Below are 115,343 nucleotides of genomic sequence, written 5' to 3'. Positions count from 1 at the left end.
TATTCTCGATGCCATGGCCGGCCTGTGGTGCGTGAATCTGGGCTATGGCCGCCAGGAGCTGGTGGACGCCGCCGCCACCCAGATGACCGAGCTGCCCTACTACAACAACTTCTTCAAGACCGCCCACCCGCCGGCGATCAAACTGGCCAAAAAGCTCACCGAGCTGGCCCCCGAGCACATCAACCACGTGTTCTTTACCGGCTCCGGTTCCGAGTCCAACGACACGGTCGTGCGCATGGTGCGCCGCTACTGGCAGCTCAAGGGCCAGCCGGAAAAAACCGTGATCATCGGCCGGCGCAACGGCTACCACGGCTCCACCGTGGCCGGTGCCAGTCTGGGCGGTATGGCCCCCATGCACGAGCAGGGCGGCCCCATGCTGGCGGACGTGGAGCACATCGCTCAGCCCTACTGGTTCGGCGAAGGCCGGGAAATGAGCCCGGAAGCATTCGGCCTGCTGGCGGCGCGGTCGCTGGAGCAGAAGATCAAGGAGCTGGGGGTAGACCGGGTGGCGGCCTTTATTGCCGAGCCGGTGCAGGGTGCCGGCGGCGTGATCATTCCGCCCGAGAGCTACTGGCCAGAAGTGCAGCGTATTTGCGATCACTACGGCATTCTGCTGATCGCCGACGAAGTGATCTGCGGCTTTGGCCGGCTGGGTCAGTGGTTCGGCAGCCAGCATTTCAACATCAAGCCCGATCTTATGCCCATCGCCAAAGGACTGTCTTCCGGCTACCTGCCCATCGGCGGCGTGCTGGTGGGTGATCGGGTGGCCGAAACCCTGATCGAACAGGGCGGTGAGTTCTACCACGGCTTTACCTACTCCGGTCACCCGGCCTGCGCCGCCGTGGCCCTGCGCAACCTGGAGCTGATGGAAGAAGGCGGCGTGCTGGAACACGTACGCGAGGTGGCCGCGCCCTATTTTGCCGAGCGCTGGGCCAGCCTGGCGGATCACCCGCTGGTGGGCGAGGCCCGCAGCCTGGGGTTGCTGGGTGCCCTGGAGCTGGTGGCCGACAAGACCAGCCTGGCGCGCTTTGAACCAGGCATCGGCGGCCGCTGCCGGGACAACTGCTTTAACACCGGCATCGTAATGCGCTCCGTGGGCGAAACCATGGTGGTGTCTCCGCCCCTGGTGATCACCAAGCCCGAAATCGACGAGCTGGTGCGCCTGGCCCGCGAGAGCCTGGACGCCACCGCCCGCCAGCTGGGCATTATGAGCTGAGGAGGCGACCATGACGCAACATTCTCTTGCCCACTGGCAAGCCTTAAGTGAAGGACTGCGGCCCGAGGGCCGCGCCTTTATCAACGGCCGTTACTGCGACGCTATTTCCGGCGAACACTTTGCCAGCCACAACCCCGCCACCGGACAGCCACTGGCCGAGGTGGCCAGCTGCGACGAGCAGGACGCCAACCTGGCGGTGGCCCACGCGCGCACCGCCCTGCCCCACTGGGCCGGCCTGGCCCCGGCCGAGCGCAAGCGCATTCTGCTGCAGTTCGCCAATCTGGTAGAGCAGCACGCCGAGGAGCTGGCGCTGCTGGAAACCCTGGACATGGGCAAGCCCATCTCCAACAGCCTGGAAGTGGACCTGCCCGCGGCAGTGCGCTGCCTCCGCTGGAATGCCGAGGCCATCGACAAGGTATATGGCGAAATCGCCCCCACCGCCGCCAGCAGCCTGGGGCTGGTGACCCGGGAACCCTTGGGGGTGGTGGCCGCCATCGTGCCCTGGAACTTTCCGCTGATGATGGCCTGCTGGAAAATCGCCCCGGCCCTGGCCGCCGGCAATACCGTGATTTTAAAGCCCTCGGAGAAGTCTCCGCTCAGCGCCCTGCGACTGGCGGCCCTGGCCCATGACGCCGGTCTGCCCGCCGGTGTACTGCAGGTGCTGCCCGGCTACGGTCACACCGTGGGCAAGGCCCTGGCCCTGCATATGGACGTGAACGCCCTGGCCTTTACCGGCTCCACCGGCGTGGGCAAGCTGCTGACCCAGTATGCGGGTGAATCCAACATGAAGCGCACCTTTATGGAGTGCGGCGGCAAGAGCGCCAATATCGTGTTTGCCGACGCCGGCAACCTGGATCGCGTGGCGCAACAGGCGGCCCAGGCCATTTTCTACAACCAGGGCGAGGTGTGCATCGCCGGATCCCGGCTGCTGGTGGAAAACGCCATCAAGGACGAGCTGATAGAGCGCATCCTGCACCACGCCGCCGACTGGCAACCCGGCAACCCGTTGGATCCGGCCACCGCCATGGGGGCTATCGTCGATGCCACCCAGCTCGACGGCATTGCCGGCCATGTGGCGGCGGCACACAAACAGGGCGCGCGCCTGCTCACCGGCGGCGAGCCGGTGAGCATCAATGGCGGCCTGTATTTTGCCCCCACCGTATTTGACAAGGTAGACAACGGTATGGCCCTGGCACGGGAAGAAATCTTCGGCCCTGTGCTGGCGGTGATTGGCTTTGACAGTGCCGACGAAGCAGTGGCCATTGCCAACGAATCCCCTTACGGCCTGGCGGCGGCGGTCTGGACCCAAAACCTGGACCGCGCCCTGACCACAGCCCGGCGGCTGGAGTCGGGCCAGGTGTTCGTCAACAACTATGCCGGCGGCGACATGACGGTGCCTTTTGGCGGCTATAAGCAATCCGGCAACGGCCGCGACAAGTCGCTGCACTCCCTGGCCGAATACAGCCAGCTGAAAACCACCTGGATAGAGTTCGGGGCGGGCTGACCGTGACTTGAAGCACCAGCAGACCGAAAAACACCAAGGGCGCCGGAAGGCGCCCTTTCTTTTTACTCCACACCCAGCTGCCGTAAAAACAGCTGAAACAGCTCGGCCTGACTGTTAATGGCGAGCTTGCCATAAATATTCTTGCGGTGATTTTTTACCGTGCCCGGACTGATGCACAGCAGGTCGGCAATAGCCGGGGCACTGTGCCCTTGCAAAAACAGCCGTGCCACCTGCTGCTCACGTTCGCTCAGACGTTCATCCATAAACTCTTCAGAGCCCGCCCCATCGTCACCCGCAGGCTGCCAGTGGTGCTTTTCCAGCAGCGCCTGCAACAGGGGGAACAGGTAGGCCATTTTTTCGCTCAGCAGGCGACCGTCAGGGTGCGGCTGAGGCTGATAAAAGCCAAAGGAAAAAGCCAGGGTGGTATTCGTGTTGGGTGAGAAAAAACACATCAGCTCGTCATGCAGGCCCAGTCCGGTGTAGTAGGTCAGAAAATACTCGCTGCGCCGGAATTCCGAAGGAGCTATGTCATCCAGACGAAATACGCCGGTAGTCGGGTGGTTCAGCCAGTACTGGTAAAAAGGATCGAGCTGATACATGCCGGCACAGTAAGGATGCAGAGTTTTCGCTTCTTGTTGGTGGTTCAGATTATGCAACAGTATTTCGGGGCTGCGCAGGCGGTGAAACCGGCATAGCACCAGATCGATACCGGCAAAATAGCTTTCCAGGCAAGCCTGAAGCTCAGGAAGAAACCCCTTGCAATCAACTTGTGACAACAGTTGCGCCAGGGGTTCAAGAGAAGTGGGTGCAATATCCTTTTGCATGAACGCCATATTCACCGATCAATAAAACGGTGAATAAAATGTAACATTCCAAACAGGCCCTGACCAGTTTTTGCACCAGGTCAGGGCCTGGTCATCATCCGTGAATATCCTGCAATAATGGCTGCAGGCTTTCGATCAGCGCTGCCTGATGAGGCTGCAGCTCCTGCTGGCCCCAACGGGCAATATCCCCTCCCGCCGGATCGGGCACATGAATGTCGCTTCGGCTCAGGGTTTCGATCACCCGGTGGCCACAGAAGGGCACATAGCCTTCCGAATAGCCTCCTTCATGCACCATCACCAGCCGGCCTCGGCACAGGCGATCGGCGGCGGCCATCACCCTGGCGGTGAGCTGGCCAAAGGCATCAGCATTAAGCAGCATGCAGCCGAGCGGATCCATGGCGCTGGCATCAAAGCCACAGGCCACCACGATCAACTCGGGCTGAAAACGATCCAATGCCGGGATCACCAGTTGATCCATGGCCGCCAAATAGGTGCCAATGCCGGATCCGGCCGGCAGCGGTACGTTGAGGTTATAACCAAAGCCGGCCCCACTGCCCCGCTCGTCTGCACTGCCCGAGTCAATGGGATAGTTGTTGTCGTGATGCAGGGAGATGGTCAGCACCTCGGCATCCTCATAAAACGCCTGCTGAGTGCCGTTGCCATGGTGCACATCCCAGTCAATCACCGCGACCCGGCGCACCAGCCCCTTTGCCTGGGCCGCCCGAATAGCGATGGGAATATTGCCCAGCAGGCAAAATCCCATGCCCCGATCCGCTTCAGCGTGATGCCCGGGCGGGCGCGACAGGCAGTAGCCGTTGTCGACTTCGCCCCTGAGCACCGCCGCCACCGTGGCTATGGCCAGGCCGGCCGAGCGGCAGGCAATGGGAAAGGCATCCTGACGAAAGGGCGCATACTGGCCGGCATCACCGAAGCCCTGTTCGCTCATGGCGCTCAGCTCGTCAATGTATCGTCCGGTATGAAAGCGCAGCAAATCTTCCCGGGTGGCCGGCTCGGCGTGCACCGGGGTCAGCTGCTCCAGCAGGCCACTCACCGCCAGCAGGTTGCGCAACCGGCGCTTGGTTTCCGGGTGCTCCGCGGCGGCGGCGGGCTGCACAAAGCCACCGGGGCGATCAAACACCGAGCAGGGGCCAGCATCGTGCCACAGGCAGTGTTCGTGAAAGGCGAATCCGGTTCGTTTCATCTTGTTCTCCTTGTTTCAAATCAGGCCAGCAGCCACAGCACTACCGTGGTGACGGCAGCGGCAATCAGGGTATAGGGCAGCTGGCTGAGGGCATGTTGCATCGGGCTGATGCCGCAGCCGCGGGCGGAGATCACGGTGGAATCCCCAAAAAAGCAGGCATGGCTGCCAAAGGCCCCCGCCGACACCACGGCCCCCAGGGTCAGCGCCATATTGGCGTCCAGAGCCTGCGCCAGGGGGATCATGATGGGAAAGGCGATGGCATACACACCCCAGAAGGAGCCAGTGGCAAAGGTCAGCCCGGCCAGCACCAGAAAGCTCAGCGCCGGCAGCCACTGGGCATTCATATAGGGGGTGATGGTGTCGATCAGATAAGGCGCCAGCCCCAGCTTCTCGTTGACTGCCTGCAGTACAAAGGCCGCAAACACGATGCCCAGCGGCAGCAACATGGTGGCCATGCCCTGAATAATTTCATCAAACAGCCGGGGCAGACTGGCCAGCCCCTGCAGCCGGTACAGCACCAGCGATACCACCAGGGCGCAGCCCACGCCCATCAGCGCATCAATATTGAAATACCAGGTGGCCAGCAGCAGGGTCAGCACCGGCAGCATGAAGTTCACCAGTCGCGGCGGCTGGCGATGGCCCGGCTCGTCCTGTTCGATAGCCTCGCTGTTGCCTGCCAGGCAGTCACGCTCTGCCTGCTTCATGGTGCCAAGCAGCGGCATCACGCCAAAAGCCACCAGGGGCACCAGCAGCAGGGCCACCCAGGGATACACCAGGTAGGGCAACAGGCTCAGGTAATAATTGAAGCCTTGCCCTTCGGGCACCAGGCCATTGGCTTCAATCAGGCCGGCGAGATAAATTACCCAGGTGGAAAACGGGATCAGCAGGCACACCGGTGCCGAAGTGGAGTCCACTACATAGGCCAGCATGTCCCGGGAGATTTTCAGCTTGTCCGACAGCTTGCGCATGGCGGTGCTGACGGTCAGAGCATTGAGGTAGTCATCAATAAAAATGGCAATGCCCAGCAGCCAACTGGCCATCAGGGCATGAGAGCGACGCTTGACGTATTTGCCCAGACTGTCGCTGAAGGCCAGAGTCGCACCGGAAAATTGCAGCAGGGCAATCAGACTACCGAGCAGGCCGCACACCAGAATAAGCCAGCCCATAATGGGCCCCTGCATCACCTCCAGGGTGCTGGCCACAAAGTTGTGCAGCGTCCGCTGTGGCTCCACCAGGGCAAAGCCCGTCAGGGCACCGGCCAGCAGCGGCTCCAGCGTGCGCCGGGTCATCAGCGCCAGCCCCAGCACCACCAGGGTGGGCACCAGGGCAAAGAGCCCGAACTCGCCTTCAGTCTTGCCCGCACCGAGTGCTAACACCAGCAGAAACAGACCGGTCAATATTGCAAGCCTGGTCCAGCCGATGGGCAGTTGCTCCATGCGGGGGGTCAGTATTTTCTCCATAGCCTCTTCCTTGTCTGTCCGTTGACGCTTCATCATAGAGGCAGACGGAAAGTGGCCGACATGTCCCTTAAGGGACATTTGACGTGATCTGAGTCACACCAGAAGTTAACTTTTTATAAACAAAAATAAAACAAATGATGGGGTGGCGAGGGTATTACCCTCGCTAAAACTCAGAAATGCTTGGCCGGAGTGGAGCAACTGACGATACGGCAGGGCTGATCGCTGATATTGCGAAAACGGTGGGGTTGAGTGGTGGAGAAGTAATAGCTGTCGCCGGCCTTCAGCAGCCGGTGCTGAGCACCTATGGTAATTTCGATTTCCCCTTCAATCACCACGCCGGCTTCCTCGCCGTGGTAGGCCATCATGTCGTGGCCGGTGTCCACGCCAGGCGGGTAGGTTTCCACAATAAATGACATGGCCCGGTTCTTGCGGTTATAGCCCACCAGTTTCAAAGACAGATTACCGCTGCCCACGTCCTGCAGCTCGTCGGGACTGAAAAAGATCTGATCGGTGTTTTGCAGATCCAGAGTAAAAAACTCACCCACCGTCATGGGAATGCCGTCGAGGATCTTTTTCAGCGAGCTGACCGACGGGCTGACCTTGCCCTGCTCAATCAGCGACAGGCTGGAGTGGGTCACGCCGGTGCGTTTGGCCAGCTCCCGCTGGGAAATATTGCGCATCAGGCGCACCGCCTTGAGGCGGGTACCCACATCGTTATTGTCGTCGCCCTGCTTCGCCGTTGTCATATTTCTCCGTTCAATATCAGAAAACCCTCGGCCAAATTCTACTCAAGGGAGGATTCGGCTGTAAATTGAATTAAGACACTTACAGCCCGGCCTGCTCCAGCCGGGTGGCCATATCACCCAGGCCGTCCAGCCCCTGAATATCCGTGGGCTGCAGATATAACGGATAGCGATTCAGACCGGCAAAGGTTCGCTCTATCTCAGCCAGATGTGTTTTTTCCTGGCTTCGACGTTGTGCCAGAAAAGCACCGTCAGCTTCATCAGGCAGAATGCGGTTCACCACCAGGCCGGCCAGGGGCAATTTTTCTTCCCGCAGTGCTGTTACCGCCCGTTCGGTTTCCAGTATCGGCAGCTTTTCGGGAGTGAGCACAAACAACAGTGCAGTCTGCTGGCCGTTGGTCAGCAACCGGCGAGTGCGCTGAAACAGCCGCTGACGCGCCAGCAGCGTTTCGGTAATGGATTTGGTGCGTTCGTCCATACCGGCGGTTTCGTGAGCCCGCGGATCGCCAAAAGGGCTGTCCACGTCCTTGCCCGGGGTTAAATGGTCCAGCACCTCGCCCAGTTTTTCCGAGCGCTGGTTGCTTTTGAGCATCCCTTGAGTCCAGGCGGCCATGGCCTCGGGCAAACTGAGCAGGCGCAGGGTGTGGCCGGTGGGTGCCGTATCGAAAATCACCAGGTCGTGGGTCTGCTGACTGTCTTCCATCACTCTGGCCATACGCTCCAGCAGTGCCGCTTCCTGGGCCCCCGGCGATTGGCGGGTAAGGCGCATCTGTCGCTCCACCTCGCCGTACATCTCGGGCCGGGTAAAGCGTTTAAGCTGCGCCAGCACCCGGGCCAGGTGCTGCTCCACTTCATGATCCGGATCCAACTCCAGAGCGTCTAGATTGGGGGCCAGCCGGGTAATGGTATCGCCAATTTCCCGGCCAAAGGCATCGGCCAGGCTGTGAGCGGGATCGGTGGACACCAGCAGGCAGCGCTTTCCCCGGCGGGCCGCCAATAGTGCCAGGGACGACGACACAGTGGTCTTGCCCACGCCGCCCTTGCCGCCCACCAGCAACACCCGCTTGTCGGTCAGTAACATGTAATCTCTCCAGACAATAAAGCCGGCATCAAAGCCGGCCCGTTGTGCGAAATGTTGGGATTCGTAAAACGCATCCCAACGCAACTTTATTCGCAGAACTCAGCAGCAGCGAAAGTGATCCAGCGGCGAGTGCTCCATGCCCATGCGCTGGTGCCAGTCGTGAAACCGCTCCAGCAGCAGGGGCTGCAGTTCCAGGGTGTAATAGGAGGCCGGATTCGGCACGCCCATCATCTCCGAGAATACCAGCAGCATAAAGAGATCGTCTTCCTCGCGCCGGGCCCGGGCAATGGCCGCCCGGTAGGGCGCGTTATAGACTTCTTCCGCATACCGGCTGGCCTTGTCTATCCAGGCCAGCACCCGCTTGATTTTCACGACTTGTTCTCGGCGCTTTCAGCTTTGCCACTGCGCAGCTTGTTCAGGGTAGAGCCACACTCCAGCGCCACCAGAATGGCCGCCGCCAGCACTACCAGATCAAGAGTAAACAGGAACCAGTTGGCCTGTGCATAGAAGTCCTTAAGCTGGATCAACAGTGCCAGAACTGTCATTACCAGCAGGAACAGCAGCGGGATCAGGGTCACATACATGGGCCGGCCCAGACGCGCCAGCATCACAGTGATCACCAGCAGGGTCAGACCCGCCAGCAGCTGGTTGGTGGTGCCGAACAACGGCCAGATCAGCAAGCCGCCGGAGCCGTCGCCACCGGAGCCAAAGGCCAGCAACAGGCAGGAAGCTACCGCCAACAGGGTGGCCGGGGCCGCTTTCTGCATCCAGTTGATGTTATAGATGCTGCCCCACTCCTGGAAAATATAGCGCTGCAGCCGCAGGCCGGTGTCCATGGTGGTGCCGGCAAACAACACCGCCATTACCGTGAGAATGGTTTGCGACAGCTCGATGTCAAAGCCCAGGCCATTGCTCAGAATATTGGCTCCGCCCTGCACAAAAGCGGCCACCCCGCCCTGACCAAAGCCGCTGTACACGGCCTGCCAGTCGGCGAGCGTCGCAAAACCGGCGGTGGCGGCAATGATCGCGGCCAGTGCCAGGCATCCTTCACCGATAGCGCCGAAATAGCCCACAAAGCGCAGGTCGGTTTCCTTGTCGAGCTGTTTGGAGGTGGTGCCGGACGACACCAGACCATGAAAGCCGGAGATAGCACCACAGGCAATGGTCACAAACAACAGTGGCAGCAGCGAGGGCGTGCCTTCCGGCACATTGTCATTAAAGGCCGGGGCCACCACATCCGGAGCCGACAGCAATACGGCACCATAAAGCAGACCCAGGCCCACAAACAGCTGCAGACCGTTAATGTAGTCGCGGGGTTGCAGCAGCATCCATACCGGCAGCAACGAGGCAATGGCGGCATACACAAACAGCAGAATAATCCACTGAGCCTTGTCGGTCAGGCCCATAAACATCTCGGGCAGCGCCAGCGGCATGGAAGGCCCTACCCAGATCAGGGCATAAAGCGCAATCACGCCCACAATGGAAACAGTGATCAGACCAATCATTTTGCGGTAAATAAGCTGACCGATAATCAGTGCCACCACAATGGCCCCCCATACCGGCACCACAGAGGTCTGGAACTTGGTCAGCAGACCGGCGATCACCACCGCAAATACGGCGTTAACCATCAACAGCACCAGGAAGATGACGATCATAAAGATGCTGCGGGCGCGCTTGCCCACCACATCACCGGTGAGCGCGCCCACCGATTTGGCCTTGTTGCGGTTACTGGCCCAGATAGCCCCCGCATCGTGCACGCCGGCAAAAAAGATGGTACCAAACACCACCCACAAAAAGGCCGGCACCCAGCCCCAGATCACCGCAATAGCCGGCCCCACTATGGGTGCCGCCCCAGCTACCGAGGTGAAATGGTGACCCCAAAGCACAAATTTGTTGGTGGGCACATAATCTATGCCGTCCTCAAACTCGTGCGCCGGCGTCCGAAAGCCGGGATCCAGCCGAAATATTTTTTCGGCCACAAACTTCGAATACACAAAATAGCCGAGCGCCATGGCACCCAGCCCAACCAACATCAGGAATATGGCATTCATTGCACCGCTCTCCCGTAACGAATTTTCCCTGTTATTATCCGTAGTGCGGATCATCAGATCCGGCACTCCTAAAGGCTACAATAGAAAGGAAAAACCGCTCAGAATCAACATGCTAGCTATAAATTCAAATGGCACTCAATTAAGTGGCAGCGGTATATACAAGGTGAGCTCATTACAAACAAATCAACCACTTGGAAATATGGAAATCAAGCAGTTATAAACACTAAAAAATAACAAAAAATAAGAATAATAAATAAATCGATTCCAAGGGCAGACGCAAACTTATTCGTCTTTAAAGATCGTGACCTGAGTCACACCCAGCTTACGAAAATATTCTTCCCGGAACTCCTTCATGGTCTTTCTGTTGTTGCGGCTGATATTGGCCAGCTGATCTTCCATGCAGCGAAACTCTGCCAGATCCAGCCCTTCAGCGGTGGCAATGGCATCGTAGATGCTGTGGTGCTTGTCATTGGCATAGCCAATTTCTTTTTGTTGTTTGCGATAGTGATAACGAATGCGAAAAGCCATAATGAAAAACTCCGTAAAAACGTCATTGTCGCTGCAAAGTGCCTGTGCACTCAAGAGTGCGGGAGCCATCACGCCAATTTACCGCCGTAACGCGCATAATACGCCCATCATGAGACGGAACTCCTTTGCCCTTTTTCTGCTGCTGTTGTTTGGCACCCTGCTGGTTAGCACAGCGTTGTTCTGGCACACCCGGGAGCAGGGGCTGGCAGATATTCGCCAGCATGCGCAAGTAAGCCTGGGCCGCTACATTACCAACCTGCGTCATCAGCTGGCACGCCATCAGGACTTGCCCCGGCTGCTGGCCGATCAGCATCAGCTCAAGGCGCTGCTGAACGATCCCGATAACCCGCAAAAAACCGATGAGGCTAACCGCTATCTGGCCCGGGTTAATGCCACCATGGGTGCCACCGACAGTTATCTTATCAACAGCAACGGCATGACTCTGGCCGCCAGCAACTGGGATCAGGCCGCGCCCTTTGTGGGGAACGACTACAGCTTTCGCCCCTATTTTCAGCAGGCCATGGAGGGAGGGCTGGGCCGCTATTTTGCCCTTGGCAATACTTCCCGGGTGCGAGGATATTTCTTTTCCGCGCCGGTGCGCCAGCAGGGACAGATTATTGGCGTGACCGTGGTCAAGGTAGATCTGGAAGACATAGAAGGCAGCTGGAACGACCCGCTGCAGGACATTCTGGTCATGGACGAAGACGGCGTTATTTTTATCTCCACCCGCCACCAGTGGCGCTTTCGTCTGTTGCCCAAACCCGGCCTGCTCACGCCGGATCCGCAGCTGCTCAGCCGTATTGAAGGCAGCCGCCGTTATGAAAGAGTACAGCTGCAGCCGCTGCCCCTGCAGCAAAGAGACACCACACCAAGAGGCAATCAGCTGCTGACCATGAAAAGCGAGGAAGCCAGCGGCCATTATCTGCTGGTGAGCGAACTGCTGCCGGATGTGGGCATGCGGGTTGCCATTCTGGCCAATCTCAAGCCACTTAGAGAGCGCATAGCCCGCACTCTGGTTGCCGGACTTGGTACTTTCTGGACACTGGCGGCGCTGCTGTTATTTTTGCGGGCCCGGCATCGCATGAAGGTGCGCCATCAGCGGGAGCTGCAACAAGCTCATGAAGCCCTGGAGCGCAGGGTAGAGCAGCGCACTCATCAGCTCACCGACAGCAACCGGCGGCTGAAGCAGGAAGTAGAGCAACACCGGCAAACCCAGAGTCAGCTGATCCAGGCTGCCAAAATGGCGGTGCTGGGGCAATTATCTGCCGGCATTAATCATGAGCTGAACCAGCCACTCACCGCCATTCGCCAGTTTGCCGATAATGGCCGCAAGCTGCTGAAGCGAGGCCGCACCGAGGCGGTAGCCGGCAATCTGGAAGAAATTGGCGGCCTGGCAAATCGTATGGCCGCCATTTTGCAGCCGCTGCGTGAGTTTGCCCGCCAGCATCATGCCGGCAACACCCATACTACCCTGGCCCAGCTGCGCCGGGGCGTAATGGTCTTGATGGGAGCCGAGCTGGAAAAGCACAAGGCAAGGCTGTACTGGCCTGATGAACAGGACAATCTTGCAGTAGCGGGGGATCAGGGCCGGCTGGAGCAGGTGCTGGTTAATTTGATTGGCAATGCACTGCAGGCCATGACCGAAACGTCGTTACCACGTATTGATATTCATGTTCAGGCCAGTACTGCTCAGGTTACTCTTGCCCTGCGCGATCATGGTCCCGGCCTGAGCGAACAGGCGCTGGCCCATATTTTTGAGCCTTTCTTTACTACCAAATCCACCGGTCTCGGGCTGGGGCTGTCCATCTCTCACCGCATAGTAGAAAGTCTGAACGGTGAACTGATCGCTGCCAACCATCCTGACGGGGGTGCCGTCTTTACCCTGGTACTGAACCGCATGCATAAGGAGCCCGCATGACTTCGCCCCATATTTTGCTGATTGATGACGATGCTGCCATTTTGCGCTCCGCCAGCCAGACCCTGGAGCTGGAAGACTACCGGGTCTGTACCCTGGACAGGGCCGACAAGGCGCTGCCGCTGCTCAATGAAGATTTTGCCGGCATCGTGATTACCGATATCAACATGCCGGGCACCACCGGACTGGAACTGCTGGCCAGAATAAAAACCATTGATTCAAATATTCCGGTCATTCTTATTACCGGCTTTGGCGATATTTCCATGGCGGTCAGTGCCATTCGTAACGGCGCTTACGACTTTATTGAAAAGCCATTTTCATCAGATCTGCTGCTTGATGTGGTGCACAGGGCTCTGGAAAAGCGTGCCCTTACTCTGGATAACCGCCGCCTGCGCCAGGAGCTGCAGGCTCAGAGCGCTCCCGGCCCGCGTATTCTGGGCAGCTCACCGGCAGTGCAGGACCTGCGCCGGCTGGTACAAAGCGTGGCGTCCAGCCCGGCGGATATTCTGCTGATGGGGGAAACCGGCTCGGGCAAGGATCTGCTGGCCCGCTACATTCACGAACACAGCCCGCGCCGGAACAAAAACTTTGTTGCCATCAACTGCGGCGGCATGCCGGAAAACCTGATTGAGTCTGAACTGTTTGGTCATGAAAAAGGGGCCTTTACCGATGCTAAAGAGAGGCGCATCGGCAAGCTGGAACATGCCCATGGCGGTACTCTGTTTCTGGATGAAATAGAAAGCATGCCCATGAGCCTGCAAATCAAACTGCTGCGGGTACTGGAAGAGCGTGCCATTGAACGGCTGGGTTCGAACCGGCTGATCCCGCTGGATATTCGTATTATTGCCGCCACCAAGGCTAATTTGCGCGCCCTGGCCGATGCCGGTGATTTTCGTGAAGATCTCTATTACCGGCTGAATGTGGTGCGCATCGACATTCCGCCGCTGCGCGCCCGCCCCGACGATATTCCGCTGTTGTTTCAGCATTTTGCGCTGCTGGCATCCGCTCAGTTTGAACGGGAAATACCGCCGTTATCAGCCCCGCAGCTGCAGCAGCTGCTGAGCCATTCCTGGCCGGGCAATGTGCGGGAGCTGCGCAATCTGGCGGAGCGCTATGTGCTGCTGGGCGAGGCCTGCTCCTTTGACCTGAGTGAACACAGCCAGACCGAGACGCCTGCCAGCGGGCAGGGGCTGGCCGCCCGGGTGGATCAGTTTGAGAAAACCCTGATTCAATCCGAGCTGGCCCGCCACGGCGGCTCCATCAAGCACACTCAGGAAAGCCTGCAACTGCCCCGTAAAACCCTGTACGACAAAATGAAAAAACACGGCCTGGACAAGAACGACTACAAGGGCTGAACGCTTGTCGTTTGCCATGCCGTGCACACACGTCGGCAATCGCGCTATCGCTTCGCATTGCATACATGCTCACTCTTGCTTTTAACGCCGCACGATTTAATATAAGAAAAAACTAAATTAGAGATAGTTATGGCAACGAAAACTTACACAGTAAAAACCGAAATGGGAAATACCTGGCAGGTGCGGGCTCAGGTGGGCTCACATCAAATGATCATCGATCAGCCCTCTGCCGGCGACACCGGTCCCAATCCGCTGGATACCTTTCTGTTTGCGCTGGCGGGCTGTGTTTCCACCATTGCCAAAATGGCTGCCCGGGAGCAGGGTGTTGAGCTGCGCAGCATCAATGTTGAAGTTAATGGCGAGCTGAACCCGGCGGGGCTGGCGGGCAAGCCCAGTGACGATCCGGTGGGCTTCAAGCACATCAACATCAGTGCCGACATCGACGCCGATCTTGATGACGCCGAAAAACAGGCTTTTCTGGATCTGGTCTGTGCCCGCTGCCCGGTGCACGACAACCTGCTGCGTGCCACTTCGGTCAGCCACCAGAGCCGTTAATCCATTGATGGGGGGATTTCCACCCATGATCAAAGCGCCCAGGGGCGCTTTTTTTGTCAGGTCACCCCACGTAGCGGCACTGCAACCTCAGGCAACGCCGGTCTTGCCTGCGTCTTCACTGCCCGTTAAAACATTCAGACAAGACAATATGTGTGAAAATCCGCCCATGCGCTGATGAATATGGGCGGATTACCACCCATTTAACATTCATATTCATACCAGCGGCTCTGCTTCCATTATCGCAAAACCAGTGCTGGCCTGACTTAACAATACCTTAGCCTGAGTTGGCCCCGATTTTGCTAATAAGCTGTTAATCAAAACAGCAGCTTATTGGCGGCTGGTGAAAAAACGAGGTTAAGGAATGTCACAGCAACAACTCGACGAGCTCAGCCCACAAGAGCAGAAAAAGCTTCAGGAGCTGATGGAAAAGGATGCCAAGTCCGAGCGCAAGCTCACCGGGCCCTGGGCCTGGCTGGTGGCGGCGCTGGCCGCGGCCATGGTCGTTCTTTACTTTTACGGTGCCGGCGTCGCCGCCCTCAGCACCCAATACCATCTTGGCATTTATGTGCTGATCACTTTTGTGCTGGTATTTCTGCTCTATCCTGCCGGCAGCCGCGGAGCCCATGCCGGCCTTTCCATTATAAGCGCTGCCCTGCTGGCCTTGCTGGCCGGCTGCTTTGTCATTTATGACTCCCCCACCACGCTTTACCAGCAATTCACGCTGTTCAAGGAGACCTGGGAATACGACGGCCTGAGCGTAGCGCTGGAGCAGGATGCCGACAAACTGCACTATGTGCTGCTGCTTACCCTGCCCTTTGCCGCCCTGATGCTGCCATTGGATCAGTGGCTGAGCCGGCGCAACAGCAACAGCCCCACCGCCAGCGATGTAGTGCTGGCGTTGATGGTAGCCGGCACAGTGCTGTACTGGATCAGCCAGTTTGAAGCGCTCAACTACCGGGCCGGAGCCGAAAACGAGGTAGACATGCTGGTGAGCGTGGTGGGTCTTCTGCTGTCGCTGGAGATCTGCCGCCGGGTGCTGGGCTGGTCCATCACCCTGATTGGTGTGGGCATGATCGCTTTTGCCCTGTTCGGCCCCTACCTGCCGGAGCTGTTTGCCCACCGCGGTTTTCGCTTTGAGCGCCTGGCCACTGCCCTGTTCCTGACCACCAACGGCGTGTTCGGGGTCATGGCCAACGTACTGGCGACCTATGTGATTCTGTTTATCTTTTTTGGCGCCTTCTTGCAGAAGTCCGGTGCCGGCAAGTTCTTTATCGACCTGCCCCTGGCCATGGCAGGCCGCTCCACCGGCGGTCCTGCCAAGGTGGCGGTGATCTCTTCTGCCCTGTTCGGCTCTGTGTCCGGCTCCGCCATTGCCAACACCGTCTCGTCCGGTGCCTTTACCATTCCCATGATGAAACGAGCCGGCTTCAAGCCCCACGTGGCCGGCGCCATTGAGCCCGCCGCCTCCATCGGCGGCATGTTCCTGCCCCCCATTATGGGCGCGGGCGGCTTTCTGATGGCCGAGCTCACCGGCACCCCCTATTCCACCATCATGATCTTGTCCATCGGGCCGGCCATTCTGTACTTCCTGGCGGTGTACTGCATGGTGCACTTCGAGGCCAAGAAACACGGCCTGGTGGGCGTGCAGGGCGAGGAAATCCCCCACTGGAAAACCGTGTTCAAGAGCGGCTGGTACTATGCCCTGCCGCTGGTGATAATTACCGTGCTATTGCTGGCCGGCCGCTCCGCCGGCAACTCGGCATTCTGGGCCACGTTGTCGTGCATTGCAGTAAGCTGGGTCAACAAGGAAACCCGCATGGGGCCGAAGCAAATCTGGGAAGCCATTCAGGTAGGCGCGCGCAACACCCTGATCGTAGGCGCCACCATTGGGGTTATCGGCGTGATTGTGGGCACCATTTCCCTCACCGGCATGGGCCTCAAGTTCTCGGATCTGATCATCTCCATGGCCGGCGACAGCCTGCTGCTGGCGCTGGTGCTGGTGGCCATCGCCTCACTGGTGCTGGGCATGGGCGTGCCGGTGACCGCCGCCTACCTGATTGTGGCCGTGCTGGCAGTGCCGGCCCTGGGCGAGTTCGGCGTCTCGGCCATTGCCGCCCACATGATAGTGTACTGGCTGTCCCAGGATTCCAACATCACGCCGCCGGTGTGCGTGGCCGCCTATGCCGGTGCCGCCATTGCCGGCTCGGATCCGTGGAAAACCGGCTGGACCTCCTTCAAGTTCGCCAAAATGCTGTACGTGATGCCACTGCTGTTTGCCTATGTACCGGCCATGCTGCTTGACGGCACTACCCTGGAGATCATCACTGCCTTTGTCTCCGCCACGCTTGGGACTCTGGCCTTTGGTGCCTTTGCCATGGGCTATCTGCGTCGCCAGACCAAACTGCACGAATGGCTGCTGCTGGGTGCCGGCACTCTGCTGCTGTACTGGCCTACACTGGTGTCCGATATCGCCGGCCTGGCGCTGGTGGCCCTGGTGTGGTGGCTACAGCGCGAAGGCAACGTCACTCCCGCCATTAACCATTCCAACGTTCATTAAGGAGCATGCATGTCTGTTATTACTCATATTCTGTATGCCACTGACTTCTCCGACGGGGCCGCCGAGGCGGCGGCCCTGGCCCGGGAGCTGGCCGAAGTCCACGGCGCAAGGCTGCACCTGCTGCACGTGATCACCGAGCTGGACGACCGTCACCGCCGAGGCATTCCCGCCAGTGTGATGGAGGCGTTTGTAAAGGAAGTTAAAACCCAGGCCATGGCCGATTTGCACAGCTTTCAGAGGCGTTATTTTCAGGGGCTGGAGAATCAGCTGACCACCGAGCTGCGTCTGGGGCACAGTGCCGACGAAATTCTGGCCAGTGCCACTGAAACAGGTGCCAGCCTGATTGTGCTCGGCACCCGCAGCCGGCGCGGAATGGAAAAATGGCTTATCGGCTCCACCGCCGAGCGGGTGCTGCGCCAGTCTGCGTTGCCAGTGCTGACCGTACCCGAGCGCAGCTGACAATGATTCACCGGAAGACCATAAACGTAACGACAATGAGGACATCATCATGACCAAGCATACCCACTCCTTTCGCGTGTTAACCACCCTGGCAGTGGCTACTGTCGCCAGCCTGGGCGCTGCCACTACCCAGGCTCAGACCGAGCGTCTGGCTTTTTCCGGCGGCCCCGACGGCGGTACTTTTCAGTATTTTTCCAACGGCATTTCCACCCGGCTGTCCCGCACCCTGGACGGGGTGGAGGTGTCCAACATGGCCTCTGCCGGCTCGGTGGAAAACCTGCGCCGGGTTAACTCCCGTGATGCCGACTTTGGCATTGTCTATTCCGGCGACATGTTTCTGGGCCTGAACGGCAAGCTGACCAACGACACCCGCAAATACCGCAACGCCAAGGCGGTGTCCTACCTTTACGGTGCACCCGCCCACCTGATTGTGCTCGACGGTGCCGACATTACTGAAGTATCCCAGCTTGAAGGCAAAAGCGTGGCTGTGGGTCCGGCCGGCTCCGGTGCTGCCGCCTCGGCCCAGCGCTTTTTTGAAAGCGTAGGCCTGTGGGACAAGATCACCCCGCAATACATCGGCTATAACCAGGGTGCTTCCGCACTTGGGGACCGCCAGATCGACGCCCTCTGGGTCTTTGCCGGCTTCCCCAATGCTTCTGTGATCCAGGCCGCCTCCAGCAACGACATTCGCCTGCTGCAGGTGCATGAAGCCGCCAGCGCCGGCACCCTGTTTCAGGATCACCCCTACTACGCCGAAGTGACCATTCCCGCCGGTACTTATCCGGGGGTGGATTATGACGTGGTGACAGTGCAGGACTCCGCCCTCTGGGTGGCCGGCCGTCATCTGTCTGCGGATCAGGTCGCTGCCAGCCTGAAACAAATTTATTCCGAGGAAGGGCTGACCTTTATGCGCTCTGTATCTCAGGCCGCTGCTTCAATGAGCATCGATTCGGGCACCATGGGCATAGTGACGCAGCTGCACGACGGTGCCAAGGCCTTCTGGACTGAGCAGGGCAAAACCCTGACTGATCAGCAGCAATAAAATACTCGCTTTTCCTCTCTAATTAACGGGCCCATTGCGGCCCGTTTTCTTGTTATAGTCTTTGAGTTCTTTTTTCTACCTTCTCAGGAGACAGTGATGACGCACTTATATCCCGAACGGGATGCCCTTCTCGACACTGCCCTGGATCTGGCACTGGAGCGCGGCTGGCACGGCTTTGGTTTACGCCAGCTGGCCGATGCCGGGAACATGACCCTGGCTGAGCTGAGCCAATATTACCGCTCTCGCGATGATCTGGCAGAAGCACTGTTCGACCGGGCCGATCAGGCCATGCTGAGTGTGCAGCAAGACTGGCAGCAGCCTCTGCATGAGCGGCTGTTCAGCACCCTAATGGTCTGGTTTGAGTCTCTTTCGCCCTATCGCAGTCTGGTTAAAGACATGCTCGGCTACAAGCTGGAACCCGGCCATCTGCACCTGCAGGCCCATGGCATTACCCGGGTCAGCCGCACCGTGCAGTGGCTGCTGGAAGCCACTGGCTGGCAGGCGGGTGGTCTGCGCCGCAGTGCCGGCGAGGTGGCGCTGACCGGCATTTATCTCACTGCCATGGCCAGCTTTGTTAATGATGCCAGCGATCATTTCGACACCACAGAAACCTTGCTCTATGGTCTGCTGAGGCGTTCAAGCCGCCTGCTGCAGGACTGACACCGGAGCCTGCACCTTGTGATTTTTGCCGAACGTAAAGACGGTCATCTGCTCAAGCTGTCGCGCATTTTGCGGGAAGCCACCGAGCACCGCTTTGAGCTTTACCTGTTTGTGCCCGGCGAGCTGGGACTGAACAGCACTGTGGTGCCCGAAGAAAGCTTTTATCACAACGCCATTCATACCAGCCGCACCTATTTCAGTGACAGGCCGCACCTGCCGCTGGTGCACAGCCGGCTGGCGGAGCGGGGCAAGCTCACGCCCGAACAATACCGGCTCAGTCTCAGCCTTTATGGTTATCAGTATGTGGTGGGGCTGGAGCAGTCCTGTCACGATCTTCGCAACCACATGGAAACAGTAGAGCTGGAAAAGGTGGAAGAAGTGGTGGCTCTGGCCCAGGACATTCTCAGCCGGCTGCGCCGCCGCGTGCCCACCGACGACACCCTGCGCAAGTATTACACCAACATAGACAACTATGTGTCCTGGTTTACCGAGCAGCGGCTGCTGGGGCTGGTGGCTCACCTGCCCCGCAACGGCGACTATAAAACCGTGAAGTCCATGTTGCTGGATGTGTGTCAGCTCGAGCGCCAGCACCGCATAGAGCACCAATACAATACCGCCCATGCCAGCGATTCATTATCCCGCATTTCCAACAAGATGCGGCTGTTGCGCCGGCTGATCGAATACCCGGTCACCCTCAAGGAAAAAACCCGGGAGCTGGGCGGCGGCGAGCAAAAACTGCTTAAATCCGTGGTCACCGCCGTGGTGATGACCACTGTTTCGCTGGCCGCTTATGAAGTACGGGAAACCCTGGGCGGTATTTCCATGATGGTGATTTTTGCTCTGGCCCTGCTCTATGCCCTGCGGGAGCTGTTCAAGGACGACCTGCGCAACACCCTCTGGCGCTGGCTGCGCAAGGGCAGACCCAAATGGCGGCGGCAGTATTTTGATGTCCACAGCAGTCAGCCCGTGGGCCGCCAGCTGGAATGGTTTGATTATAAGCGCCCGCCCCGGGTGCCCGATGAGGTGCGCGCTGCTCGCCGGGCCAGCATCAGCCAGCGTGAAGAAGTAGTGATGTTTTATGGCAGTCATTCGCGCATGCTGCCCACCCGCTTTCTGACCGGCTATGAGCAAACCCGGGAAACACTGCAGCTGGATTTAAGCATGCTGGCGCGGCTGATGGAAAAAGGCTCTCACCATGTGTATCAGCTGAAAGACAATCAGGTGGCGCGCCAGCCGGTGGAAAAGCGCTATCTGTTCAATCTGGTCACCCGGGAAGTGCAGGGCCAGAACCCGCCGGTGCTGCAGCGCTGGAAGGTGGTGGTCAGCCGCTCCAAGATAGTGGAAATTGAAGAAATTCCGCAACCGTCAAAAAACGGAAAAAAACTGTAAGAATCCGGCCCTGTCCTTCGACAGTACAAGAGAACAGACACCTGTTTTTTCTTTACTGACAGAAGGATGCTGAGTATGAATAAGGTCAACACTGCCACTACCCTTGCCTTTGCCCTGAGCACCGCTCTGGCTGCTTCCGGCACGGCGCTTGCCGACGATCACAGCGGTGCCAAAGGCGACATGGAAAAATGCTTCGGCGTGGCCCTGGCCGGCCAGAATGACTGTGCCGCCGGCCCCGGCACCACTTGCGCCGGCACATCAAAAACCGATCACCAGGGCAACGCCTGGAAACTGGTGCCTGCCGGCACTTGTCTGGAAACCGACTCTTCCACCTCGCCCACCGGCAAGGGCCAGCTGAACGCCTTTGAAGAAGTAAAGGCCTGAGCCCAGGGAGGCACCATGACCACAGCGCTTAACAACGCCGGCACCGGTGCCTTCTCCCTGCCGGCCTCGGCGGGGCTGGGGCTCAAGCTGCAGCACGCCGAGGAAATACTCACCACTCACCCGCCCCTGGGCTTTGTGGAAATTCATGCGGAAAATTTTATGGTGGCGGGCGGCCCCCGCCATCATTACTTAAGCCGTATTCAGCAGCATTAAGTGCCTATTCAAAATTAATCGCGTGATCAGTTCCATAGCCACCGAGCAGCCGGTGTACCTCATCACAGAGATGCTCAAACGAGAGGTACGCACTCAGCGGCAGCCATGCATACTTCATCTGCCGTCACAGGATCTCAATCAGGTTCAGCTCCGGCGAGCAAGCCGATAGGTAGACCAAGTGCACACGATGCGACATCCACTCGATTATCTTTCGCCAGAAGGCCTTGGAGCGATGCATGCTGGCATTGTCGAGCACCACCACGGGAAGGTATCGGGGTCTTTCTGGGCCACAAACTGGTCAAACGCTTCGATGACCGTCTCGGTGGTCACGGGTTTGGTGGCGGTGTGATAGACCAGCTTCCCTGCCCGGCTGAGGAACCCCAATACGTTCAGCCTGCGGCTATGTGAGTAAGCGGTCACCTCGCAGGGCTTCCCGATGGGGCTCCACGCATAGGGCACCGACGATGATTGCGAAAAGCCTGATTCATCAAAGTAATAGAACTCATGTTCACCCAAGTCTTCGCGCTGGTACAGCGCCTTGAGGAGGCCCTGAGTATTGCGGAAATCCGTTTCGTCACGCCGCGCCTTGAGTGAGTGCCGAATGCGCTTGAAGCTGAGGTCATTTTTTTTCAACGCCCGGCGAAGGGTCACCGTGCTGACCGTCTTGCCGGTCTCTTCTTGAAAGCGAGCCTGCAAGGATCGAATCTGATGGGGCTGTTCGGCAACCAGTTCCTGCAATCGCTGGTGGTCATGCTCATCCAAGACCGGCGTGCGGCCACTGCGCGGCTTGTCGATCAGCCCATCGAGGCCTGACGCTTCCCACTGTTTGAGCCATCGTGATACGGCATCACGGCGAACCTGCAGTATCTCACTGATTTGATTGATCGTATGGCCTTGATCACTCAGCAGGATGGCATGAGCACGCCGACGTAGGGCGCGCTTCTCACCATGGTGATAGGCAGAAGACAGCGTCTGCTGTTCAGAGTCAGAGAGAGGGGCAACAAAGCGCCTTGCCATGGTTCCATCCGTGTCAGAAATCCTGACATCGAAAATACACGAAAACTTCAGATCAGGCACTTAATGTCTGAGGCCCAGGACAGGTCCCTCACCGCCAGAGAAAAACTCAGCCTCAGAATGCACACCCTGATGTGCCGCGTCTGCCATCACTTTCAGCAGCAGCTGCCAGTGTTGCGCCGGCTGAGCCGCAGCTATATCAAACGCAAGTAAGCCCGGCTTGCGCCGGGCAACATACGGTTACCGCTTCAGCCGCACCACCAGATCGTGCAGTTCGGTGGCCACGGCTTGCAATGCATCCATGCTGCCGGCAGCCGCATCGGCCTGCTCCAGGCCCGAGTCGGACACTTCCGCCATGGTCACCGCCTGGCGATTAATGTCTTCGGCTACCCGTGCCTGCTGCTCCACGGCGGTGGCCATTTGCAGCGACATATCGGCAATACGAGACACAGCTCCGGCAATGCCTTCAAGAGTTTGCTCGGTTTCCACCACTCGCGCCAGCCCCGATTCGGCACTGGCTTTACCCTGCTCCGCCACATTCACCGAGGAGCCGGCCCGCTCGGTCAGCTCCGCTACTATGCGGTGAATTTCGCCGGTAGACTCCCGGGTGCGGGCTGCCAGCTGACGTACCTCATCGGCTACCACCGCAAAACCGCGGCCGTGTTCGCCGGCCCTGGCCGCTTCAATGGCGGCATTCAATGCCAGCAGATTGGTCTGTTCAGACAGGGTTTCAATCATGCCTGCTACCTGCGCAATGGCAGCGGTCTGCTCCGCCAGCTGCCGCACTTCTCCGCTGATGTCGTCTACGGTATTTTTAAGGCCGGCAATGGCTTCCCGGGTAACGCCCGCCACATTCAGCCCCTGCACAGCCATCTGGTTAGCAGTGTCGGCCTGGCTGGCGGTTTCCTGCACATGAGTGGTCACGTCATGAATGGTGGTGCTCATTTCATTCATGGCGGTGGCCACCAGCTCGGTCTGCTCCCGCAGTCCGGCCATGCCTTCACGAGTCTGCCGGAACTGTACTGCACCATCATCGGAACGGCGGCTGACTCTGGCAGCAGCATCTTCAATGCGGGTAATGGCAGCCAGCAACCGTGCCCGTTCACTGCGGATCCCTACATATAACCGGCCCGGCATGCCCTGCTCACGGCTGAGGGTTCGGACCGCCAGCTCATGACGAAAGGCATTGCCCAACAGGTTATCAAGCTGCCTGAGAGTGCGAACATGGCGGTAATGACTCCAACCGGCAAAGGCCGCCAGCGCTGTCAGCTCCAGCGCAATGCCGGCCCCGGTTCTTGAGGTAAGCAGCAAACCTGCCACTACCAGCTGGCTTGCCCCCAGCCAGAGCAGAGGATGTTTGAGCAAACCAAAAGACAGCGCTTTTTTACCGGTGCGCAATTGCTCATACAGCCGCTCGGCCCGCTCCACATCGGCGCGCGACGGACAGGAGCGCACCGATTCATAGCCCACGGTTTTACCATTCTCGCTAATGGGAGACATATAAGCGTCTACCCAGTAAAAATCGCCGTTCTTGCAGCGGTTTTTTACCAGTCCCATCCAGGTTTTACCAGCCTTGAGGTGCTCCCACATCACCTTGAACGCCTGCACCGGCATATCGGGATGGCGAATCATGTTGTGGGGCTGGCCTATCAGCTCATCCCGGGAATAGCCGCTTATCGCCACAAAGGCGTCATTGCAGTGCAATATGTTGCCCTGAGTATCTGTTGTGGACACCAGACGCTCGCCAGCACCAAAGGTGCGCTCATTATTTGTGACTGGAAGATTTTTTCGCATTAAACGTCCTTTACTACTACAACAAACCAAAAGACGATCTCTTATGCTAAATGCAGAACAAAAAACTTCTGGCAGCACTCAGACCCAAGGGAAAGTGGTTTAGCCTTCATTAATATTATAGCGCCTGATCGGCACTGCCTGCAGGCGACTTTAGCCGACAATTTCTTTCTTATTTGAAGTGGAACACTTAAGTCCCGGGGGCCAACTGTCATACAATGAGCGTCGGAAATTCCGCGCAGCGTATGTCGAGCGCCAGTATCCGATACCCTCTGGTACCAGGCACGGCCGCTGCTCCCCCAACACCAACCTGGGAAATAGGGAAATAATGACCAATAAACAATCCACCATCGTCTACACCCTGACCGACGAAGCTCCTGCGCTGGCCACCTACTCTCTGCTGCCCATTATTCGCACCTTTACCGATGCCGCCGGCATTGATGTTACCCTCAGCGATATCTCTCTGGCCGGCCGCGTTCTGGCTGCCTTTCCTGATCGCCTGACCGACGAGCAGCGTGTGGCCGACGGCCTGGCCGAGCTGGGCAAGCTCACTCAGGATCCTCATGCCAATATCATCAAGCTGCCCAACATCAGTGCCTCCGTGCCGCAGCTGCGTGCCTGCATCAAGGAGCTGCAGTCTCAGGGTTACCAGGTTCCCGACCTGCCCGATGACCCGAAAACCGATGAAGAAAAAGCCATTCGCGATACCTACTCCAAAATCCTTGGCAGTGCCGTCAACCCGGTACTGCGCCAGGGCAACTCCGATCGTCGCGCGCCGGCTGCAGTAAAAGCCTTTGCCCGCAAATATCCTCATTCCATGGGTGAATGGTGCAAGGCCTCACGCTCTCATGCCGACTACATGAACGGCGGTGATTTTTTCTCCAGCGAGCAGTCCATTACCAGCGACAAAGCCCAGACAGTTCGCATCGAGTTTATTGGTAAAGACGGCAAACCCCAGCTGAAAAAAGAACTGCCGCTGCAAAAAGATGAAGTGCTGGACAGCATGTTTATGGATGCTGCGGCGCTGGAACGCTTCTTTGAACGCACCCTGCGCGAGTGTAAAGACACTGGCGTCATGTGGTCACTGCACGTAAAAGCCACCATGATGAAGGTGTCTCACCCCATCGTATTTGGTCATGCCGTGAAAGTGTTCTACAAGGAAGTGTTCGACAAATATGGCAAGCTGTTTGAAGAGCTGGGTGTCAACCCCAACAACGGCATGAACAGCGTACTGGAAAAGATTAAAACCCTGCCTCAGTCCACTCAGGAAGAAATTGAAGAAGCCATTCACGACTGCTACGAGCATCGTCCGGAAATGGCCATGGTGGACTCCGTAAAAGGCATTACTAACCTGCACGTGCCCAGCGACGTGATTGTGGATGCGTCCATGCCCGCCATGATCCGTAACTCAGGGAAAATGTGGGGCCGCGACGGCAAGCTGAAAGACACCAAGGCCGTTATGCCCGAGTCTACCTATGCCCGCATTTATCAGGAAGTAATCAACTTCTGTAAAACCAACGGTGCCTTTGATCCGCGCACCATGGGCTCGGTATCCAACGTGGGCCTGATGGCAATGAAAGCCGAAGAATACGGCTCTCACGACAAAACCTTTGAAATGACAGAAGACGGCACCATGCGCGTGGTCAGCGAAGCTGGCGACGTGCTGATGCAGCATGAGGTACATAAGGGTGACATCTGGCGCGCCTGCCAGACCAAGGACGCCGCCATTCGCGACTGGGTCAAGCTGGCCGTAAACCGCGCCCGCAACTCTGGCACACCTGCCGTCTTCTGGCTGGATGAAGAGCGTGCTCACGATAATGAACTGCGCAAAAAGGTAGAAACGTATCTGCAGGAGCATGATCTGAACGGCCTGTCCATTCACATCATGGGTTATAACGAAGCCATTCGTTTCTCCATGGAGCGCATGAAACGTGGCAAGGACACGATTTCCGTTACCGGTAACGTGCTGCGTGACTACCTGACCGATCTGTTCCCCATTATGGAACTGGGCACTTCTGCCAAAATGCTGTCCATCGTGCCCATGCTGGCCGGTGGCGGCATGTATGAAACCGGTGCCGGCGGCTCTGCACCCAAACATGTACAGCAGCTGATGGAAGAAAACCATCTGCGCTGGGACTCTCTGGGTGAGTTCCTGGCCCTGGCCGTGTCGCTGGAAGAGCTGGGCATCAAGGAAGGCAACGACCGCGCCAAGCTGCTGGCCAAGTGCCTCGATAAAGCCACCGAACAGCTGCTGGACAATGGCAAATCGCCGTCACGCCGTGCCGGTGAGCTGGACAACCGCGGCAGCCATTTCTATCTGGCCATGTACTGGGCCAAGGAGCTGGCAGCACAAACCGACGATGCCGAGCTGGCCGCTCACTTTGCGCCGCTGGCCAAAACTCTGGCCGACAATGAAGAAACCATTGTGAACGAGCTGAACGCGGTACAAGGCAAGTCTGCCGGTGTGCAAGGCTATTATCATGCTGATCCGGCACAACTGGAAAAGGTAATGCGCCCCAGCGCTACCCTGAACCAGACTCTGGCCAAACTGAACGGCTAAACGGCTGTTTTAGCTGAATAAAAAAACCCGGCTGCGGCCGGGTTTTTTATAGCTGCAGCCTTTCTATTCCAATAAAGAATATAAATCAAACATATTGATAAAATAATTTTATATGAAACTCTAAAACCATTAACCACAGCTTTTTTGATCTGTATCAATCCATAATAAAAAATCAGCATATTGATGCATTTGCAATACCAGTATAGACTCAGGTCACTCTTTTCATAATATGCGTTCTACATGAACATTTGAGGCTATTATGACCCCAACGATTGCGCTTCTGCTGATTATTACCTTTTTGCTGTCTACTGTGGGCCTGTTGTTGTTGATATGGTCCATTGCCACCAACCAGTTCAGCCATGGTGCCAAGGCCGCCCGTACCATTTTCTCGGAAGGAGAAGAAGGCCACGGCGAAGACCCGGCTCAGAATATTGCCATGCCCATTCAGGGCAAGGACGATGCCCGGCAAGAGGCATTAACAAACCGGCTGGCAGCAGACCACTCCTCCCGCCCGGCGGTACTGGCCTGGATTGCTTCTGCCATGGTGTGGCTGGTCATAGGTTCACTCTATGGCCTGACCTCTTCCATTAAAATGCATTTTCCCGAGTTTCTGGCAGACAGTCAGTGGCTGACTTTTGGCCGGGTGCGCCCCATGCACCTGAATGCGGTAGCCTATGGCTGGGCTTCCATGGCCGGCATTGGCGTGGCGCTGTTTCTGATGCCCCGGCTGTTTAAAACACCACTGGCCGGCACTCGCTTTGCCGTGGCAGGTGCCTTTATCTGGAACCTTGGCATGCTGCTGGGGCTGGTGGCCATTAACCTCGGCCTCTCCGACGGTGAAGAGTGGCTGGAGTTTCCCTGGCAGGTAGATTTGTTGTTTGTGGTAGGCGGTGCCCTCTGTGCCATTCCGCTGCTTAAAACCGCCGCCAACCGCACCGTGGATCACCTTTATGTCTCCAGCTGGTATTTAATGGCGGCGCTGGTGTGGTTTCCGTTTCTGTTTTTTATTGCCAATGTGCCTGGGCTGTTTCCGGGAGCATCAGGGGCCACAGTGAACTGGTGGTTTGCCCATAACGTGCTGGGACTCTGGGTCACGCCCATCGGCATTGGTATCGCCTATTACATGATTCCCAAAATTCTGGGTCGTCCCATTATCTCCTATCAGCTGTCGTTGCTTGGCTTCTGGTCGCTGGCACTGTTCTACAGTCAGGTGGGCATTCATCACCTGATTGGCGGCCCCATTCCCACCTGGCTGGTAACTTTGTCCATTGTGCACAGTGTGATGATGTCGGTGCCGGTGATCACCGTGGCCATTAACCACCACGGCACCATGTGGGGCCACTTTGGCCGGCTGAAAGACTCGCCCACCCTGCGTTTTGTGTGGATTGGTGCCCTTATGTATACGGTGTCGTCGCTGCAGGGTTCCATGGAAGCACTGCGCAGCGTCAACGTGATCACCCACTTCACTCACTACACGGTGGGCCATGCCCACCTCGGCATGTACGCCTTTCTGAGCTTTATTCTGTTTGGTGCCATTTATTTCATTATGCCGCGCCTCACCGACTGGGAATGGCCCTGGCGGCGCATGATCAGCCTGCACTTCTGGCTGGTGGCCGTGGGCATTCTGATTTACGTGGTATCCCTGAGTGTGGGGGGCTGGCTGCAGGGAGTGGCACTGCTCGATGCCGAAACGCCTTTCCTGGACATTGTTAAAATGACCTTGCCCTATCTCGAAGCCAGAAGCCTGGGCGGTGCCCTGATGACACTGGGTCACCTGGTGTTTGTGGTGCACTTTGTTGCCATGCTGATGCGCAAGGGCAAGGCCAGCAATAATCCCACCCTGTTTCGTGCCACTACCGGGGAGACATCACAATGAGACGAGCTCTGGCCATAATGGTGGGCGCGGCACTGATACTGATGCTGGCCACCCTGACGCTGGTGGTAATGCCCTATCTGCAGATGAATGCCGAGCAGGTGCCCGATGAACTCAGGCCCTATACCGAGCAGGAGCTGCTGGGCCGCCAGGTATACATTGCCAATGGCTGTGTGTATTGCCACAGCCAGCAGCCCAGGGATCCATCCTTTGCGCCCGGCGACCGAGACCGTGGCTGGGGCCGGCCTTCCGTGCCCGGCGACTATCTCTATGATCAGCCGCACCTGCTGGGCACCATGCGCACCGGCCCGGACCTGTTCAACATTGCTGCCCGCCAGCCCAGCGAAGACTGGCACCTTATTCACCTTTACGATCCTCAGGCGGTAATGAAGGGCAGCATTATGCCGCCCTACCGTTTTCTGTTTCGCCATGTCAGCCAGGCAGGCAGCGATGACAGAGTTGTCAATATTCCGGCCCCCTACGGCCCTGAGTCCGGGCAGATAGTGGCCACCGAGGAAGCCAAGGCACTGGTGGCTTATCTGCTGGCGCTGGATCACACCTATCCGGCACCGACCCTGCCGCAACCGGAGCAAGAGAAGGAGCAGGAACATGACCAATAAGGAACGCCGCGCACAACGCCGGGAAGCGGCCGAGCCGGAAGAAGGCAGCCGCCCGGTCCCGAAGCTGGTTTTTATCTGGATTCTGGTACTGGTTGTCTGGGGCATTGGCTATTACGCCATGCAAATTGGCAAACCCATGCTGGGCGGCGACAGCCGCACTGCGGTGCAAAGCAGCAGTGCTGCCGACGGAGCCGGACTGGATGGCGGTGCCATTTATGCCGCCAACTGCAGCGCCTGTCATCAGGCCACCGGCCAGGGCATTCCCGGTGCCTTTCCGCCGCTGGCGGGCAGTGAATGGGTACAGGCCGACGGTGCTATTCCCGTGGCCATAGTGCATGACGGCCTGCAGGGTGAGCTGGAAGTGGCCGGCACCACCTATGCCGGCGTGATGCCCAAGTTTGGCGGCAACCTGTCCAATGCAGAAATTGCCGCTGTTCTTACTTATATTCGGGGCGAGTGGGGTAACAGCGCCGATGCCATTACCGAGCAGCAGGTTAACGATCATGCCGGCAAATATGGCGAGCGCGCGCCCTGGAGCATGCAGGAGCTGACGGGCGAATTTGGCCAGCCATAATTCAGCGGCCAGCGCCGCCACCGAGCAGATTGTAATGATAGAGGGCATGCACTGTGGCGGCTGCGCGCTGGCGCTGGAGCAACTGCTGCAGCGCCAGCCCGGTGTAACTCAGGCGGCGGTGAACTTTGCCGCCGACATTGCCCTTATTGGCTGGCGAGAGCAAAAGCCCGACTTCAGTTTGCTGAAAAAAGTCGTGTCCCGCCTCGGCTATACCCTGCATGAGCAACCGGATCCCGACCTCAGCCGTCGGCAGGCCGCGCATCAGCGCAAACGGCTGCAATGGCGGCTGGCGGTGGCCGTGGTGTTTGGCATGTGGAGCATGATGCCGGCCCTGCTGGTGTATTTGTATCCGCTGGGGGCCATTGAGGCCAATATGCGCTGGCCGCTGGCACTGGCCAGCGGCCTGTTTGCCATTCCGGTACTGCTGTATTCCGGCGCGCATTTTTACCGCTCCGGCTTGTTAACCCTGCGCGCCGGACAGCCCGGGCTGGACAGCCTGATCACCCTGGCGGTGCTGGCCAGCGTAACTATCTCGGTATGGCAGCTGCAGCACGGCAGCGCCCATGTCTATTTTGATGTGGCCGTTATGCTGATCACTTTTCAGTTGTTTGCCCGCCTGATTGAAACCAATGTGCGCCGCCGGGCTGCAGAGGTGGTGGGGCGCTATTTTCAGCAAATGCCTGATTCAGTTCTGCCGGAAAACAGTGCCGAGCGGGTGCCCTGCGATACCCTGAGCCCCGGTGACAAAATATGCCTGACGGCAGGCGAGCAGCTGGCCCTGGACGGCATAGTGGTGCAAGGGACTGGCCTGCTGGATGCAGCCATTATCACAGGTGAACACGAACCTGAGTCCATCGAACCCGGCAGCGAACTGTTTGCCGGCAGCCGGCTGGTGGAAGGTGAGATTATTCTGGCAATCACCGCCACTGCCGGCCAGCGCCGGGCCGACAGGCTGGCCCATACCATCAGTACCCTGCTTACCCGCAAGTCGGCACTGCAACGGCTGACCGACACCATTGCCCGCTGGCTGCTGCCGGTCATATTGCTGGCCGCTCTGCTGGGCACAATGACAGTGCTGCTGCAACAGGGCAGCTTGCAGCAGGCGCTGGCCCATGGGCTGGCGGTGCTGGTGGTAACCTGCCCCTGCGCCCTCAGCCTGGCCACGCCCCTGGTCATTACTCTGGGCCATGCGCAACTGCTGAAAAACGGCATTATGCTGCAGGACTTGCCGGCGCTGGAAGCCGCCGCCGACATTGAACTGGTAGTATTTGATAAAACCGGCACCCTGACCACCAGCACGCCTCAGATAGCCCATCTTGAGCCGGCTCAGGATGAAACCAACGCCAGCCTGCTGCAGCTGGCCGCCGATATTCTTTATCACTCTGCCCATCCGGTGGCCCTGGGGTTGCGCGCCGCCCTGCCTGAGGCAACTGCTGCTCCCGGCGGGCGGCATCTCAGCCTGGCCGGCCAGGGCTCGCGCTGGCAAAGCCCGAATGGCGAGGCACTGGCCGGCAAAGCCCACTGGCTGCAAAGCCTTGGCATAAAGGTGCCGGCACAACAACCAGCCACTGGCATGGGGCTGCACCTGGCCCGTAACGGCCGATACGCCGGCTATATTGCTTTTCACGAAGCTCTGCGCCCGGGCATAAGCACCATGCTCAAGCAACTGGTGGAGCAGGGCCGTCAGGTAAAAATTCTCAGCGGCGATACTGCCGCCGCCTGTCATCAGGTGGCAGCGCGGCTTGGGCTAAATGAAAGTCAGATACTGGCAGAGCGCAGCCCGGAGCAAAAGCTGCGTTTTATTGCCAGCTGCGCCAGTCACTGCAAGGTGGCTTTTGTGGGAGACGGCCTGAACGACGGCCCCGCCCTGGCTGCGGCCCACCTGGGTATTGCCGTGGGTAACACCAGCGCCGCTACCGGCGGAGCCGCCGATATTTACCTGTCCAAAGGGGCCGCGGCAGTGCCCTTCACCCTTGCTTGGGCTCAGCGGGCACGGCGGTTAATGCGTCAGAACATCGGCTGGGCACTGGCCTATAATCTGCTGATTATTCCCGCCGCCATGGCCGGCTGGGTGCAGCCGGTGCTGGCCGCAGTGGCCATGTCGTTAAGCAGCCTGTGCGTGTTGCTGAACAGCCTGCGTATTCAGTAGGCAATAACAGACTAATCCGAGCCCAGCATCGCCAGATATTGCTTCAGCACTACCGCATTGTTGTGCCGCTCGTCGCTGGCGGCAAACAGCAGGGTAATGGTTGCCGACCTGGCCCGGTCAGCTAGCGGCCGCAGGCTTTCTCGGTGGGCTTTCAGCTCGCCAAGATAAGCACGCCGAAACTCATCCCAGCTGATGTCACCCCGGTGAAACTCCTGGCGCAACTCGTCACTCGGAGCCACCTCTTTCAGCCAGTCATTCAAGACCGCGTTTTTCTTGCTTAATCCTCTGGGCCAGAGCCGGTCTACCAGAATGCGGCAGCCATCTTCAGGCTCGGCAGCCTCATAGATTCGTTTTAAATGTACCGCCATATTCAGCTCCTTTCACTGCGCCCAATATGGGTATACCCAAACATTACACTATTATTGACTATGGTAGACTCGCCTCGTTTTATATCCGGCGTCTGCTTATCCGTTCAGGGTAAGCCATTCTTTTTATTTCAGGAGCATAATGTTCATGTACAGGAATCTTCTCTGTTCTGTTGCAGTGTTACCCCTGCTGGCTGCCCCGGCCCTGGCTCAGCCCCTCAGCGGCAGTGTAGGTATCTCGGTGACTCAGGCCCCGGATTATCTGGGCAGTGACGACTATAAAAGCCGTACCCTGCCCGATGTGAACCTGCGTTATGGCGAGCAGCTCTATCTGAACCTGAGAGATGGCCTGGGCTGGAATATTTATCATCACCAGAACTGGACTCTGTCCCCTTTTGTCGGATATGTACCGGGTCGCGATAATGAGGGTGATCTTAGTCGTTTTGAGAAGGTGGATGGCGGCTTGACCGGTGGTTTCCGTCTGCAATACAAGCCGGGCCCCTGGAACCTGACCCTTAAAGCACAAGCCCCCGTCTCCGGGGATATGGACGGTTATCAGCTGACCCTGCGTGCCGGTTGGCAGAATCAAATTGCTCCCGGTTGGTCCGTGGGTCTTAGCCCCAGCCTGACCTACAGCAGCAAGGAATGGACACAAAGCCTGTTCCGGGTGTCGGCCCGTGATGCACTGAAAAGCGGCTTTCAACGCTATGAGCCCGGTGATGGCTACTGGCGACTGGGCATCGGCGGCAACATCAATTACCGCTTTGCCGACAACTGGTCGCTCACCGGTCTTGCCGCTGTCACTCAGCTGACCGGCGATGCCAAAGACAGCCCCATCGTCCGCGATGCCGGTGACGATGTGCAGGCGCTGGCCGGCATGGTACTGAGCTACCACTTCTGAGTTAAAAACAGGCAACCGGGTTGCCTGTTTTTTCATTTCCGGACTAAGCTTGCCGTCAGCAAAAAAGCAACACTTGGTTACCATTGTAATCTTTAGATTGCTATCCTTTCGTCAGTGTCACCATCTTTTTCATTTCGCTCACAACACTTATAAAAATCCATAAAAAGCAGCAAAACACCGCAAAAACCATGCCAAAACACACAAAGCAGCACCTCTAAGTTTGTCTTTGATCACCAAACTCCAGTTGAACCTCTCCCCTTTTCTTGCGTCTTTTTACTTATTTTGCCAGTCTATAAAAGCAATTAAGGTTAGAACACGAAACCATAACGGAGCATCGAATGGATATGCAAAAGGGATTCAAGTTCAGAAAACTGGCCGGTATTTCGGCCCTGGCCATGTTCGCCTGTGGTGCTGCTCAGGCCGATACCTGGCGTTATGCCCACGAAGAATATGAAGGCGATGTGCAGGATGTGTTCGCCTACAAGTTCAAGGAATACATTGAAGACAACTCGGATCATCAGCTGCAGATTTACCGCTTTGGTGAACTGGGTGAGTCTGATGACATTATGGAGCAGACTCAGGCTGGCATTCTGAACTTTGTAAACCAGTCGCCCGGCTTTACCGGCGCTCTGATCCCGGAAGCTCAGATCTTCTTTATTCCTTACCTGATGCCCACCGAGATGGAGGATGTGGTCAGCTTCTTCCGTGAAAGTAAAGCCATCAACGAGAAATTCCCCGAGCTGTATGCGGAAAAGGGTCTGGAGCTGCTGCAAATGTATCCGGAAGGTGAGTTTGTGGTGACCCTGGATGAGCCGATCACCTCGCCGGATGAGCTGAAAAACAAGAAAATCCGGGTCATGACCAACCCGCTGCTGTCGGAAACCTATTCCGCCTTTGGTGCTACGCCCACGCCCCTGCCCTGGGGTGAGGTATACGGTGCCCTGCAGACCAACATGATTCAGGGTCAGGAAAACCCCATCTTCTGGATCGAATCCGGTGGTCTGTATGAAGTGTCACCCAACCTGGTGTTTACCGGACATGGCTGGTTTACCACTGCCATGATGGCCAACCAGGACTTCTACAACGGCTTGTCCGATGAAGACAAGCAGCTGGTACAAAAAGCCTCTGACTACGCCTTTGAAGAAATTCTCGAGCACATCGACGGCCTGGCCGAGCGCTCACTGGAGAAAATCACCAGCAGCAGCGACGACGTCACTGTCACCCGTCTGAATGACGAACAGATTGCTGTCTTCCGCGAGCGCGCTCCTCAGGTGGAAGCCAAGTTTATTGAAATGACCGGCGACCGCGGCAAGGAGCTGCTGAACACCTTTAAAGAAGATCTTAAAAACGTTACCAACTAACCTGAACGGGGCGCCTGGCGCCCCTTCTCTTTTACCCTGGCCGGCTCTTTCATCCGGTCAAGGAGTACGCAATGTCTGACAAAAACCAAGAAGCTGTGGAAGACGATACTGCCGGTTATACCTCCGGCCTGCCCGGTATACTGGGCTGGATAGACGAGGGTATAGCCCGTATCGAAGCCGTTATGCTGGCCGCCGGTGTGCTGCTGATGGCCATTAACACCTGCACCAACGTGATCGCCCGCTTTGTGTTTGGTGAAGGTTTTTTCTTCTCGGGCGAAATCAACCGCATTCTTATTATCCTCATTACCTTTGCCGGCCTGGGCTATGCCGCCCGCCATGGCCGCCATATTCGTATGTCGGCCCTGTATGACTCGCTATCGGTGAAATGGCGTAAATCGCTGATGGTGCTGATCTCCCTGTTTACCTCCGCCGTTATGTTCTTTTTGTGCTATCACGCTTACGGCTATATCGACACCCTGTACAGCCGGGGCCGCATTTTGCCGGCGCTGGGCTTTGAGATCTGGTGGATTTATCTGTGGGTGCCGGTGGGCTTTGCCATTACCGGCATTCAGTATTTTCTTACCGCCGTTAAAAACATCACCAGCCGGGGCGTATATCTGTCTACCGGTGTGCTGGACGGCTATGACGACACCGAAACCGAAGTATAAGGGCTGATTTCATGGCAACACTGTTAATGTCGATCATGATTGGCCTGCTGCTGCTGGGCTTTCCCATGATGATTCCGCTGATCACCGCTGCTGTGGTTGGCTTTGTAATGATGTTCGACGGCTTTGGCCAGATGGGCACCTTTATTCAGCAGATGATGGGCGGCATTCGCCCGGCCTCGCTGATTGCGGTGCCCATGTTTATTCTGGCCGCCGATATTATGACCCGGGGTCATTCTGCCGACCGGCTGATCAATATGGTCATGGCCTTTATCGGGCATATCAAGGGCGGGCTGGCCATCAGTACCGCTACTTCCTGTACTCTGTTCGGGGCCGTTTCCGGTTCTACGCAGGCCACTGTGGTGGCAGTGGGCTCGCCACTGCGGCCCAAAATGCTGCGCGCCGGCTATTCCGATGCCTTTACTCTGGCGCTGATCATCAACGCCAGTGATATCGCCTTTTTGATCCCGCCGAGCATAGGCATGATTATTTATGGCGTTATATCGGAAACCTCTATTGCCGAGCTGTTTATTGCTGGTATAGGCCCGGGCCTGTTGATCCTGTTTATGTTCTCGCTCTACTGCCTGTATTACGCCCACAAGAACAAGGTGCCCACCGAGCCCAAGGCCAGCTGGCGTGAGCGGGGGGTGGCAGTGCGCCAGGCATTGTGGCCGCTGTTCTTTCCGGTGATTATTGTGGGCGGGATTTACGGCGGTATTTTCAGCCCCACCGAGGCTGCGGCCGTGTGCGTGCTTTATGCCTTCCTGCTGGAATTTGTGGTGTTCCGTTCGCTCAAGCTGCCGGATATTTACCGCATTGCCAAATCCACCGGGCTTATTACCGCTGTAGTGTTTATTCTGGTGGCGGTAGGCAACGGGTTTTCCTGGATATTGTCGTTTGCCCAGGTGCCGCAAACCATTCTGGAGTCGGTGGGAGTTAATGAAGCCGGCCCGGTAGGTGTGCTGATTGCCATTTGTGTGGCCTTCTTTATTGCCTGCATGTTTGTGGATCCGATAGTGGTCATTCTGGTGCTCACGCCCATTTTTGCGCCGGCCATTCAGTCTACCGGCCTGGATCCGGTACTGGTGGGCGTGCTGATCACCCTGCAGGTGGCCATCGGCTCGGCCACGCCGCCCTTTGGCTGTGATATTTTTACCGCCATCGCTATTTTCAAACGCCCGTACATGGAAGTGATCAGAGGTACGCCGCCCTTTATCTTTATGCTGGTGGCGGCAGCGGCGCTGATTATCGCCTTTCCCGAGATTGCGCTGTACTTCAGGGACCTGGCCTTTGCGGACTAAGGAGGCAATGTGTTCAAACGAATAGTCGTGGCCGTAGACGGCTCCGATACCGCACTCAAAGCCGTAGACAAGGCGGTGCAGCTGCAGCAGCTGCTGCCCGAGGCCGAGATATATCTGATTTGTGTCTACAAGCACCACAGCCTGTTTGAAGCCAGTCTGTCCATTGGCCGGCCGGCAGAAATGGATATTCCCGACAAAGTACTGACGGAATATGCCAAGGAAGTGGTCAACTTTGCCAAGGCCCACGCCCTTGGCAAAGGGGCCACTCACCTGCGCGGCTTTGTGCGCGGTGGCCGCCCTTCCAAGGTGATTGTAAAATTTGCCAAAGAAAAAGAAGCCGACCTGATAGTGGTGGGCACCCGCGGCACTCACAGTGACAAGGACGGCATGCTGCTGGGCAGTGTATCCCACCGAGTGACCAGTGCCGCCAAATGTCCGGTGCTGGTGGTGTGAAAACACCCCAGCAATAAAAAAGGCCGGTGAGCAGTGCTCGCCGGCCTTTTGCTTACAGGGGGCTTTGCAAATTACTTTTTGTTCTCGTCGGCCATGCAGGCCGCGGCGGTAAACAGCACGTCAGTGGAGCTGTTCAGGCCGGTTTCAGCAGAGTCTTGCAGCACACCAATAATAAAGCCCACGGCCACTACCTGCATGGCAATGTCGTTGGGAATGCCAAACAGACTGCAGGCCAGCGGAATAAGCAGCAGAGAGCCGCCGGCCACACCGGAAGCACCGCAGGCAGACACAGACGCTACCACGCTCAGCAGCAGGGCGGTCATCATGTCTACTTCAATACCCAGTGTGTGCACCGCCGCCAGAGTGAGCACGGTAATGGTAATAGCGGCACCGCCCATATTGATGGTGGCTCCCAGGGGAATGGACACGGAATAGGTGTCTTCATGTAATTTGAGCTTTTTGCACAGCTCCATGTTGACCGGAATGTTGGCAGCAGAGCTGCGGGTAAAGAAAGCGGTCACACCGCTTTCGCGCAGGCACTGCAGTACCAGCGGATAGGGGTTGCGACGGATTTTCAGGTATACCAGCAGCGGGTTCACCACCAGCGCGATGATCAGCATGGCACCCAGTAATACTGCCAGCAGCTGGGCATAACCCCAGAGCGCATCAAAGCCGGTGCTGGCAATGGTGTTGGCCACCAGACCAAAAATACCGATGGGAGCCAGCCGGATCACAAACTTCACAATGGCAGACACGCCCATAGACAGATCAGCCAGCAGGGTTTTAGTGCTGTCGCCGGCATGATGAAACGCCAGCCCCAGGCCAACAGCCCAGGCCAGCACACCAATGAAGTTGCCGGTCAGCAGGGCATTCACCGGGTTATCAACAATGTTGAATACCAGGGTCTGCAGCACTTCGCCAATGCCTTCCGGCGGCGAGGCCTCACCGCCGTGGCTGGCCAGTACCAGCTCGGTAGGAAACGCAAAGCTCAGCAGCACGGCAGTGAGTGCCGCGGCAAAAGTACCCAGTAAATAGAGATACAGAATAGGCTTGATGCTGGTCTGCTCGCCTTTCCTGTGGTTGGCGATGGACGACATTACCAGCACAAACACCAGCACAGGTGCTACCGCCTTGAGCGCGCCTACAAACAGACTGCCCAGTAAGCCAGCGGACTCGGCTGCCCCGGGAGCCAGTACCGCCAGCAGAGTACCGGCTACAATACCAATCAAAATTCGGGTTACCAGGCTGCCGCCATAAATCATGCGCAGCATAAGGGGTTGGGTTTGGTTCATATTCATCCTTTGATGGCGAAAAATCCATCTCATACACTGAAGACAAGGCAACTTTATAGCAGAAAAATCCAGCTAAAAAGCATAAGGTCGGTTTTTTGTAAGGTCATACACAAATTTTTACTCACAAATCGCCATAAAAATAGCCGAAAGGCTCCCGGTCTCAATTCGCTGCTAGGCTTTAAGCACACTTTTTGCGCAGCCTTACAAGGACTGTTATGCGCCTCATTCTTTCCCTGTTGCTGTTTTTATTGCCCATTCTCTCCCGTGCGGAGCAGGTGCCGGAACCCTTGCAGCCCTGGACCGGCTGGGTGTTGCAGGGCAGCAGCCAAAGCCGCTGCCCGCTGCTGTACCGGCAAAGCACTCAGCGTCAGTGCGCCTGGCCCGGGCAGCTGAACCTCGCATTAAATGACAAGGAAGGGCGTTTTGAGCAAAGCTGGGAACTGTATGATGACGCCGATATACCTCTGCCCGGCAACCGTGAGCACTGGCCACAGCAAGTAATGGTAAACGGCGTGCCTGCCTTGCTGGGGGAGCGCGACGGCAAGCCGGTGCTGTCTTTGCCAGCAGGAGAGCACCGCATCAACGGTGTCTGGCAATGGGCCAGCATGCCGGTCAGCCTGCAGCTCGACCCGGGCACAGGACTGCTGGCACTGAGTGTAAACGGCCAGCCTGTGGCTGAGCCTGAGCTGGATAAACAGGGCCGGCTGTGGCCCGGCCGGCGCAACCAGGCTCAGCCCCCCGCAGCCAATACCCTGAACATGACCGTCTATCGTCATATTGCCGACGACATCCCCCTGCAGGTGAATACTCACATTGAGCTGAAAGTGGCCGGCGAGCCCAGGGAGCTGCAGCTGGGACCTGTGCTGCTTGAAGATCAGATACCGCTGGCGCTGAACAGCCCCCTGCCGGCCCGGCTGATGCCCGACGGTCGTCTGCGGCTGCAGATACGCCCGGGCAACTGGCAGCTGCAGCTGATCAGCCGTCATACCGGGCCGGCCGAGGCCCTGTCGCTGCCTGCCATTCCCACCCCCTGGCCTAAAGAAGAAGTCTGGGTAGTGCAGGCTTTTCCGCAACTCAGAGTGATGGAAATCAATGGTCCCAACGCCGTGGATGCCGGCCAAAGCGGTCTGCCTGCCCACTGGCAGACTTTGCCTGCTTTTTATATGACGCCGGGCACCACCATGAAATTTACTGAGTTGCGCCGGGGCGATCCGGGTCCGTCACAAAGTCCTCTCAGCCTGCGGCGAGAGCTGTGGCTCGATTTTAACGGGGGTGGCTACACCGTTAACGACACTCTGAGTGGCAACCTGAGCCACAGCATTCGCCTTACCAGCTCGCTGAGCCCGGGGCGGATTACCGTGAACGGCGAGCCCCGGCCGGTTACTCAGCTGAATAACAGTCAGCCCGGCATAGAGCTGCGCCCCGGCCCGGTTGAACTGGTGGCCGACAGCCGGCAGACAAACCATATTGGCAGCCTGCCGGTGTCGGGCTGGAATGTCACCACAGATAATGTCAGCAGCCGACTGAACCTGCCACCGGGCTGGAGCCTGCTGGCCGCCTTTGGCATGGACAACCGCCCCCACACCTGGCTGCAACGCTGGACCCTGCTGGATTTATTTCTGGTGCTGATCGCCGCCGTGGCGGCATTGCGGCTGTGGGGCTGGCACTGGGGCATGCTTACGCTGGTGACACTCGGGCTTATCTGGCATCAGGCTTCCGGACTGGGGCCGCCACGCTGGATCTGGCTGCATCTGCTGGCAGCAACGGCTCTGTTGCGTGTGCTGCCCGCCAACCGGCTGCGAACCTGGGTCGCAGGCTACCGGCTGCTGGCATTGTTAGTACTTACTTTGCTCACCATCCCTTTTATGGTGGATGAAGTACGCACCGCCCTTTATCCGCAACTGGCAAGGCCGGGAGCGGTGATGCCCGCCCCTGTAACCGGCAGCCCGCGCCAGGCCAGCGCCGAGCTGGAGGCAAGGGCTGAAGCCATGACAGATAACATACTGTCTGCCTCCGGCGCACCTGATGCTCTGCCCCGGCTGGATCCGAATGCGCAAATACAAACAGGCCCGGGGTTGCCGGACTGGCACTGGCGCACCCTGGAATTTGAATGGAATGGCCCGGTCACGCCCGAGCAACAGCTGCATTTATTCTTGCTGTCGCCCAAGGTGAATGCCGGCCTGAACCTGCTGCGGGTAGTACTGCTGTGCCTGCTGGTGCTGCGCATGGCGGGCTTTAGCCTTCAAGGTGGCAAGAGCCTGTATTTGCAACAAAAGCTGTGGAGCTGGCCGCTCACGCTGCTGATGCTGCCCCTGCTGCTGGCTGCCCCCGGCGCAAAGGCCGACTTTCCTTCGCCCGAGCTGCTGGCGGAGCTGAAAACCCGGCTGCAGGCCCCGCCTGACTGCCTGCCCGAGTGTGCGCTTGCTACTGATTTAACCCTTATTGCCGAGCCGGATACCCTGATATTAACGCTGAACATACATACTCAAACCCCTATGGCAGTGCCCCTGCCGGGCCGCTGGCAGCCAAAGCAGGTGCAGCTGAACAGCACTGCCGCCAGCGGACTGTGGCGCAATGGCGAGGGCGTGCTGCACTTGCCATTACCGGCGGGTATTCATCGTATTGAGATAAGTGGCCCCTTGCCAGCCCAAAGTCAGCTGCAACTGTCCCTGCCCATGCCGCCCAAACGGGTGAACGCCCGACTGAATGGCTGGAGGCTGCAGGGCGTGAATGAAAACGGCGTCCCCGAAGGCCGGCTGCAACTCACACGACTGACCGCCGATGGCAAACCCGAAGGCTCCGCATTAAAACCCGGCGTACTGCCGGACTTTGCCGAATTGACCCGCACTCTGCAGCTGGGGCTGGACTGGCGGATAGAAAATCAGCTGGTGCGCCAGACCAATGTGGATCAAACCCTGCGTCTTGCCATTCCCTTGCTGCCCGGTGAGTCGGTGCTTACCGACGGCATTAAGGTGGAAAACGGCAAGGCTCTGATCAGTCTGGCTTCGGGCCAGCGCCAGCTCAGCTGGCAGTCGGCACTGGCACGCACCGACTCGCTGGTGCTGACAGCGACAAACACGCAAGACTGGAGTGAAACCTGGCGGCTGGACGCCAGCCCCATCTGGCATGTAAACAGCGACGGGCTGGCCCCGGTGCACCCGCAAGGCGGTGCTCTGCCCGAATGGCGACCCTGGCCCGGCGAACAACTGACCCTTGCCATTTCCCGGCCGGCCACGGTGCCCGGCCAGACCCTGACCATAGATGCCAGCAGCCTGAAAGTGCAGCCCGGCAAGCATGCCACCGATGCACACCTTGAGCTGACTCTGCGCAGCAGCCAGGGCGGCCGCCATGCGCTGCAACTGCCGGAAGGGGCCGAGCTGCAGCGTGTGGAAATAAATGGCCGTACCCTGCCACTGCGCCTGAGTGAACGCACCCTTACCCTGCCATTAACGCCGGGCACACAAACCGCCCGCATTCACTGGCGGCAGCCGGCAGGCATCGGCCCTGTGTTCACTACTCCTCAAGTTAATCTCAACAGCCCCAGCGTGAACCACCGCATCGAGCTGGTGCCGGGGCAGGATCGCTGGGTGCTGTTTACCGGTGGCCCTCGGCTGGGGCCGGCAGTGCTGTTCTGGAGCCTGCTGGCCATCACCGCCTTGCTGGCGGCGGGGCTGGCCCGGCTGCCGTTCACGCCGCTGCGTTTTTATCACTGGCTGCTGCTGGGGCTGGGGCTGACTCAGGTGCCGCTGTGGATGGCCGCCACTGTAGTACTCTGGCTGCTGGCACTGGGCCTGCGGGCACGCTGGCAGCATCAGCAGGCCGGCGGCTGGTTCAATCTGGCGCAAATTGGCCTGGTATTACTGACCCTGGTGGCGCTTAGCTATCTGTTTGCCGCCATTCAGCAAGGACTGCTGGGCCTGCCCGATATGCAGATTGCCGGCAACGGCTCCTGGGGTAACCGGCTTAACTGGTATCAGGATCGCAGCGCAGCCACCCTGCCCACCGGCTGGATGCTGTCGGTGCCGTTGCTGGTATACCGGCTGCTGATGCTGCTGTGGGCATTGTGGCTGGCCTTTGCTCTGCTGGGCTGGCTGCGCTGGGGCTGGCAATGCTTTGCAAGCCACGGGTTGTGGCGACCGCTGGAATTCTTCAGGCGAGCTAACAAAACGCCGTGGAAAACCCCAAAAAAGCCGGAGCAGGGTTCAGATGAGATCTAGCTTGGGGTACTCTTGCAAACAGAAAAGATGCTGAATTTCGCCGAATAAGGATGATTTTGATGAAAAAGCTGCTGGCTTCCGCCGTTTTTACCCTGACTGCCACTCTGGCGCTACCGGCCATGGCAGCCGACCCCATAGTAGTATCGTCAAAAATCGATACCGAAGGCGGCCTGCTTGGCAATCTGATTTATCAGGCCCTGAACAATGCCGGCCTTGAAGTGGAAAACCGCAGCCAGCTGGGCGGCACCCCCATACTGCGCAAAGCCATTATTGCCGGCGAAGTGGATATTTATCCGGAATACACCGGCAATGCCGCCTTTTTTCATCAGAAAGAAGACAGCGACGCCTGGAAGGACTTTGAACAGGGCTACGCCTTGGCCAAACAACTGGACTTTGATGCCCATCAGCTGGTGTGGCTGACCCCGGCCAACGCCAACAACACCTGGGCCATTGCCCTGCGCCAGGACATTGCCGAGGCCAACAATCTGGCTACCATGTCGGACTTTGGCCGCTATGTCAGTGAAGGCGGTGAGATCAAGCTGGCGGCGTCCGCCGAGTTTGTGTCCAGCCCCGCCGTGCTGCCCGCCTTTCAGCAGACCTATGGCTTTGAGCTGAGTGACAGCCAGCTACTGGTGCTTTCCGGTGGCAACACCGCTGCCACCATCAAGGCCGCCGCCCTGCAAACCGACGATACCAACGCCGCCATGGTGTACGGCACTGACGGTGCCATTGCCTCTGTGGGTCTGGTAGTCATGGACGACGACAAGGGCGTGCAGCCAGTTTACGCCCCCGCCCCCATAGTGCGGGAAAGTGTGCTCAAGGCACACCCGGAGATCGCCGGCATTCTGCAGCCGGTGTTTCAGTCGCTGAATGTAACCACCCTGCAGACCCTTAACAGCCGCATCGCCATTGGCGGCGAAAGCGCCGAAGCCGTGGCCGCCGACTATCTGGCCGGGCTGAGCCAGGACTGATGATTGTGCCTGCAATACATAACCAAAAATTGACTTCGGGGAGTGACCCATTCCTTTATCATTAAAACCCGACAAGGTCGGCGGCTTGCTGGCAACAGCGCTGGTACTCAGCCTGCTGGCGCTGCCCTTTGTCGGCCTGCAACCCAACCGTATTTTGCCCGGCGAATCCCTGAGCCTGCTCAGTTCCGCCGGCCTCACCGGCCTCTGGCCACTGTTATTGCTGCCGCTTTGTCTGGCTAACCGTGCCCTGCCCCTGCGACTGGCACTCACTGCCACCGCCCTGCCGCTGCTGCTGTATACCGCCGGCCATACCGCCATCGCCCTGCTGGAACATGCCGGCCCCCTGGCCCGGGTTTCCCTGGGTGCCGGCTTTTGGCTGGGGCTGTTCTGGCTGTGCCTGCTGGTGACCGACACCGCCCTGCGGCTGAAACTCGGACCTGCCGCCCGGCTGGCACTGGTGACCATCCTTACCGCAGCTGTGGTGGCACTGCTGGCTTCGGGCTTGTGTGACCAGTTGTCGTTACTGAAAGAGTTTCATAACCGCAGCGACTTCTGGCGGCAGGGGCTGCGTCATCTGCAACTGGCCCTGGGCAGCATTATTCCGGCGGTGCTGGCGGGCATTCCGTTAGGCATTGCCTGCCACCGCTCGCACAGGCTCAGGGCAGCACTGTTTCCGGTACTTAATATTTTGCAGACCATTCCCAGCCTGGCCATGTTTGGCCTGCTGATGGTGCCGTTAAGCCTGCTGAGCACCGCTTACCCCTGGCTGGGAGAGCTGGGTATTCGCGGCATTGGTGCGGCACCGGCGGTGATCGCCCTGTTTCTGTATTCACTGCTGCCCATCGTCAGCAACACGGCGCTGGGCTTTGACCGGGTCAACGCCCATGTGCGCGAGGCGGCCACCGCCATGGGCATGAGCCGCCGCCAGCGCTTGTGGCAAGTGGAGCTGCCGCTGGCATTGCCGGTGATTCTGAGCGGCCTGCGGGTAGTGGTCACACTCAATATCGGTCTGGTGGCGGTGGCGGCACTGGTGGGCGGCGGTGGCTATGGCACCTATATCTTTCAGGGACTGGGGCAGACCGCCACCGATCTGGTGATCCTCGGTGCCCTGCCCACCCTGCTGCTGGCGTTTTTGTTCGCCATCCTGATCGATACCCTGATCGCCCTGCAACAAGGCACTCGTGCATGATTGAAGTAAAAAACCTGAGCAAACAATTTGGCCGGCAGACGGCGGTAAAGGAGCTGTCGTTTCGCGTGGACAGCGGCCGGGTCTGCGCATTGGTCGGCACCTCTGGTTGCGGCAAGTCCACTACCCTGCGCATGCTGAACCGGCTGATAGAGCCCAGCTCGGGCGAGATTTTTATTCAGGGGCAAAAGGTCACCACCATCCCAGCCGAGCAGCTGCGCCGGCGCATTGGCTACGCCATTCAGGGAGTGGGGCTGTTTCCGCACCAGACCATTGCCCGCAACATCGCCACAGTGCCGCGGCTGTTGGGCTGGAGCAAAGCCGACATCGATGCCCGGGTCAGCGAGCTGCTCAGTTTGTTCCGGCTCGACCCCGCCACCTTTGCCGGCAAGTACCCGCACCAATTATCCGGCGGCGAACAGCAACGGGTGGGGGTGGCCCGGGCACTGGCGGCGCGCCCCGAGCTGCTGCTGATGGACGAGCCCTTTGGTGCGCTGGATCCGCTCACCCGCGAGCACCTGCAGGACGAGCTGCTGCATATTCAGCAACTGCTGGGCATTACCATCATAATGGTGACTCACGATCTGGAAGAGGCCATTAAAATGGCCGACGTGATAGCCGTCATGGACAAGGGCGAAATTTTACAGATAGACAGCCCACAAGCCCTGCTGCGCCACCCCAGGCCGGGCTTTGTGCAAAGTCTGGTGGGTGGCCGGGACAGATCCCTGCGGCTGCTGGCCACTCAGACCCTGGCCGATATCATGGCTCCGCTCACGGGGCCCGCCGGCACCGCCCTGCCGGCGGCCACCAGCCTGAAAGACGCCATGGCCGAGCTGCTCTGGCAGGGTGAAGAGCGGCTGACGGTGGTGGATGAGGCCGGCCAGCCGGTGGGTGAAGTCACCCTGAGCCAGCTGCTGAAACAAGGAGCCGGCGCATGACCCGCGCGCTGGGCTGGCTGATCCCCGGGCTGTTGCTGGCGCTGCTGACCCTGAACATGGACGCACTCACGCCGCTGTTTCATCTGCTGGTGGACGCCCCCGCGCCGGCCATTTACGCCCGGGACAGTTTTCTCAACCTGCTGGGCTGGCATGTACTGGCGGTGTTTGTCGCCATTGCCGCCGCCACCCTGCTGGCGCTGGGGGCCGCCATTGCCGTGACCCGGCCTTCAGGCAAGGCTTTTTTTCCACTGGCACGGGCACTGGCCAATCTGGGCCAGACCTTTCCGCCGGTGGCGGTGCTGGCGCTGGCGGTACCGGCGCTGGGCTTTGGTCTTACTCCCACCCTGGTGGCTCTGCTGCTCTACGGCATGCTGCCGATTTTTGAAAATGCCGTGACCGGGTTGCAGCAAATTCCCGCCAGTGTGCGCGAGGCGGCCAAAGGCATGGGCATGACGCCCCTGCAACGGTTGTGGCGGGTGGAATTGCCTCTGGTCCTGCCCACTCTGGTGGCGGGCATTCGCATTTCGCTGATCATCAGCATAGGCACCGCCACCATCGGCTCGACTGTGGCGGCCAAGGGTTTTGGCGAGGTAATTATTGCCGGCCTGCTCACCGACAACCTGGCCTTTGTACTGCAAGGCGGCATCATGGTGGCGCTGATGGCCATGATGCTCGACGCCTTGCTCCGCCGCCTTGAGCAACGGCTGACGCCGCCGGGCGGGTGAGAATACGGGGACTGGGGAATTGTAGGCCCGGTTTTACACCGGGCAAATACATTCACCTGCGACACCGCTGCCGCGAATAAATCGCGGCCTACAACCCCCGCCACTTACAGCTGAAAGCTTACGGCTGACAGCTCCCCGCAGGGGGAAGTCCCAGATGCTCCCGCAGAGTAGAGCCTTCATACTCGGTGCGGAACAGGCCGCGGCGTTGCAGCTCGGGTACCACCTGATCCACAAAGTCCTCGATGCCGGCGGGCAATGAGGGCGGCATCAGGTTAAAGCCGTCGGCACCCTCGTTGCGGAACCACTGCTCCATGCGATCGGCAACCGACTCGGGCGTGCCCACCATGGTGCAGTGGCCGCCGCCCGCAGCGAGCCGGCCCAGCAGCTGGCGCACCGTGGGCTGCTCGGTCTCAATAATACGCAGCACGGTGGCGTAGCGGCCTTTCGGGCCGGTGAACACATCCAAAGACGGCAGTGCCGGCACCGGGCCGTCCAGCTCCCAGCCGGAGCAGTCCTGCCCCACATAGGTGCCCAGCTGGCGCAACGAGGCGTCGGCGGGCAGCAGCTCATCCAGCTCCCGCTGCTTGGCTTTGGCCTCGGCCTCGGTAGAGGCCACATAGGTCACCAGCCCGGGCATGATGGGCACATCCACACTGCGGCCCGCGGCTCTCACCCGGCGCTTGATGTCGCGGTAGTAGTCCTGGGCCGCCGGCAGATCGTAGGCCACGGCGTAAATAGCTTCGGCGCACTGGGCCGCCAGAGTGCGCCCCTGCTCTGAAGCGCCGGCCTGAAACAGCACCGGGTGGCCCTGAGGCGGGCGCGGCACATTGAGCGGGCCGTCCACCAGAAAGAATTCGCCGTTGTGATGAATGGGGTTCACCTTGCCGGGGTCGGCATAGTGGCCGGCCCGATCCATCACCAGCGCATCAGCAGCCCAGGAATCCCACAGCTTGATCACCGCCTCCACAAACTCCTCGGCCCGGCGGTAACGCTCGGCGTGCGCGGGCATGGCCTCGTAGCCGTGGTTGCGGGCTTCCACGTCAAACATGGAGGTGACCACGTTCCAGCCCATGCGGCCGTTGGAGATATGATCCAGCGAGGCCATCATGCGCGCAGCGTGAAAGGGCGTGAAAAAGGTGCTCGACACAGTGCTGATAAAACCGATGCGATCCGTAGCCCGGCTCATGGCCGCCATGGCGGTAAGCGGCTCCAGAAACCAGTAGCTGCCGTCCGCCACATTGCCGGTAGACTGGCCGTCGGCAAAGAACACCGCATCCAGCTTGCCGCGCTCGGCGGTTTGCGCCAGACGCTCGTAATAGCGAATATCCCCCAGCTGCTCCACCGCGGAATTGGGGTGACGCCAGGCGGCCCTGTGGTGGCCGCACCCGAACAGAAACAGGTTCAGGTGCATCATGCGTTCGTTCATGCTCATCAGTTTTTCACCAGACCGCCGTCCACTACCAGATTCTGGCCGGTGACCGAGCGGGACCAGGGCGAGGCAAAGAACAGGGTGGCGTCGGCAAATTCCTCCGGCGTGGTCACCCGGCGCAGCGGCGTATTGGCGGCAATGTAGTCAAACACTTCCTCGGGAGTAGCGGCAGAGGCATCGGTAGTGCGCAGCAGGCCGCCGGATACCATGTTGACGGTAATGCCGTCCGGGCCCAGATCCTGCGACAGGGTGCGGGTCAGCGACAGCAGCGCGGCCTTGGCGGCGGTGTAGTCGTGGTAAGGCACCACCGGGTTCTGGAACAGATTGGTGCCAACATTAACGATGCGGCCAAAACCGGTTTTACGCATGCCAGGCAGCGCCGCCCGGGTGGTGTTTAAGGCACCGCCGGCAATACCTTCCAGCTGCTGGTGCAAATGCTCCCAGGTCAGCGCTTCGGCATGGGGCCGGGCATCACCATTAAAAGAAAACGCCGGCAGGGCGTTGTTGATGACGGTGGTTACCGGGCAGCCGAAATGGGCCTCGGCCTGGTCAAACATGGCCTGCACGGCGGCGGCGTCAGTCACATCGGCCTGCACCGCCAGGGTCTGCTCCGGCGCTTCGGCCGCCAGCTTTTGTGCCGCCTCGGCGCTGTTCAGGTAGTTGATCACCACTTTGGCACCTTCGCGCAAAAAGGCGCGCACCAGATGCTCGCCCAGGCCGCGGGCGCCGCCGGTAACCAGCACCAGTTGTTCATTAAATGGAATGGAAGTTTGCATTTTCTACCTCGAAGCTGAGGCGAAGGCATAAGGCAGCAAAGGCACCAGGCCGGCAGGCTGACATCCCTTCGCCAGTATGAACTGGATCAGGTTCAACGGGTGTTATCTCAGCCCTGCTTAGCAGGACACCCCGTGTCTCGGCACGAACCATAACATACCCCACAGCAAGCTGTAAGCCGTCAGCGATAAGCTGTCAGCAGCCCGAGTAGCCTTAAGGATTTATCTGGTGCCTGTTGCACGGTACGAACAGGCAGATTGCGATATCCGCAAACACATAAGAACAACTTAAAGCTGACAGCTGACCGCTTAAAGCTCCCATGGGTTTGGTGAAAACCCGCTTCGGGTGGATAATAAAGACCTCGAAAGCAATGGATAACGCCGAGCCGACTATGACCACACTGACAATTACCCGCCCCGACGACTGGCACCTGCACCTGCGCGACGGTGAGCAACTGCAAGACACAGTACGCGACGCCAGCCGCTATCTGGGCCGCGCCCTCGTTATGCCCAACCTGGTGCCGCCCGTTACCACCACAGGGCTTGCCAACCAATACCGCGAGCGCATTCTGGCGGTACGCCCCGAGGGCAGCCGGTTTGAGCCGGTAATGAGCCTGTATCTCACCGACAAAACCGACCCCGACGAAATTCGCAAGGGCCGCACCAGCGGCGACATTGTGGCCTGTAAACTGTATCCGGCCGGTGCCACCACCAACTCCGACTCCGGCGTGACCGATGTAAAAAACATCTACCCGATGCTGGAAGCCATGCAGGAAACCGGCACCCTGCTGCTGGTGCACGGTGAAGTCACCGATTCGCGCATCGACATCTTTGACCGGGAAAAAGTGTTCCTGGAAACCGTGCTGCCCGACGTGGTGCGCGACTTCCCCGACCTGAAAATCGTGCTGGAGCACATCACCACAGAGCACGCGGTGAAGTTTGTGGAGCAGGCCGGCGACAACGTGGCCGCCACCATCACCGCTCACCACCTGCTGTTCAACCGCAACCACATGCTGGTGGGCGGCATTCGCCCGCACTACTACTGCCTGCCGATCCTCAAGCGCAACACGCACCAGCAGGCGCTGGTGCGTGCCGCCACCAGCGGCAGCAAAAAGTTCTTTCTGGGCACTGACTCGGCACCGCACTTTCAGCATCGCAAAGAGGCCGCCTGCGGCTGCGCCGGTGCCTACACGTCTCACGCTGCCATTGAGCTATATGCTGAAGTGTTTGAGGAAGCCGGTGCGCTCGACAAGCTGGAAGCCTTTGCCAGCCACAACGGCCCCGACTTCTACGGCCTGCCCCGCAACCCAGACACCATCACTCTGGTAAAAGAATCCTGGACGGTGGACGCTACCCTGCCCCTGGGCGGTGACCAGCTGGTGCCCATTCGCGCCGGCGAAGACATTGGCTGGATGGTGAAATAACCATGGTCAGTTAATAAAAACGCGACTTCGGTCGCGTTTTTTGTGTTGCATTTGAGTTGATTGACAATCAAGGCCCCGCCCCTTACTCTCGTTTCACATTCCTGGGGGAGCCCACACGGGCTGAGACTCCGCCACCAAGGCGGTAACCCTTAGAACCTGATCCGGATAATGCCGGCGAAGGGAAGGAAACGAACGATCCCGCACCATGACGATCCGCCCTCCTCTTCCTTTCGCCCATATGCCCCGGCTATTTCATGCTCGCGGGAGCAAAGGGAGAACACATGCTGGACACCACCACCGCCATTTTATGGCTCTGTTTATTTGCGGCGGTTTTCGCCATTCCCGGGCTGCTGTACGCCCGCCGGCAAAACGACAAACCGGAAGACTTTATTGTGGCCCGCAACAGCCAGAGCGGCACCGCCACTACATTAACCTTGCTGGCCACCACCATGGGCACCTGGATTTTGTTTGGTCCGGCTCAGGCCGCCACCTGGGGCGGTGTGGGTGCCATTACCGGCTACGCCCTTGGCGTGCTGGCCCCCCGGCTGATCATGATTCCGCTGGGCAAACGCATTCGCGAGCTGATGCCCGAAGGCCATACCCTCACCGAGTTTGTAATGGGACGCTACGGCCGGGGCATGTTTGGTTTTGTACTGGTGATCATGCTGTTCTATATGTTTATTGCACTCACCGCCGGCCTCACCGCCATTGCCCAGATGGTGGCCCTGCTGGCACCGGTGCCGCTGTGGACTACCGCCGGCATTGTGATGGTGGCCACCCTTGTTTACACCCTGTATGGCGGCCTGCGGGTCACCATTTTTACCGACCGCGTGCAGATGCTGGTGATTTTGCCGTTTTTGCTGGTGCTGATTGCCCTGGGCTGGCAGGCCACCGACGGTCTGGCCCCGGCCCTGGCCGGCCTGCAACAAAGCGCACCGCACCTGCTTGATCCGCTCAACACCACAGGGCTGAAATCGGGCCTCACCTTCTTTCTTGCCGTGGTGCTCACCGGTCTGTTCTATCAGGGCACCTGGCAACGGGTGTTTGCCGCACGGGACAACAAGGTAATCCGCAATGGCTTTATTCTGAGCGGTGTGCTCAGCTTTCCCATCATCTTTATTATGGGACTGTTTGGCCTGGCCTTTGTGGGCCTGAACCTGCCCGGCGACGGCTCGGTGGCGCTGTTCAGCGTGCTGATGCCCAATATGCCGCTGTGGTTTGCCATTGGCCTGCTGCCCTTTGGCCTGGCGCTGATCATGAGCAGCGCCGACTCCACCATCAGCGGCCTGACCAGCATGCTGGTGGTAGACCTGCGCCGGCTGCTGCCCAACACCAGCGTGCACACCCTGCTGGGGCTGTCGCGCTGGCTGATTGTGCTGTCTTCCATTCCGGTGCTCTATGTGGCCTCGCAGGGCTTTAGCGTACTTTATTTGTTCCTGCTGGCAGACCTGCTGTGCTGCGCCGCTGCCTTTCCGGTGTTCTTTGGCTTTTACAATGCCCGTTATCAGGGCTGGAACGCCATGCTCAGCACCCTCGGCGGTCTGGTGGCCGGCCTGATGCTGTTCCCAGCCCCGGGCGAAGCCGCCACCTATTTGCTGGAGTCGTTCCTGCTGGCCACCTTTGTGCCGGTGGCCATTTCCGCCCTGCTGCTATTGGTGCCCAACCGCAACCCCTTTGACTTTGCCGCGTTAGCCAGCCGGGTGCGCAGCCTGGAAAACTGAGTTCGTTTTGCTGTAACCATTCGTCGCAATACATTGCCGGCGCGCCCCAAGGCCGCCGGTTTTTTTTGTGTTCTACACTGAGTGCACAACAACCGGTAAACCGGTACCCAAGCGGAGAGCACTCATGAAAACAATCACCACCTCGCTGACGCTGGCCCTGCTCGTGACTCCTCTGGCTGTTGCCAACGAACTGACGGGCACCCTGGACGGAAAACAACACAGCTGGCACATTCTGGAGCATGAGCAAGGCTCCACCGCCAACTTCAGTGAGCTGATGCCCGGTATGTATAGCGTATCCATACAAGGCCATCGCCAGAACAAGTTTGAAACCAAGGGCACATTCGTCATCGACTTCATGGTGATACAAGGCAAAGCCAACAGCGCTTCCGTATCTTACTTTCCCGAAAATGCCCTTACCCCGCACTACGGCACCAAAGAAGAAGTACCCATTCAGCTGAATGTGCTGGAGCTTAATGAAGACACAGGCCGGGCCAGCGGCAGCGTCAAAGCCAGCCTGCTATATATGGAAAGCCTGCAGGCGGGACACAACCCCGACAACAACCTGCAGGCCGATATTCGCTTTGATGTCACCCTGCAGAAAGAGTAACCGGCCAGACACACCTAGCGGCCGCGATGGCGGCCGTTGTCCGGGCTCTGCATCCAGTAACCCTGCTAAGCCGTTGTCTCGCTGACCACGACCCCGGATGTAACTTCCCCCCTTGCCTTCAGCAGGTGCTCGGCCATTTCGGCGAAGCCCTTACCCCCTTCCTCTTCTGTTTGATAGGACGGCAGGCTAGCCAGCCAGGGCAGGCTGTGGACGATATTGGCCACCCCCACACTCAGCGGCAGAGCACGAAACATCGGTTCGTCATTGGCCGAATCACCAATGCACAGCACCTGAGCCTGGATCTGATCCGGGGTCAGTCCCAGCCGGGCGGTGAAATAACGCTCGGCGGCGCGCCACTTGTTGTGATCACCGCTCCACACATTAAGGTGAATCGAGCTGGTGGCATAGTTCACCTCATGCCGGTCCAGTTCGGCGCACAGCGCGCTGACTTCGTCGGTGCTCAGGGTCACCGCCTGGCCGATATCGATAGCCATATCAGTCAGCCGCAACGACTGATCCGCCGCCAGCATGGCCCGGGGCACGGCGGTCAGCGCCGCGTTCACCGCCGCTGCCAGTTGTTCCCGCTGCTGATGGCGACGCTCATCGGGCAACCAGTATTCGGTGCTCAGACCCTGACCATCAAGCTGAAAACGAAAGCCGCCGCCCTCGCCAATCACGGTGTTCACCGGTAACAGACGCACCAGCGCATCGCACCAGCCAGCGCAAGCGCCGGTAATGGGCACCACGGTAATGCCGGCTGCGCGCAGATCATAGAGTGCCTGCAGGGTCCGGGGCAGCAGCTGGCCCCGGTAACTGAGGGTATCGTCCACATCGGTGAGAATGTAACGAATGGCACCGGCCCGGGCCGGAGACAGCTGGTTTATAGGTTTCATCAGTCTATCAGCCTGCCCTGTTGGTCAAAAAACGGATGGGGGCCATCGCTGTCGTCCACATGGCTCTGGTGGCTCAGCAGCAGGCCGCTTTGCGGATGCAGATAAAGCAGGCGGATCATCGCCGGCTCTCTGGTGAAAGATGAAGGTGCGCCGGGCCGCAGATCCAGGGTCACCGCATGGTTATGGGCCGGCCCCACATACACCGGCCGTCCGCACCAGATAAACTCCACCGGCCGGTGCAGGTGACCGCAGAGCAGCAATTCCACCTGCGGATTCTGCTTCAGCACCCCGGCCAGCTCATCGGCACCGTGCAGCCGCTGCACATCCATGTGCTCGAGCCCCACCGCCACCGGCGGATGATGCATAAACAGCAGGGTGCGCTGCGTCGGAGCCCGGCTTAAGGTCTGCTCCAGCCAGTCACGACGTTCTGCGTCAATCAGGCCATGAGGTTTGCCCGGAACGCTGGTATCCAGCCCGACCAGACGCAGTGGCAGGCCGTCGATGGCATAGCTCAGATGATCCTGGCTCTGAAACAGGTATTGATGATCCGCAAACACCGCCCGCAAGGCGCGGCGATCGTCATGGTTGCCCGGCACCAGATAAAACGGCATCAGCAGCCGATCCAGCGCCAGCCGGGCCTGGCGGTATTCGGCTTCACTGCCGAAATCGCCGAGATCACCGGTGATCAGCACCAGATCGGGCCGGGGTTGCAGGTTATTGAGGTGATCCACCGCCTGCTGCAGCCGGGCAAACGTGTCCACTTTGCCGGCATAAGCCGGCTTGCCACCGGCCTTGATATGAAGATCTGTCAGTTGCGCAATGATCATGCTGCCCTCACCCGCTGCTGATCCAGCCGGATCATCTGATCCGGTTTAATTAACAGCCCCACCGTCTGCCCCGGTGTAAACTGCGCCCGTCCGTCGCAGTCCACCAGTACCGGCTGTTCACTGACACCGCTCACCCACACCCGGTTACGATCGCCGATAAACTGGGTCTGCTGCACCACGCCGGTCAGCTGGCCACTGCCGGCCTCGGTGATCTCCATATCTTCCGGCCGGCAGTGAATTCGCCCGGGGCCGTCGGCCAGCGCCACCCCCGGCAGGCTTCCCCCTGGCAGTTGCATACAGCGGTTACGGACCAGGCCCTCAAACACGTTGATCTGGCCGATAAAGTCGGCCACAAAGTCATTTTGGGGTTCGAAATAAATTTCCCTCGGGGTGCCAATCTGGGATACCCGGCCATGCTCCATCACCACAATGCGATCCCCCAGTGCCATGGCTTCATCCTGATCATGGGTCACATAAATGGCGGTAATGCCGAGTTTGCGCAGCAGGCTGTTAATATCAGCCCTCAGCCGGTCGCGCAGCAAGGCATCAAGGGCAGTGAGCGGCTCGTCGAGCAGCAGCACCCGCGGGCTGGTGATAATCGCCCGTGCCAGCGCCACCCGCTGCCGTTGACCGCCCGACAGCTGGCTGATACGCCGGTGGGCCAACGGAGCCAACTCCATCATCTCCAACATCTCAGCCACCCGCCGTTTGATGTCGGCGGTTTTCACCTTCTGCACCTTGAGGCCATAGCCCACGTTCTCGGCCACCGTCATATTGGGAAACAGGGCATAAGACTGAAACACCATGCCCACCTTGCGTTTTTCAATGGGCTGACGCGTTACATCTTCATCACCGAACAGAATGCGGCCCCCTTCATCGGGAAACTCCAGGCCGGCAATCATGCGCAGTGTGGTGGTTTTGCCGCAGCCCGAGGGACCGAGCAAGACCAGGGTCTCGCCGGCCTGGATGGTCAAGTCCAGCGGGTGCAGGGCCAGGGTGCCGTCGGAAAAGGTTTTGCGGCAGTTTTGCAGGCGAATGGCAACGCCGTGTTCATTAATGGTCATTGAGTCAGTCCTGAAACAAAATACGGATTAACGGGCCGCCGGCTTGCGCAGCCGGGTGCCACTCCACTGCACACCTATCATCAGTGGCAGCAGCATGAGCAGGAAAATCAGGGTATAGGCGCTGCTGATCTCCAGCCGCATTGAGGCATAGGAGTCTGCCAGTCCCACCGGCAGGGTTTTGGTCAGCGGCGTATGCAGCATCCAGGTAAGGTTGAACTCACCCACCGACAGGGTCAGGGTCATCAGCGCGCCGCTGATGATGCCGCCTTTACAATTAGGCACGACCACGTCGCGAAAGCGACGCCAGAAGCCGGCCCCCAGACTGGCAGCCCCTTCTTCCAGCTGTTTGAAATCGATGCTGTGCAGCACTGCCAGCACCGAACGCACCATAAACGGCAGGGTGTACAGCACATGGCCGATAAGAATAAACAGCCAGCTGGTGCGCAGATCACCATGGCCGCCATAGGCGATGATCAGCGCCAGAGCAATGGCCAGGCCGGGAATGGCCACCGGCAGCACGATCAGCTCTTCAAAAATACGCGCCCAGCGGCTGGCAGACGTTGCCAGATAATAGGCCGCCGGCACCCCTACCAGCAGATTCACCAGCAGGGTCGACAGCGCCAGCTGCAGAGTCAGCCACAGGGTATCGCTGTAAAGCGTAAGCACTTCATTTATCCAGCGCAGGGTCAGTCCGCTGGAGAGACCCTGAAAGTAGTTGCTGGTCAGGCCGGCCGTTACCGACATCAGTACCGGCACCACCATAAAAGCGCACACCAGCAGAGTGAACGCCAGTTGCAGATAATAGGAAAAAGGTCGTTTCATGGCGGTGTCCTCAGGCGGCAGGAGTGGAACTGGCCCCCGAGGCCGAGCGTGCCAGCAGCAGCACCAGCCAGGTGATAAGGCCGAGTATGATGCTCAACGCCGCCGCCATGGCGATATTGGCACCCAGGGTAAATTCGGTGTAAATGGTCATCGGCATCACATTAATGCCACTGGCCAGCGCAAAGGCGGTGCCAAAGGCCCCCATGGAAGTGGCAAAGCAGATGGCACCGCTGGCGATCAGCGCCGGTTTGAGCGCCGGCAGGATCACATCCAGCACAATGCGCAGGCGTGAGGCCCCGAGCGAACGGGCCGCCTCTTCCAGCATCAAATCCATCTTCTCCACCGCGGACATCACCGTCAGCAAAACCCGGGGAATGGAGAAATACACATAGCCGACAAACAACCCGGCCAGCGAGTAGGCGAAGGTCCAGCGTGAACCGTCAAGCAACAGTCCAAGCTCGGCGCTCAGACCCTGACGGCCACCCAGCATAATCACCAGAAAGCCCACCACCACACCGGGGAACGCCAGCGGAAACGTCATCAGCGACACCAGCCATGCCTTGCCGGCAAACTGATTGCGGGCCAGAAACAGGCCGGCAACCAGCGCAATCGCCAGGGTAGTGAGCGTGGTGACTACCGACAGCATCAGGGTCTCCAGCATACTGCGCAGATAGCGGCCGTCGGTCAGTGCCTGCCAGTAATTCATGGCACCATTGTCACCACTGACCGAGACCAGGATCAGCTGACCCATGGGGATCAGAAAAAAGGCGCAGGTAATGATCAGCACCGGCAGCATCATCAGGCTGAGGTTGCGTTTGCTTGAAACAGACATGGATGTTCTCAACAGGGGAAAATCAAAAGTGGAATCAGGGCGGGTGCCTGGCACCCGCCCTGGTCACCAATTACTGCATGCGATCAAGGTATTGTTGCTGGAAGCCGGACTGAACCTCGGCCATTTTGCCGTAGTCTACCGCCACGGCACGGGCATAATCAGACTCGGGCAGGAAACGGGCCTTCACGTCTTCCGACATGGCATCGGGGCGGACCGGTCGCAGAAAGGCGTTGGCCCATACCGACTGGCCCTTGTCGGAAAGCACGAAATCGAGGATCTTCCGGCCCTTTTCCGGATTAGGCGAGTTCTTCACCAGGCTCATTACATAGGGCACAACCACGCTGCCTTCTTCGGGGATCACAAACTGTACATTGGCACCGTCCTTGTATTTGGCACGGTAGGCATTGAAGTCGTAGTCCAGCATGATGGGGATCTCGCCCGAAAGCACCCGGGCATAGGCGGTCTGTTTGGGCACAATAGGAGCATTTTCCTGCAGTTTAGCCAGGAAATTCAGACCGGGCTCGAAGTTGTCCAGATCCCCTCCCAGCGCACCGTTGATCGCAACCGCACCGGCATAACCGACAAAGGCACTGGACGGATCCAGATAACCGATCATGCCCTTATAGGCAGGATCGAGCAGATCCTTCCAGCGTTGAGGCACCGGTTTGCCGTCAAGAGCGTCCACGTTCACAAACAGGCCCAGGGTACCGGAATGAATGGTAAACCAGTGGCCTTGCGGATCCTTCAGACCATCAGGGATCTGCTCCCAGTTGGCAGGCTGGTAAGACTCGGTGACGCCCTTCTCAGCAGCGGTAATGCCAAACGACACACCATAATACGCCACATCGGCCACCGGGCTGTTCTGCTCGGCCAGCAGCTGAGACAGGGTCTGGCCCGAGTTCTTGTTGTCAAAGGGAACCTGGTAGCCCAGCTCTTCCTTGATAACCTTGAGCTGGGTAGCCCAGTCGGCCCACTGAGGCGGGCAGTTATAACAGATGGCATCGGCGGCCTGGGCCTGGCCACCCAGGACACTGGCAGTCACGGCCAGGGCTGAAGCCCATTTAACTACACGTTGCTTAAGCATGATGTTATCTCTCACTAAGGGGTTTAACGGGGGAATCGGTAAGGGGCGTCAGGGTGCCACCCGCCACCAGCTGGTAGCTGAGCTGACGCCCCGTGTCCAAAGCATTGAGATGACGCTGGGCCATCAGGGTATCCACGGCAGTACTGCCAATTTCAAGATTGGGGGTGCGCACGCTGGTCAGGGCTGGCATGCGCAGCGCGCCGGCCTGAATACCATCAAATCCGACCAGAGACACATCATCGGGTACCCGCCGGCCAAGCTGCTCCAGCTGGGCAATGGTGGCCAGCGCCAGCAGATCGTTAGAGCAGAACCAGGCGGTCGGCTGTGCTCCCGGCCGGTTATAAATGGCAGCCAGCGCCTGCGCCAGTCCAGTGGCATTGACCGGATCCACCTGCACCAGCTGTGCCAGTTGCACGCCAGCCTGATGCAGGCCCGACAGAAAGCCCGCATGGCGATCCCGGGCCCTGTCGGTACGCACAAATTCGCCCGAAATCATGCCGATGCAGCGATGGCCAGCAGCAAGAATGCGCTCTGCCACCTCGGCGGCGGCACAGAAGTTATCGACGCCGACATGGGCTGCCATCTGCTCACGCGGCACATTGTGCATCAGGCAATAGGGCACACCAGCTTCGTCCAGTCGCTGCAGGGCGGCACTGCGGGCCGCGTCATTCACGGTAAGCAACACTCCGTCTACCTGATAGGCGAGCAGGGTTTCCACCGCGCTCAGTTCCAGCGCATCGTCATAATCGGAGGAGAGAATTAACGGGGTATAGCCCAGGGTCCGGGACCGCTGCTGCAAACCTGCGGCGGTTTCAGCAAACACCGGGTTGGTCAGACTGGGAATGATCACCCCCAGGGTCATGCTGCTGGCGGTTTTCAGTGCCCGCGCCGCCATGCTCGGACGGTAGCCCAGTGCGCTGATTGCAGCCTCTACCCTGGCCACGGTTTCGGCCCGTACCGCCCCCTTGTTGTTGACGACCCGGGACACGGTGGCAATAGACAAGCCACAGTGCTGTGCAATATCCCTGATGGTAACCGTTCTGCTCATAACTGCCCTCCTGCTGATGGAAGGCACTATAGATTTGCTTTTTTACAGTGATGTTAACGTTTACTTAAAGCATGTAATCGTTTACATGAAGATTTTATGACTGCCCAACCACGGGCTGAAGATGATGAAACATCGCCACCCACCTTGCTCCCAACAAAAACGCGCCCCGAAGCGGAGCGCGTTGATTACTGGCTTGCCTGAGTGTGTGTCTGAAGACACAACATCCGGCTTACTTGCTGGCCAGCTTGCCGAAACGTTTGTTGAACTGGGCCACCCGACCCTCGTTACCCACCTGACGCTGCTCGCCGGTATACACAGGATGCGAGGCGCTGGAAATATCCAGGTTAACCAGAGGATAAGTGTTGCCGTCTTCCCAGACGATGGTCTCGGCAGAGGTACAGGTAGAGCGAATGCGGAAGGTCTTGCCACAGGAAGTGTCCTTAAACACCACATATTCGTAGGCGGGATGAATGTTCTTCTTCATGAATGATACCGTTATAACATAACAATTGATATTGTTATTGAACCTGATTCTCATTCGCTTGTAAAGAGCGTTCTCCTCTGTTGTCTGGTGGTGATCAACCAGGAGTCAGGACTGTTACCGGCTGGAACGCCGGCTGTTCAGAGTTCCCTCGGTGCGTAAGGGCGTGAACTGGCTGCGCAAACGGGCCGGGCGTGAGCCATTGAGGTTTGATGGATACGGGGCATTGTTGTACTCGAAACCTTTAGATCCTTACAAAGGTCGATAATGATCCATACTTGAACACCGATAACTATAATCAGGCTGGTGAAAAGTAAGATATAATTATTTACTCAAAACCACTAAAAATCCAAAAACTGGAGTGAGCATTGAAAAATAAAAATAATGAAATGATTTCTAGACTATTTCATGAACGTAGCAAGTTTATCGTTCTTGGGTTAACAGGTAGAACTGGTTCGGGCTGTACAACCGCCGCCAGCATTTTAGAAAATGAAAAGGCTGACTTCCCTCACGTTGACAATGTCAAACATAAAAAAGAACCATTTTTCTCCGAATTGGACTCTAAGAGGTACAAAATTGCATCTCATTACACAAAAGAGAACTACAGCCCTTTCATATCAATAAAGGTTAGTGATTTAATTTCAGCCTACTTACTAACTTTAACAACCACACAAATTGTGGACTTCATAAAAGAACAAACCGACAATATAAGTAGAGCAAGCATTTACGAACTAATAAGAAAAGGTAGCTTTCAACTAACATACACAAAGAAAGGTGTACTAAAGAACATCTCTAATAAAATGCTCGACCATTGCACCTCCTTTGAGCTTTCAGTAAGAGAAAAAACAAAATTTTTCTCTTTCATGAAACTAATAAGAAAGTTTACTGAAGACTTCAAAAAGGAGTTAAGGGGAATCAATAATGAGCTATATATAAGAGTTTATCAAGCTGCAGGAAACTCCATTAGAAGAACAGGAAAAGTTGAATCTAAATACAAAGAGAAAGCCTTCGAGCCAGAGTCCGTCTTTCACCTCCCTGAAACGATCAACAGAGTGATAAAAAGCATCAGACAAATAAACTCACAAGGTGCTTTCATAGTAATAGATGCAATAAGAAATCCTTATGAAGCTAAATTCTTCAAAGATCGTTATTCGGCATTTTATCTAATATCAATAAATGCACCGAATGAAGATCGTAAAGCTCAGGGCGAGAGCATGAACGGTTACTTTTTACCCAGCAACGCCAATCCGGCAATGACCACTTTCTCTAGGTAAGCGCTGTTCATACTCGCCATCTTCTGTTTCCGCCTGATACTGGCTTTTTTCGAGGTTTCAGAACGTAACATATTTAGCGCCATGTGCCGGAAGCCAGCCAGGATTTCGGCAGCATTCTCACGATAAATGAGGCAGTTGTCTTCCTTCATTGATACATCTAGAACCCAGTGCAGGCTATTTTCTATACACCAATGACCGCGTACTGCGGCTGCAAATCGGGCGGTGTCCAGCTCAGCTGAACTGATGTAGTAACGGTACTCCAGCGAAGACTTGCCTGATTTATCCTGGCGATAGCCGATGGCCACGCCCAGTGTCTTCAGGCCAGTCCACTCAGGAAACTCGCCAAGCAGTGCGTCAGCTGGCAGGACATGATACTCCCGTGCTTCGGTACGGCCATGTCCATGCTCGATGGTGACATTATCTTGGCTGGTTTCCTTACTATGAACCGGGCGAAGTTCCCTCTGAACGGCCCGGTGCAGTAGCTCCTGGTTATCTTTTACCGCAAGCAGATAATCTCCACCCTGGCTGATAATGGTTTCTGCAATTTTGGTCTGACAACCCATGGCATCAATGGAAACCAGGCAGCCGTTGATATCCAGCAGGCTTAGCAGGGCAGGAATGGCCGTGATTTCATTGGATTTGTCCTCGGTTTTCAGTTGCCCCATGACCACCTTGTTATCGACCGAAAAGGCACTCACCATGTGGATGGCAGAGCGTCTGTCTTCACGGTCGTATGAGCCTCGTAAGGTCTTGCCGTCGATGGCTATCAGCTCACTGCCGGTGCGTTCATTGACGGATTGTGCCCAATGAACAAAGCATTGCTGAAATTCAGTTGGCTCAAGGGCAGAAACGATACGGGCGATGGTGTCATGCACCGGCAAGCCATTGGGAAACAAGCCTTTATCCTGAAACCAGTCGAGGTGTGCTTCACCGAAATCTTCGATGTCTTCCCAACCTTCAGCGCCGGCGATGACCGCGCAAACCGTCAGGAACAGGACATCAAACAGCGGGTAACTGATTTTGGCCGTTTGGCGGGGATCTGTCAGTTCACCAAAGTACTCGGAAAAGGCATCAAGGCTCATGGTTGTGCTCCCAAAAGGGAGTATAAGATCACAAGTCGATCTGCGGGTCAAACCACCTCGAACTGGTCATAAAGCGTTCGTGATCTTGCCCTGTCGTAAAGCTTACTTACAAAATGTCCATAAATACACTGTAGATGAATTTGACGAATTAGAACGTAGAGAATCTGGAAAAACAAGAGTTGATGATGCTGACTTCATAAGCCAAAATGTAAAAAGGTGCATTGAAATATCGGACATTCATATTTTCAACCCAAGAAATGAAATTGATAACAATAATGTACTGAAAGCACAATTAGCTTGGTACTTGGCATTAATAAAACACCCTGGGTTAATTTCACCAACAAACATTGAACGGGTTATGCAAATTGCATATACTGCGAAAGTTAATTCTGGCTGTATATCTAGACAAGTTGGAGCAGTTGTAACTGATGAAAACTACTCTATCAAATCAGTAGGTTGGAATGATGTAGCAAAAGGACAAGTTCCATGCAACCTAAGATCTCTTGATGAGCTAGCAAATACATTTGATGAAGTTACCTATAGTACATATGAACGTCAAAACAGTGACTTTAGGGATGCAGCTAAAGGTGAACTAATAAAAATATCTGGAAAGATAGGCACTCAAGGAAAGAATCTTTCATATTGCTTTAAAGATATAAAGAACTCTTTGGATGATTCAGGAAATCAAGTCCATACAAGATCACTGCATGCTGAAGAAAACGCTTTCCTACAACTGGCTAAATATGGCTCAGCCGGAATAGAAGGCGGAAAACTATTCACAACAGCAAGCCCATGTGAATTGTGCGCAAAAAAAGCATACCAATTAGGAATCAAAGATATTGTATTTATTGATCCTTACCCTGGGATAGCAATAGATCACATCTTATCAATAGGAAAAAATGAGCCAAACTTGATTCAGTTCAGAGGGGCTCTAGGAAAAGGATACCATCAATTATATGAGCCAACCATGTCATATAAGGACGAATTGAACTATCTTAAAGATCATTAAGCTTAGAAAGTGAAAAAGTAAGCTCAGTATGAAACTTTCCCGCTGCTCCCACAGCGGGTCTTTTTATTTCAAATACTCACCTCACTTCATCCCCAGCCGCTTCGCCAGTTTATGCAAATTGCTGGGGTCCACTTCCAGCAAGCGGGCGGCGGCAGCCCAGTTGTGTTCGGTGGCGGCCAGTGCCTGCTCTATGGCCTGTTGCTGGGCCTGATTGGTCACCTGCTGCAGACTGGCAAGCGGCTGAGGCGGCGTTATCTCGGGCATATTGACGGCCCGGGCGGGTTCCGGCAGCACCGTATCGCCGGCCAGATCCAGCAGCTCCGGCTCCAGGCTGATGATGTCGGCCCGGTCGGCACCCCGGCTGAGAGCCTTGATCGCGGCACGGCTGATCACGTGCTCCAGCTCGCGCACATTGCCGGGCCAGGCATAAGCACACAGAGCCCGCTCGGCGGCGGGTGAAAGCCGCAGGCTGCGCAGGCCCAGCCGCCCCCGGTTCAGCTCCAGAAAGTGACCGGCCAGCACCAGCACATCCCCTTCCCGCTCCCGCAGGGGCGGTATCGGCACCGGATACACCGACAGCCGGTGATAAAGATCGGCGCGAAAATGACCGTCGCGCACACTGTCGTGCAACTGGCGGTTGGTGGCGGCAATGACCCGCACATTCACCTTGCGCGGGGCGTCTTCCCCCAGCCGCTGAATTTCACCGTTCTGCAGCGCTCGCAGCAGTTTGGCCTGAATGCCCAGCGGCAGCTCGCCCACCTCATCCAGAAACAAGGTGCCGCCGTCGGCAGCTTCAAAGCGACCGGGGCGGGCATTACCGGCACCGGAAAAGGCTCCCTTTACATGACCGAACAGCTCGCTCTCGGCCAGGGTTTCAGGCAGGGCCGCACAGTTCACCTGCACCAGCGGCCGTTCCTGCCGGGGCGAGCGCTGGTGCAGGCGACGGGCAAACAAGTCCTTGCCCACACCGGTTTCGCCGGTGAGCAGCACCGGCAAATCCGAGTCGGCCACCACGTCCAGCTCGTGCAGTAATCGCTTGAGTCCGGTGCTCTGCCCCAGAATTTCCCCTTCCTGCCGGTCTCCCAGCGGCACCGGCGAGTCCTGCCGGGCCAGACGCAAGGCACGAATATCCCGCTCCAGCCGGGTCATGCGTACGGCGGCGGAAACGGTCAGTGCCAGCCGTTGCAGCTGATCCCGGGCGTCCTGATCAAAGGTACCGGCGGTAAGGGCATCCAGGGTCATTGCACCCCAGAGCTCTCCATTGACATACAGGCTGATGCCCATGCAGTCGTGCACCGGCAACGCCTCGCCCACATGATGCTCCAGCAGACCGTCGTAAGGATCCGACAGGGGCGAATCGGGGGCAAACGCCACCGTGCTGCGACTGGCCAGAATGGCCGCCAGCCTGGGGTGCTGAGCCACCACAAAGCGCCGGCCCAGGGCCTCGCGCACCAGACCTTCTACCGCCACCGGGCTGAGCACCCCATCCTGCAACCGCAACAGGCACACGGCCCCGCAGCCAAAATGCTCGCGCACCATCCGCACCAGACTCTGGAGCCGCACGGCACTGGGCAATTCAGCGGCCAGATCCGCCAGCAGGAGTTCGTAAAGCATGGTCATTATCACCATATAAGGGTTTTATTTACCCTATTTGATTAGGGTAAATAAAACCACACAAAAATAAAAATGCCTAATAATCAATAAATTAAAAAGTGGCACGCAAGTTGCCACTTATGGAGCAAGGGTAACATATACAAGGAGTCATATCATGAGCCTGCTTAACCATTCCCTGGGCACGCTGGCCAGGGAAATTCCGGGAGCCACCCGGGTATTTCATCATTACCGGCTGGATTACTGCTGCGGTGGCAACGCCCTGCTAAGCGAGGCACTGGCCGAACGCGGGCTGGATACCGCCGAAGTTATCGCCCGTCTGGAGGCCCTGCCGGCCCGCAACGGCAACGACACCGACTGGTCCGGGGCCGGCAATGCGGACCTCATCGACCATATTCTTGCGCGTTATCACGAGGTTCATCGCCAGCAGCTGACCGAACTGATCGGGCTGGCCCGCCGGGTGGAAGCCGTGCACGCCGATAACCCGCTTTGCCCCGAAGGCCTGACCGTGCACCTGGAAGAAATGCGCCAGGAGCTGGAAAGCCATATGCAGAAAGAGGAGCAGATTTTGTTCCCCATGCTGCGCCGGGGTCTGTTTGCACCGGCTCAGGGGCCGATCAGCGTGATGCGCCTGGAGCATGATGATCACGGCCAGGCCCTGGCCCGGCTGCTGGAGCTGACCAACCATCTTGCCCTGCCCGCCGATGCCTGCGGCAGCTGGCAGGCACTCTATGGCGGCATTGAGGAATTACAGCACGACTTGATGCAGCACATTCACCTTGAAAACAACCTTCTCTTTTCCCCTTCCCGGCACCAGGAGGTGCAACATGGCTAACTATCGTCGCCTTTGGCTACTGTTATTGGTGGTTGTTGGCATTACTTTTGCCATTCTTGGCTATTTTGGCCGTGAAGTGTATCGGACGGCCCCACCCATTCCCGCTCAGGTGGTTACCGAAAACGGCACCCTGCTCACCACCCACGACGGCATTCTCGACGGCCAGACCGCCTGGCAGTCGGTGGGTGGCATGCAACTGGGCTCGGTGTGGGGCCATGGTGCCTACCAGGCACCGGACTGGACTGCCGACTGGCTGCACCGGGAGCTGGTAGCCTGGCTGGAGCTGGCCGCTCAGGATGAATTTGGCACCGCTTATGCCAATCTTGAGGGTGATCAGCAAGCCATGCTGCAACACCGCTTAAAGCAGGAATATCGCACCAACAGCTACGATGCCGAGGCTGACGTACTGGTGCTGTCTGAGCGTCGTGCTCAGGCCATGGCCGACACCGCTGCCTATTACGACAAGCTGTTCAGTGACGATCCTGCCCTGCGCAGCACTCGCCAGAGCTTTGCCATGAAGGAGAATACCCTGCCAAGCGCCGAGCGCCGGGCCGACATGAACAACTTCTTCTTCTGGACCGCCTGGGCAGCCGCCACCGAGCGCCCGGACAGCAACGCCACCTACACCAATAACTGGCCCCATGAGCCGCTGATTGACAACAAGCCCACCGCCGAGAACATTGTCTGGTCCATTGCCAGCGTGGTGCTGCTGATTGCCGGTGTGGGCGGCCTGGTGTGGGCCTGGTCGTTCCTGCGCAAGGAAGACGAAGCCGACCCCGAGCCGCCGGTGAAAGATCCGCTCACTACCTTTACCCTCACTGCATCTCAAAAGGCACTGGGCAAATATGTGTTCCTGGTGGTGGCGCTGTTTACCTTTCAGGTGCTGCTGGGTGGCGCTACTGCCCACTACACGGTGGAAGGTCAGCATTTCTACGGCATTGAGCTGTCGAAGTGGTTCCCGTACACACTGCTGCGCACCTGGCACATTCAGAGCGCCCTGTTCTGGATTGCCACCGGCTTTCTCGCCGCCGGCCTGTTCCTCGCCCCCATCATCAATGGCGGCAAGGATCCCAAATATCAGGCACTGGGCGTGAATGTGCTGTTCTGGGCGCTGGTGGCCGTGGTGGTAGGCAGCTTTGTTGGCAACTATCTGGCCATTGCGCAAATTATGCCTGCCAACCTCAACTTCTGGCTGGGGCATCAGGGCTATGAATATGTGGATCTGGGCCGGCTGTGGCAGATTGGCAAGTTCACCGGCATCGTGCTGTGGCTGGTGCTGATGCTGCGCGGTGTGGTGCCGGCGCTGCGTCAGCCCGGTGATCGCCACCTGCTGGCGCTGCTCACCGCCTCCTGCGCCGCCATTGGCCTCTTCTATGGTGCCGGCTTCTTCTACGGCGAACGCACCCATATCTCGGTAATGGAGTACTGGCGCTGGTGGATTGTGCACCTGTGGGTGGAAGGCTTCTTTGAAGTGTTCGCCACCACCGCCCTGGCCTTTATCTTCTGCAGCATGGGTCTGGTGTCGCGGCGTGCCGCCACCACCGCCAGCCTGGCCTCGGCCTCGCTGTTTATGCTGGGCGGCATTCCCGGCACCTTCCACCACCTGTATTTCTCCGGCACCACCACCCCGGTGATGGCGGTGGGCGCCACCTTCAGCGCCCTGGAAGTGGTGCCGCTGGTGGTGCTGGGTTATGAGGCCTGGGAAAACTGGCGGCTGAAGAACAGCGCCCCCTGGATGGAAAACGTAAGATGGCCGCTGATGTTCTTTGTGGCGGTAGCCTTCTGGAACATGCTGGGTGCCGGTGTGCTGGGCTTTATGATCAACCCCCCGGTGGCGCTCTATTACATTCAGGGTCTGAACACCACGCCCACTCACGCTCATGCCGCCCTGTTTGGTGTATATGGATTCCTGGCGCTGGGCTTTGCCCTGCTGGTGCTGCGCTATGTTCGCCCCAATCTGGTATTCAGCGAGTCGCTGATGAAAACCGCCTTCTGGTGGATGAACGGCGGCCTGGCACTGATGCTGTTCACCAGTGTGCTGCCGGTGGGGGTGATTCAGTTTGTGGCCAGCGCCAGCGAAGGCCTCTGGTATGCCCGCAGCGAAAGCTTTATGCAGCAGGGCCTGCTGCAAACCCTGCGCTGGGTGCGCACCTTTGGTGATGTGGTGTTTATCGTCGGTGCCCTGGCGGTCACCTGGCAGGTGATCATCGGCCTGCGCCAGCCCGCTGGTGGCCCTCTGCCTCACACCATTGAACCTCAGGAGTGCGATGTGCCCGAGCTGATGAGCAAATAATTGCTTCGGTAGTATGCTTGTTAGTCTGGTTTGGCCCCGCAATGCGGGGCCTTTTTTGTGGTTAACCGATATGCCGGCTGCGCTCATTCACGCCAATTTGGCCGGCCAACGGCACTGTGTTGAAGGCCATACCGCACTTACCGGCACGTTTTACCTGATACATGGCGGCGTCGGCCCGGGCCATGACATCAGCAAAGTCGTCCTGCTCTCGCACGCCTTCCACCCCCATGCTCATCCCCACAAAGGCTTCACCGTTATCCAGTTCAAAGGGTGTATCCAGGCAGTCGATGCAGGCCTGGGCCAACGGCTGGGTTTGCGAATTCTGTAGGGCCCAGGGCAACAGCAGCACAAACTCGTCGCCGCCCAATCGGCCCAGCACCACGTCCGGCGGGCACAAGAAGCGCAGCCGCTCGGTAAGCTGTATCAGCAGCCTGTCGCCGGCGCGGTGGCCCAGGGTGTCGTTGACTTGCTTGAAGTCGTCGAGATCAATAAAGCACAGGGTCAGCGCGCCTTCGCTTTTAAGCGCCTTGAAACGCTCGATCAATCCGCTGCGGTTGAGCAGGCCGGTGAGCGGATCCTTGTGAGCCAGCCGCGACAGAGCAAGCTCGTATTCCTTTTCCTGAGTAATGTCGACATGGGTGCCCATCACGCGTAGCGGGCAGCCCTGCTCGTCCCACTCCACCACCCGGCCTCTGTCCTGTACCCAGGTAACGCTCCCGTTTTTGGCCACCATGCGGTGCTGCACTTCATAAAATTCACTGCGCCCGTGCAGGTGCTCAAAAAAGTTGTTGAGCACTTCTTCCCGGTCTTCCGGGTGCAGGTGCGACTTCCACACCTCAAAGCTGGCTTCTATTTCCTTGGGCTGAAAGCCCAGCATGGCACCCCAGCGCCGGTTAAAGATAACCAGCTTGCCGCTGGGCACATGCAGCTGCCACACGCACAGGCCGGTGCCGTCCATGGCCGCTTCCAGCTTTTCCCGAGCATCGGCAGCAATGCGCTTTAATCGTTCGTTTTCTGCCTGCAGCCGAAGCAGCTCTCGTGAGTAGATCCTGTCCATGGTGTTCGTCCGTCAGGCAACCCAGCTCCACCCTGTGATCTGCTCAGGGCCGAGCAGCTCTTCCATGCGAATGTCAAAGCCGAGCGAGTGCCCGCTCAGGCAGTCCATGCAGGTTTGCTGTTTTATACGTGTCGGAATCTCCATATTCACCTGTTTTAGCCATCGCGAAGCCTTCATTGTAAACCGGTTACGGGCCATTGAGAGCCGGCATGTATAAAAATCACTGAAAGAAAGCAGGACTGATCGCGGTCTCGGAAGAAACCTGTTACTCCATGTGCAGAATTTATCATGCTGACCGTATTTTACGATGGCCGTTGCGGCCTGTGCGATCGGGAAATTGCCTTTTATCGCCGGCGGGCAAGGCCCGGCTCGGTGCGCTGGCTCAATATCTGGGATCAGCCACCAGAGCTGGCCGCCGCCGGCCTGACCCCGGCTTTGTGCCTGCAGCAACTGCACCTGCTGGATGAACAACAGCACCTGCATACCGGCGTAAATGCTTTTGTGCGCTTGTGGCAAACCGTTCCTGCGCTTGCCTGGCTGGCACACCTTGCCCGCTTTGCGCCGGTGCGCTGGCTGCTGAGTGCCGGCTACCGGCTGTTTTTATGCTGGTACCGCCGCCAGCCTCATGTTCAACAATGCACCATTCACACTAACAAGGAACATAATGAAAGCTGACATTGCCATTATCGGTGCCGGTCTGGCCGGTTTAACCCTGGCCCGGGAACTGAGCGAACACGCCAACATCAGCCTGTTTGAAAAGGCCCGGGGGCTGGGCGGACGCATGTCTACCCGCCGCCGCGATAAGCATCGCTGGGATCATGGTGCCCAGTTTTTTACCGCCCGATCCCGTGCTTTCAAGGCACTGCTCAAGCCCTTTATTGCCAGCGGTGATGTGGCGGAATGGCAACCCAATATCACCACCCTTTCCCCCCATCAGGCACCGTACAAACGCCTATGGTTCGAGCCTCATTATGTGGCTGCACCGGGCATGAACAGTCTGCTCAAGGCCATGAGTCCGGGGCTGAACATTGCTCTGCAAACCCGGGTAGAAACCCTGCAGCAGCACAATGGCAAATGGCGGCTGCTGGATGACCAGGGGGCAGAGCTGGGCGAGTTCGACTGGGTGATCAGCTCGGCACCGCTGCCACAAACTGAAGCGCTGCTGCCCTTTGCGCCCGAGACCTGGGCCGATTTTGGCATGCTGCCCTGCTACGCTCTGATGCTGAAAGTCAACGACAGCGAGCTGCCGGTGTGGGATGCAGCCAAAGTGAATGATTCTTCCTTGCGCTGGATTGCCTTTAACCATCGCCTGCCCGGCCGCAACAGGGAGCTGGGTGCTGTGGTGGCTCACAGCACCGCCGACTGGGCTGCCACCCATCTGGAAGACTGTCAGGATACGGTACGGAACCAGCTGACCGCCGAATTCTGCGCACTGACCGGCGTCAGCCCGCAAGCCGTAAAGGAAGCACAGCTGCACCGCTGGCGCTATGCTCTGGCCACAGAAGTAACCAAGAATGCGCTGGGGCATGATCCTTCGGGGTATGTGCTGGACAGCGAGCGCAAGCTGGCTGCCTGTGGTGACTGGTGCCTGGGGGGCCGGGTAGAAGCCGCCTTTACCAGCGCTCACCAGCTGGCCGCCCGTTTAAAACAGCAGGGCTTCTGACCTGCCGCGCAAAATATGACAGGCGAATGACAACGGCGTTGACATGCGAAGGTCCGTATATAAGATGAGCGCATTATCAAGAATACGGGCCTTGCCATGACTTCTGTGCTTTTTGTCTGCCACAGCAACAGCGTGTGCTCCCCCATTGCCGAGGCATTGCTTAATCATCTGGCGGCAGATCGCTACCGGGTAATGAGTGCCGGTGTGCAGCCGGTGGCCATCGATGCCAATGCGCTGGCCGCGCTGAATAAACTGAACGTTGACACCAGCGGCCTTGAGAGCAAGGGCCTGGATGCGGTTGCCGACGAATATTTTGATATTGTTGTCAGCCTGTGTGAGCAGGCAGAAGCGGCTGCCGGTGCTGTGCCGGCAGAACGCTTTATGGCCTGGCACTTTACCGACACTCCCTGCTGCAGCGAAACTGATGCCAGCAAGCTCACCCAGGAAATTTACGAACGTATAAAGTTACTGGTGCTGGTACAGGACCGGCAGGAGAAAACCCTGTGGTAACGTCTCCCCTGTCTTTGTTCAAGGCGCTGGCCGATGATACGCGTCTGCAGCTGGTGCTGCTGATCGTGGCTGAAGGCGAAATCTGCGTGTGTGAAATGACTCACGCGCTTAATGAAACCCAGCCCAAAATTTCCCGCCATCTGGCCCTGCTGCGCCAGGCCGGCCTGCTGGCCGACCGCCGCGCCGGCCAGTGGGTGTATTATCGTCTTGCCGACGATCTGGATAACGGCAGCAAAACACTGCTGCGCCAGACCCATCAGCATTTTCAACATTATATTGCACCGGCCCTGAGCCGCCTGGCGACAATGGGTAACCGTCCCGAGCGTCAGCAACAGTGCTGTTAACCTTCCTGAGCTGGCAACATGGTCCACTCTGCCGGTACCGACTGACGCAGATACGACAGCAGCACTGCCTGCTTTTTGGGCTGACGGCCAAAGGAGTAGAGTAACCCCACCGGCAGCGGCGGCAGCTGCCACTCGGGCAGACAAAGCTGCAAGCGCCCCGGGTGCGCCTTAAGGTATGCTTCAGCGTAGTACTCGGGCAGTACGCCAATGCCCTGCCCGTTGGCAATGGCATCCAGCTGCAGTATGTAATCATCTGCCTTCAGCCGGGAAGGTAACGGCTGAAAAATATATTCACCTTCATGCTCATGGCGCAGCAAAAGTGCGTGATGACGCTCGCTGAGCCTGTCTATCCAGACATGCTCCGGCAACTCCTGAGGGTGCCGCAGCACACCATGGCGCTGTGCATAATCCGGGCTCATATAAAGTCTGCGCGGCCAGCGGCCAAGCACCTCATGGCGCAGGCCACACTGAGGATCATCGCCCACCCATAGCCATATTTCATTCTGCCCGGCTTTCGCAGGCGGTGCCCGGGTCTCGCTATAGAGCGAGATGCTCACACCGGGATAGTCCGCCATAAACTGCTGCAGCACACCAGGAAACCACCCTCTGATACAGCTGCTGTGCACTTTTATGACCAGTTCGCCGCTTATCTCTTCTTTCAGGTCATCCATGGCCTGACGCCCCTGCTCTGCAAGGTGCAGTATTTGCCGGCTATACCGTTCAAACAATACACCCGCTTCAGTGGCCTGCAGGCGGTTACCACGGCGATGCAGCAATGGCTGACCAAGCCGGGACTCCAGCTGACTGAGCCGCCGGCTTAAGGTCGACTTGGGCACACCAAGACGCCGTGCAGCCTCCGTGAGGCTGCCACAGGCCACCACAGTGACAACGCCTTCCAGCTCAAACAAATCTTGCATAGCGCTCCCATAAAATTATCAACATGACCTGGCAAGCCCGGCTGCGGACAACGACGGGCAGCCATTAGCGAATGGAAAAAACACCAGACACCGGCTCCATCACTATCACCCAAAAGCCCAAGGCGCTGTTCCATTAACGGAATGAAATGTTCCATTAATTGATGTCACTTTTTGGAAAGGCTTTCTCTACAATGCCAATCGCTTTCAATAACAATTATCATTAACAAGCTCATTTTTATCGAAGTCGGCATATTTGTACACAGGAGAGTAGTCATGCCCAAGCTCATGCCCAGTCGTCTGGCCAGCGCTATTTCTTTGGTGCTGTTAAACACCGCCACCCTCGCCACAGCGCAAGCCCAGACCGCTCAGGTATTTGATACCGTGGTGGTCAGTGCGTCCGGCTTTGAACAGGACGTTACTGACGCGCCGGCCAGCATTACCGTTATCGGCCAGCAGGAACTGCAGCAAAAACGTTATGGCAACCTGGCGCAGGCACTGGATGGAGTAGAAGGCATTGATATTCGCCAGGGCACCGGAAAAACCGGCGGCCTTAATATCAGCATGCGTGGTCTGCCCAGCGAATATACGCTGATCATGATCGACGGCCGCCGCCAGAATACCTCCGGCAACGCCACTCCCAACGGCTTTAACGACACCGCTACCAGCTTTATGCCGCCTCTGTCCGCCATTGAGCGTATTGAAGTGATCCGCGGTCCCATGTCCACCCTGTATGGCTCCGATGCCATGGGTGGGGTGATCAATATCATCACCAAAAAAGTGGCAAATGAGTGGAGCGGCTCGGTCACCCTGGATCACACCTTCCAGGAAGATCGCGACTACGGCGATTCAAGTAATGTCAGCTTTTATACTTCCGGCCCGCTGATGGAAGACAAGCTGGGCCTGGCGGTGCGCGGCAGTGTATACGACCGGGGAGCGTCTGATCTGACCTTTGATAATGGCTCAACCGTCAACAAGCGCGGTGTGTCGCCGGTAGAGGGGCGAAATTATACCATCGGTGGCCGCCTGACCTTTACACCCAACGAAGATCACGATATTTCTCTGGATATGGAGCGGGGCCGTCAGGTCTATAACAATGACGACTGTCAGCTGGGCACTCTGGATGGTAAAACCGGCGGCAGCGCGGTAAACGGCTGCTCTCAGGAAGAGCCCACCCAGGCCAACGGCTATAAGGATGAGCTGCGCTTTGAGCGGGATCAGCTGGCGCTTACGCACAGTGCCCGGCTGGGATTCGGCAACCTTGACAGCAGCATTACCCACAACACCACCGAAACCCTGGGCCGCACCATTCCGGGCGGACGAGCCGGTCAGTCCAACTTCAAACCTATTGGCAGCAGCTATGATGGTTTTCCCTCCATTATCGTCGGCAATGACCGGGAGCTGAAAGCCACCGAACTGGTTATCGACAGCAAGCTGGTAGCCCCTGTCGGTGATACCCATATTGCCACCATCGGCGGCCAGTGGCAGGATTCCGAGCTGAAAGACGGTATTTCCACCGAAACCTTTGAGCAAAAATCCTGGGCCTTGTTTGGTGAAGACGAGTGGATGCTGCGCGACGATCTGGCCCTGACGCTGGGGGCCCGCTATGACCATCATGATGCCTTTGGCGGTCATATCAGCCCCCGCGGTTATCTGGTATGGAACACCACAGACAACTGGACCCTCAAGGGCGGTGTCAGCAAGGGCTATAAAACCCCCAGTCTGAATGACCTGCATGATGGCATTAACGGTATTGGCGGACAGGGCACTGTCATTAATATCGGCAACCCGGATCTGCAGCCGGAAACCACCATTAATACCGAAGTAGGTGCCTATTACGACAGCCTTACCGGCCTCAATGCCAATGTGACCCTGTTCCATACTCAGTTCAGCGATAAAATCGCAGACGGTGATCCCGTCAGTGACCCGCTTTGTGCCGGCAATGCGGGTGGTACCTGCTCGCAGAAAGTCAACGTGGATAAAGCCGTGACTCAGGGGATAGAGCTGGCTGCCGGCTGGCAGTTTGCTCCGGACTGGAAACTCTCCGGTAATTACACCCTGACCGACAGCGAGCAGAAAAGCGGTGATAACCAGGGTGAACCTCTGACCAACACGCCAAGACACATGGTTAATGCCAAACTGAGCTGGAACACCACAGAACAGCTGACCCTGTGGCTGCAGGGTGAATACCGCAGCGATCGCGCCCGCTTCCTCAGCAAGCGTGAAAACCTGGACACCGATCAGCAGGCCCTGCTCGACGCGGCAGGCGACATTCAGGGCTATGAGCTGTTTCACCTGGGAGGCTCCTATCAGGTATCCGACAAGGTAACCCTGAACGCCACCATTTATAACCTGCTCGACAAAGACTTCACCACAGGCACTTTCTATAACAATGGTAATGACTGGGCTTCTGATTACACCCAGAGCGGTCGCTCCACGGACGGTGTGCTGGAAGAAGGCCGTCGTCTCTGGTTGTCTACTAATATTCGTTTCTGATCACCTGATTTACGCCTGCTGTTTAGCCCTCTTGCAAGAGGGCTTTTTTATTTGCTTTCTTTAACCATGATTCTTATGTTTAATAAGCCATCGTTTCCTGACTTTTATTCGGTGAGATTTCCATGAATATCGACAACCGGCTTAATGATCCGCTGTTTGTTCCGGCACCAACCGCCGGCACTCAGTCGCGTCAGGACAACGACAAGCTGGAGCGGGTGGCTCCCGCCGAGCCGGCCGATGCCTTTGCCGGTCAGGACGAGCGCCGTGAGCGTGGCGGCGAAGAAATCGCCCTGTATGATGCCCGTGGCCAGAAAACCGGCACTGAAACCGACTCTGCAGATCCCCCTGCAGACAGCAAAGAAAAAGCCGGGAATGAGCAGGCCAGCACCGAAGCTGGCGCTCGCCCCAGCAAACCCTCGGGCGAACCCATGACCGAAGAAGAAGTGCTGGAGCTGAACGATCTCAAGTTACGGGATCAGGAAGTGCGCACCCATGAACAGCAGCACGCTGCCGTGGGTGGTCAGCATGCAGGCTCACCCAACTACGAATATGAAACCGGCCCCGATGGCAAACAATATGCGGTAGAAGGCCATGTGCAGGTTGACATGTCACCGGTGCCCGGCGATCCGCAGGCCACCATCGATAAAATGCAGCAGATAAAGGCGGCTGCCATGGCACCGGCAGAGCCGTCCCAGGCCGACAAGAATGCCGCCGCCCAGGCCGAACAACTCATCGCCCAGGCCCGCGCAGAGCTGCGGGACGGCAAACAGGAAGACGCCAGCAGCAAACCGGTTTCCTCCGCTGAGCGCGATCCCAACAGTCCCATGCAGCAGCGCAATGAAGTGATTGCCGGTGTTTATGGCCGCTCGGCCAAACAGCAGGCTCAGGCACTGATCGGCCTGGCATAATATTTTGAGCACTCCAGACTACCTCGCCGGCTATTCGGCCTCACTGCAGCAACAGGCCGCCGGCCTGCTCGCCGATGGTCGCCTTGGCACCTACCTGACGCGAAAATATCCAGAGTCTCATCACGTGCAGAGCGACAAGGCGCTTTACGATTATGTAAGCGCGCTGAAAAGCCGCTATATGAAAAAAGCAGCGCCGCTTAGTCAGGCTCGCTATGACAGCAAACTGAACGTGGTGAAACAGGCGCTGGGTCTGCATACCTACCGTGCCCATGTGCAGGGCAACAAACTCAAAACCCGCAACAGCATTACCGTGGCCGCCCTGTTTCGTGAAGCGCCGCCGGAGTTTTTGCGCATGATAGTCGTTCATGAGCTGGCCCACTTTCGGGAAAAAGAACACGGCAAGGCCTTCTATCAACTATGTTGTCATATGGAGCCTGACTATCATCAGCTGGAACTGGATACCCGGCTCTGGCTGCTGTGGCGGGATCATGTCAGGCAAGCCTGAGACCGGTTAACGGCGCTTTTTTCAGGCAAGACGTATTTTTCTTTTAAAAACAATTAAGAACCCGCTCTTTATGTGGAATATACGTATACTCGCCCTCGGGTTCGGGTTCTAGAATTAGCGCTGAGTAACACCCACCTCCAATCGAGGATAATAACAATGACCAAGACCATACTACTGGGAGCTTTGCTGGGAGCCGGCGCACTTCCTGTGATGGCAGAAATGCCGCCACAGGCGGGTGTCTGTGTCAGTTGTCATATGGCCAACGGCCTTGGCATGGCCAATGTGGCCCCTTCCATTGCCGGTATGCCGGCTCCTTATCTGGCAGAGCAGCTGCGCCACTTTCAGAGCGGAGCTCGCAATAATGCCATTATGAAGCCCATGGCCATGATGCTGGACGACGCCGGTGTTGAGGCCGTCAGTCAGTGGTTTGCCAGCCTGCCGGTATCACTGCCGGACAACCCGGCTTTTCGCGGTGAAAAACCGGCACCACAACACATGGAGCTGGGCGAAAAGCTGGCCTATCAGGGCGACTGGCAGCGTGATTTGCCAAGTTGTGTGGCCTGTCATGGACCGGAAGGCGTCGGTGTGGGTGAGGTATTTCCTCATCTGGCCGGCCAGCACGCCGACTATATAGAGAGCCAGCTTAAAGCCTGGCAAAGCGGCAGCCGTGCTACCGACACTCACGGCCTGATGGCCCCGGTAGCCAAAAAGCTGACGGCAGAAGAAATTACCGCCGTTGCCAGCTACTTCGCAAGCCTGGGAGGTCAGTAACATGAACCGAATTTCTGCCATTATGCTGGGCCTGACACTGGCTGGTGTCACTGCAGCTCATGCCCAGAGCACTGCTCAGCCGGCCAATCTGGAAAAACTGGCCATTCAGGAAGAGCTCCCTGTAGGCAAGGCGGCCGGTGAATATCCGGCTCCTCCCGGCTGGGACAAACTGCCGGAAGGTGAGTTCGGTGAGCGAGTGATCCGTGGCTATAACTATTTTGTTAACACTCAGTCACTGTCTCCGGAGTTTGTCGGTAACGGTCTTAACTGCGTCAACTGCCACATGGATGCCGGCAAAAAAGAAAATGCCGCGCCGCTGTGGGCGGCTTATATGAGTTACCCCGCTTACCGAAAAAAGAATGACCGCATCAACAGCTATGAAGAGCGTATTCAGGGCTGCTTTCTGTATTCCATGAACGGAACACCGCCTGAGCATATGAACCCGGTGCTGGTTGATTTGTCTGCCTACGCCTACTGGCTGGCTCAGGGCACCATGACCGGTGAACAGTTTGATCCGGCCACCATGCCCATTCCCGGCGATGAGGACCTGGTAAAAGGCGGCAAACGTGATGACTTCCCCTTTATGCAGGCTTATCTGGATAATGGCGGCACCGCTGAAGTGAAAACGCCGGGCCGGGGCTACCCCAAGTTGTCTGACCCCGGGCAGGAGCCTGATATTACCCGTGGCAAAGCCGTATATGCACAGGAATGTGCTGTATGTCATGGTGCCAATGGTGAAGGTCAGAAAGTGAATGACCGCTATGTATTCCCGCCGCTGTGGGGGCCGGACACCTATAACTGGGGTGCCGGCATGCAGCGGGTGAATACGGCCGCTTACTTTATTCACAAAAACATGCCCCTGGGGCAGCCCGAGAAACTCACCGAGCAGCAGGCCTGGGACGTGGCCATGTATCTCGACACTCAGGAGCGCCCGCAAGATCCGCGTAACAAGGGCTCACTGGAAGAAACCGTGGAAAAATTTCACGGTGGATACAGCCAGTATGGCAAGGAGTTCAATGGCAGCGTGCTGGGCACTGCCAGCTATCCCAACCATCCGAACAAGCCGTAATCACACCGTACAAAAAAGGCCGGAATATTCCGGCCTTTTTATTTACATCACCTTTTTCAGCTTTGGCTGCTCATGGTGAGCCAGCATGCGCATATCATAACCGGTGGGAGTTTGATGTACTCGCAGATCAAACTCGGGTAGCACCGCAAAGATATGATCGAAAATATCAGACTGTATGCCCTCATAAACTACCCAGCTGGTGGTATTGGTAAACGCATAAATTTCAACAGGAATACCATTACTGCTGGCTTCCAGCTGACGCACCATCAGGGTCATTTGCTGATGGATATGCGGGTGCTCGCGCAGCATCACTCCAAGATACGCTCTGAAGGTGCCGAGGTTGGTCAGCCGCCGGCCATTCACCAGCAGGCTCATGTCTGTCTGCTTTCCACTGTTATAACGTGTGATTTCCTGTACTTTTTCATTCAGATAATCACCGAGCAAGCGAGACTTCTGCAGCCGCTGAATATCGTCTTCGGTAAGAAAGCGCACGCTGCTGGCGTCGAGCAGCACGCTGCGCTTGATGCGCCGGCCGCCAGATTCGCTCATGCCCCGCCAGTTTTTAAAGGAGTCGGAAATAAGGGCATAAGTGGGAATGGTGGTAATGGTGTGATCCCAGTTCTGTACTTTTACGGTGGTCAGGCCAATATCAATCACTTCGCCGTCGGCACCGTAACGCCCCATTTCCAGCCAGTCCCCCACCGCCAGCATGTCGTTGGCAGAGAGCTGAATGCCCGCCACCAGCCCCATGATGGGGTCTTTAAATACCAGCATCAGCACAGCCGTCATGGCACCCAGACCGCTCAGCAGGATCACCGGTGATTTGCCAATCAGGGTGGACACAATCAGCAGACCAATAAAGATGCTGGCAATCAGTTTTACACTCTGAAAAATACCCCGCAACGGAAAAGTCCGCATTGCCGGACGCTGACGAAAAATATCCAGCAACGCATCCAGCAGGGAATAAAGCGATAATAAGGCGTAGAGCAGGATCCACATATTTACCGCGGTCTGAATGGCAGGTAATAATATGGTATCGCCTTTCAGCCAGAGCCCGGCTTGTATGTAAATAATGATGCCCTGCAGAGTCAGTGCCAGCCGGCCAAATAATTTGCGCTCAAAAAAGGCCCGCCGCCAGATGCGCTGCGTGCCCCGGGTGCGCCCTTCCACCCAGCGTAATACCACCCGGTGCAGCACAAAGTGAATGCCCAGCGAAATGATAACAATCAGTGCCAGCGCAATACCGGTATAGGCCAGCTTGGCAAACTGGGGAACGTATTGATTCAGCCAGGGCAACAACCAGCCTTCCAGATCTTTTACCTCATCCATTGCTCTCACTCACAGGTTAAATAGTCAGCCGTCATGCTACCAGCTGACATAGTACTCATCAATTAGCCGGGCCATAACGATAGGCTCCGCCTGCTTTCAGGGCTTTACGGTAAGCTGGCCTGGCCTGCAGCGCCGCTACATAAGCTTGCAGCCTGGGGTAGCTGTCGGCCAGCTCGGGGTTGCTGATCACGGTTTCCAGCGGAAAACTCATCTGAATATCGGCAGCACTGAACTGCTCACCCAGCATCCATTCATGACAGGCAAGGTGATCCGCCACAAAATTAAGGTGAGTATGTATCTGCTTGTCAAGAAAGGCACTGTTAACACCTGCCACTATTTTTTTCACCAGCGGCTTCACAAAAAACGGCATGGGAGCCTGTTTTACCCGCTCGAACACAAAGCGCATCAGCAGCGGCGGCATCAGCGAGCCTTCAGCATAGTGCAGCCAGTACACATAATCCCACCAGGTGTCGGTGCCGTGCTCGGGCAACAGCTGCTTTGCACCGTAACGCTGGGCCAGATAATCCACAATGGCACCCGACTCTGCCAGAGTGAGGTTGCCGTCCGTGATCACCGGTGACTTGCCCAGGGCATGCACACGCTTCAGGCTATCGGGGGCAAGGCCTGAACCGGCGTTGCGGGAGTAACGGGCCAGCTCATATTCAAGGTCCAGCTCTTCCAGCAACCACAGAATGCGCTGAGCGCGGGAGTCTTCCAGATAATGCAGAGTAATCATGAATATCTCCGTTTCACGTTGAATGATTTGTCTTGCATCAAGAATGTAACAGTTATGTTTTAAGACTTATGTCGAATAGTTACATTCGTTAACAGACGCTAGCATGCCTTGTGATTAAACAGGGAAAGTATTATTCATCGAGGAGATGATCATGTCTGACGCACCCTCCCAGACCTACCGCTCCCAGCGCAAGCCCCGCAAAGATTTCGACAGCCGGGCCGCCTATCTGGAGCATGAGCTGTCTATATTGTCGCCCCGCCGCTGGGGGATCAACCTGCCATTTCGTGACTACAGCTTTGAGTTCGAAGATTTTGTGCCGGCACTGGCGGCGACTATCGGCAAAATTGTTATGGTTGCCGCCGTGGTTGCGGCCTTTGCCGGTCCGCTGGGGCTGAGTGACGCTTTTGTAGTAGAAAACGTTCGCTTTGAAATGCTGATAGCGGCCTTGCTGTTCGTGATTCTGTTTTCGGGCTTTATTAACCCCAACGCCAACCTGGCCGGCACCCACGGCCCCATGATTCCGCTGATCCCGCTGATTGTAGCCTCGGGGGGGCACCCGCTGGCGCTGGGCTTGCTGGTGGGGCTGTTTGGCTTAATTCTCAGTTTAACTAAAGGCGGCAGTAAACTGATGGCGCTCACCAGTGATGGTGTACGCGGCGGCCTGCTGATTTATCTGGGGGCCATGGGCCTGCTCAGCCAGATCAAGGCACTGACCGCATGGGCCAACGGCATTGATATGGGCTACGTCGCCTTTGTGGTCATTTTGAGCACCATTATCATGTATGCCCTGCTGGCCCGGCTGGAAATGCGCTGGCTGTCCATTCCGCTGGGCTCCGGCATTGCCTTTATTATTGCCATTGCCCTGGGCGCGCCCTTTGAGTTTGTGACCGAGCCCGGCATTCCCAACCTGAGCCCGTCTTACTGGTGGGGTGAGAACACCGGCTGGCAGATGGGCTGGCCCGAGCTGCATCACTTTGTCAGTGTGGCGCCCTTTGCGGTGCTGGCAGTGGCCATGTGGTCTCCTGACTTTATGGGCCAGCGGGTTTTCCAGGAGCTGAACTATCCCAAAAAAGCCACCAAGGTACTGATGAACGTGGACGACACCATGGGTGTGGCCTCGGTACGCCAGGCTGTAGGCAGTGTGCTGGGTGGCGGTAATCTGGCCTCTTCCTGGGGGACTTATATTATTCCGGCGGCCATTGCCAAGCGCCCCATTCCGGCGGGTGCCGTACTGACCGGCATTCTGTGTGTGATTGCCGCACTCTGGGGTTACCCCATGGATCTGGCGGTGTGGGCACCGGTGTTGCGGGTAGCGCTGATTGTGGGTGTATTTATGCCACTGCTGGAAGCGGGCATGCAGATGACCCGTAACACTACCAGCAGCCAGTCTGCCGGCATTGTGGTGTTCGCCTCCGCGTTTGTTAACCCGGTATTTGGCTGGTCCATGACCATGCTGCTGGATAACCTGGGTCTGATTGGTGACAAGGAGCGCGGCAAGAAACTGCGTCTGATGGACCGCTGGGTGATTCCGGGTATTACCTTTGTCATTCTGCTGGCCATTATGGCGGCGGTGGGCATGCTGCCGGGTATTCCGGCGCTGATTACCGCAGAATAATCCTGACGTTAATACAACAACAGCCGGAGCCAAGCTCCGGCTTTTTTGTTGCTCATGCTTCGGCCTTGAAGGCAAATTCCGGTGCCAGCCGGCTGAGGCCCAGGCCCTGCCCTTTGCTGAGTTTTATCTGCACCGGCACCCGCTCTTTCAGTGCATCTATATGGCTGATCACGCCTATCATCTTGCCGCTGGCATTCAGCGCATCCAGCGCATCCAGTGCCACTTCCAGAGTGTCGGCATCCAGGGTGCCAAAGCCTTCATCCAGAAACAGCGAGTCGATACGGGTTTTGCTGCTCACCAGATCCGACAACGCCAGCGCCAGCGCCAGACTCACCAGAAAGCTTTCGCCACCGGACAGGGTCTGGGTATCCCGGCTTACATCCGCCTGCCAGGTGTCAATGACCGACAGCTCCAGCTCGGCGGCATGATTGCGCGCCAGCCGGTAACGGCCGTGCAGCCGCTCCAGCCGGCGGTTGGCCAGATATACCAGATGCTCGAGGGTAAGACCCTGAGCAAAACGGCGATAACGGGCACCGTCGGCAGCGCCAATCAGACTATTGAGCTGCTCCCAGCGCTGCAGTTGCTGACGGCCCTGCTCAATGTGCTGCAGCAGGCTTTGCTGGCGCTCACGCTGAGCGGCATCGTGCGCCAGGCGCTCTTCCAGCCGGCCCAGTTGCTGCTGGGCGGTATTTTGCGCCTGTTGCTGGTTTTGCTGTTGCTGCTCCAGCTCGGCCAGCGCCGGCGGCGCTGTGTCTCCCAGCTGCTGTTTTGCCTGCTGCGCCTGAGCCAGCCGGTCGGCAGCCAGTGCCAGCGCCTGTTGCAACGCCTGCAGCCGTGCCTGCAGCCGCTGGCGCTCTGGCTCCGGCAGATGTGCCGCCAGAAATGCTGCCTCATCGGCAAAGGGGCTGTCGGTCAGCGCCTGCTGCCAGCCGGTGTTGGCTTCGTTCAGCGTTTTCTGCAGTTCTGTGGCCTGCTGTTGATCCTGCTCCAGCAGCAGACGCTGACGCTGCAGGGCATCTTTCAGTTCGGCCAGCCGGATTTCAGCCTCACTGGCTGCCGCGTCCGGATCGGCGGCTGTTACCGGCGCATCATCAGGCAGGGCCAGCTGATCCCAGCCCTGCTGCCAGTGTGCCAGCCGGCGTTCGGCTTCACCAAGGGCCATGGCCAGCTGCTGGCGCTGCTCTTTCAGCTGACTGACGCTGTTTTGCTGCTGCCGCCATTGTTGCCATTGCTGCTCGGTGTGGCTGAGCCAGGCCTGCCAGTTACCGGGCTGATGACCAATGCCGGCAAGCAGCTGCTGCTCCAGCTCGCAGCGCTGCTGCTCACAGGCCTGAATGTCGCTGTGCAGCTGCTGCTGTGCCTGCTGCAGAGTGTCCATTTTTTGTGTCAGCAGCTGTTGCTGATGCGCCAGCTCGCCGGTTTGTGCCACTGCCGCCTGTCGGGCCTGCTCAGCCTGATGGAGCGCGGCTTTGGCCGCCTCAAGCTGCTCTGCCTGTTGCTCAAGCTGAGCCAGCTGCTGGCGACGCGCCTGCAGCTGAGATTGCCAGTCGCTGGCATCAAGAGACAGCTGCTGTAACAGCGCCGTTTGTTTTTCCTGCAGCTCGTGAAGGCGGCTGCTCAGCTGTTGCAGGCGCTGGCCGGTATAATCCAGCTTCGCCTTGTGCTCCGCCTGCTGGTGGCGCAACGAGGCACCGGCCTGCTCGATCTGCTCCAGCTCATGGCGCTTTTGCTGCAGCTCGGCGGCAGTGCTGTTATTCAGGTTTTGGTAAGCGACAATGGCCGGGTGAGACTCACTGCCACAGAGCGGACAGGCATCGCCGGGCTGCAGCTGAGCCCTGTGCTGCTCAAGGGAGCGGATCAGCTGCTCCTGTTCCAGCAGCCGGGTCTTGTCTTTTATTTGCTCCTGCAGCTGACGATATTGCTCCCGGGTTTGCTCAAGTTGCTGCTCGCCCTGCTGCCATTGTGGTGTCAGCCGGTTCAGGGTGTGCTGCTGCTGTTGTTGCTCCTGTTTCAGCTCCTGCAGTTGCCCGGCGGTTTGCTCCAGGGCCAGCCAGTGCGGCTGCTGGCTGCGCAGCGCCTGCCATTGTGCTTTTAACTCCGCTTCAGTGGCATGGCCAAGCACGCCGGCCAGTGCATCCTGCTGCTGCCGGCAGCGCGCCTGCGCGGTTTGCTCAGCCTGGCTGGCCTGCTGCTGTTGCTGCTGCAGTACCTGTTGTTGTTGCGCCAGCTGGTGTTGCTGCTGGCCGTGTTGCTGGTGCTGTGCCGTAAGCTGTTGTATTTGCTGGTGCAGTTTATCCAGCTGTTTAATATCACCCCGCCAGCCGGCCAGCTGCTCTCCCAGCTGCTCACCGGCAGGATTGGCCGCCATGGCGTCGGCAAGCTGCTGCTGTTGTTGCTCCAGAGCCTGATCCTGCTGCTGCAGTGCCTGATGATGCTGCCGGCTGAATGAAAGGCCGCGCCAGTGGCACACCTGCTGCTCTTGTGTCAGCCGGCCCAGCTCAGCCTGACGCTCGCTTATTCGATGGCCGAGGACTTGTTGTTGCTGCTGATGCTGCTGGCGTTGCTGCCACTGCACATACAAGCGGGCAGCCGGCTCGCTTTGCTCCAGCGCCAGCTGTTCAGGGGCCGCCTCGTTCAACGCGGCCTGCGCCTGTTGGTGTGCCTGGCTGGCCTGCACCAGTTGCTGCTCATTCCGATCCCACTGCTGGCGCTGTACCAACGCGGTCCGGGTGCGCTGCAATGCCTGCAGCACTTCACTCAGCTGCTGAGCCGTCCCGGTGCGCTGGCGTTCAATTTCGCCACGCTCCTCCTCACCCAGCAGAGCCACGCCTTTAACTTGCGCTTCCTGCTCGGCCAGCGCCTGTTTGTGCTCCCGGGTCTGTTCAAACACCCGCTGGGAAATACGGGCGTAAATGTCGGTGCCAGTCAGCTCTTCCAGCAGCTCGGCACGCTCGTTGGCATCCGCATGCAGAAAGGCGGCAAAACCGCCCTGGGCCAGCATCATCGACTTGGTAAAGCGGCCAAAGTCGAGACCGGTGAGCATTTCGGTCAGCCTGAGCTTGTCATTGATTTTATCGGTCAGAATTTCACCGCTGCGCTTTGCCAGCTCAACACGGGGCGCCTGCAGTTTGCCACCAACCTGGCTTCTGGCCCGGCGCTGACTCCAGAAGGCCCGGTAGCCCTCGCCCTTTACCTCAAACTCCACTTCTGCCAGACAATCGGCGGTGTGCCGGGTCATCAGCTCGTTGCTGCCCGCAGAGACGGTTTTCATTCGTGGCGTCTGGTGATAGAGCGCCAGACAAATGGCATCGAGCAGCGTGGTTTTGCCCGCCCCGGTGGGGCCGGTAATGGCAAACAGTCCGCTGTCGGCAAAGGGCGACTGAGTAAAGTCAATTTTCCACTCGCCCTGCAGGGAGTTCAGATTTTTCAGCCTGAGGCTCAGAATTTTCATGCTTGCTCCTCCAGACTGGCCAGCACCTGAGCATAGAGCTGGTTCAGTTCACACAGGTCGTGCTCATTCAGGGTTTCCTGCGCCAGCCGCCGTTCAAATACCTGAGTTGGGGTCAGTTCGCTCAGGGTTTCTTTCTGCTCCGCCAGCAAGGCAGCATTGCGCCCCTGGCGCTCCCGGCGCACCAGCAGCACCTCGGCATTCAGCCCCTCGCTCAGGGCCTGCACCCTGGGCTGCAGATCACTCAGGTAATCGTCTTCAGACACAGTCACTTCCAGCCATACCGGCCGCGTGTCAGTGCCTGCCCGGGCGGCCTCGGGCAAACGCTCAGCCAGCTCGTTCAGTGAACCTGCCACTCTTGCCATGGGCTGAAACACCGGCACCGGCACAGGAGTGACGCTTTCCAGGCCGCGATTCGACAGATCTACCAGCAACACCTCTTTTTGCTGGCCGGTCTCATCAAAGCTCAGGGTCAGGGGCGAGCCGCTGTAGCGAATATGCTCACAGCCCCCCACCTTTTGCGGCCTGTGTATATGCCCGAGTGCAATATAGTCAGCGGCAGGAAAGGCGCTGGCAGGAAAAGCCTCCAGGGTACCGATATAAATGTCACGCACCGAATCAGTGCGGCTGGCCCCCACCGTGGTGAGGTGGCCGGTGGCCACAATGGGCAGACCGGCATTTTGTGCCCGGGCCTGCTCATACAACTGCTGATAGTGCGCGGCAATGGCCTGTTGCAGGGCACGGCCCTTGTCATCGGCACTGTCGCCGGCCCGGCTTTCCAGCAGATCCCGCGGGCGCAAAAAAGGAATGGCACAGAGTACGGCACCGGGCTCGCCGGCGCGGTTGGCCAGCGTAATAATCTGCTGTTCAGGCTCGGCCATGGCCCCGGGGATCACCCGAACATTCAGCGCACCCAGCAACTCACGGGATTCATTGAGCATGGCCACAGAGTCGTGGTTACCTCCCAGCAGCACCAGGCTGGCACCGCTGCGGCTGATCTGCACCACAAAATTATGATAAAGCTCACGGGCATAACTGGGAGGCGTGCCGGTATCAAAGATATCACCCGCTACCAGCACGGCATCAATCTGGTACTGCTCTACCTGAGCCACCAGCCAGTTGAGAAAGGCGGCGTGTTCATTCAGCCGGGTTTTGCCCATAAAATGCTGGCCCAGGTGCCAGTCGGAGGTGTGCAGAATGCGCATGGAAGCCCTTGAAATTTCAATAAATGACAAATATTAGCACCGCTATACCGGCCAAAGGCAAACTCGCTTGGTGCCGGCCCAAAACTTGCTAGACTGATGCTTTCATTTCCAGCGCCGCTTATTATGCCATTTTCCTACGACTTTCTTGCCCTGGCAGCCGCTGCCTGCTGGGCAGTGTCCAGTTTGCTGTCTGCCAGTGCCGCCCGCTATCTGGGGGCGTTTGCCTATTCCCGCTGGCGCATGTTCTGTGTCAGCCTGATGTTATGGACCGCCGCCATGGTCACCGGCGGCTGGGCCAGCCTGAGTACGCCGGCACTGGGCGTCATGGCGGCTTCTGGCCTGATTGGCATTTTTATCGGTGATACCGCACTTTATGCCGCCATGAACCGGCTGGGTCCACGCCGGGCCAGTGTGCTGTTTGCCACTCATGCGCTCTTTTCCGTGGTGCTGGGGTTTGCCCTGTTTGATGAACGCATTGGCGCGCAGGCACTGGCCGGCGGCGTACTGCTGGTGGGCGGTGTCATGACCGCCATTTTCTTTGGCAAGCGCGGCAATGAAACCCATGCCTGGGAGCAGGACAACGGCAGCCTCTGGCCAGGCATTGCCCTTGGCCTGCTGTCGGCGCTGTGTCAGTCGGTGGCCACGTTAATGGTCAAGCCGGTAATGGAAGGCAATGTGGATCCGGTAGCGGCCTCGGCAGTACGCATGACCACCGCCTTTGCCGCTCATATGGCACTGCTGTGGTGCGGGCTGGCGGTGGCCAAACCCCTGCAGCGCATTAACTGGCCGGTGTTTGGCATGGTGGCGCTGAATGCTTTTCTGGCCATGGGCGTGGGCATGACCCTGATTTTGCTGGCACTGCGCCATGGTGAGGTGGGCATGGTGGCCATGCTGAGTTCGGTAAGCCCGGTGCTGGTGCTGCCGCTGTTGTGGCTGATCATGAAGCGCCGCCCTGCCAGTGGCGCCTGGGTGGGCGCCCTGGTCACAGTGATTGGCACGGCCCTGATAGTGACACGTTAAAGGTTAAGGCCTTCTGCACTGAGGGCGCGACGCACACCGGCGTCTTCGTTCAGATCCTGAAAGTGCCGGGCAACATGCGGGTAGTTGCTTAAGCCATCAGGCAGAATTTGTGTGGCCCAGAGCTCAAACACAAAGGCACAGGCATCCACTATGCTTTTGTGCTCGTCCATATACCAGGTGCGGCTGGCCAGATGATTGTCCATGCGCTGCATCCAGGGGGCGATACGCTCGGGCACCGCTGCCTTGATGGCATCATGAGCGGCATCCGTAGTGTCTGTGGTCAGTTTGTGTGGGGCAAACCAGGGCACCATAACGCGGTAAACGTCGGTGTTAAAAAAGCTTAGCCAGTAATCACACTGATACTGCAGCACGGGATCGTTAATGGGCCCCAGGTGCTCACCGGCAGGTAAGCGGGCCAGATAACGCAGAATGGCACTGGTCTGATACAAGGCCCCCATGTCGTCTGTCATCAGTACCGGCACCGCCGACATGTAATTGATTTTTACAAACTCCGGATCCTGAGTGTTGGCCGGCTCCAGCTCAAAGGGCTGCTCCATCCAGCACAGCACTATGTGCGGAGCCAGAGAGCAGGCACCGGGCTTGAAGTATAATTTCATTTAAATAAACCTCCTGAACACGACTGGAGTTGTGCCGGTTGCAGCAACCTGACACAGATCTAGTTTGAGTATTGGCGGAGAATGACAAATTGGCGACAAATTTTACAAAAATATGTCACCAATTGAGTATGTGATAAAAACAGGGATCAGTCTTCAACCGACAGCAGCATTTTCTTCAGCAGAGCGGCAAACTGTTGCTGCTCTTCTTCAGTAAGGGCTGCCGCCAGCTCGGCTTCTGCCGCCAGGTGATGTTTTACCGCCTCTTCCACTACCTTGTAGCCTTCATCGGTGAGAGTGACGATTACGCCCCGGCGATCATGATCTGCCTGCGCCCGGGTAACCAGCCCCCGGCTTTCCAGCCGGTTAATGCGGTTGGTAAGAGCGCCGGATGAAATCAGTACCATGGACTGCAACTGATTAGGAGACAGCTGAAAACTGGGCGGATGCCGGCGCAGCGCCGCCAGCACGTCGAATTCACCTACGTTCAGGTCGTAATGGGCCAGATCCTGCAGTACCCGGCGGGTAATAAAGTATTCCAGCCTTACTACACGGCCAATGACCTCAGTGCTGTTAAAACTGAGATCCGGGCGGGCCCGGTGCCAAAGCGTGACGATACGGTCAATTTGATCCATGATGTTGTCTGATGAGTGCGTGTGGTTATGGTTCATTGTTATTGGTTCTTCCAGGAAGCCATTTTGATATCAAGACATCTGTATAGTATCACAAAGCCGGTAACGTAAACCCCGCTCTCATCTCGGGATATTCCCTGATGTTGGTATGGTTGGAGCATTTAATGGCCATGATTCTTGGGGTATACTCGCCGGGTTGAATGGAAAAATAATGAAAGCCAACTGGGAGAATGAAAAGGTGAGCCTGTTTAGAAACCTGTTGCTTGCCGGTGTTGCCGCTGCTTCACTGAGTGGTATGGCCTACGCCGCCAATGATATGTCGCCTGAAGCTGTTGCCGAGCGCACCAAGCCGGTGGGCAGTGTGTATTCTGCCGCCGATCTGGAAGGCATTATCGACACTGCCGCCGCCGGTGGTGACAGCGGCGAACCTGCTGCTCCCCGCAGTGGTGAAGCCGTGTATAACGCCGCTTGCGCCGCCTGCCATGGCACCGGTGCCGCCGGTGCGCCGGTAAAAGGTGATGCTGCTGCCTGGGGCCCCCGCGTTGACAAGGGTCGCGATACCCTGCTGAGCCACGCGATTAATGGCTTTAACGCCATGCCCGCCCGTGGTGCCTGTGGCAACTGCTCCGATGAGGAGATTGGTAACGCCATTGACTATATGCTGGACGCAATCTGAGCGCGACCATCAGTAACGTGAAAAGCCGCAGCAATGCGGCTTTTTTATGCCTGTCGCAAGAAGCAGCAGCGCGGCTGCACTCCGCCGACACGCTTCAAGCCCTTCCCCGGGGCGCTCGGCACATGCCATCCATGGCATGATGACGGTCGGCTCCGGCAATCCCCGCTACTGCTTCGGGCAAGATTTGCATTGTGTGCAAGCACGAGCGAAGTTTCCCTGCCTTGTACGTCCCTCGTCAGCACCAATGGTTTTACTGACAGCTTACCGCTGATGGCTGTCTTTTCGGTTGATGGCTATTTCTTGAACATGGCCCGCAGGCTGGCCACGCCGGCCTGGCCCTTTTGCATGCGTTCGCCTTCGCTCTGGGGTTTGCGGTTGTGCTCCCAGTCCAGATCCTGCTGGGGCAGTTCCAGCAAAAACCGGCTGGGCTCGGGGCGAATGGTTTCACCGTATTGCCGCCGCTCCCGGCACAGGGTAAAGGTCAGCGCCTGCTGGGCCCGGGTGATGCCCACGTAGGCCAGCCGCCGCTCTTCCTCTATGTTGTCTTCGTCAATGCTGCTCTGGTGCGGCAGCAGGCCTTCTTCCATGCCCACCATAAACACAAAGGGAAACTCCAGGCCCTTGGAGGCGTGCAGGGTCATCAGCTGTACCTGCTCGCCGTCGTCCTCATCTTCGCCCCGCTCCATCATGTCGCGCAGGGTCAGGCGGGTAACCACTTGCGGCAGTGTCATGGCCTCTTCCAGATCCGAGCCTTCCAGCATCTGGCTGACCCACTTGAACAGGGTGGACACGTTCTGCATGCGCATTTCAGCGGCCCGGGGGCTGGGCGAGCTTTCATACAGCCATTCCTCATAGTGAATGTCCTTGATCATGTCGCGCACCGCTTCCACCGCGTTGCCCCGGGCGGCCTCATCCCCCAGTCGCACCAGCCAGTCGCTGAAGGCACGCACCGCCACCAGGCCGCGGCCGGTGAGCGTCTGCTCCAGCCCCAGCTCAAAGCTGGCAGCAAACAGGCTTTTGCCCCGGCCGTTGGCATAGGTGCCCAGCTTTTCCAGGGTAGTGGGACCAATTTCCCGCCGGGGCGTGTTCACCACCCGCAGAAAGGCGTTGTCGTCGTCCGGATTCACCAGCAGCCGCAGATAGGCCATGATGTCCTTGATCTCGGTGCGGGAGAAAAACGAGGTACCGCCGCTGATCTTGTAGGGAATGCGGTTGGTCATCAGCGCCTTTTCCAGCAGCCGGGACTGATGATTGCCCCGGTACAGAATGGCGTAGTCGCCGAACTTGCTGGCGTTCATAAATTTGTGGCCCATGATCTCGGCCACCACCCGCTCCGCTTCGTGCTCTTCGCTTTTGGCAAACAGCACTCTGACCGAAGCCTCGTATTCCATTTCCGAGAACAGCTCTTTCTCGAACACATGGGGGTTGTTGGCGATCAGAATATTGGCGCACTGCAGAATACGCCCCCGGGAGCGATAGTTCTGCTGCAGCTTGATCACTTTCAGGCTGGGGTAATCTTCCTTCAGCAGCACCAGGTTCTGGGGCCGGGCACCGCGCCAGGAGTAGATGGACTGATCGTCGTCGCCCACCACGGTAAAGCGGGCGCGCTCGCCGGCAATCAGCTTGACTAGCTCATACTGGCTGGTGTTGGTATCCTGATATTCATCCACCAGCAGGTAGCGAATTTTGTTCTGCCAGTAGGCCCGCACCTCGGCGTTGGTCTTGAGCAGCAGGGTGGGCATCAGAATGAGATCGTCAAAGTCCAGGGCGTTATAGGCCTTCATGTGCCGCTGATAGCGCTCGTAGCACTGGGCGAACAGCACGGTTTCGGCATCGGTGGCCAGCCGGGCGGCACGGGACGGCAGCACCAGATCGTTTTTCCAGTTGGAAATGGCACTCAGCAGCCGGGAGAGCCTTTCCTTGTCCCCTTCCAGCTCCTTTTCGGTCAGCTCTCGGATCAGCGCCAGCTGATCCTGATCGTCAAACAGGGAAAAGCCTGCTTTTAACCCCAGGGTCTTGTGCTCACGGCGAATAATGTCCAGCCCAAGAGTATGAAAGGTGGACACCATCAGGCCGCGGGCTTCGCTCTTGCCCAGGGTTTGCGCCACCCGCTCCTTCATTTCCCGCGCCGCCTTGTTGGTAAAGGTGACGGCGGCAATATGCCGGGCGGAATAGTCGCACTGGCGCACCAGATAGGCGATTTTGTTGGTGATCACCCGGGTCTTGCCGGAGCCGGCACCGGCCAGCACCAGGCAGGGGCCGGCAATGTAGCGAACGGCTTCATCCTGGGCGGGGTTTAATTTCATGGCGGCTCCTGTGTGCGCTGACGGTGACTGCTGGCACTCAGGGCAAAGGAACAGTTTCACGACACGCTTCAATAAATGCCACTCCCTCATGAAGCCTGCTGCGAACATTCACTGGATGTTCGGTCAGGCTTCATGAGCTCGTCACGGCGAGCAAACTCGCCCCATGTAACGCTCGGCAAATGCGTCTGACCGCCATGGATGGCGGGAATGCCGAAAATGCAGGAGCAATTTTCGGCCATGGCATTTGATCGGTCGTGAAACCGCCTCCTTCGCCCTTCCGCTCATATCCAGCAGCTGGCTTGGTAATAACTTAAAGGTCGGTGATTTTACCGCCATGGGCGCTCGGGGTGAAGGCCGCCTTGTCATCGGCTTGGGTTTGGCTCATGATCCTGACAGTTTTTTCTAATGGTTATGCATAATCGTGGATATTCGAGTACTCAGACGCGACTTCCCTACCCTGGCGCAAATCGTTAACGGCCATTCGCTGGTGTATCTCGATAATGCCGCCACCACCCAAAAGCCACAGGCCGTGCTGGATGCGCTCAATCATTACTACCGGGATACCAACGCCAATGTGCACAGAGCCTCTCATGCCCTGAGCGGCCAGGCCACCCGCGCCTTTGAGCAGGCCCGGGAAAAAGTGGCGCGCTTTATTCATGCCCCCTCGCCCAGAGAGATTATCTGGACGCGCGGCACTACAGAAGCCATTAACCTGGTGGCGTTCTGTTTTGGCCGGCATTTTCTGAACGCCGGTGACGAAATACTGGTGTCCGCCTCGGAGCACCACGCCAATATCGTGCCCTGGCAGCAGGTGGCCGCCGCCACCGGTGCCGTGCTCAGGGTGATTCCCTTTACCGACAGCGCCGAGCTGGACATGGCCGCTGCTGAGCAACTGATTAACGAACGCACCCGGCTCCTGGCCGTGGGCCATGTGTCCAACGCCCTGGGCCAGGTCAATCCGGTGGCCAAGCTGATTGCCATGGCGAAAGCCGTGGGTGCCGTGACCCTGATTGACGGCGCTCAGGCGGTGGGGCATTTTCCGGTGAATGTGCAGGCATTAGGCTGTGACTTTTACGCTTTTTCCGGCCACAAGATGTTTGCGCCCACCGGCATTGGCGTGCTCTATGGCAAAACCGAGTGGCTGAAAAAGATGCCCCCCTGGCAGACCGGTGGCGAGATGATCAAAACCGTCAGCTTTGAGCACACTCAGTTTGCCGAAGCGCCGTTCAAGTTCGAGGCAGGCACCCCCAATATTGCCGGTGCCATTGCGCTTGGCGCGGCAGTAGACTACCTGCTGGACTTGGACAGAGCCGCACTGCAGCGCCACGAGCATGAGCTGCTGACGCAACTGCTGAATGGGCTGGCTGCCATGAATGATATTCGCGTGATTGGCCGCCCTCAGGCCGGGGCAGTGTCGTTTACCATGGACGAAGTCCACCCGCAGGATCTGGCCACCCTGCTCGACATGCAGGGCATTGCGGTACGCACCGGTCACCACTGTGCCATGCCGCTGATGCAGGCCCTTGGGCTGAAAAACGGCACGGTTCGCGCCTCCTTTTCTTTTTATAACACCGCCGATGACGTGACCGCCCTGCTGGCCGGCATCGACAAGGCCCGGGAGCTGCTGTAATGACCCATCCCTTTGGTACCGAGATCACCGACGCCGAAGTGCGCGCCCTGTTCGCCGCCGCTCAGGGCTGGGAAGCCCGCTACAAGCAGCTGATTAAACTGGCCAAACAGCTACCGCCCCTGGCAGAGGAGCACAGGGTCGATGCCAACGCCATTCACGGCTGTGAAAGCCAGGCATGGCTGCTGGCTGAGCAGGATGCACAGGAACGCTGGCAGTTTCACTGCGACTCCGATGCCCGCATCGTCAAAGGCCTGATGGCGGTGGTGCTGGCCGCGATCAGCAACAAGACCAGCGCCGAGATCGCCGCATTTGATATGGATACCTACTTTGAGGAGCTGCAGCTGCTCAACCACCTGAGCCCGTCCCGGGGCAACGGCCTGCGTGCGGTGGTTTCGGCGATTAAAGCCAAAGCCGAAAGCTGAGCCAGCCGCCCAGCCGCAAAACGAAGCATCAGTGCGGTTGCACTCCGCCGACACGCTTCGAGCCCATCCATGGGACGCTCGGCACCTGCCTTCCATGGCAGGTGACGGTCGGCTACGGCAATCCCCACTGCTGCTTCGTGAAACATCGGCGTTGCCTGCATGCTGTCAGTCGGCTCAGAGTGTTCTGAGGAGGGCAAAGGGTGTCTGCTTCGCCGTGCCCTTCGCGCCAGGGATGGCGCGACGGAGCGTACAGGGAGGTATTCACAGCGTGCCGGAGAAGCAGTACGCTTTGACCGACGGTAGTGCACGTTTCTGCAGACTCCAGCCTGAGCAATAGACTCCGGCCTTCGCCGGAGTGACATACTGCATAGGGTAAACAAGCACGGCTCAGAAGCCATAGCCAGCTGATGAGCGACTTACAGCTTATAGCTGATCGCTTACAGCTGCTTGCGTAGCAAGCCGCGAAAGCACCCGGCTGACCATAAAGAAGCCGAAAGTGGCGGTGATATGGGTAACAGCGCCAAAGCCCGAGGCGCAGTCCATTTTCATGGTGCCGTCCGATTCCTGCTTGGCGCTGCAGATGCCGCCCTCGCCGTCCGGGTAACGGGGCTGCTCGGTGGAAAACACACAGTCCACGCCAAACTTGCGCTTGGGGTTCTTGCTGAAGTTATAGAAGCGGCGCAGCTCGCCCCGTACCTTAGCCGCCAATGGATCCTGAATGGTCTTGCTGAGATCCTTTAACTGGATCTGGGAAGGATCTATCTGGCCACCGGCACCGCCGGCGCTGATCACCGGGATCTTGTTGCGCTTGCAAAAAGCGATGAGTGCCGCCTTGGCCCGCACCGAGTCGATGGCATCCACCACATAATCAAACCCCGCCAGCAGATGCTCACTGAGGTTGTCGGCACTGATAAAGTCATCCACCACAGTTACTTTGCAGTCCGGGTTGATCAGGGCAATGCGTTCAGCCATGGCCTGAGTCTTTTCTGCGCCAATCTGATTGCTGAGGGCGTGGATCTGCCGGTTGGTGTTGGTAATGCAGATATCGTCCATGTCGATCAGGGTAATAGCGCCAATGCCGGAACGCGCCAGGGCTTCCGCCGCCCAGCTGCCCACACCGCCAATGCCAATTACACATACATGGGCCTCGGCAAACCGGGCCAGGGCCCGGGCACCATACAGGCGGGCAATGCCCCCGAAACGCTCGTCAAAACTCATTATTCACTCCCGCAGAATTCAGCTGGATATTATATCAAAGTCACCGGGATTGGGGACTCGGGACTAAAACCGTCAGCCCCTAATCCCCATTCCCAAATCCCTGCTCACCAAACAAAAAAGGGAGACCGAAGTCTCCCTGTTTACAGCTCTGTTTATTGTTTTGTTTGTTTAACCGCCAACGGCGATGTTTTTCATATCGGTCATATAGGAACGCAGGGTCTTGCCGATAATTTCTACGGGGTGGTTGCGAATCGCTTCGTTCACATCAATCAGGCGACGGTTGTCAACGGAGTTGGACTCAACGGTGATGGTCTTGCCAATCACATCGGTGCCTACCTTGGGCATGAACTTCTCGCGCAGCAGCGGTACGGCAGCGTTGGCGAACAGGTAGTTACCGTATTCGGCGGTGTCGGAGATAACCACGTTCATCTCGTACAGACGCTTACGGGCAACGGTGTTGGCGATCAGCGGCAGTTCGTGCAGCGACTCATAGTAAGCAGACTCGTCGATGATGCCGGACGCGGTCATGGCTTCAAATGCCAGCTCAACGCCAGCTTTCACCATGGCTACCAGCAGAATACCGTTATCGAAGTATTCCTGCTCTCCAATCACCACGTCGGTCGCCGGGTACTGCTCAAAGCTGGTTTCAGCAGTTTCTTCACGCCAGGTCAGCAGATCGTGGTCGTCCTTGGCCCAGTCAGCCATCATGCCGGCAGAGAAGTTGCCTTCAATGATGTCATCCATGTGCTTGTTGAACAGCGGACGCATCAGCTGTTTCAGCTCTTCGGCCAGGTCGAAAGCCTTGATCTTGGCCGGGTTGGACAGGCGATCCATCATGTTGGTGATGCCGCCCTGCTTCAGGGCTTCGGTGATGGTTTCCCAGCCAAACTGGATCAGCTTGCCGGCGTAGCCAGCGTCGATACCGTCGGCCACCATTTTCTCGTGGCACACGATGGCACCGGCCTGCAGCATACCGCACAGTATGGTCTGCTCACCCATGAGGTCGGATTTCACTTCGGCTACGAAGGAAGATTCCAGCACGCCGGCACGGTCGCCGCCGGTGGCAGAGGCCCAGGCCTTGGCGATGGCCAGCCCTTCACCCTTGGGGTCGTTTTCCGGGTGAACGGCGATCAGGGTCGGCACACCAAAGCCACGCTTGTATTCTTCACGTACTTCAGTGCCGGGGCACTTGGGCGCCACCATCACCACTGTGATGTCTTTACGGATCTGCATGCCTTCTTCAACAATGTTGAAACCGTGGGAGTAACCCAGGGCCGCACCGTCTTTCATCAGCGGCATAACGGCGTTAACGGCAGAGGTATGCTGCTTGTCCGGAGTCAGGTTCATCACCAGATCAGCGGTCGGGATCAATTCTTCATAGGTGCCTACCCTGAAGCCGTTCTCGGTGGCCTGCACGAAAGACTTGCGCTTCTCGGCAATGGCTTCAGCACGCAGGGCGTAGGCCACGTCCAGACCGGAATCGCGCATGTTCAGACCCTGGTTCAGACCCTGAGCACCACAACCAACGATAACCACCTTTTTGCCTTTCAGGTAGTTACAACCGTCGGCAAATTCTTCGCGGTTCATAAAACGACACTTGCCCAGCTGCTCGAGCTGCTGACGCAGGTTCAGGGTGTTGAAATAGTTAGTAGCCATGACCTTTTGCTCCAATTAATCCGTTATTTTTGAATGCTTGCACCGTTTTCGGTGACGACCCCAGCACTATACCCCAGGCCATTCGTTGCCGGAAATGATATATTCGAAACAGAGTATTTCATTTGGTGCAACAAAATGGACTTACGCAATCTTGAATTATTTGTTCACCTCAGCCAGAGCCTGCATTTTGGCCGCACTGCCGATGCCATGGCAGTGAGCCCGTCTACCCTGAGCCGGGCCATTCAGCGGCTGGAGCAGGAAGTGGGCTGCGAGCTGCTGCTGCGGGACAACCGCAGCGTGGCACTGACGCCGGCCGGGCTGCAGCTGCAGCAGTTTGCCGAAAGCTGGCTGGGCGACTGGGATCAGATGCGCGACCGGCTCAAGCATAACGACAGCCCTCTGCAGGGCCGGCTGCGGCTGTTTTGCTCAGTAACCGCCAGTTACTTTTTGTTACCCGACATTCTGGCCCGCTTTCGTACCCGCTATCCGCAACTGGAGCTGCGGCTGGAAACCGGTGACCCGGCGCTGGCCATCGACAAGGTACTGAATGAGGAAACGGATCTGGCCATTGCCGCCCGCCCCGATGCGCTGCCCGCCAAGCTGGAGTTTATTCGGCTGCAAACGGTGCCGCTGGTGTTTATTGCGCCGCGCATTCCCTGCCTGGCCAACGAGCTGCTGCAGCAAAGTCCCGCCGACTGGGGCAAGATTCCGGTGATTCTTCCGGAGCAGGGTGTGGCCCGAAAGCGCACCAATCAATGGTTTCGTAATAAGGGCATCAGCCCGAATGTGTATGCCGAAGTGGCCGGCAACGAGGCCATCGTCGGCATGGTGGCGCTGGGCTGTGGCGTGGCGCTGGTGCCCACAGCGGTCATTCGCCACAGCCCCATGGCCGATAAAATTCAGCGGCTGGCGGTGACACCGGATCTGAAACCCTTTGAGGTGGGCGTCTGTCTGCTTAAGAAACGGCTGGAAGATCCGCTTATTCGTGCCTTTCGTCAAATTGCGCTGCAGCAGGCCAATCCCGAATCCCCATGAGTAGCAGTATTGGGTTACAATAGCAGCAATATTTTAAGGAGAGCGACCATGCTGGACCCGAAAAAACTGGAAGAGATCGCCAAACAGATCCAAAGCAATATGCCCGCCGGCCTGAAGAACATGGGTGAGGAAGCAGAAAAACGCATTCGCACCGTGCTGCAGTCTCAGCTGGGCAAACTGGATGTGGTAACCCGGGAAGAGTTTGATGTGCAGACCAAGGTACTGCTGCGCACCCGGGAAAAACTGAACGAACTGGAAGCCCGCCTGGCCCTGCTGGAACAGCAGCTGGCCGATGGCCGCAATGAGCAGGAATAGTTGCCGCTGAAAAGCATAATGCCGGGCAAGCCCGGCATTATTTTTAGCTAAAGGACGCTGCTCCTTTACTCGACGAGCTGTTTAAATAAACTCGTAAGCATCGCCAAACAGGCGTTCAGCATCCACGCCTTTTTCCTTGAAGGCTTCCCGCGCCACGCCTGCCATTTCAAAGCGGCCGGCCACGTAAATGTCGTAACCGGTCAGGCTGGGGAAATCATCCATAATGACTTCATGCACCAGACCGCTGCGTCCCTGCCACTGCTCGCCGCCATTCTGCACCACGGGCACATAGGTCAGCTCTTTATGCTCGGCAGCCCAGGCTGTCAGTTCTTCATGGGCGTATAAATGCTCTTGATGGCGCACGCCCCAGTAGATAAATACCGGCTTATGCAGACCGTCGGCCAGCATTTGCTGCAAAATGGAGCGGGTATAGGCAAAGCCGGTGCCACCGGCCATCAGGATCACCGGATGACGGGATTCACGCAAATAGGCCTTGCCCGCTGCCAGCTGTACCTCAATATGGCCCTGCTCCTGCATGCGTCTGAGCACCTGCAGGGCATAGGTGTTGTCGGGTGAGGCACCAATGTGCAGTTCGACCTCACCGTTTTCCTGTGGCTTGTTGGCAATGGAAAAGGGGCGTTTGTCGTCGTCTGCCATCACTACCAGCAAATACTGGCCGGCATTGAAATCCACTACCTGCTCCGGCTTCAGCCGCACATACCAGAGGGTGTCGGCCATTTCGTGAATGGCTTCGACTTTACAGCTAATTTTTTGCATGACTATCCTTTGTTCTCATTCTGTTCTGCACTCGTGCTCAGGATACCAAGTTGATCCCACAGCGCATCGACCCGTTGTTTAACCTCATCCGTCATCACTATGGTTTCGCCCCATTCGCGGTTGGTTTCTCCGGGCCACTTGTTGGTGGCATCCAGACCCATTTTGGAGCCCAGGCCGGAAACCGGTGAGGCGAAGTCCAGATAGTCGATGGGCGTGTGCTCAATCAATGTGGTATCCCGCGCCGGGTCCATTCGGGTCGTAATGGCCCAGATCACATCGTTCCAGTCTCTGGCATTGATATCGTCGTCGCACACAATAACGAATTTGGTATACATGAATTGCCGTAAAAACGACCAAACGCCCAGCATGACACGTTTGGCATGGCCGGGGTAGCGCTTTTTCATGGTCACCACCGCCATGCGGTAGGAGCAGCCTTCCGGTGGCAGATAGAAATCTTCAATCTCCGGAAACTGCTTTTGTAATATGGGCACAAACACTTCGTTCAGTGCCACCCCCAGCACCGCGGGTTCATCGGGCGGCCGGCCGGTATAGGTGGAGTGATAAATGGCATCGCGGCGGCGCGTAATCCGCTCCACGGTAAACACCGGAAATTCATCCACCTCGTTATAGTAACCGGTGTGGTCACCATAAGGGCCTTCCGGGGCCATGTCATCAGGATAGATATAGCCTTCCAGCACAATTTCAGCACTGGCCGGCACTTCCAGATCCGAGCCGATGCATTTGACCACTTCAGTACGACTGCCTCTGAGCAGGCCGGCAAAGGCATATTCCGACAGGGTGTCGGGCACCGGGGTTACGGCACCGAGAATAGTAGCCGGATCGGCACCCAGGGCCACTGCCACCGGATAGGGTTTGCCGGGGTTGGCTTCCTGCCATTCACGAAAGTCGAGGGCGCCGCCACGATGGCTGAGCCAGCGCATAATCACCTTGTTTTTGCCCAGCACCTGCTGACGGTAGATGCCCAAATTCTGGCGCTTTTTATAAGGTCCGCGAGTAATGGTCAGGCCCCAGGTGATCAAGGGCGCTGCGTCACCAGGCCAGCAGTGCTGTACCGGAATGCGAGTGAGATCGACCTGTTCCCCTTCCTGAATGACTTCCTGACAAGGGGCCTTTTTCAGCCGCTTGACCGGCATGTTCAGCACCTGTTTGAAGATGGGCAGCTTTTCCATCAGCTCTTTCAGGCCCTTGGGCGGCTCAGGCTCTTTCAGATAGGAGAGCCAGCGACCCACTTCCCGCAGCGCGCCCACATCGGGCTGGCCCATGCCCATGGCCACCCGCTTGGGCGTGCCGAACAGGTTACCCAGCACCGGCATATCAAAGCCTTTGGGATTTTCAAACAGCAGCGCCGGACCGCCCGCCTTCAGGGTGCGATCGCAAACTTCGGTCATTTCCAGGTAGGGGTCAATTTCCTGATGAATGCGCTTCAGCTCCCCCCGGGCTTCGAGTTGCGCGATAAAATCTCGTAAATCCTTGTATTTCATAGGTTGTTCCGAGTGTATCGAGTGGCTTTAAGGCTGATGCCTGCTCAAAGGCTGCAACCGTCGGTGATGCCGTGCAGCTTCGTCGGCCAGTGGCCACTGTGTTGCCGACACGCCGTGAACCCATCCATGGGGGCTCCGCTGCGCCTTCCATGGCGCAGAGGGTGCGTCGACACAGACGCCCCCTGACCTCCTGTCTCATCCCGGTGCTGCCAGCTACAAGCAGCTCCGATGGTAACAGGAAGCAGTAGCAGGGATTGCCGGAGCCGACCGTCACATGCCAGGGATGGCATGTGCCGAGCGCCCCAGGGATGGGCTAGCAGCGTGTCGGCGCAGCGCAACCCTGCTGCTGATTCCAGTGGCACGAATTCAGCTGACAATATTACACAGCGTTCAGGTGACCGGATTATACCTGCTTCGCTTTGCAGCTGCTTGTATTACAACAAAAAACCGCGGCAAGCCGCGGTTTTTTTATGCTGAGCAACGATTACTTCTGCTGACGTTTCATGGCGTCAAAGAATTCGTCGTTGGTCTTGGTCATGGCCAGCTTGTCGATGAGGAACTCAATGCCGTCAATCTCACCCATGGGGTGCACGATTTTGCGCAGGATCCACATCTTCTGCAGCTCGTCACTGGTAGTGAGCAGCTCTTCGCGACGGGTGCCGGAGCGAGTGATGTCGATGGCCGGATAGACGCGCTTCTCGGCGATCTTGCGGGACAGGTGCAGTTCCATGTTACCGGTGCCTTTGAACTCCTCATAGATAACGTCATCCATTTTGGAGCCGGTATCTACCAGAGCCGTGGCGATGATGGTCAGGCTGCCACCCTCTTCCACATTCCGGGCCGCACCAAAGAAACGCTTGGGACGGTGCAGGGCATTGGCGTCTACGCCACCGGTCAGCACCTTGCCAGAGCTGGGCACCACTGTGTTGTAGGCACGGGCCAAACGGGTAATGGAGTCGAGCAGAATGACCACGTCTTTCTTGTGCTCAACCAAGCGCTTGGCCTTCTCGATGACCATGTCGGCCACCTGTACGTGACGGGCCGCCGGTTCGTCAAAGGTAGAAGCAATCACTTCACCCTTGACCATGCGCTGCATCTCGGTCACTTCTTCAGGACGCTCGTCGATAAGCAGCACGATCAGCACACACTCGGGGTGGTTATAGGTGATGCTCTGGGCAATGTTCTGCAGCAGCATGGTCTTACCGGCTTTGGGCGGTGCCACAATCAGACCACGCTGGCCCTTGCCGATAGGAGAAGCCAGATCCAGCACCCGGGCGGTAATGTCTTCGGTAGAGCCATTGCCCCGCTCCATTTTCATGCGCTCATTGGCATGCAGGGGAGTGAGGTTTTCAAACAGGATCTTGTTGCGGGAGTTTTCGGGCTTGTCGAAATTGACCTGGCTTATCTTGAGCAGAGCGAAGTAACGTTCGCCATCTTTTGGAGGCCGGATCTTGCCATCTATGGTGTCACCGGTACGCAGGTTAAACCGGCGGATCTGGCTGGGAGACACATAAATGTCATCTGGGCCGGCCAGATAGGAAGAGTCGGCGCTGCGCAGAAAGCCAAAGCCGTCCTGCAGAATTTCGAGCACGCCATTACCGAAGATATCTTCACCACTTTTGGCATGGGCTTTGAGGATAGCAAAGATGATGTCTTGCTTGCGCAAGCGGGCGAGGTTTTCCAGGCCCATGGTTTCCCCAAGCTTTATCAGCTCAGATACAGGGGTATTCTTGAGTTCAGTCAGATTCATAGTGGTGAGTGTCTATCAACCAGGAATGTCAAATGGTCAGAAATAATCTGCCGGATTGATGAATTAATTAAGAAGAGCCTTAAAGGCACAAAATAGGCTAGCAAACGAACAATAAACTAGCACCAAAAAGGAAATGCGTCTAGCAAAAACCACAAGGGGTGCCTTGCGCACCCCTTGCTGAGATTACAGGTTGGCGTCCAGAAACTCTTTCAGCTGAGTCTTGGACAGGGCACCGACTTTGGTGGCTGCCACTTCGCCGTTCTTGAACAACAGCAGGGTGGGAATGCCACGAATACCGTATTTGGGAGCGGTTTCTGCATTCTGATCAATATTCAGCTTGGCAACGGTTACCTTGCCTTCATACTCACCGGCCACCTCATCCAGAATGGGGGCGATCATTTTGCACGGACCACACCACTCAGCCCAGAAATCTACCAGCACCGGGCCTTCAGCCTTGATGACGTCTGCATCGAAGCTGGCATCGGTCAGCTGAACAATTTTGTCACTCATATCCAACTCCAGTCAGTTTTACCCTTCAAAAACACACAACAAAAGGGCAATTTAGTTGGCCTATTTCAAATGATCCTGTTTATTATTGCAAGCCTAACCTGATAATCTGAATGCTATGAGCAAGACACACCTTACTGAAACCAAATTCACCCAGCTGGGCCTGCAGCCACAAGTGCTGGCCGGACTGGAAACCAAAGGTTTTCATAACTGCACGCCCATTCAGGCGCTGTCGTTACCGCCCCTGCTTACCGGCAAAGACATCGCCGGTCAGGCCCAGACCGGCACCGGCAAAACCATTGCCTTTCTTGCCGCCACTTTTAATCATTTGCTGACCACTCCCGCTCCGGCCAACCGTCAAACCAATCAGCCCCGCGCCATCATCATGGCTCCGACCCGGGAGCTGGCGGTGCAGATCCATAACGATGCCGACACCCTGAGTGAGCACACCGGTCTGAGACTGGGGCTGGCCTATGGCGGCGATGGCTATGAAAAGCAGACTCAGGTGCTGAATGAAGGGGTGGACATTCTGATCGGCACGACGGGCCGCATTATCGACTTCTTCAAGCAGAAAGTGATTAGCCTGGACGCCATTCAGGTGGTGGTGCTGGATGAAGCGGATCGCATGTTCGATCTGGGCTTTATCAAGGACATTCGCTTTTTATTCCGCCGCATGCCGCCGGCTACTCAGCGCCAGAATATGCTGTTTTCCGCCACTCTGTCGCACAGAGTACAGGAGCTGGCTTATGAGCACATGAACGATCCTGAACATGTACAGGTGGAGCCGGAGCAAAAAACCGGCGTACGCATCAAGGAAGAACTGTTCTATCCGGCACAGGAAGAAAAAATGCGGCTGTTGCTGACGCTGATGGAAGAAGAATGGCCCGATAAAGCCATTGTTTTTGCCAACACCAAGCACAGCTGTGAGGAAGTATTCGCCTGGCTCGACGCTGATGGCCACCGTGTAGGACTGCTCACCGGTGACGTACCCCAGAAAAAGCGCCTGAAAATTCTGGAAGACTTTACCGGTGGTGCCCTCGATATTCTGGTGGCCACCGACGTGGCCGCCCGCGGTCTGCACATTCCCGATGTGAGCCATGTGTTCAACTACGATCTGCCCGACGACGCCGAAGACTATGTGCATCGCATTGGCCGTACCGGCCGGGCCGGGGCCAGCGGCTGCTCCATCAGCTTTGCCTGTGAAGAATATGTGTTCAACCTGCCGGCGGTAGAGGCTTACATTGAGCATGAAATTCCGGTCAGTAAATATGACAGTGCCGCCCTGCTGGACGATGTAACACCACCCAAACGTATTCACCATCACAGAGCTGGCATGAACCGTAATGTACGGGATCGCCAGGGTGGTAATCAGCGCCGCCCCGGCGGCAACCGCCGTCGCCGGCCGCAGGGTAACCGGGGCTGAGCCAGCGTGAAGAACCCGTCTCTGTATGCCGCCATTGACCTGGGCTCCAACAGTTTTCACATGCTGGTGGTGCAACAGGTGGCAGGAGCCAGCCGTACGCTGGCCAAGGTCAAACGCAAAGTACGGCTGGCTGCGGGATTACAGGCGGATGGCAGCCTGGATAACGCTGCCATGGAGCGAGGCTGGGACTGTCTGAAACTGTTTGCCGAACAACTGCAGGATGTGCCCGTCGGTCAGGTGCGCATTGTGGGCACCGCCACATTACGGCTGGCCACCAATATTGGGGTTTTTCTTGAGCAGGCTGAGGCTATTCTCGGCCACCCAGTACAGATTATTTCCGGCGAGGAAGAAGCCGCTACCATTTATCAGGGCGTGGCCTGGACGTCTTCCGGCACCGGCCGCCGTCTGGTTATCGATATTGGCGGAGCCAGTACTGAGCTGATTATTGGTGAGGGGACCTCTGCGGGGTTGCTGAACAGCCTGAATATGGGTTGTGTAACCTGGCTGACGCGTTACTTTCCGGACAATGAGCTGACTCACGACAACTTTCAACAGGCTATTCAGGCAGCCCAGCGTGAGCTGTCGTCGGTGGCGGCCAGCTATCTCAAGCTGGGCTGGCAGCATGCCTTTGGTGCCTCCGGCACGGTACAGGCCATTCAGGAAATCATGATGGCTCAGGGGGAAAACGAACACATTACCCTGACCAAGCTGTACCGGCTGAAAGAGCAGGCCATCGCCTGCGGCAAGGTAGAACAGCTGCAACTGCACGGGCTCAAACCCGAGCGCGCACCAGTATTTGCCTCGGGTCTGGCCATTTTAATTGCTCTGTTCGACACGCTTGGCATTGAACACATGGTGCTGGCGGGCGGTGCCCTGCGGGAAGGGCTTATCTACAGTATGCTGGGCACCCGGCAGGACTGTGACGCCCAGGACAGAACCCTGGACAGTCTGATTGCTCGCTATCAGCTGGACCGGGAGCAGGGCGAACGAGTACGCAACACCGCCCTTATGGCACTGAAACAATTGCAACCCGCCGCCAGCAGTGACGAACATTGCATGCTGGCACGGGCCGCCATGCTGTATGAGCTGGGCCTGTGTATTGAGTACAAGCGTGCCCCGGAGCATGCTGCCTATATTATTCGTCATATTGATCTGCCGGGCTTTACTGCTCCCCAGAAAAGCCTGCTGGCGGCGCTGCTGCTGAATCACAGAGATGAGTTCTACCCTGAGGCACTGACGTCTCAGTGCGCCATCAAGGCTGACAGAGCCATACTGCTGGCTCGTTTGCTGCGCCTGGCCATTATTCTGTGTTTGCGCCGTACTCAGGGCACGGTGCCGGCCTTTCAGTTAAGGCAACAAGGTAACCAACTGACGCTCACCTTACCTGCCGGCTGGTGTAAAGGTCACCATCTGCGGGCCAGTGAGCTGAACACAGAAGCTGAGCGACAAGCGGCCATGGGCTGGCCGCTGCATATAGTGGAAGCATAAAAAAGCGCCTTTCGGCGCTTTTTTATTTATCTTCTTTCAGCCACTGGGCCACCCGCTTGGCAAAGTAGGTCAATATACCATCGGCACCGGCGCGCTTGAAGCACAGCAGTGATTCCATAATGGTTTCCTGCTCCTTGAGCCAGCCATTCTGAATGGCTGCCATGTGCATGGCGTATTCGCCACTGACCTGATAGGCAAAGGTAGGCACACCAAACTGCTCCTTGACCCGGCGTACCACGTCCAGATAGGGCATACCCGGCTTGACCATCACCATGTCGGCCCCTTCTTCAATGTCGTAGGCCACTTCCTGCAGGGCTTCATCAGTATTGGCCGGATCCATCTGGTAAGTGGCCTTATTGCCGCCCTTGAGGTTACCGGCAGAGCCGACGGCATCGCGGAAAGGGCCATAATAGTTGGACGCATACTTGGCGGAGTAGGCCATGATCTGAGTATTGATAAAGCCGTTTGCTTCCAGCGCTTCACGAATGGCACCAATGCGGCCGTCCATCATGTCGGACGGGGCTACCATATCGGCACCCGCGGCAGCATGACTGAGCGCCTGCTTCACCAGCACTTCGGTGGTCACGTCGTTCAGCACATAGCCGTCTTCATCGAGAATGCCGTCCTGACCGTGCACAGTGTAAGGGTCCAGGGCCACGTCGGTCATGATGCCCAGTTCAGGAAAGGCGGCTTTCAGCTCCCGCACCGCTTCCTGCACCAGACCGTTGGGGTTGTATGCTTCTTCTGCCAGCAGGGTTTTCTCGGCAGCATTCACCACCGGGAACAGGGCCAGCAGCGGAATACCAAGTGCCACCAGCTCTTCGGCTTCCTTCAGCAGCAGGTCAATGGACATACGCTCCACTCCGGGCATGGACTCTACCGCCTCACGGCGCTGAATGCCGGGCAGCACAAATACCGGATAGATTAAATCATCCACGGTCAGGGTGTGCTCGCGCACCAGGCGACGGCTGAAATCATGCTTGCGCAGGCGGCGCAGACGGCGGCCCGGAAAGCCACCCATCACTTGTTTGGTCATGTTCACTCCTGAAGTTGAAAAAAGCGCCTGCTGGTCGCGGTGGTTGCCGCAATCAGCTCAGCGGTATGTTCACCCCGGCAGGCGGCAATGCGGCCGGCAATATGGGGCAGGTAGGCGGGTTCGTTGCGGCGGGAGGCCGGCCTGGGGGACAAGTCCCGGGGAATAAGATAAGGGCTGTCGGTTTCAAGCATCAGCCGCTCAGGCGGGATCAGTGATACCAGCCGCTGCAGCTCTCTGCCCCGGCGTTCATCACAAATCCAGCCGGTAATACCAATATGCAGGTCCAGTGCCAGGCAGTCGTTCAGCTCATCCTCGGTGCCGGTAAAGCAGTGCAACACTGCCGCCGGCAGGCGCGCGCGCCAGGGCCCGAGAATGGCCATAAAACGCTCATGGGCATCCCGGCAGTGCATAAACACCGGCAATTGCAACTCGGCTGCCAGGGCCAGCTGAGCCTCAAAGGCCGCCTCCTGCCGGGGCCGGGGCGAAAAATCCCGGTTAAAATCGAGACCACACTCCCCCACGGCTACCACCTGGGGTTGTGTCGCCAGCTCACGCAACTCATTCAGAGTGGTATCGTCAAAGGTTTTGGCATCATGGGGGTGCACCCCGGCGGTGGCATAGCAAAAGCCGGGCCGCTCTGCAGCAAGCTCTGCCACCGCCCGGCTTTCTGTCAGGCTGGTACCGGTCAGAATAAGGCCGGTAACACCGGCAGCATGAGCCCGCTCCAGTACCGCCTCTCTGTCTTTATCGAACTGAGAGCTGGTGAGATTAACGCCAATATCAATCACGGCGTAGTTTCCTGCTCATCGTCTTCTTGCTTACGCACATAGAAGCGCCCGAAGAAAACACCGATTTCAAACAGCAGCCACATGGGAATGGCCAGCAACGTCTGTGAAATAACATCCGGTGGTGTCAGCAACATACCGACAATAAAGACGATCACCACCACATAGGGTCGCTTGGCGGCCAGATCCTTAGGCGTGGTGACGCCGGTCCAGCACAGCAGTATGGTGGCAATAGGAATTTCAAAGGCGATGCCAAAAGCAATAAACAGCCCCAGCACGAAATCCAGATAACTGGCAATATCGGTGGCAATGGTAACCCCTTCCGGTGCCATACTGGTGAAAAAACCAAAGGCCAGCGGAAACACCACAAAGTAGGCAAAGGCCGCACCGGCATAAAACAGCAGAGCACTGGAAAACACCAAAGGGGCTATCAGCCGTTTTTCATGCTTGTACAGGCCCGGCGCAATAAAAGCCCAGACCTGATAAAGCACAATGGGAATGGCCGCAAAAAATGACACTATCAACGTCAGTTTAAGAGGGGTTAAAAACGGCGTGGCCACTCCGGTGGCTATCATGCCCGCCCCTTCCGGCAGTTGCTTGAGTAATGGCGTAGCCAGCAGGCTATAGATATCGTTGGCAAAATAAACCAGCCCCAGAAACACCACCAGCACGGAGGCAAGGGCGCGCAACAGGCGTGTCCTCAGCTCCACCAGGTGGCTGATCAGAGGCTGCTGTGATTCAGTCATTCAGATGGTTTCCGGGGCTCTGTGTTAACGGACTCATCCGCGCTTTGCTCGGGCCGTTTTTCATAAGGCCGGTTAACGGAAGCGGCGGCGTCTTTAAGTTGGTCGATGGACTGCTGCAGCTCGGGGCTGAGATCCTTCATGCCGAGCTGCTCGGCTTTTTTCAGATCCCGGTGCAGCTCTTCCATTTTCAGCTCCTGGGACAGCTCGGTTTTCACCGCATTGGCGGTATCCCGTACTGTTTTAAACATGCGGGACACGGTGCGAATAGCAACAGGCAGGCGCTCGGGTCCCAGCACCAACAACCCGATCACGGAAATCACCACCAGTTCCCAAAAACCGATATCGAACATGACTTATACCCGATCTTTATCTTTGGCTTTGTCCTGCTCGTTCTGTGGCTCCGCCTGCTCTTTCTTGTCGGCCAGCTTCTGCTGCTCGAAGTCGGCGTCTTTCTTATCCTGATCTTCGTCGCTCATGGCTTTCTTAAAGCCCTTTACTGCCGAGCCCAGGTCACTTCCCATGCCACGCAACTTTTTGGTTCCAAACAGCAGTACCACAATAAGTACCACGATAAGCAGTTGCCAGATACTGATTCCACCCATAACTCACGTTTCCTTTGCAAACAGATAATGATAAAAGGCCATTATATTGCAGGTATATGACGAATATTTGATACCGGATCAAACTATCATGCTATTCGCCGCCATCCCAGCCACCATACAACCAAAGTCAGCACCATGCCAGACAGAGCCAGCCGGCTTTCATCCATGCCCAGTAACAGGGTGCTGGCCAGCAGGGTGGAGACACCCATGGCCAGCAAAAAACGGCCCTGCCCCTGACGTTTATCATGAGTAGCGTAGCGCTCATACAGGCCGTTCATCTGCCGCTGCTGAAACTTGGCCTGCCGCAAAGCGTCATAAACCAGTTCCGGAATTTCCGGCAGTTTTTCCGCCCAGTAAGGTGCATTTTCCTTAACCCCATTGATCACCGCTTTGTAACCCACCTGCTTCTGCATCCAGTCTTCCAGAAACGGTTTGGCAGTTTTCCACAGATCCAGCTGCGGATAAAGCTGCCGCCCGACTCCTTCTACATAGAGCAGGGTTTTCTGCAGCAGCACCAGCTGGGGCTGCACCGCCATATTAAAGCGGCGGGCGGTGTTAAACAGATTCAGCAGCACATGGCCAAAAGAGATCTCTGACAGGGGCTTTTCAAAAATGGGCTCGAGCACGGTACGAATGGCCGACTCGAATTCTTCCACCTTGGTGTCAGCAGGCACCCAGCCCGACTCCACATGCAGCTCGGCTACCTTACGGTAGTCACGGTTAAAAAAGGCCAGAAAGTTCTCTGCCAGATAGCGTTTGTCGTCCCGGTTCAGGGTACCGACAATGCCGCAGTCAATACCAATCCACTGCGGGTCTTGCGGGTGCTCATAAGACACGAAAATATTGCCAGGGTGCATATCGGCATGAAAAAAGCTGTCCCGGAATACCTGGGTGAAGAACACCTCAACGCCTCGCTCCGCCAGCAGCTGCATATTGGTGCCGTTAGCTTCCAGGGCTGCAATATCGGATACCGGTATACCATAGATACGTTCCATCACCAGTACATTTTCATGACAGTAACTGGAGTAGATCTCGGGCACATAGAGAGTACGGGAGCCTTCAAAGTTACGGCGCAACTGAATGGCGTTGGCCCCTTCACGCAGCAGGTTAAGCTCATCAAGCAGGGTTTTGCGGTATTCCTCTACTACTTCTACCGGCCGCAGCCGGCTGCTGCGCTCGGGCACCAGCCGCGCGATTAAGCTGGCCATGGAATGCATCAGGCTGACATCAGCCTCTATCGTGCGCTCAATGCCCGGACGAATCACCTTGATCACGATATCCTGACCGGTTTTCAGCCGGGCGGTATGCACCTGGGCAATGGAAGCCGATGCCAGGGGCTTTTCGTCAAAGTCATCAAACAAAGTTTCAATGGGCTGACGCAGGCTGTGTTCAATCTGCTGGCGGGCCAGTTTGCCATCAAAGGGCGGGACCCTGTCTTGCAGCATGGCCAGCTCTTCAGCAATGTCCGGCGGCAGCAGATCACGCCGCGTGGAAAGCATCTGGCCAAACTTGATAAACACCGGCCCCAGACTTTCCAGCGCGAGACGAATACGTTTACCCCGGGATAAGTCCGGATGCTTGTTCTTGAGCCAGAACAGGCTTTTGCGAGCCATACGAGCCGGCCAGATCTGCAGCCGGGCCGGAATCAGCTCATCCAGGCCGTAGTCAAACAGAGTACAGCCAATCTGGTAGAGACGGCGCAGCTCCCGCAGTTTTCTCATGAATGGGTCACCTTGTCGGTCAGTGTCGCCAGGCGTCCCTGCAGGCGGTTCAATCGTTTGCTTAACTCGTCCACTTCATCACCAAAGTCGGCCAGCTCCAGTGGCCCCACCGCCAGCCGGGCTTCTTCCCGTACAAAGTCACCAAGATGCAGCCGGGCTTCGATAACGTGCTGTTGTAAAGCCAGTCTGGTCTCACGGCCATGGCGACAAATCAGGTGCGCCAGTACATCACCGGTATAGGGCACCAGCATTTCTTCGATATCAACAGGGTTATCCCGCAGTACACTACTCAAATCCTGCCAGGGTTGCGGATCCCCCTGCAGATCGATATGACCATCGCGTATGTACTGCATCAACAGCCCTCTGTCTTTTAGCAGACCAAGCGCGCTGAGAGAGAGACTGAGGTGGCTGTCGACCGGGCCTTCATACTTGCCCAGCAACTCCAGGCGATCTCCGGTAAACAACAGGTAAAAGCTGGTCAGCTCGGTCACCGTAAGCTGCAATGCTTTACCATGCAAAGATTTCAGCTTTTGTGCACTGCCGGAGCTTTGCAGCATCCGGTTAATAGCCGTTTCCAGAGTGCCGTTCAATAGCGGTAACAGCAAAGCCTTCATCAGAACTTGAACCCGCGATGCAGCGCCACTACGCCGTCGGTGAGATTAAAATACTCCACCTGCTCCAGGCCGGCCTCTTCCATCATGTGCTTGAGGGTTTCCTGATCCGGATGCATACGAATCGACTCGGCCAGGTATTGATAGCTTTCGCTGTCCTGAGCCACCAGTGCACCCATTTTTGGCAACACATTAAAGGAGTAGAAGTCGTACAACTTGCTCATGATCTCATGCTGAGGCTTGGAGAACTCCAGTACCAGCAGGCGGCCGCCGGGCTTGAGCACTCGCTGCATGGACGCCAGCGCTTTATCCTTGTTGGTGACATTGCGCAGGCCAAAAGCGATAGTGATCAGGTCAAAGTGATTATCCGGAAAAGGCAACGCCTCGGCGTTGGCCTGCACATAGGCAATATTGCTGCCCAGGCCTTTGTTGCGCAGCTTGTCGCGGCCCACCTTAAGCATGGAGTCATTAATATCGGCCAGTACCACCTGACCCTGATCACCTACCATGCGGGAGAACTTGGCGGTCAGATCACCAGTGCCACCAGCCAGATCCAGCACCTTGTGGCCCGGGCGTACGCCGGAGCAATCAATAGTAAAGCGCTTCCACAGGCGGTGAATGCCAAAAGACATCAAATCGTTCATCACATCATATTTGGCTGCCACCGAGTGGAATACGCTGGCCACCATCTGCTCTTTTTCATCGGCATTTACGGTCTGGTAACCGAAATGGGTCGTCGACTTGTGCTGTTCTGACATTCTCAAGACACCTGTAAAAATCGAAGTAAGCCAGTGTACTGCAAATGCACCGGCCGGACTAACGGGAAGCCAGCAGGCTTTGAGTGATCTGCATTCCTACAAAGGTAAATATCATACAGCAAACCACATTGAGGCACACATTCAGACCGGCCTTAAACCATTGTCCGTGCTCAAATAGCAGAAGCGAATCAAGAGAAAAAGAAGAAAAGGTGGTCAGCGCACCCAGCATGCCTACCATCATAAAGGGACGCCAGGTGTGAACATTAAGCGCCTGCTGCTGCACCAGTATAAAAAAGATGCCTATCAGCAAAGAGCCTGTCAGATTAACGGTGAGAGTTCCAAACGGAAAAGAACGACCAAGCCAGCGACTCATCAGCTCGGTAATAACAAAGCGCAGTGCGGCACCCACAGCACCGCCAAAAGCCACAAATAACAGGGTTTTCATGATCAACCGGCGTAAAGTAACATCACATCAGTTTACGCCGGCCGAAATCAAAAACCTATGGCCGAATGGCTCAGGCTTGACGTTCCCGCTTGGCCCGAACGGACTCACCAGCCACACCAAAGTCCTGAGTGGCGATATCCTGCAGCAGAATACGTACGGTTTCCGGCTTTACATCCAGAGCGCGTACACAGGCATCAGTCACTTCCTTGATCAGGGCTTCCTTCTGCTCATTGCTGCGACCTTCGATCAGGGCAATATTAAGAATCGGCATGATTTTTCCTTTATATGTTCGAAAAACGAGCCGGTATTAGAGTAAAAAATGTGAACTGAGTCAAATTTGGTGGAAAATAAGCAGAAACGAAAAAAGCCCTTCACATCAGTGAAGGGCTTTCGGTATTGGGTGCCTGGCAGTGGCCCGTCCCCTCGCAGAGCTCGGGTCGCTCAGCGCTGAAAAGGCGGTGCCTTTTCCGGGCGCGCTTCGCCCTACTTTCACAGCAAAGAGGTCGCTGCGCTCCGCTGGGTTTACCTTTGCCATGTGAAAGGTGTTGACCGTAGAAATGGAAAAAGCCCGATACAAACGTATCGGGCTTTTCGGTATTGGGTGCCTGGCAGTGACCTACTTTCACATGGCAGCTGCCACACTATCATCGGCGCGGTTGCGTTTCACTGCTGAGTTCGGCATGGAGTCAGGTGGTTCCACAACGCTATGGCCGCCAGGCATTAAACTTGAATTCGGAAAAAGCGTTATTTTAATGAAGAATTCGTAGTCTCGACCTGCAAGGCCTCACACTTCTTGGGTGTTGTATGGTTAAGCCGCACGGGTCATTAGTACAGGTTAGCTGCACGCCTCACAGCGCTTCCACACCCTGCCTATCAACGTCCTGGTCTCGGACGGCCCTTTAGAGGTATCAAGTACCTAGGGATGACTCATCTCGAGGCTCGCTTCCCGCTTAGATGCTTTCAGCGGTTATCGATTCCGAACTTAGCTACCGGGCAGTGCCACTGGCGTGACAACCCGAACACCAGAGGTTCGTCCACTCCGGTCCTCTCGTACTAGGAGCAGCCCCTCTCAATCATCCAACGCCCACGGCAGATAGGGACCGAACTGTCTCACGACGTTCTGAACCCAGCTCGCGTACCACTTTAAATGGCGAACAGCCATACCCTTGGGACCGACTTCAGCCCCAGGATGTGATGAGCCGACATCGAGGTGCCAAACACCGCCGTCGATATGAACTCTTGGGCGGTATCAGCCTGTTATCCCCGGAGTACCTTTTATCCGTTGAGCGATGGCCCTTCCATTCAGAACCACCGGATCACTATGACCTGCTTTCGCACCTGCTCGACGTGTCTGTCTCGCAGTTAAGCTGGCTTATGCCATTGCACTAACCGTACGATGTCCGACCGTACTTAGCCAACCTTCGTGCTCCTCCGTTACACTTTGGGAGGAGACCGCCCCAGTCAAACTACCCACCAGGCACTGTCCTCATCCCCGATAAGGGGACCAAGTTAGAACATCAAACATACAAGGGTGGTATTTCAAGGATGGCTCCACGGCAACTGGCGTCACCGCTTCACAGCCTCCCACCTATCCTACACATGTAGGGTCAATGTTCAGTGCCAAGCTATAGTAAAGGTTCACGGGGTCTTTCCGTCTAGCCGCGGGTACACCGCATCTTCACGGCGATTTCAATTTCACTGAGTCTCGGGTGGAGACAGCGTGGCCATGGTTACACCATTCGTGCAGGTCGGAACTTACCCGACAAGGAATTTCGCTACCTTAGGACCGTTATAGTTACGGCCGCCGTTTACCGGGGCTTCGATCAAGAGCTTCACCTTACGGCTAACCCCATCAATTAACCTTCCGGCACCGGGCAGGTGTCACACCCTATACGTCCTCTTGCGAGTTAGCAGAGTGCTGTGTTTTTGATAAACAGTCCCAGCCACCTGGTCACTGCGACTGGCTCAGGCTCCATCCGCGAAGGACTTCACCCGCTCCAGCGTACCTTCTCCCGAAGTTACGGTACTATTTTGCCTAGTTCCTTCACCCGAGTTCTCTCAAGCGCCTTGGTATTCTCTACCCGACCACCTGTGTCGGTTTGGGGTACGGTTCACACACATCTGAAGCTTAGAGGCTTTTCCTGGAAGCAGGGCATCAATGACTTCGGTACCGTAGTACCTTCGTCTCGGGTCTCAGCGTTGCAACTCCGGATTTACCTAAAGTCACCGCCTACGCCCTTTCACCAGGACAACCAACGCCTGGCCCATCTAGCCTTCTCCGTCCCCCCATCGCAATGTGTGTCAGTACGGGAATATTAACCCGTTTCCCATCGACTACGCCTTTCGGCCTCGCCTTAGGGGCCGACTCACCCTGCCCCGATTAACGTTGGACAGGAACCCTTGGTCTTCCGGCGAGGAGGTTTTTCACCCCCTTTATCGTTACTCATGTCAGCATTCGCACTTCTGATATCTCCAGCATGCTTCACAACACACCTTCGCAGACTTACAGAACGCTCCCCTACCACTCACGCAAAGCGTGAATCCGCGGCTTCGGTGCCTGGTTTTAGCCCCGTTACATCTTCCGCGCAGGCCGACTCGACCAGTGAGCTATTACGCTTTCTTTAAATGATGGCTGCTTCTAAGCCAACATCCTGGCTGTCTGAGCCTTCCCACTTCGTTTCCCACTTAACCAGAACTTGGGGACCTTAGCCGGCGGTCTGGGTTGTTTCCCTCTTCACGACGGACGTTAGCACCCGCCGTGTGTCTCCCGGATAGTACTTACTGGTATTCGGAGTTTGCATGGGGTTGGTAAGTCGGGATGACCCCCTAGCCCAAACAGTGCTCTACCCCCAGTAGTATTCGTCCGAGGCGCTACCTAAATAGCTTTCGGGGAGAACCAGCTATCTCCCGGTTTGATTGGCCTTTCACCCCCAGCCACAAGTCATCCCCTAATTTTGCAACATTAGTGGGTTCGGTCCTCCAGTTGATGTTACTCAACCTTCAACCTGCTCATGGCTAGATCACCGGGTTTCGGGTCTACTCCTAGCAACTATTCGCCCAGTTAAGACTCGGTTTCCCTACGGCTCCCCTATACGGTTAACCTTGCTACTAAAAGTAAGTCGCTGACCCATTATACAAAAGGTACGCAGTCACCCTCGAAGGGCTTCCACTGCTTGTACGTACACGGTTTCAGGTTCTATTTCACTCCCCTCACAGGGGTTCTTTTCGCCTTTCCCTCACGGTACTGGTTCACTATCGGTCAGTCAGGAGTATTTAGCCTTGGAGGATGGTCCCCCCATGTTCAGACAGGATATCACGTGTCCCGTCCTACTCGATTTCACAACAAGAGCGGTTTGGTGTACGGGGCTATCACCCTGTATTGCCGGCCTTTCCAGGACCGTTCCACTACCGCTAATGCTGCTTAAGGGCTGGTCCCCGTTCGCTCGCCGCTACTAGGGGAATCTCGGTTGATTTCTTTTCCTCGGGGTACTTAGATGTTTCAGTTCTCCCGGTTCGCCTCGCTGTGCTATGTATTCACACAGCGATACTCTACAAAGTAGAGTGGGTTTCCCCATTCGGACATCACGGGCTCAAGCGCTTCTTACCAGCTCACCCGTGCTTAACGCAGGTTAGCACGTCCTTCATCGCCTCTGACTGCCAAGGCATCCACCGTGCACGCTTAGTCACTTAACCATACAACCCCAAAAAGTTTCCTGTCAGTCCGTAGGACTGGCGGGGAACTGCCTTGATGGTCGCATTGCATCAGTGACTGATGCTTACAACATTGTTTCGCCAAGAAGTTCCAAGACACTTGCAGTATCAAGAACTACTTTTATTCATCAGCTTTTTCCGAATTGTTAAAGAGCAGAGTGGTTAAACTCTAAGCTAGTGGCTTT

At 57.4% G+C, this 115,343-nt stretch carries 102 protein-coding genes, 2 rRNA genes, 1 pseudogene and 2 riboswitches (1 of these 107 cut by a window edge); of the genes and pseudogenes, 53 read left to right on the top strand and 52 right to left on the bottom strand.

Translation table 11 applies throughout. The features are described 5' to 3' along the window. Positions 1-1,216, top strand: partial view of an aspartate aminotransferase family protein gene (locus tag N2M06_RS02215; protein WP_317074165.1) — the 3' portion only. Its footprint begins 146 nt before the window's first position; the window shows 1,216 of its 1,362 coding nt (coding positions 147-1,362); the start codon falls outside the window, past its left edge; the stop codon is at positions 1,214-1,216. Positions 1,217-1,226: 10 nt separating this feature from the next. Next, positions 1,227-2,720: an aldehyde dehydrogenase gene (locus N2M06_RS02210; protein ID WP_346351458.1), complete on the top strand. Its 1,494-nt coding sequence runs from the start codon at positions 1,227-1,229 to the stop codon at positions 2,718-2,720. A gap of 62 nt (positions 2,721-2,782) precedes the next feature. Here N2M06_RS02210 and N2M06_RS02205 read toward each other — a convergent pair whose 3' ends face one another. The 8 genes from N2M06_RS02205 to N2M06_RS02170 form a co-directional block, all read right to left on the bottom strand. Next, on the bottom strand, positions 2,783-3,544 hold the full coding sequence (locus N2M06_RS02205; RefSeq protein ID WP_346351457.1) for a helix-turn-helix transcriptional regulator: 762 nt from the start codon (positions 3,542-3,544) through the stop codon (positions 2,783-2,785). 94 nt (positions 3,545-3,638) lie between these two features. After that, a complete protein-coding gene (locus N2M06_RS02200; RefSeq protein WP_346351456.1) occupies positions 3,639-4,745 on the bottom strand; it encodes a class II histone deacetylase in 1,107 nt (368 codons plus the stop codon). 20 nt (positions 4,746-4,765) lie between these two features. Continuing rightward, on the bottom strand, positions 4,766-6,205 hold the full coding sequence (locus N2M06_RS02195; RefSeq protein WP_317074169.1) for a Na+/H+ antiporter NhaC family protein: 1,440 nt from the start codon (positions 6,203-6,205) through the stop codon (positions 4,766-4,768). A 170-nt stretch (positions 6,206-6,375) separates the two neighbouring features. Further along, entirely contained in the window at positions 6,376-6,951 is a 576-nt protein-coding gene (locus N2M06_RS02190) for a cupin domain-containing protein (protein WP_019935122.1), read from the bottom strand. A 79-nt stretch (positions 6,952-7,030) separates the two neighbouring features. Then, positions 7,031-8,029 carry an ArsA family ATPase gene (locus N2M06_RS02185; protein WP_317074170.1) on the bottom strand — a complete coding sequence of 333 codons (999 nt, stop codon included), beginning with the start codon at positions 8,027-8,029 and terminating at the stop codon, positions 7,031-7,033. A gap of 99 nt (positions 8,030-8,128) precedes the next feature. Next, positions 8,129-8,401, bottom strand: a complete 273-nt coding sequence (locus tag N2M06_RS02180; protein ID WP_019935124.1) for a cory-CC-star protein — start codon at positions 8,399-8,401, stop codon at positions 8,129-8,131. Then, entirely contained in the window at positions 8,398-10,080 is a 1,683-nt protein-coding gene (locus N2M06_RS02175; protein WP_019935125.1) for a carbon starvation protein A, read from the bottom strand. Before N2M06_RS02175 ends, N2M06_RS02180 begins: the two co-directional genes overlap by 4 nt. Before the next feature lie 282 nt (positions 10,081-10,362). Next, positions 10,363-10,608, bottom strand: a complete 246-nt coding sequence (locus N2M06_RS02170) for a DUF2960 family protein (RefSeq protein WP_346351455.1) — start codon at positions 10,606-10,608, stop codon at positions 10,363-10,365. Positions 10,609-10,717: 109 nt separating this feature from the next. Here N2M06_RS02170 and N2M06_RS02165 point away from each other — a divergent pair, with 109 nt between their 5' ends. From N2M06_RS02165 to N2M06_RS02120, 10 genes are all read left to right on the top strand, one after another. Beyond that, positions 10,718-12,526, top strand: coding sequence for an ATP-binding protein (locus N2M06_RS02165; RefSeq protein ID WP_346351454.1), 1,809 nt, complete (start codon positions 10,718-10,720; stop codon positions 12,524-12,526). Next, entirely contained in the window at positions 12,523-13,878 is a 1,356-nt protein-coding gene (locus tag N2M06_RS02160) for a sigma-54 dependent transcriptional regulator (RefSeq protein WP_346351453.1), read from the top strand. The genes N2M06_RS02165 and N2M06_RS02160 overlap by 4 nt, the downstream gene beginning before the upstream one ends. A 129-nt stretch (positions 13,879-14,007) precedes the next feature. Beyond that, positions 14,008-14,433 carry an OsmC family protein gene (locus N2M06_RS02155; protein WP_346351452.1) on the top strand — a complete coding sequence of 142 codons (426 nt, stop codon included), beginning with the start codon at positions 14,008-14,010 and terminating at the stop codon, positions 14,431-14,433. A gap of 361 nt (positions 14,434-14,794) precedes the next feature. After that, on the top strand, positions 14,795-16,990 hold the full coding sequence (locus N2M06_RS02150) for a TRAP transporter permease (RefSeq protein WP_317074173.1): 2,196 nt from the start codon (positions 14,795-14,797) through the stop codon (positions 16,988-16,990). A 9-nt stretch (positions 16,991-16,999) separates the two neighbouring features. Continuing rightward, on the top strand, positions 17,000-17,449 hold the full coding sequence (locus N2M06_RS02145) for a universal stress protein (protein ID WP_346351451.1): 450 nt from the start codon (positions 17,000-17,002) through the stop codon (positions 17,447-17,449). Positions 17,450-17,498: 49 nt separating this feature from the next. Continuing rightward, entirely contained in the window at positions 17,499-18,491 is a 993-nt protein-coding gene (locus tag N2M06_RS02140) for a TAXI family TRAP transporter solute-binding subunit (RefSeq protein ID WP_346351450.1), read from the top strand. Positions 18,492-18,587: 96 nt separating this feature from the next. Continuing rightward, complete coding sequence (locus tag N2M06_RS02135; protein WP_346351449.1) at positions 18,588-19,151, top strand: TetR family transcriptional regulator; 564 nt, start codon at positions 18,588-18,590, stop codon at positions 19,149-19,151. Between the two features lie 18 nt (positions 19,152-19,169). After that, positions 19,170-20,540: a hypothetical protein gene (locus N2M06_RS02130; RefSeq protein WP_346351448.1), complete on the top strand. Its 1,371-nt coding sequence runs from the start codon at positions 19,170-19,172 to the stop codon at positions 20,538-20,540. 75 nt (positions 20,541-20,615) lie between these two features. After that, positions 20,616-20,924, top strand: a complete 309-nt coding sequence (locus N2M06_RS02125; RefSeq protein ID WP_346351447.1) for a DUF2282 domain-containing protein — start codon at positions 20,616-20,618, stop codon at positions 20,922-20,924. A 15-nt stretch (positions 20,925-20,939) separates the two neighbouring features. Then, positions 20,940-21,137 carry a DUF692 family multinuclear iron-containing protein gene (locus tag N2M06_RS02120; RefSeq protein ID WP_317074179.1) on the top strand — a complete coding sequence of 66 codons (198 nt, stop codon included), beginning with the start codon at positions 20,940-20,942 and terminating at the stop codon, positions 21,135-21,137. Positions 21,138-21,141: 4 nt separating this feature from the next. On the opposite strand, the pseudogene N2M06_RS02115 reads toward N2M06_RS02120, so the two are convergent. Continuing rightward, positions 21,142-22,154, bottom strand: a pseudogene (locus tag N2M06_RS02115) (IS630 family transposase). A gap of 63 nt (positions 22,155-22,217) precedes the next feature. On the opposite strand from N2M06_RS02115, the gene N2M06_RS02110 reads away from it, so the two are divergent. Further along, on the top strand, positions 22,218-22,364 hold the full coding sequence (locus N2M06_RS02110; RefSeq protein WP_317074180.1) for a zf-HC2 domain-containing protein: 147 nt from the start codon (positions 22,218-22,220) through the stop codon (positions 22,362-22,364). A 27-nt stretch (positions 22,365-22,391) separates the two neighbouring features. Here the strand turns inward: N2M06_RS02110 and N2M06_RS02105 are convergent, their stop codons facing one another. Further along, entirely contained in the window at positions 22,392-23,945 is a 1,554-nt protein-coding gene (locus N2M06_RS02105) for a PAS domain-containing methyl-accepting chemotaxis protein (RefSeq protein WP_346351446.1), read from the bottom strand. A gap of 325 nt (positions 23,946-24,270) precedes the next feature. Between N2M06_RS02105 and N2M06_RS02100 the strand changes: the two genes are divergently transcribed. The 5 genes from N2M06_RS02100 (at position 24,271) to N2M06_RS02080 (ending at position 31,718) form a co-directional block, all read left to right on the top strand. Beyond that, on the top strand, positions 24,271-26,502 hold the full coding sequence (locus tag N2M06_RS02100; protein WP_346351445.1) for an NADP-dependent isocitrate dehydrogenase: 2,232 nt from the start codon (positions 24,271-24,273) through the stop codon (positions 26,500-26,502). 259 nt (positions 26,503-26,761) lie between these two features. Then, positions 26,762-28,378 carry a cbb3-type cytochrome c oxidase subunit I gene (locus N2M06_RS02095; RefSeq protein ID WP_346351444.1) on the top strand — a complete coding sequence of 539 codons (1,617 nt, stop codon included), beginning with the start codon at positions 26,762-26,764 and terminating at the stop codon, positions 28,376-28,378. After that, a complete protein-coding gene (locus tag N2M06_RS02090; RefSeq protein ID WP_317074184.1) occupies positions 28,375-28,995 on the top strand; it encodes a cbb3-type cytochrome c oxidase subunit II in 621 nt (206 codons plus the stop codon). The genes N2M06_RS02095 and N2M06_RS02090 overlap by 4 nt, the downstream gene beginning before the upstream one ends. Continuing rightward, entirely contained in the window at positions 28,985-29,569 is a 585-nt protein-coding gene (locus N2M06_RS02085; protein ID WP_317074185.1) for a cytochrome c, read from the top strand. The genes N2M06_RS02090 and N2M06_RS02085 overlap by 11 nt, the downstream gene beginning before the upstream one ends. Further along, entirely contained in the window at positions 29,556-31,718 is a 2,163-nt protein-coding gene (locus N2M06_RS02080; protein WP_346351443.1) for a cation-translocating P-type ATPase, read from the top strand. The genes N2M06_RS02085 and N2M06_RS02080 overlap by 14 nt, the downstream gene beginning before the upstream one ends. Positions 31,719-31,729: 11 nt before the next feature. On the opposite strand, the gene N2M06_RS02075 is transcribed toward N2M06_RS02080, so the two are convergent. Next, complete coding sequence (locus tag N2M06_RS02075; protein ID WP_317074187.1) at positions 31,730-32,086, bottom strand: DUF488 family protein; 357 nt, start codon at positions 32,084-32,086, stop codon at positions 31,730-31,732. A 145-nt stretch (positions 32,087-32,231) separates the two neighbouring features. Here N2M06_RS02075 and N2M06_RS02070 point away from each other — a divergent pair, with 145 nt between their 5' ends. The 5 genes from N2M06_RS02070 (at position 32,232) to N2M06_RS02050 (ending at position 36,764) form a co-directional block, all read left to right on the top strand. Further along, complete coding sequence (locus tag N2M06_RS02070) at positions 32,232-32,984, top strand: MipA/OmpV family protein (RefSeq protein ID WP_346351442.1); 753 nt, start codon at positions 32,232-32,234, stop codon at positions 32,982-32,984. Positions 32,985-33,322: 338 nt separating this feature from the next. Further along, positions 33,323-34,345 (top strand): TRAP transporter substrate-binding protein DctP, encoded by a 1,023-nt coding sequence (gene dctP / locus N2M06_RS02065; protein WP_346351441.1) that lies wholly within the window; start codon positions 33,323-33,325, stop codon positions 34,343-34,345. Between the two features lie 71 nt (positions 34,346-34,416). Continuing rightward, positions 34,417-35,013, top strand: a complete 597-nt coding sequence (locus N2M06_RS02060; RefSeq protein WP_346351440.1) for a TRAP transporter small permease — start codon at positions 34,417-34,419, stop codon at positions 35,011-35,013. 11 nt (positions 35,014-35,024) lie between these two features. Further along, positions 35,025-36,311 carry a TRAP transporter large permease gene (locus N2M06_RS02055; protein WP_346351439.1) on the top strand — a complete coding sequence of 429 codons (1,287 nt, stop codon included), beginning with the start codon at positions 35,025-35,027 and terminating at the stop codon, positions 36,309-36,311. A 9-nt stretch (positions 36,312-36,320) separates the two neighbouring features. Beyond that, a complete protein-coding gene (locus N2M06_RS02050; RefSeq protein ID WP_026344851.1) occupies positions 36,321-36,764 on the top strand; it encodes a universal stress protein in 444 nt (147 codons plus the stop codon). Positions 36,765-36,835: 71 nt separating this feature from the next. On the opposite strand, the gene sstT is transcribed toward N2M06_RS02050, so the two are convergent. Then, a complete protein-coding gene (gene sstT / locus N2M06_RS02045; protein WP_346351438.1) occupies positions 36,836-38,056 on the bottom strand; it encodes a serine/threonine transporter SstT in 1,221 nt (406 codons plus the stop codon). A gap of 215 nt (positions 38,057-38,271) precedes the next feature. Between sstT and N2M06_RS02040 the strand changes: the two genes are divergently transcribed. From N2M06_RS02040 to N2M06_RS02020, 5 genes are all read left to right on the top strand, one after another. After that, entirely contained in the window at positions 38,272-42,273 is a 4,002-nt protein-coding gene (locus N2M06_RS02040; protein WP_346351437.1) for a hypothetical protein, read from the top strand. Positions 42,274-42,332: 59 nt separating this feature from the next. After that, positions 42,333-43,244, top strand: coding sequence for an ABC transporter substrate-binding protein (locus N2M06_RS02035; RefSeq protein WP_346351436.1), 912 nt, complete (start codon positions 42,333-42,335; stop codon positions 43,242-43,244). A gap of 85 nt (positions 43,245-43,329) precedes the next feature. Beyond that, on the top strand, positions 43,330-44,433 hold the full coding sequence (locus N2M06_RS02030; RefSeq protein ID WP_346351435.1) for an ABC transporter permease: 1,104 nt from the start codon (positions 43,330-43,332) through the stop codon (positions 44,431-44,433). Then, positions 44,430-45,368, top strand: a complete 939-nt coding sequence (locus N2M06_RS02025) for an ABC transporter ATP-binding protein (protein ID WP_346351434.1) — start codon at positions 44,430-44,432, stop codon at positions 45,366-45,368. Before N2M06_RS02030 ends, N2M06_RS02025 begins: the two co-directional genes overlap by 4 nt. After that, positions 45,365-46,093: an ABC transporter permease gene (locus N2M06_RS02020; RefSeq protein ID WP_346351433.1), complete on the top strand. Its 729-nt coding sequence runs from the start codon at positions 45,365-45,367 to the stop codon at positions 46,091-46,093. Before N2M06_RS02025 ends, N2M06_RS02020 begins: the two co-directional genes overlap by 4 nt. A 118-nt stretch (positions 46,094-46,211) precedes the next feature. Here N2M06_RS02020 and N2M06_RS02015 read toward each other — a convergent pair whose 3' ends face one another. Both N2M06_RS02015 and N2M06_RS02010 read right to left on the bottom strand, forming a co-directional pair. Continuing rightward, the gene (locus tag N2M06_RS02015) at positions 46,212-47,525 is read right to left on the bottom strand and encodes an LLM class flavin-dependent oxidoreductase (protein ID WP_346351432.1); all 1,314 of its coding nucleotides are present in this window, start codon (positions 47,523-47,525) and stop codon (positions 46,212-46,214) included. Next, entirely contained in the window at positions 47,525-48,298 is a 774-nt protein-coding gene (locus tag N2M06_RS02010) for a 3-oxoacyl-ACP reductase (RefSeq protein WP_346351431.1), read from the bottom strand. The genes N2M06_RS02015 and N2M06_RS02010 overlap by 1 nt, the downstream gene beginning before the upstream one ends. Positions 48,299-48,344: 46 nt before the next feature. After that, a riboswitch (TPP riboswitch) is annotated at positions 48,345-48,441 on the bottom strand. 246 nt (positions 48,442-48,687) lie between these two features. Between N2M06_RS02010 and pyrC the strand changes: the two genes are divergently transcribed. The 3 genes from pyrC to N2M06_RS01995 all read left to right on the top strand — a co-directional run bounded on the left by pyrC (position 48,688) and on the right by N2M06_RS01995 (position 52,047). After that, positions 48,688-49,719 (top strand): dihydroorotase, encoded by a 1,032-nt coding sequence (pyrC, locus tag N2M06_RS02005; protein WP_346351430.1) that lies wholly within the window; start codon positions 48,688-48,690, stop codon positions 49,717-49,719. A gap of 93 nt (positions 49,720-49,812) precedes the next feature. Beyond that, positions 49,813-49,919: riboswitch (TPP riboswitch) on the top strand. Between the two features lie 81 nt (positions 49,920-50,000). Beyond that, entirely contained in the window at positions 50,001-51,440 is a 1,440-nt protein-coding gene (locus tag N2M06_RS02000; protein WP_346351429.1) for a sodium:solute symporter, read from the top strand. A 124-nt stretch (positions 51,441-51,564) separates the two neighbouring features. Then, entirely contained in the window at positions 51,565-52,047 is a 483-nt protein-coding gene (locus N2M06_RS01995) for a hypothetical protein (RefSeq protein ID WP_346351428.1), read from the top strand. 65 nt (positions 52,048-52,112) lie between these two features. Here the strand turns inward: N2M06_RS01995 and N2M06_RS01990 are convergent, their stop codons facing one another. The 8 genes from N2M06_RS01990 to N2M06_RS01955 form a co-directional block, all read right to left on the bottom strand. Beyond that, the gene (locus N2M06_RS01990) at positions 52,113-52,940 is read right to left on the bottom strand and encodes an HAD-IIB family hydrolase (protein ID WP_317075482.1); all 828 of its coding nucleotides are present in this window, start codon (positions 52,938-52,940) and stop codon (positions 52,113-52,115) included. Next, on the bottom strand, positions 52,940-53,767 hold the full coding sequence (locus N2M06_RS01985) for a phosphodiesterase (protein WP_317075483.1): 828 nt from the start codon (positions 53,765-53,767) through the stop codon (positions 52,940-52,942). The genes N2M06_RS01990 and N2M06_RS01985 overlap by 1 nt, the downstream gene beginning before the upstream one ends. Further along, entirely contained in the window at positions 53,764-54,831 is a 1,068-nt protein-coding gene (locus N2M06_RS01980) for an ABC transporter ATP-binding protein (protein ID WP_317075484.1), read from the bottom strand. Before N2M06_RS01980 ends, N2M06_RS01985 begins: the two co-directional genes overlap by 4 nt. Positions 54,832-54,858: 27 nt before the next feature. Next, positions 54,859-55,653, bottom strand: coding sequence for an ABC transporter permease subunit (locus N2M06_RS01975; RefSeq protein WP_317075485.1), 795 nt, complete (start codon positions 55,651-55,653; stop codon positions 54,859-54,861). A gap of 10 nt (positions 55,654-55,663) precedes the next feature. Then, positions 55,664-56,485 carry an ABC transporter permease gene (locus tag N2M06_RS01970; protein WP_228213944.1) on the bottom strand — a complete coding sequence of 274 codons (822 nt, stop codon included), beginning with the start codon at positions 56,483-56,485 and terminating at the stop codon, positions 55,664-55,666. A gap of 70 nt (positions 56,486-56,555) precedes the next feature. After that, positions 56,556-57,569, bottom strand: coding sequence for an ABC transporter substrate-binding protein (locus N2M06_RS01965; RefSeq protein ID WP_317075486.1), 1,014 nt, complete (start codon positions 57,567-57,569; stop codon positions 56,556-56,558). A gap of 4 nt (positions 57,570-57,573) precedes the next feature. Further along, positions 57,574-58,617 (bottom strand): LacI family DNA-binding transcriptional regulator, encoded by a 1,044-nt coding sequence (locus tag N2M06_RS01960; RefSeq protein WP_317075487.1) that lies wholly within the window; start codon positions 58,615-58,617, stop codon positions 57,574-57,576. A 229-nt stretch (positions 58,618-58,846) separates the two neighbouring features. Continuing rightward, positions 58,847-59,101 (bottom strand): type B 50S ribosomal protein L31, encoded by a 255-nt coding sequence (locus N2M06_RS01955; RefSeq protein WP_317075488.1) that lies wholly within the window; start codon positions 59,099-59,101, stop codon positions 58,847-58,849. A 365-nt stretch (positions 59,102-59,466) separates the two neighbouring features. Between N2M06_RS01955 and N2M06_RS01950 the strand changes: the two genes are divergently transcribed. Next, complete coding sequence (locus N2M06_RS01950) at positions 59,467-60,372, top strand: hypothetical protein (RefSeq protein WP_346351427.1); 906 nt, start codon at positions 59,467-59,469, stop codon at positions 60,370-60,372. Here the strand turns inward: N2M06_RS01950 and N2M06_RS01945 are convergent. After that, positions 60,321-61,454 (bottom strand): ISAs1 family transposase, encoded by a 1,134-nt coding sequence (locus tag N2M06_RS01945; RefSeq protein WP_346351426.1) that lies wholly within the window; start codon positions 61,452-61,454, stop codon positions 60,321-60,323. The two genes, N2M06_RS01950 and N2M06_RS01945, sit on opposite strands and share 52 nt — an antisense overlap. Before the next feature lie 85 nt (positions 61,455-61,539). Between N2M06_RS01945 and N2M06_RS01940 the strand changes: the two genes are divergently transcribed. Then, positions 61,540-62,463, top strand: coding sequence for a hypothetical protein (locus N2M06_RS01940; RefSeq protein WP_346351425.1), 924 nt, complete (start codon positions 61,540-61,542; stop codon positions 62,461-62,463). 81 nt (positions 62,464-62,544) lie between these two features. Here N2M06_RS01940 and norR read toward each other — a convergent pair whose 3' ends face one another. Continuing rightward, a complete protein-coding gene (norR, locus tag N2M06_RS01935) occupies positions 62,545-64,077 on the bottom strand; it encodes a nitric oxide reductase transcriptional regulator NorR (protein WP_346351424.1) in 1,533 nt (510 codons plus the stop codon). 154 nt (positions 64,078-64,231) lie between these two features. Here norR and ytfE point away from each other — a divergent pair, with 154 nt between their 5' ends. Beyond that, the gene (gene ytfE, locus N2M06_RS01930) at positions 64,232-64,909 is read left to right on the top strand and encodes an iron-sulfur cluster repair protein YtfE (protein WP_346351423.1); all 678 of its coding nucleotides are present in this window, start codon (positions 64,232-64,234) and stop codon (positions 64,907-64,909) included. Continuing rightward, the gene (locus N2M06_RS01925; RefSeq protein WP_346351422.1) at positions 64,902-67,202 is read left to right on the top strand and encodes a nitric-oxide reductase large subunit; all 2,301 of its coding nucleotides are present in this window, start codon (positions 64,902-64,904) and stop codon (positions 67,200-67,202) included. Before ytfE ends, N2M06_RS01925 begins: the two co-directional genes overlap by 8 nt. A gap of 61 nt (positions 67,203-67,263) precedes the next feature. On the opposite strand, the gene N2M06_RS01920 is transcribed toward N2M06_RS01925, so the two are convergent. Next, entirely contained in the window at positions 67,264-68,259 is a 996-nt protein-coding gene (locus tag N2M06_RS01920) for a diguanylate cyclase (RefSeq protein ID WP_346351421.1), read from the bottom strand. Between the two features lie 12 nt (positions 68,260-68,271). Then, a complete protein-coding gene (locus N2M06_RS01915) occupies positions 68,272-68,403 on the bottom strand; it encodes a hypothetical protein (RefSeq protein ID WP_346351420.1) in 132 nt (43 codons plus the stop codon). Between the two features lie 144 nt (positions 68,404-68,547). Between N2M06_RS01915 and N2M06_RS01910 the strand changes: the two genes are divergently transcribed. The 4 genes from N2M06_RS01910 to N2M06_RS01895 all read left to right on the top strand — a co-directional run bounded on the left by N2M06_RS01910 (position 68,548) and on the right by N2M06_RS01895 (position 70,776). After that, positions 68,548-68,934, top strand: a complete 387-nt coding sequence (locus tag N2M06_RS01910) for a DUF393 domain-containing protein (protein ID WP_346351419.1) — start codon at positions 68,548-68,550, stop codon at positions 68,932-68,934. Then, the gene (locus tag N2M06_RS01905) at positions 68,924-69,922 is read left to right on the top strand and encodes an FAD-dependent oxidoreductase (protein WP_346351418.1); all 999 of its coding nucleotides are present in this window, start codon (positions 68,924-68,926) and stop codon (positions 69,920-69,922) included. The genes N2M06_RS01910 and N2M06_RS01905 overlap by 11 nt, the downstream gene beginning before the upstream one ends. A 96-nt stretch (positions 69,923-70,018) precedes the next feature. Then, entirely contained in the window at positions 70,019-70,432 is a 414-nt protein-coding gene (locus N2M06_RS01900; protein ID WP_019935167.1) for a low molecular weight phosphatase family protein, read from the top strand. Beyond that, positions 70,426-70,776 carry a metalloregulator ArsR/SmtB family transcription factor gene (locus tag N2M06_RS01895; protein ID WP_346351417.1) on the top strand — a complete coding sequence of 117 codons (351 nt, stop codon included), beginning with the start codon at positions 70,426-70,428 and terminating at the stop codon, positions 70,774-70,776. The genes N2M06_RS01900 and N2M06_RS01895 overlap by 7 nt, the downstream gene beginning before the upstream one ends. On the opposite strand, the gene N2M06_RS01890 is transcribed toward N2M06_RS01895, so the two are convergent. Next, complete coding sequence (locus N2M06_RS01890; protein ID WP_346351416.1) at positions 70,773-71,693, bottom strand: LysR family transcriptional regulator; 921 nt, start codon at positions 71,691-71,693, stop codon at positions 70,773-70,775. The genes N2M06_RS01895 and N2M06_RS01890 overlap by 4 nt on opposite strands. A 273-nt stretch (positions 71,694-71,966) precedes the next feature. On the opposite strand from N2M06_RS01890, the gene N2M06_RS01885 reads away from it, so the two are divergent. The 5 genes from N2M06_RS01885 (at position 71,967) to N2M06_RS01865 (ending at position 77,439) form a co-directional block, all read left to right on the top strand. After that, positions 71,967-74,186, top strand: a complete 2,220-nt coding sequence (locus N2M06_RS01885) for a TonB-dependent receptor (RefSeq protein ID WP_317074659.1) — start codon at positions 71,967-71,969, stop codon at positions 74,184-74,186. A gap of 122 nt (positions 74,187-74,308) precedes the next feature. Continuing rightward, entirely contained in the window at positions 74,309-75,094 is a 786-nt protein-coding gene (locus N2M06_RS01880) for a putative metalloprotease CJM1_0395 family protein (RefSeq protein WP_317074658.1), read from the top strand. 4 nt (positions 75,095-75,098) lie between these two features. Next, complete coding sequence (locus N2M06_RS01875) at positions 75,099-75,599, top strand: M48 family metallopeptidase (protein ID WP_346351415.1); 501 nt, start codon at positions 75,099-75,101, stop codon at positions 75,597-75,599. A gap of 156 nt (positions 75,600-75,755) precedes the next feature. Continuing rightward, entirely contained in the window at positions 75,756-76,370 is a 615-nt protein-coding gene (locus N2M06_RS01870) for a c-type cytochrome (RefSeq protein ID WP_019935173.1), read from the top strand. A gap of 1 nt (position 76,371) precedes the next feature. Continuing rightward, positions 76,372-77,439 carry a c-type cytochrome gene (locus N2M06_RS01865; protein WP_019935174.1) on the top strand — a complete coding sequence of 356 codons (1,068 nt, stop codon included), beginning with the start codon at positions 76,372-76,374 and terminating at the stop codon, positions 77,437-77,439. 42 nt (positions 77,440-77,481) lie between these two features. On the opposite strand, the gene N2M06_RS01860 is transcribed toward N2M06_RS01865, so the two are convergent. Together N2M06_RS01860 and N2M06_RS01855 are read right to left on the bottom strand one after the other, a co-directional pair. Beyond that, on the bottom strand, positions 77,482-78,768 hold the full coding sequence (locus tag N2M06_RS01860) for a mechanosensitive ion channel domain-containing protein (RefSeq protein ID WP_346351414.1): 1,287 nt from the start codon (positions 78,766-78,768) through the stop codon (positions 77,482-77,484). Positions 78,769-78,826: 58 nt separating this feature from the next. Then, on the bottom strand, positions 78,827-79,504 hold the full coding sequence (locus tag N2M06_RS01855; protein WP_346351413.1) for a glutathione S-transferase: 678 nt from the start codon (positions 79,502-79,504) through the stop codon (positions 78,827-78,829). Between the two features lie 151 nt (positions 79,505-79,655). Here N2M06_RS01855 and N2M06_RS01850 point away from each other — a divergent pair, with 151 nt between their 5' ends. Continuing rightward, a complete protein-coding gene (locus N2M06_RS01850; RefSeq protein WP_317074653.1) occupies positions 79,656-81,119 on the top strand; it encodes a DUF3360 family protein in 1,464 nt (487 codons plus the stop codon). A 52-nt stretch (positions 81,120-81,171) separates the two neighbouring features. Here N2M06_RS01850 and N2M06_RS01845 read toward each other — a convergent pair whose 3' ends face one another. Beyond that, positions 81,172-84,570, bottom strand: coding sequence for an AAA family ATPase (locus tag N2M06_RS01845; RefSeq protein ID WP_346351412.1), 3,399 nt, complete (start codon positions 84,568-84,570; stop codon positions 81,172-81,174). Beyond that, positions 84,567-85,772 carry an exonuclease subunit SbcD gene (gene sbcD / locus N2M06_RS01840; RefSeq protein ID WP_346351411.1) on the bottom strand — a complete coding sequence of 402 codons (1,206 nt, stop codon included), beginning with the start codon at positions 85,770-85,772 and terminating at the stop codon, positions 84,567-84,569. Before sbcD ends, N2M06_RS01845 begins: the two co-directional genes overlap by 4 nt. A 123-nt stretch (positions 85,773-85,895) precedes the next feature. Here sbcD and N2M06_RS01835 point away from each other — a divergent pair, with 123 nt between their 5' ends. Beyond that, positions 85,896-86,792, top strand: a complete 897-nt coding sequence (locus N2M06_RS01835; protein WP_346351410.1) for a DMT family transporter — start codon at positions 85,896-85,898, stop codon at positions 86,790-86,792. Here N2M06_RS01835 and N2M06_RS01830 read toward each other — a convergent pair. Together N2M06_RS01830 and N2M06_RS01825 are read right to left on the bottom strand one after the other, a co-directional pair. Further along, positions 86,789-87,409 (bottom strand): glutathione S-transferase N-terminal domain-containing protein, encoded by a 621-nt coding sequence (locus N2M06_RS01830; RefSeq protein ID WP_346351409.1) that lies wholly within the window; start codon positions 87,407-87,409, stop codon positions 86,789-86,791. The genes N2M06_RS01835 and N2M06_RS01830 overlap by 4 nt on opposite strands. 146 nt (positions 87,410-87,555) lie before the next feature. Then, the gene (locus N2M06_RS01825; RefSeq protein WP_019935182.1) at positions 87,556-88,041 is read right to left on the bottom strand and encodes a MarR family transcriptional regulator; all 486 of its coding nucleotides are present in this window, start codon (positions 88,039-88,041) and stop codon (positions 87,556-87,558) included. A gap of 208 nt (positions 88,042-88,249) precedes the next feature. Here N2M06_RS01825 and N2M06_RS01820 point away from each other — a divergent pair, with 208 nt between their 5' ends. Continuing rightward, positions 88,250-88,714, top strand: coding sequence for a c-type cytochrome (locus N2M06_RS01820; protein ID WP_019935183.1), 465 nt, complete (start codon positions 88,250-88,252; stop codon positions 88,712-88,714). A gap of 293 nt (positions 88,715-89,007) precedes the next feature. Here the strand turns inward: N2M06_RS01820 and rep are convergent, their stop codons facing one another. Next, the gene (gene rep / locus N2M06_RS01815) at positions 89,008-91,020 is read right to left on the bottom strand and encodes a DNA helicase Rep (protein ID WP_346351408.1); all 2,013 of its coding nucleotides are present in this window, start codon (positions 91,018-91,020) and stop codon (positions 89,008-89,010) included. A gap of 415 nt (positions 91,021-91,435) precedes the next feature. On the opposite strand from rep, the gene N2M06_RS01810 reads away from it, so the two are divergent. Further along, entirely contained in the window at positions 91,436-92,650 is a 1,215-nt protein-coding gene (locus tag N2M06_RS01810) for a SufS family cysteine desulfurase (protein WP_346352146.1), read from the top strand. Further along, positions 92,650-93,072 (top strand): cysteine desulfurase sulfur acceptor subunit CsdE, encoded by a 423-nt coding sequence (gene csdE / locus N2M06_RS01805; protein ID WP_346351407.1) that lies wholly within the window; start codon positions 92,650-92,652, stop codon positions 93,070-93,072. The genes N2M06_RS01810 and csdE overlap by 1 nt, the downstream gene beginning before the upstream one ends. Positions 93,073-93,495: 423 nt before the next feature. Here the strand turns inward: csdE and tcdA are convergent, their stop codons facing one another. Further along, positions 93,496-94,290 carry a tRNA cyclic N6-threonylcarbamoyladenosine(37) synthase TcdA gene (gene tcdA / locus N2M06_RS01800; protein WP_346351406.1) on the bottom strand — a complete coding sequence of 265 codons (795 nt, stop codon included), beginning with the start codon at positions 94,288-94,290 and terminating at the stop codon, positions 93,496-93,498. Positions 94,291-94,458: 168 nt separating this feature from the next. Continuing rightward, on the bottom strand, positions 94,459-95,946 hold the full coding sequence (gene ilvC, locus N2M06_RS01795) for a ketol-acid reductoisomerase (protein WP_317074645.1): 1,488 nt from the start codon (positions 95,944-95,946) through the stop codon (positions 94,459-94,461). A gap of 135 nt (positions 95,947-96,081) precedes the next feature. Between ilvC and ilvY the strand changes: the two genes are divergently transcribed. Next, positions 96,082-96,981 carry an HTH-type transcriptional activator IlvY gene (gene ilvY / locus N2M06_RS01790; protein ID WP_317074644.1) on the top strand — a complete coding sequence of 300 codons (900 nt, stop codon included), beginning with the start codon at positions 96,082-96,084 and terminating at the stop codon, positions 96,979-96,981. 48 nt (positions 96,982-97,029) lie between these two features. Next, entirely contained in the window at positions 97,030-97,296 is a 267-nt protein-coding gene (locus tag N2M06_RS01785) for an accessory factor UbiK family protein (RefSeq protein WP_317074643.1), read from the top strand. 81 nt (positions 97,297-97,377) lie between these two features. Here N2M06_RS01785 and fre read toward each other — a convergent pair whose 3' ends face one another. The 4 genes from fre to trxA form a co-directional block, all read right to left on the bottom strand. Continuing rightward, positions 97,378-98,073 carry an NAD(P)H-flavin reductase gene (gene fre / locus N2M06_RS01780; protein WP_019935191.1) on the bottom strand — a complete coding sequence of 232 codons (696 nt, stop codon included), beginning with the start codon at positions 98,071-98,073 and terminating at the stop codon, positions 97,378-97,380. A 2-nt stretch (positions 98,074-98,075) separates the two neighbouring features. Then, positions 98,076-99,575, bottom strand: a complete 1,500-nt coding sequence (ubiD, locus tag N2M06_RS01775) for a 4-hydroxy-3-polyprenylbenzoate decarboxylase (RefSeq protein WP_346351405.1) — start codon at positions 99,573-99,575, stop codon at positions 98,076-98,078. Positions 99,576-100,059: 484 nt separating this feature from the next. Next, positions 100,060-101,325, bottom strand: a complete 1,266-nt coding sequence (gene rho, locus N2M06_RS01770; protein ID WP_019935193.1) for a transcription termination factor Rho — start codon at positions 101,323-101,325, stop codon at positions 100,060-100,062. A gap of 183 nt (positions 101,326-101,508) precedes the next feature. Beyond that, positions 101,509-101,835 (bottom strand): thioredoxin TrxA, encoded by a 327-nt coding sequence (gene trxA, locus N2M06_RS01765; protein WP_014290643.1) that lies wholly within the window; start codon positions 101,833-101,835, stop codon positions 101,509-101,511. Between the two features lie 115 nt (positions 101,836-101,950). Between trxA and rhlB the strand changes: the two genes are divergently transcribed. Further along, positions 101,951-103,255 carry an ATP-dependent RNA helicase RhlB gene (gene rhlB / locus N2M06_RS01760; protein ID WP_019935194.1) on the top strand — a complete coding sequence of 435 codons (1,305 nt, stop codon included), beginning with the start codon at positions 101,951-101,953 and terminating at the stop codon, positions 103,253-103,255. 6 nt (positions 103,256-103,261) lie between these two features. Beyond that, a complete protein-coding gene (gene gppA, locus N2M06_RS01755) occupies positions 103,262-104,743 on the top strand; it encodes a guanosine-5'-triphosphate,3'-diphosphate diphosphatase (protein ID WP_346351404.1) in 1,482 nt (493 codons plus the stop codon). A 22-nt stretch (positions 104,744-104,765) separates the two neighbouring features. On the opposite strand, the gene hemB is transcribed toward gppA, so the two are convergent. The 12 genes from hemB to N2M06_RS01695 all read right to left on the bottom strand — a co-directional run bounded on the left by hemB (position 104,766) and on the right by N2M06_RS01695 (position 115,140). After that, positions 104,766-105,779, bottom strand: coding sequence for a porphobilinogen synthase (gene hemB, locus N2M06_RS01750; RefSeq protein ID WP_019935196.1), 1,014 nt, complete (start codon positions 105,777-105,779; stop codon positions 104,766-104,768). A gap of 2 nt (positions 105,780-105,781) precedes the next feature. Further along, entirely contained in the window at positions 105,782-106,567 is a 786-nt protein-coding gene (gene tatD, locus N2M06_RS01745; RefSeq protein ID WP_346351403.1) for a 3'-5' ssDNA/RNA exonuclease TatD, read from the bottom strand. Beyond that, positions 106,564-107,310, bottom strand: coding sequence for a twin-arginine translocase subunit TatC (gene tatC, locus N2M06_RS01740; RefSeq protein ID WP_019935198.1), 747 nt, complete (start codon positions 107,308-107,310; stop codon positions 106,564-106,566). Before tatC ends, tatD begins: the two co-directional genes overlap by 4 nt. After that, on the bottom strand, positions 107,307-107,660 hold the full coding sequence (gene tatB, locus N2M06_RS01735) for a Sec-independent protein translocase protein TatB (protein WP_317074639.1): 354 nt from the start codon (positions 107,658-107,660) through the stop codon (positions 107,307-107,309). Before tatB ends, tatC begins: the two co-directional genes overlap by 4 nt. 3 nt (positions 107,661-107,663) lie before the next feature. Further along, on the bottom strand, positions 107,664-107,912 hold the full coding sequence (tatA, locus tag N2M06_RS01730; RefSeq protein WP_019935200.1) for a Sec-independent protein translocase subunit TatA: 249 nt from the start codon (positions 107,910-107,912) through the stop codon (positions 107,664-107,666). Between the two features lie 86 nt (positions 107,913-107,998). Then, the gene (gene ubiB / locus N2M06_RS01725) at positions 107,999-109,633 is read right to left on the bottom strand and encodes a ubiquinone biosynthesis regulatory protein kinase UbiB (RefSeq protein ID WP_346351402.1); all 1,635 of its coding nucleotides are present in this window, start codon (positions 109,631-109,633) and stop codon (positions 107,999-108,001) included. Further along, the gene (locus tag N2M06_RS01720) at positions 109,630-110,247 is read right to left on the bottom strand and encodes an SCP2 sterol-binding domain-containing protein (protein WP_346351401.1); all 618 of its coding nucleotides are present in this window, start codon (positions 110,245-110,247) and stop codon (positions 109,630-109,632) included. The genes ubiB and N2M06_RS01720 overlap by 4 nt, the downstream gene beginning before the upstream one ends. Next, the gene (gene ubiE, locus N2M06_RS01715) at positions 110,247-111,002 is read right to left on the bottom strand and encodes a bifunctional demethylmenaquinone methyltransferase/2-methoxy-6-polyprenyl-1,4-benzoquinol methylase UbiE (RefSeq protein ID WP_019935203.1); all 756 of its coding nucleotides are present in this window, start codon (positions 111,000-111,002) and stop codon (positions 110,247-110,249) included. Before ubiE ends, N2M06_RS01720 begins: the two co-directional genes overlap by 1 nt. A gap of 58 nt (positions 111,003-111,060) precedes the next feature. Further along, the gene (gene crcB / locus N2M06_RS01710) at positions 111,061-111,447 is read right to left on the bottom strand and encodes a fluoride efflux transporter CrcB (RefSeq protein WP_346351400.1); all 387 of its coding nucleotides are present in this window, start codon (positions 111,445-111,447) and stop codon (positions 111,061-111,063) included. A 70-nt stretch (positions 111,448-111,517) separates the two neighbouring features. After that, the gene (locus N2M06_RS01705) at positions 111,518-111,718 is read right to left on the bottom strand and encodes a 2-hydroxymuconate tautomerase family protein (RefSeq protein ID WP_019935205.1); all 201 of its coding nucleotides are present in this window, start codon (positions 111,716-111,718) and stop codon (positions 111,518-111,520) included. Positions 111,719-112,050: 332 nt separating this feature from the next. Continuing rightward, positions 112,051-112,165 (bottom strand): 5S ribosomal RNA (rrf, locus tag N2M06_RS01700). Between the two features lie 86 nt (positions 112,166-112,251). Then, positions 112,252-115,140, bottom strand: a 23S ribosomal RNA gene (locus N2M06_RS01695). Positions 115,141-115,343 lie beyond the last annotated feature (203 nt).

This window comes from Oceanimonas sp. AH20CE76, assembly GCF_039654065.1.
GTDB classification, from domain to species: domain Bacteria; phylum Pseudomonadota; class Gammaproteobacteria; order Enterobacterales; family Aeromonadaceae; genus Oceanimonas; species Oceanimonas smirnovii.
This window is presented reverse-complemented; position numbering and strand designations above follow the sequence as displayed.

Bases quoted from the DNA above. Each gene is read 5' to 3' on its own strand.
- N2M06_RS02210 (WP_346351458.1), top strand. From the start codon at position 1,227: ATGACGCAACATTCTCTTGCCCACTGGCAAGCCTTAAGTGAAGGACTG.
- N2M06_RS02205 (WP_346351457.1), bottom strand. From the start codon at position 3,544: ATGCAAAAGGATATTGCACCCACTTCTCTTGAACCCCTGGCGCAACTG.
- N2M06_RS02200 (WP_346351456.1), bottom strand. From the start codon at position 4,745: ATGAAACGAACCGGATTCGCCTTTCACGAACACTGCCTGTGGCACGAT.
- N2M06_RS02195 (WP_317074169.1), bottom strand. From the start codon at position 6,205: ATGGAGAAAATACTGACCCCCCGCATGGAGCAACTGCCCATCGGCTGG.
- N2M06_RS02190 (WP_019935122.1), bottom strand. From the start codon at position 6,951: ATGACAACGGCGAAGCAGGGCGACGACAATAACGATGTGGGTACCCGC.
- N2M06_RS02185 (WP_317074170.1), bottom strand. From the start codon at position 8,029: ATGTTACTGACCGACAAGCGGGTGTTGCTGGTGGGCGGCAAGGGCGGC.
- N2M06_RS02175 (WP_019935125.1), bottom strand. From the start codon at position 10,080: ATGAATGCCATATTCCTGATGTTGGTTGGGCTGGGTGCCATGGCGCTC.
- N2M06_RS02170 (WP_346351455.1), bottom strand. From the start codon at position 10,608: ATGGCTTTTCGCATTCGTTATCACTATCGCAAACAACAAAAAGAAATT.
- N2M06_RS02165 (WP_346351454.1), top strand. From the start codon at position 10,718: ATGAGACGGAACTCCTTTGCCCTTTTTCTGCTGCTGTTGTTTGGCACC.
- N2M06_RS02160 (WP_346351453.1), top strand. From the start codon at position 12,523: ATGACTTCGCCCCATATTTTGCTGATTGATGACGATGCTGCCATTTTG.
- N2M06_RS02155 (WP_346351452.1), top strand. From the start codon at position 14,008: ATGGCAACGAAAACTTACACAGTAAAAACCGAAATGGGAAATACCTGG.
- N2M06_RS02150 (WP_317074173.1), top strand. From the start codon at position 14,795: ATGTCACAGCAACAACTCGACGAGCTCAGCCCACAAGAGCAGAAAAAG.
- N2M06_RS02145 (WP_346351451.1), top strand. From the start codon at position 17,000: ATGTCTGTTATTACTCATATTCTGTATGCCACTGACTTCTCCGACGGG.
- N2M06_RS02140 (WP_346351450.1), top strand. From the start codon at position 17,499: ATGACCAAGCATACCCACTCCTTTCGCGTGTTAACCACCCTGGCAGTG.
- N2M06_RS02135 (WP_346351449.1), top strand. From the start codon at position 18,588: ATGACGCACTTATATCCCGAACGGGATGCCCTTCTCGACACTGCCCTG.
- N2M06_RS02125 (WP_346351447.1), top strand. From the start codon at position 20,616: ATGAATAAGGTCAACACTGCCACTACCCTTGCCTTTGCCCTGAGCACC.
- N2M06_RS02120 (WP_317074179.1), top strand. From the start codon at position 20,940: ATGACCACAGCGCTTAACAACGCCGGCACCGGTGCCTTCTCCCTGCCG.
- N2M06_RS02110 (WP_317074180.1), top strand. From the start codon at position 22,218: ATGTCTGAGGCCCAGGACAGGTCCCTCACCGCCAGAGAAAAACTCAGC.
- N2M06_RS02105 (WP_346351446.1), bottom strand. From the start codon at position 23,945: ATGCGAAAAAATCTTCCAGTCACAAATAATGAGCGCACCTTTGGTGCT.
- N2M06_RS02100 (WP_346351445.1), top strand. From the start codon at position 24,271: ATGACCAATAAACAATCCACCATCGTCTACACCCTGACCGACGAAGCT.
- N2M06_RS02095 (WP_346351444.1), top strand. From the start codon at position 26,762: ATGACCCCAACGATTGCGCTTCTGCTGATTATTACCTTTTTGCTGTCT.
- N2M06_RS02090 (WP_317074184.1), top strand. From the start codon at position 28,375: ATGAGACGAGCTCTGGCCATAATGGTGGGCGCGGCACTGATACTGATG.
- N2M06_RS02085 (WP_317074185.1), top strand. From the start codon at position 28,985: ATGACCAATAAGGAACGCCGCGCACAACGCCGGGAAGCGGCCGAGCCG.
- N2M06_RS02075 (WP_317074187.1), bottom strand. From the start codon at position 32,086: ATGGCGGTACATTTAAAACGAATCTATGAGGCTGCCGAGCCTGAAGAT.
- N2M06_RS02070 (WP_346351442.1), top strand. From the start codon at position 32,232: ATGTACAGGAATCTTCTCTGTTCTGTTGCAGTGTTACCCCTGCTGGCT.
- dctP (WP_346351441.1), top strand. From the start codon at position 33,323: ATGGATATGCAAAAGGGATTCAAGTTCAGAAAACTGGCCGGTATTTCG.
- N2M06_RS02060 (WP_346351440.1), top strand. From the start codon at position 34,417: ATGTCTGACAAAAACCAAGAAGCTGTGGAAGACGATACTGCCGGTTAT.
- N2M06_RS02055 (WP_346351439.1), top strand. From the start codon at position 35,025: ATGGCAACACTGTTAATGTCGATCATGATTGGCCTGCTGCTGCTGGGC.
- sstT (WP_346351438.1), bottom strand. From the start codon at position 38,056: ATGAACCAAACCCAACCCCTTATGCTGCGCATGATTTATGGCGGCAGC.
- N2M06_RS02040 (WP_346351437.1), top strand. From the start codon at position 38,272: ATGCGCCTCATTCTTTCCCTGTTGCTGTTTTTATTGCCCATTCTCTCC.
- N2M06_RS02035 (WP_346351436.1), top strand. From the start codon at position 42,333: ATGAAAAAGCTGCTGGCTTCCGCCGTTTTTACCCTGACTGCCACTCTG.
- N2M06_RS02025 (WP_346351434.1), top strand. From the start codon at position 44,430: ATGATTGAAGTAAAAAACCTGAGCAAACAATTTGGCCGGCAGACGGCG.
- N2M06_RS02020 (WP_346351433.1), top strand. From the start codon at position 45,365: ATGACCCGCGCGCTGGGCTGGCTGATCCCCGGGCTGTTGCTGGCGCTG.
- N2M06_RS02015 (WP_346351432.1), bottom strand. From the start codon at position 47,525: ATGAGCATGAACGAACGCATGATGCACCTGAACCTGTTTCTGTTCGGG.
- N2M06_RS02010 (WP_346351431.1), bottom strand. From the start codon at position 48,298: ATGCAAACTTCCATTCCATTTAATGAACAACTGGTGCTGGTTACCGGC.
- pyrC (WP_346351430.1), top strand. From the start codon at position 48,688: ATGACCACACTGACAATTACCCGCCCCGACGACTGGCACCTGCACCTG.
- N2M06_RS02000 (WP_346351429.1), top strand. From the start codon at position 50,001: ATGCTGGACACCACCACCGCCATTTTATGGCTCTGTTTATTTGCGGCG.
- N2M06_RS01995 (WP_346351428.1), top strand. From the start codon at position 51,565: ATGAAAACAATCACCACCTCGCTGACGCTGGCCCTGCTCGTGACTCCT.
- N2M06_RS01990 (WP_317075482.1), bottom strand. From the start codon at position 52,940: ATGAAACCTATAAACCAGCTGTCTCCGGCCCGGGCCGGTGCCATTCGT.
- N2M06_RS01985 (WP_317075483.1), bottom strand. From the start codon at position 53,767: ATGATCATTGCGCAACTGACAGATCTTCATATCAAGGCCGGTGGCAAG.
- N2M06_RS01980 (WP_317075484.1), bottom strand. From the start codon at position 54,831: ATGACCATTAATGAACACGGCGTTGCCATTCGCCTGCAAAACTGCCGC.
- N2M06_RS01975 (WP_317075485.1), bottom strand. From the start codon at position 55,653: ATGAAACGACCTTTTTCCTATTATCTGCAACTGGCGTTCACTCTGCTG.
- N2M06_RS01970 (WP_228213944.1), bottom strand. From the start codon at position 56,485: ATGTCTGTTTCAAGCAAACGCAACCTCAGCCTGATGATGCTGCCGGTG.
- N2M06_RS01965 (WP_317075486.1), bottom strand. From the start codon at position 57,569: ATGCTTAAGCAACGTGTAGTTAAATGGGCTTCAGCCCTGGCCGTGACT.
- N2M06_RS01960 (WP_317075487.1), bottom strand. From the start codon at position 58,617: ATGAGCAGAACGGTTACCATCAGGGATATTGCACAGCACTGTGGCTTG.
- N2M06_RS01955 (WP_317075488.1), bottom strand. From the start codon at position 59,101: ATGAAGAAGAACATTCATCCCGCCTACGAATATGTGGTGTTTAAGGAC.
- N2M06_RS01945 (WP_346351426.1), bottom strand. From the start codon at position 61,454: ATGAGCCTTGATGCCTTTTCCGAGTACTTTGGTGAACTGACAGATCCC.
- norR (WP_346351424.1), bottom strand. From the start codon at position 64,077: ATGCTTTACGAACTCCTGCTGGCGGATCTGGCCGCTGAATTGCCCAGT.
- ytfE (WP_346351423.1), top strand. From the start codon at position 64,232: ATGAGCCTGCTTAACCATTCCCTGGGCACGCTGGCCAGGGAAATTCCG.
- N2M06_RS01925 (WP_346351422.1), top strand. From the start codon at position 64,902: ATGGCTAACTATCGTCGCCTTTGGCTACTGTTATTGGTGGTTGTTGGC.
- N2M06_RS01920 (WP_346351421.1), bottom strand. From the start codon at position 68,259: ATGGACAGGATCTACTCACGAGAGCTGCTTCGGCTGCAGGCAGAAAAC.
- N2M06_RS01915 (WP_346351420.1), bottom strand. From the start codon at position 68,403: ATGGAGATTCCGACACGTATAAAACAGCAAACCTGCATGGACTGCCTG.
- N2M06_RS01910 (WP_346351419.1), top strand. From the start codon at position 68,548: ATGCTGACCGTATTTTACGATGGCCGTTGCGGCCTGTGCGATCGGGAA.
- N2M06_RS01905 (WP_346351418.1), top strand. From the start codon at position 68,924: ATGAAAGCTGACATTGCCATTATCGGTGCCGGTCTGGCCGGTTTAACC.
- N2M06_RS01900 (WP_019935167.1), top strand. From the start codon at position 70,019: ATGACTTCTGTGCTTTTTGTCTGCCACAGCAACAGCGTGTGCTCCCCC.
- N2M06_RS01890 (WP_346351416.1), bottom strand. From the start codon at position 71,693: ATGCAAGATTTGTTTGAGCTGGAAGGCGTTGTCACTGTGGTGGCCTGT.
- N2M06_RS01885 (WP_317074659.1), top strand. From the start codon at position 71,967: ATGCCCAAGCTCATGCCCAGTCGTCTGGCCAGCGCTATTTCTTTGGTG.
- N2M06_RS01880 (WP_317074658.1), top strand. From the start codon at position 74,309: ATGAATATCGACAACCGGCTTAATGATCCGCTGTTTGTTCCGGCACCA.
- N2M06_RS01870 (WP_019935173.1), top strand. From the start codon at position 75,756: ATGACCAAGACCATACTACTGGGAGCTTTGCTGGGAGCCGGCGCACTT.
- N2M06_RS01865 (WP_019935174.1), top strand. From the start codon at position 76,372: ATGAACCGAATTTCTGCCATTATGCTGGGCCTGACACTGGCTGGTGTC.
- N2M06_RS01860 (WP_346351414.1), bottom strand. From the start codon at position 78,768: ATGGATGAGGTAAAAGATCTGGAAGGCTGGTTGTTGCCCTGGCTGAAT.
- N2M06_RS01855 (WP_346351413.1), bottom strand. From the start codon at position 79,504: ATGATTACTCTGCATTATCTGGAAGACTCCCGCGCTCAGCGCATTCTG.
- N2M06_RS01850 (WP_317074653.1), top strand. From the start codon at position 79,656: ATGTCTGACGCACCCTCCCAGACCTACCGCTCCCAGCGCAAGCCCCGC.
- N2M06_RS01845 (WP_346351412.1), bottom strand. From the start codon at position 84,570: ATGAAAATTCTGAGCCTCAGGCTGAAAAATCTGAACTCCCTGCAGGGC.
- sbcD (WP_346351411.1), bottom strand. From the start codon at position 85,772: ATGCGCATTCTGCACACCTCCGACTGGCACCTGGGCCAGCATTTTATG.
- N2M06_RS01835 (WP_346351410.1), top strand. From the start codon at position 85,896: ATGCCATTTTCCTACGACTTTCTTGCCCTGGCAGCCGCTGCCTGCTGG.
- N2M06_RS01830 (WP_346351409.1), bottom strand. From the start codon at position 87,409: ATGAAATTATACTTCAAGCCCGGTGCCTGCTCTCTGGCTCCGCACATA.
- N2M06_RS01825 (WP_019935182.1), bottom strand. From the start codon at position 88,041: ATGGATCAAATTGACCGTATCGTCACGCTTTGGCACCGGGCCCGCCCG.
- N2M06_RS01820 (WP_019935183.1), top strand. From the start codon at position 88,250: ATGAAAGCCAACTGGGAGAATGAAAAGGTGAGCCTGTTTAGAAACCTG.
- rep (WP_346351408.1), bottom strand. From the start codon at position 91,020: ATGAAATTAAACCCCGCCCAGGATGAAGCCGTTCGCTACATTGCCGGC.
- csdE (WP_346351407.1), top strand. From the start codon at position 92,650: ATGACCCATCCCTTTGGTACCGAGATCACCGACGCCGAAGTGCGCGCC.
- tcdA (WP_346351406.1), bottom strand. From the start codon at position 94,290: ATGAGTTTTGACGAGCGTTTCGGGGGCATTGCCCGCCTGTATGGTGCC.
- ilvC (WP_317074645.1), bottom strand. From the start codon at position 95,946: ATGGCTACTAACTATTTCAACACCCTGAACCTGCGTCAGCAGCTCGAG.
- ilvY (WP_317074644.1), top strand. From the start codon at position 96,082: ATGGACTTACGCAATCTTGAATTATTTGTTCACCTCAGCCAGAGCCTG.
- N2M06_RS01785 (WP_317074643.1), top strand. From the start codon at position 97,030: ATGCTGGACCCGAAAAAACTGGAAGAGATCGCCAAACAGATCCAAAGC.
- fre (WP_019935191.1), bottom strand. From the start codon at position 98,073: ATGCAAAAAATTAGCTGTAAAGTCGAAGCCATTCACGAAATGGCCGAC.
- ubiD (WP_346351405.1), bottom strand. From the start codon at position 99,575: ATGAAATACAAGGATTTACGAGATTTTATCGCGCAACTCGAAGCCCGG.
- rho (WP_019935193.1), bottom strand. From the start codon at position 101,325: ATGAATCTGACTGAACTCAAGAATACCCCTGTATCTGAGCTGATAAAG.
- trxA (WP_014290643.1), bottom strand. From the start codon at position 101,835: ATGAGTGACAAAATTGTTCAGCTGACCGATGCCAGCTTCGATGCAGAC.
- rhlB (WP_019935194.1), top strand. From the start codon at position 101,951: ATGAGCAAGACACACCTTACTGAAACCAAATTCACCCAGCTGGGCCTG.
- hemB (WP_019935196.1), bottom strand. From the start codon at position 105,779: ATGACCAAACAAGTGATGGGTGGCTTTCCGGGCCGCCGTCTGCGCCGC.
- tatC (WP_019935198.1), bottom strand. From the start codon at position 107,310: ATGACTGAATCACAGCAGCCTCTGATCAGCCACCTGGTGGAGCTGAGG.
- tatB (WP_317074639.1), bottom strand. From the start codon at position 107,660: ATGTTCGATATCGGTTTTTGGGAACTGGTGGTGATTTCCGTGATCGGG.
- tatA (WP_019935200.1), bottom strand. From the start codon at position 107,912: ATGGGTGGAATCAGTATCTGGCAACTGCTTATCGTGGTACTTATTGTG.
- ubiB (WP_346351402.1), bottom strand. From the start codon at position 109,633: ATGAGAAAACTGCGGGAGCTGCGCCGTCTCTACCAGATTGGCTGTACT.
- N2M06_RS01720 (WP_346351401.1), bottom strand. From the start codon at position 110,247: ATGAAGGCTTTGCTGTTACCGCTATTGAACGGCACTCTGGAAACGGCT.
- ubiE (WP_019935203.1), bottom strand. From the start codon at position 111,002: ATGTCAGAACAGCACAAGTCGACGACCCATTTCGGTTACCAGACCGTA.
- crcB (WP_346351400.1), bottom strand. From the start codon at position 111,447: ATGAAAACCCTGTTATTTGTGGCTTTTGGCGGTGCTGTGGGTGCCGCA.
- N2M06_RS01705 (WP_019935205.1), bottom strand. From the start codon at position 111,718: ATGCCGATTCTTAATATTGCCCTGATCGAAGGTCGCAGCAATGAGCAG.